The organism is Thermosynechococcus sp. B1, from assembly GCF_030322985.1.
Taxonomy (GTDB): domain Bacteria; phylum Cyanobacteriota; class Cyanobacteriia; order Thermosynechococcales; family Thermosynechococcaceae; genus Thermosynechococcus.
In genome coordinates this window covers 1,133,086-1,245,627 of sequence record NZ_CP096573.1, presented here as the reverse complement: position 1 = coordinate 1,245,627, position 112,542 = coordinate 1,133,086, and the positions used below count along the sequence as shown (strand labels likewise).

116 protein-coding genes (2 of these 116 cut by a window edge) are annotated in these 112,542 nt (G+C 53.5%); 64 read left to right on the top strand and 52 right to left on the bottom strand.

All coding sequences use genetic code 11. From position 1 onward, the window contains the following. Positions 1 to 253, bottom strand: partial view of a tyrosine--tRNA ligase gene (tyrS, locus tag M0644_RS06395; protein ID WP_286627167.1) — the 5' portion only. It extends 974 nt beyond the left edge of the window; only the first 253 of its 1,227 coding nucleotides appear in the window; the start codon lies at positions 251 to 253; the stop codon falls past the left edge of the window. Between the two features lie 150 nt (positions 254 to 403). On the opposite strand from tyrS, the gene M0644_RS06390 reads away from it, so the two are divergent. The 7 genes from M0644_RS06390 to gap all read left to right on the top strand — a co-directional run bounded on the left by M0644_RS06390 (position 404) and on the right by gap (position 7,643). Further along, positions 404 to 2,335: a transglycosylase domain-containing protein gene (locus M0644_RS06390; RefSeq protein WP_149819196.1), complete on the top strand. Its 1,932-nt coding sequence runs from the start codon at positions 404 to 406 to the stop codon at positions 2,333 to 2,335. A 221-nt stretch (positions 2,336 to 2,556) separates the two neighbouring features. Then, positions 2,557 to 3,078, top strand: a complete 522-nt coding sequence (locus M0644_RS06385; RefSeq protein ID WP_190278270.1) for a transcriptional repressor — start codon at positions 2,557 to 2,559, stop codon at positions 3,076 to 3,078. Between the two features lie 3 nt (positions 3,079 to 3,081). Beyond that, entirely contained in the window at positions 3,082 to 3,618 is a 537-nt protein-coding gene (locus M0644_RS06380; RefSeq protein WP_286627088.1) for a DUF2808 domain-containing protein, read from the top strand. A gap of 1 nt (position 3,619) precedes the next feature. After that, positions 3,620 to 4,516 carry an LD-carboxypeptidase gene (locus M0644_RS06375; protein ID WP_286627087.1) on the top strand — a complete coding sequence of 299 codons (897 nt, stop codon included), beginning with the start codon at positions 3,620 to 3,622 and terminating at the stop codon, positions 4,514 to 4,516. Between the two features lie 145 nt (positions 4,517 to 4,661). Further along, positions 4,662 to 6,209 carry an NAD(P)H-quinone oxidoreductase subunit N gene (locus M0644_RS06370; RefSeq protein ID WP_286627086.1) on the top strand — a complete coding sequence of 516 codons (1,548 nt, stop codon included), beginning with the start codon at positions 4,662 to 4,664 and terminating at the stop codon, positions 6,207 to 6,209. Between the two features lie 52 nt (positions 6,210 to 6,261). Continuing rightward, a complete protein-coding gene (locus M0644_RS06365; RefSeq protein ID WP_149819186.1) occupies positions 6,262 to 6,597 on the top strand; it encodes a rhodanese-like domain-containing protein in 336 nt (111 codons plus the stop codon). Between the two features lie 23 nt (positions 6,598 to 6,620). After that, positions 6,621 to 7,643 (top strand): type I glyceraldehyde-3-phosphate dehydrogenase, encoded by a 1,023-nt coding sequence (gap, locus tag M0644_RS06360; protein WP_286627085.1) that lies wholly within the window; start codon positions 6,621 to 6,623, stop codon positions 7,641 to 7,643. Here the strand turns inward: gap and M0644_RS06355 are convergent. Together M0644_RS06355 and fabD are read right to left on the bottom strand one after the other, a co-directional pair. Continuing rightward, positions 7,640 to 8,275 carry a 1-acyl-sn-glycerol-3-phosphate acyltransferase gene (locus M0644_RS06355; protein ID WP_286627084.1) on the bottom strand — a complete coding sequence of 212 codons (636 nt, stop codon included), beginning with the start codon at positions 8,273 to 8,275 and terminating at the stop codon, positions 7,640 to 7,642. The genes gap and M0644_RS06355 overlap by 4 nt on opposite strands. After that, a complete protein-coding gene (gene fabD, locus M0644_RS06350; protein ID WP_190278269.1) occupies positions 8,272 to 9,162 on the bottom strand; it encodes an ACP S-malonyltransferase in 891 nt (296 codons plus the stop codon). The genes M0644_RS06355 and fabD overlap by 4 nt, the downstream gene beginning before the upstream one ends. A 106-nt stretch (positions 9,163 to 9,268) precedes the next feature. On the opposite strand from fabD, the gene rpsP reads away from it, so the two are divergent. The 4 genes from rpsP to M0644_RS06330 are packed head-to-tail and all read left to right on the top strand — an operon-like array spanning position 9,269 to position 11,083. Further along, the gene (gene rpsP / locus M0644_RS06345) at positions 9,269 to 9,520 is read left to right on the top strand and encodes a 30S ribosomal protein S16 (protein WP_149819178.1); all 252 of its coding nucleotides are present in this window, start codon (positions 9,269 to 9,271) and stop codon (positions 9,518 to 9,520) included. A gap of 3 nt (positions 9,521 to 9,523) precedes the next feature. Next, a complete protein-coding gene (locus tag M0644_RS06340; RefSeq protein WP_149819176.1) occupies positions 9,524 to 9,874 on the top strand; it encodes a KH domain-containing protein in 351 nt (116 codons plus the stop codon). Positions 9,875 to 9,877: 3 nt separating this feature from the next. Next, positions 9,878 to 10,051, top strand: coding sequence for a 30S ribosomal protein S21 (gene rpsU / locus M0644_RS06335; protein ID WP_015126245.1), 174 nt, complete (start codon positions 9,878 to 9,880; stop codon positions 10,049 to 10,051). A gap of 9 nt (positions 10,052 to 10,060) precedes the next feature. After that, entirely contained in the window at positions 10,061 to 11,083 is a 1,023-nt protein-coding gene (locus M0644_RS06330; protein ID WP_149819174.1) for a PhoH family protein, read from the top strand. On the opposite strand, the gene M0644_RS06325 is transcribed toward M0644_RS06330, so the two are convergent. Beyond that, positions 11,028 to 11,750, bottom strand: a complete 723-nt coding sequence (locus tag M0644_RS06325) for a superoxide dismutase (protein ID WP_286627080.1) — start codon at positions 11,748 to 11,750, stop codon at positions 11,028 to 11,030. The two genes, M0644_RS06330 and M0644_RS06325, sit on opposite strands and share 56 nt — an antisense overlap. Positions 11,751 to 11,804: 54 nt before the next feature. Further along, positions 11,805 to 12,086 carry a hypothetical protein gene (locus tag M0644_RS06320; protein WP_286627079.1) on the bottom strand — a complete coding sequence of 94 codons (282 nt, stop codon included), beginning with the start codon at positions 12,084 to 12,086 and terminating at the stop codon, positions 11,805 to 11,807. Positions 12,087 to 12,318: 232 nt separating this feature from the next. On the opposite strand from M0644_RS06320, the gene M0644_RS06315 reads away from it, so the two are divergent. Further along, entirely contained in the window at positions 12,319 to 13,065 is a 747-nt protein-coding gene (locus M0644_RS06315; protein WP_286627078.1) for a hypothetical protein, read from the top strand. Positions 13,066 to 13,136: 71 nt separating this feature from the next. Here M0644_RS06315 and M0644_RS06310 read toward each other — a convergent pair whose 3' ends face one another. Continuing rightward, positions 13,137 to 13,322 carry an NblA/ycf18 family protein gene (locus M0644_RS06310; RefSeq protein WP_024125509.1) on the bottom strand — a complete coding sequence of 62 codons (186 nt, stop codon included), beginning with the start codon at positions 13,320 to 13,322 and terminating at the stop codon, positions 13,137 to 13,139. A gap of 204 nt (positions 13,323 to 13,526) precedes the next feature. On the opposite strand from M0644_RS06310, the gene lpxD reads away from it, so the two are divergent. Both lpxD and M0644_RS06300 read left to right on the top strand, forming a co-directional pair. Next, the gene (gene lpxD, locus M0644_RS06305) at positions 13,527 to 14,543 is read left to right on the top strand and encodes a UDP-3-O-(3-hydroxymyristoyl)glucosamine N-acyltransferase (RefSeq protein ID WP_286627076.1); all 1,017 of its coding nucleotides are present in this window, start codon (positions 13,527 to 13,529) and stop codon (positions 14,541 to 14,543) included. A gap of 113 nt (positions 14,544 to 14,656) precedes the next feature. Next, positions 14,657 to 15,616, top strand: a complete 960-nt coding sequence (locus M0644_RS06300) for a hypothetical protein (RefSeq protein WP_149819164.1) — start codon at positions 14,657 to 14,659, stop codon at positions 15,614 to 15,616. Here the strand turns inward: M0644_RS06300 and M0644_RS06295 are convergent. The 3 genes from M0644_RS06295 to M0644_RS06285 form a co-directional block, all read right to left on the bottom strand. Then, positions 15,613 to 16,755, bottom strand: a complete 1,143-nt coding sequence (locus M0644_RS06295; protein WP_149819162.1) for a histidine kinase — start codon at positions 16,753 to 16,755, stop codon at positions 15,613 to 15,615. The two genes, M0644_RS06300 and M0644_RS06295, sit on opposite strands and share 4 nt — an antisense overlap. A 114-nt stretch (positions 16,756 to 16,869) precedes the next feature. Next, positions 16,870 to 17,196, bottom strand: a complete 327-nt coding sequence (locus M0644_RS06290; RefSeq protein WP_149819160.1) for a hypothetical protein — start codon at positions 17,194 to 17,196, stop codon at positions 16,870 to 16,872. Continuing rightward, positions 17,193 to 18,173: a hypothetical protein gene (locus M0644_RS06285; protein WP_286627075.1), complete on the bottom strand. Its 981-nt coding sequence runs from the start codon at positions 18,171 to 18,173 to the stop codon at positions 17,193 to 17,195. The genes M0644_RS06290 and M0644_RS06285 overlap by 4 nt, the downstream gene beginning before the upstream one ends. 162 nt (positions 18,174 to 18,335) lie before the next feature. Between M0644_RS06285 and M0644_RS06280 the strand changes: the two genes are divergently transcribed. From M0644_RS06280 to M0644_RS06245, 8 genes are all read left to right on the top strand, one after another. Further along, on the top strand, positions 18,336 to 18,635 hold the full coding sequence (locus M0644_RS06280; RefSeq protein ID WP_286627074.1) for a TMEM165/GDT1 family protein: 300 nt from the start codon (positions 18,336 to 18,338) through the stop codon (positions 18,633 to 18,635). 134 nt (positions 18,636 to 18,769) lie between these two features. Continuing rightward, entirely contained in the window at positions 18,770 to 19,231 is a 462-nt protein-coding gene (locus M0644_RS06275; protein ID WP_149819154.1) for a Fur family transcriptional regulator, read from the top strand. A gap of 5 nt (positions 19,232 to 19,236) precedes the next feature. Continuing rightward, complete coding sequence (locus M0644_RS06270; protein ID WP_149819152.1) at positions 19,237 to 19,881, top strand: pentapeptide repeat-containing protein; 645 nt, start codon at positions 19,237 to 19,239, stop codon at positions 19,879 to 19,881. A gap of 77 nt (positions 19,882 to 19,958) precedes the next feature. Beyond that, a complete protein-coding gene (locus tag M0644_RS06265) occupies positions 19,959 to 20,156 on the top strand; it encodes a DUF454 family protein (RefSeq protein WP_149819150.1) in 198 nt (65 codons plus the stop codon). After that, the gene (locus M0644_RS06260) at positions 20,153 to 20,488 is read left to right on the top strand and encodes a hypothetical protein (RefSeq protein WP_149819148.1); all 336 of its coding nucleotides are present in this window, start codon (positions 20,153 to 20,155) and stop codon (positions 20,486 to 20,488) included. The genes M0644_RS06265 and M0644_RS06260 overlap by 4 nt, the downstream gene beginning before the upstream one ends. Before the next feature lie 203 nt (positions 20,489 to 20,691). Beyond that, on the top strand, positions 20,692 to 21,612 hold the full coding sequence (gene folD, locus M0644_RS06255) for a bifunctional methylenetetrahydrofolate dehydrogenase/methenyltetrahydrofolate cyclohydrolase FolD (RefSeq protein WP_149819146.1): 921 nt from the start codon (positions 20,692 to 20,694) through the stop codon (positions 21,610 to 21,612). 10 nt (positions 21,613 to 21,622) lie between these two features. Continuing rightward, positions 21,623 to 22,546, top strand: a complete 924-nt coding sequence (gene crtE, locus M0644_RS06250) for a geranylgeranyl diphosphate synthase CrtE (protein ID WP_149819144.1) — start codon at positions 21,623 to 21,625, stop codon at positions 22,544 to 22,546. Positions 22,547 to 22,597: 51 nt separating this feature from the next. Next, a complete protein-coding gene (locus M0644_RS06245) occupies positions 22,598 to 23,047 on the top strand; it encodes a divergent PAP2 family protein (RefSeq protein ID WP_149819142.1) in 450 nt (149 codons plus the stop codon). A gap of 15 nt (positions 23,048 to 23,062) precedes the next feature. Here M0644_RS06245 and M0644_RS06240 read toward each other — a convergent pair whose 3' ends face one another. Beyond that, complete coding sequence (locus M0644_RS06240) at positions 23,063 to 24,493, bottom strand: mannose-1-phosphate guanylyltransferase/mannose-6-phosphate isomerase (protein ID WP_149819140.1); 1,431 nt, start codon at positions 24,491 to 24,493, stop codon at positions 23,063 to 23,065. 257 nt (positions 24,494 to 24,750) lie between these two features. Between M0644_RS06240 and ndhO the strand changes: the two genes are divergently transcribed. From ndhO to M0644_RS06215, 5 genes are all read left to right on the top strand, one after another. Next, positions 24,751 to 24,963, top strand: a complete 213-nt coding sequence (ndhO, locus tag M0644_RS06235; protein ID WP_149819138.1) for a photosynthetic/respiratory NAD(P)H-quinone oxidoreductase subunit O — start codon at positions 24,751 to 24,753, stop codon at positions 24,961 to 24,963. A 110-nt stretch (positions 24,964 to 25,073) separates the two neighbouring features. After that, a complete protein-coding gene (locus M0644_RS06230) occupies positions 25,074 to 26,429 on the top strand; it encodes a folate/biopterin family MFS transporter (RefSeq protein ID WP_286627071.1) in 1,356 nt (451 codons plus the stop codon). After that, entirely contained in the window at positions 26,426 to 27,889 is a 1,464-nt protein-coding gene (locus tag M0644_RS06225; RefSeq protein WP_286627070.1) for a carotenoid oxygenase family protein, read from the top strand. The genes M0644_RS06230 and M0644_RS06225 overlap by 4 nt, the downstream gene beginning before the upstream one ends. Positions 27,890 to 27,892: 3 nt before the next feature. Next, on the top strand, positions 27,893 to 28,375 hold the full coding sequence (locus M0644_RS06220; protein WP_286627069.1) for a CYTH domain-containing protein: 483 nt from the start codon (positions 27,893 to 27,895) through the stop codon (positions 28,373 to 28,375). A gap of 38 nt (positions 28,376 to 28,413) precedes the next feature. Further along, positions 28,414 to 29,595 carry a M20 family metallopeptidase gene (locus M0644_RS06215; RefSeq protein ID WP_286627068.1) on the top strand — a complete coding sequence of 394 codons (1,182 nt, stop codon included), beginning with the start codon at positions 28,414 to 28,416 and terminating at the stop codon, positions 29,593 to 29,595. Here M0644_RS06215 and M0644_RS06210 read toward each other — a convergent pair. From M0644_RS06210 to M0644_RS06200, 3 genes are read right to left on the bottom strand one after another with little or no spacing between them, the layout of a single operon-like run. Then, positions 29,592 to 30,731, bottom strand: coding sequence for an LptF/LptG family permease (locus M0644_RS06210; RefSeq protein ID WP_149819130.1), 1,140 nt, complete (start codon positions 30,729 to 30,731; stop codon positions 29,592 to 29,594). The two genes, M0644_RS06215 and M0644_RS06210, sit on opposite strands and share 4 nt — an antisense overlap. A gap of 3 nt (positions 30,732 to 30,734) precedes the next feature. Then, positions 30,735 to 31,145, bottom strand: coding sequence for a hypothetical protein (locus M0644_RS06205; RefSeq protein WP_286627067.1), 411 nt, complete (start codon positions 31,143 to 31,145; stop codon positions 30,735 to 30,737). Beyond that, positions 31,145 to 32,167 (bottom strand): ABC transporter ATP-binding protein, encoded by a 1,023-nt coding sequence (locus M0644_RS06200; RefSeq protein WP_286627165.1) that lies wholly within the window; start codon positions 32,165 to 32,167, stop codon positions 31,145 to 31,147. Before M0644_RS06200 ends, M0644_RS06205 begins: the two co-directional genes overlap by 1 nt. 105 nt (positions 32,168 to 32,272) lie before the next feature. Between M0644_RS06200 and M0644_RS06195 the strand changes: the two genes are divergently transcribed. The 5 genes from M0644_RS06195 (at position 32,273) to M0644_RS13195 (ending at position 37,356) form a co-directional block, all read left to right on the top strand. Next, the gene (locus M0644_RS06195; protein ID WP_149819126.1) at positions 32,273 to 33,235 is read left to right on the top strand and encodes an HMA2 domain-containing protein; all 963 of its coding nucleotides are present in this window, start codon (positions 32,273 to 32,275) and stop codon (positions 33,233 to 33,235) included. Between the two features lie 49 nt (positions 33,236 to 33,284). Further along, on the top strand, positions 33,285 to 34,364 hold the full coding sequence (locus M0644_RS06190) for a PIN/TRAM domain-containing protein (RefSeq protein ID WP_149819124.1): 1,080 nt from the start codon (positions 33,285 to 33,287) through the stop codon (positions 34,362 to 34,364). A 26-nt stretch (positions 34,365 to 34,390) separates the two neighbouring features. Beyond that, a complete protein-coding gene (locus tag M0644_RS06185; RefSeq protein ID WP_286627066.1) occupies positions 34,391 to 36,601 on the top strand; it encodes a glycosyltransferase in 2,211 nt (736 codons plus the stop codon). 193 nt (positions 36,602 to 36,794) lie between these two features. Beyond that, positions 36,795 to 37,079, top strand: coding sequence for an IS630 transposase-related protein (locus M0644_RS13200; protein ID WP_399374366.1), 285 nt, complete (start codon positions 36,795 to 36,797; stop codon positions 37,077 to 37,079). Continuing rightward, complete coding sequence (locus M0644_RS13195) at positions 37,057 to 37,356, top strand: transposase (RefSeq protein WP_399363083.1); 300 nt, start codon at positions 37,057 to 37,059, stop codon at positions 37,354 to 37,356. Before M0644_RS13200 ends, M0644_RS13195 begins: the two co-directional genes overlap by 23 nt. Before the next feature lie 23 nt (positions 37,357 to 37,379). Here the strand turns inward: M0644_RS13195 and M0644_RS06175 are convergent, their stop codons facing one another. The 7 genes from M0644_RS06175 to M0644_RS06145 all read right to left on the bottom strand — a co-directional run bounded on the left by M0644_RS06175 (position 37,380) and on the right by M0644_RS06145 (position 44,773). Then, positions 37,380 to 37,913, bottom strand: coding sequence for an NUDIX hydrolase (locus M0644_RS06175; protein WP_149819120.1), 534 nt, complete (start codon positions 37,911 to 37,913; stop codon positions 37,380 to 37,382). Beyond that, entirely contained in the window at positions 37,901 to 38,725 is an 825-nt protein-coding gene (locus M0644_RS06170; protein ID WP_149821710.1) for a site-specific DNA-methyltransferase, read from the bottom strand. Before M0644_RS06170 ends, M0644_RS06175 begins: the two co-directional genes overlap by 13 nt. A gap of 247 nt (positions 38,726 to 38,972) precedes the next feature. Continuing rightward, positions 38,973 to 39,326: a DUF1257 domain-containing protein gene (locus tag M0644_RS06165; protein WP_149819118.1), complete on the bottom strand. Its 354-nt coding sequence runs from the start codon at positions 39,324 to 39,326 to the stop codon at positions 38,973 to 38,975. Between the two features lie 120 nt (positions 39,327 to 39,446). Beyond that, positions 39,447 to 40,976, bottom strand: coding sequence for an AAA family ATPase (locus M0644_RS06160; protein WP_286627164.1), 1,530 nt, complete (start codon positions 40,974 to 40,976; stop codon positions 39,447 to 39,449). A gap of 44 nt (positions 40,977 to 41,020) precedes the next feature. Next, positions 41,021 to 41,344, bottom strand: a complete 324-nt coding sequence (locus M0644_RS06155; protein ID WP_149819114.1) for a ribbon-helix-helix domain-containing protein — start codon at positions 41,342 to 41,344, stop codon at positions 41,021 to 41,023. A 132-nt stretch (positions 41,345 to 41,476) separates the two neighbouring features. Beyond that, positions 41,477 to 42,472, bottom strand: a complete 996-nt coding sequence (fmt, locus tag M0644_RS06150; RefSeq protein WP_286627063.1) for a methionyl-tRNA formyltransferase — start codon at positions 42,470 to 42,472, stop codon at positions 41,477 to 41,479. A 36-nt stretch (positions 42,473 to 42,508) separates the two neighbouring features. Further along, entirely contained in the window at positions 42,509 to 44,773 is a 2,265-nt protein-coding gene (locus M0644_RS06145; RefSeq protein WP_286627062.1) for a ribonuclease R family protein, read from the bottom strand. 221 nt (positions 44,774 to 44,994) lie between these two features. On the opposite strand from M0644_RS06145, the gene acpP reads away from it, so the two are divergent. From acpP to M0644_RS06115, 6 genes are all read left to right on the top strand, one after another. After that, positions 44,995 to 45,240, top strand: a complete 246-nt coding sequence (gene acpP, locus M0644_RS06140) for an acyl carrier protein (RefSeq protein ID WP_149819108.1) — start codon at positions 44,995 to 44,997, stop codon at positions 45,238 to 45,240. 4 nt (positions 45,241 to 45,244) lie between these two features. Continuing rightward, a complete protein-coding gene (gene fabF / locus M0644_RS06135; protein WP_149819106.1) occupies positions 45,245 to 46,507 on the top strand; it encodes a beta-ketoacyl-ACP synthase II in 1,263 nt (420 codons plus the stop codon). Between the two features lie 35 nt (positions 46,508 to 46,542). Beyond that, positions 46,543 to 48,537, top strand: coding sequence for a transketolase (gene tkt, locus M0644_RS06130; protein WP_286627061.1), 1,995 nt, complete (start codon positions 46,543 to 46,545; stop codon positions 48,535 to 48,537). 97 nt (positions 48,538 to 48,634) lie between these two features. After that, the gene (locus M0644_RS06125) at positions 48,635 to 49,057 is read left to right on the top strand and encodes a hypothetical protein (protein WP_286627060.1); all 423 of its coding nucleotides are present in this window, start codon (positions 48,635 to 48,637) and stop codon (positions 49,055 to 49,057) included. A gap of 4 nt (positions 49,058 to 49,061) precedes the next feature. Continuing rightward, positions 49,062 to 49,472 (top strand): hypothetical protein, encoded by a 411-nt coding sequence (locus tag M0644_RS06120; RefSeq protein WP_286627058.1) that lies wholly within the window; start codon positions 49,062 to 49,064, stop codon positions 49,470 to 49,472. Between the two features lie 97 nt (positions 49,473 to 49,569). Beyond that, positions 49,570 to 50,187, top strand: coding sequence for a DUF3727 domain-containing protein (locus tag M0644_RS06115; RefSeq protein WP_149819098.1), 618 nt, complete (start codon positions 49,570 to 49,572; stop codon positions 50,185 to 50,187). Here the strand turns inward: M0644_RS06115 and M0644_RS06110 are convergent. After that, the gene (locus tag M0644_RS06110; protein WP_286627057.1) at positions 50,184 to 51,581 is read right to left on the bottom strand and encodes an aminotransferase class I/II-fold pyridoxal phosphate-dependent enzyme; all 1,398 of its coding nucleotides are present in this window, start codon (positions 51,579 to 51,581) and stop codon (positions 50,184 to 50,186) included. The genes M0644_RS06115 and M0644_RS06110 overlap by 4 nt on opposite strands. A 43-nt stretch (positions 51,582 to 51,624) precedes the next feature. On the opposite strand from M0644_RS06110, the gene M0644_RS06105 reads away from it, so the two are divergent. Genes M0644_RS06105 through M0644_RS06090 form a run of 4 tightly spaced genes read left to right on the top strand, consistent with a single transcriptional unit; the run spans position 51,625 to position 54,426 of the window. Then, entirely contained in the window at positions 51,625 to 51,906 is a 282-nt protein-coding gene (locus M0644_RS06105; protein WP_011057702.1) for a helix-turn-helix transcriptional regulator, read from the top strand. Next, on the top strand, positions 51,899 to 52,150 hold the full coding sequence (locus M0644_RS06100; RefSeq protein ID WP_286627055.1) for a hypothetical protein: 252 nt from the start codon (positions 51,899 to 51,901) through the stop codon (positions 52,148 to 52,150). The genes M0644_RS06105 and M0644_RS06100 overlap by 8 nt, the downstream gene beginning before the upstream one ends. Before the next feature lie 42 nt (positions 52,151 to 52,192). Continuing rightward, entirely contained in the window at positions 52,193 to 53,185 is a 993-nt protein-coding gene (locus M0644_RS06095; RefSeq protein ID WP_149819094.1) for a pentapeptide repeat-containing protein, read from the top strand. Positions 53,186 to 53,229: 44 nt separating this feature from the next. Continuing rightward, positions 53,230 to 54,426: a GNAT family N-acetyltransferase gene (locus M0644_RS06090; RefSeq protein ID WP_149819092.1), complete on the top strand. Its 1,197-nt coding sequence runs from the start codon at positions 53,230 to 53,232 to the stop codon at positions 54,424 to 54,426. Here M0644_RS06090 and nrdR read toward each other — a convergent pair. Further along, a complete protein-coding gene (gene nrdR / locus M0644_RS06085) occupies positions 54,423 to 54,911 on the bottom strand; it encodes a transcriptional regulator NrdR (RefSeq protein WP_149819090.1) in 489 nt (162 codons plus the stop codon). The two genes, M0644_RS06090 and nrdR, sit on opposite strands and share 4 nt — an antisense overlap. 119 nt (positions 54,912 to 55,030) lie before the next feature. Between nrdR and M0644_RS06080 the strand changes: the two genes are divergently transcribed. The 3 genes from M0644_RS06080 (at position 55,031) to M0644_RS06070 (ending at position 58,081) form a co-directional block, all read left to right on the top strand. Beyond that, a complete protein-coding gene (locus tag M0644_RS06080) occupies positions 55,031 to 55,162 on the top strand; it encodes a hypothetical protein (RefSeq protein WP_286627052.1) in 132 nt (43 codons plus the stop codon). 317 nt (positions 55,163 to 55,479) lie between these two features. Next, positions 55,480 to 55,803, top strand: a complete 324-nt coding sequence (locus tag M0644_RS06075) for a hypothetical protein (RefSeq protein ID WP_286627050.1) — start codon at positions 55,480 to 55,482, stop codon at positions 55,801 to 55,803. A gap of 139 nt (positions 55,804 to 55,942) precedes the next feature. Further along, positions 55,943 to 58,081 carry a bifunctional diguanylate cyclase/phosphodiesterase gene (locus M0644_RS06070; RefSeq protein ID WP_286627049.1) on the top strand — a complete coding sequence of 713 codons (2,139 nt, stop codon included), beginning with the start codon at positions 55,943 to 55,945 and terminating at the stop codon, positions 58,079 to 58,081. 29 nt (positions 58,082 to 58,110) lie between these two features. Here M0644_RS06070 and M0644_RS06065 read toward each other — a convergent pair whose 3' ends face one another. The 5 genes from M0644_RS06065 to cofH form a co-directional block, all read right to left on the bottom strand. Continuing rightward, positions 58,111 to 58,641: a YqhA family protein gene (locus M0644_RS06065; RefSeq protein ID WP_149819084.1), complete on the bottom strand. Its 531-nt coding sequence runs from the start codon at positions 58,639 to 58,641 to the stop codon at positions 58,111 to 58,113. Positions 58,642 to 58,767: 126 nt separating this feature from the next. Continuing rightward, positions 58,768 to 59,853 carry a 3-isopropylmalate dehydrogenase gene (leuB, locus tag M0644_RS06060; RefSeq protein ID WP_149819081.1) on the bottom strand — a complete coding sequence of 362 codons (1,086 nt, stop codon included), beginning with the start codon at positions 59,851 to 59,853 and terminating at the stop codon, positions 58,768 to 58,770. 57 nt (positions 59,854 to 59,910) lie between these two features. Beyond that, complete coding sequence (locus M0644_RS06055) at positions 59,911 to 60,840, bottom strand: pentapeptide repeat-containing protein (RefSeq protein ID WP_149819079.1); 930 nt, start codon at positions 60,838 to 60,840, stop codon at positions 59,911 to 59,913. A 70-nt stretch (positions 60,841 to 60,910) separates the two neighbouring features. Beyond that, on the bottom strand, positions 60,911 to 62,512 hold the full coding sequence (locus M0644_RS06050) for a DUF3352 domain-containing protein (protein ID WP_286627046.1): 1,602 nt from the start codon (positions 62,510 to 62,512) through the stop codon (positions 60,911 to 60,913). Further along, positions 62,512 to 63,690 carry a 7,8-didemethyl-8-hydroxy-5-deazariboflavin synthase subunit CofH gene (gene cofH / locus M0644_RS06045; protein ID WP_286627045.1) on the bottom strand — a complete coding sequence of 393 codons (1,179 nt, stop codon included), beginning with the start codon at positions 63,688 to 63,690 and terminating at the stop codon, positions 62,512 to 62,514. The genes M0644_RS06050 and cofH overlap by 1 nt, the downstream gene beginning before the upstream one ends. A 69-nt stretch (positions 63,691 to 63,759) precedes the next feature. Between cofH and M0644_RS06040 the strand changes: the two genes are divergently transcribed. After that, positions 63,760 to 64,089, top strand: coding sequence for a carbon dioxide-concentrating mechanism protein CcmK (locus M0644_RS06040; RefSeq protein ID WP_286627044.1), 330 nt, complete (start codon positions 63,760 to 63,762; stop codon positions 64,087 to 64,089). Here M0644_RS06040 and M0644_RS06035 read toward each other — a convergent pair. From M0644_RS06035 to M0644_RS06010, 6 genes are read right to left on the bottom strand one after another with little or no spacing between them, the layout of a single operon-like run. Next, positions 64,081 to 64,524, bottom strand: coding sequence for a hypothetical protein (locus M0644_RS06035; RefSeq protein ID WP_286627042.1), 444 nt, complete (start codon positions 64,522 to 64,524; stop codon positions 64,081 to 64,083). The two genes, M0644_RS06040 and M0644_RS06035, sit on opposite strands and share 9 nt — an antisense overlap. Positions 64,525 to 64,540: 16 nt before the next feature. Continuing rightward, entirely contained in the window at positions 64,541 to 64,699 is a 159-nt protein-coding gene (locus tag M0644_RS06030; RefSeq protein ID WP_190278260.1) for a hypothetical protein, read from the bottom strand. A gap of 4 nt (positions 64,700 to 64,703) precedes the next feature. Next, positions 64,704 to 65,099: a Spy/CpxP family protein refolding chaperone gene (locus M0644_RS06025; RefSeq protein WP_286627041.1), complete on the bottom strand. Its 396-nt coding sequence runs from the start codon at positions 65,097 to 65,099 to the stop codon at positions 64,704 to 64,706. Positions 65,100 to 65,132: 33 nt separating this feature from the next. After that, the gene (locus tag M0644_RS06020; RefSeq protein WP_286627040.1) at positions 65,133 to 65,840 is read right to left on the bottom strand and encodes a GUN4 domain-containing protein; all 708 of its coding nucleotides are present in this window, start codon (positions 65,838 to 65,840) and stop codon (positions 65,133 to 65,135) included. Beyond that, positions 65,816 to 66,361, bottom strand: a complete 546-nt coding sequence (rfaE2, locus tag M0644_RS06015; RefSeq protein ID WP_286627039.1) for a D-glycero-beta-D-manno-heptose 1-phosphate adenylyltransferase — start codon at positions 66,359 to 66,361, stop codon at positions 65,816 to 65,818. Before rfaE2 ends, M0644_RS06020 begins: the two co-directional genes overlap by 25 nt. Further along, the gene (locus M0644_RS06010) at positions 66,345 to 67,214 is read right to left on the bottom strand and encodes a branched-chain amino acid ABC transporter permease (RefSeq protein WP_149819065.1); all 870 of its coding nucleotides are present in this window, start codon (positions 67,212 to 67,214) and stop codon (positions 66,345 to 66,347) included. The genes rfaE2 and M0644_RS06010 overlap by 17 nt, the downstream gene beginning before the upstream one ends. Before the next feature lie 343 nt (positions 67,215 to 67,557). Here M0644_RS06010 and M0644_RS06005 point away from each other — a divergent pair, with 343 nt between their 5' ends. The 5 genes from M0644_RS06005 to ychF all read left to right on the top strand — a co-directional run bounded on the left by M0644_RS06005 (position 67,558) and on the right by ychF (position 73,570). After that, the gene (locus M0644_RS06005) at positions 67,558 to 68,634 is read left to right on the top strand and encodes a glycosyltransferase family 4 protein (RefSeq protein ID WP_286627037.1); all 1,077 of its coding nucleotides are present in this window, start codon (positions 67,558 to 67,560) and stop codon (positions 68,632 to 68,634) included. Between the two features lie 59 nt (positions 68,635 to 68,693). Continuing rightward, the gene (locus M0644_RS06000; protein ID WP_149819061.1) at positions 68,694 to 70,052 is read left to right on the top strand and encodes a glycosyltransferase family 1 protein; all 1,359 of its coding nucleotides are present in this window, start codon (positions 68,694 to 68,696) and stop codon (positions 70,050 to 70,052) included. 168 nt (positions 70,053 to 70,220) lie between these two features. Next, entirely contained in the window at positions 70,221 to 70,718 is a 498-nt protein-coding gene (locus M0644_RS05995; RefSeq protein WP_149819059.1) for a DUF2085 domain-containing protein, read from the top strand. A 109-nt stretch (positions 70,719 to 70,827) separates the two neighbouring features. Further along, positions 70,828 to 72,243, top strand: a complete 1,416-nt coding sequence (gene glnA / locus M0644_RS05990; RefSeq protein ID WP_286627034.1) for a type I glutamate--ammonia ligase — start codon at positions 70,828 to 70,830, stop codon at positions 72,241 to 72,243. A gap of 235 nt (positions 72,244 to 72,478) precedes the next feature. Continuing rightward, positions 72,479 to 73,570 (top strand): redox-regulated ATPase YchF, encoded by a 1,092-nt coding sequence (gene ychF / locus M0644_RS05985; protein ID WP_286627033.1) that lies wholly within the window; start codon positions 72,479 to 72,481, stop codon positions 73,568 to 73,570. Positions 73,571 to 73,593: 23 nt separating this feature from the next. Here the strand turns inward: ychF and M0644_RS05980 are convergent, their stop codons facing one another. The 4 genes from M0644_RS05980 to rodA all read right to left on the bottom strand — a co-directional run bounded on the left by M0644_RS05980 (position 73,594) and on the right by rodA (position 76,180). After that, positions 73,594 to 74,046 carry a diacylglycerol kinase family protein gene (locus M0644_RS05980; protein ID WP_286627031.1) on the bottom strand — a complete coding sequence of 151 codons (453 nt, stop codon included), beginning with the start codon at positions 74,044 to 74,046 and terminating at the stop codon, positions 73,594 to 73,596. A gap of 128 nt (positions 74,047 to 74,174) precedes the next feature. After that, positions 74,175 to 74,663, bottom strand: coding sequence for an rRNA maturation RNase YbeY (gene ybeY, locus M0644_RS05975; protein ID WP_286627029.1), 489 nt, complete (start codon positions 74,661 to 74,663; stop codon positions 74,175 to 74,177). A gap of 20 nt (positions 74,664 to 74,683) precedes the next feature. Continuing rightward, positions 74,684 to 74,851 (bottom strand): DUF3285 domain-containing protein, encoded by a 168-nt coding sequence (locus M0644_RS05970; RefSeq protein WP_149819048.1) that lies wholly within the window; start codon positions 74,849 to 74,851, stop codon positions 74,684 to 74,686. A gap of 54 nt (positions 74,852 to 74,905) precedes the next feature. Then, positions 74,906 to 76,180, bottom strand: coding sequence for a rod shape-determining protein RodA (gene rodA, locus M0644_RS05965; protein WP_286627028.1), 1,275 nt, complete (start codon positions 76,178 to 76,180; stop codon positions 74,906 to 74,908). A gap of 78 nt (positions 76,181 to 76,258) precedes the next feature. On the opposite strand from rodA, the gene M0644_RS05960 reads away from it, so the two are divergent. Genes M0644_RS05960 through M0644_RS05945 form a run of 4 tightly spaced genes read left to right on the top strand, consistent with a single transcriptional unit; the run spans position 76,259 to position 80,725 of the window. Next, positions 76,259 to 77,695: a cache domain-containing protein gene (locus M0644_RS05960; RefSeq protein WP_286627026.1), complete on the top strand. Its 1,437-nt coding sequence runs from the start codon at positions 76,259 to 76,261 to the stop codon at positions 77,693 to 77,695. Further along, on the top strand, positions 77,692 to 78,225 hold the full coding sequence (locus M0644_RS05955) for a GIY-YIG nuclease family protein (RefSeq protein WP_286627024.1): 534 nt from the start codon (positions 77,692 to 77,694) through the stop codon (positions 78,223 to 78,225). The genes M0644_RS05960 and M0644_RS05955 overlap by 4 nt, the downstream gene beginning before the upstream one ends. Next, entirely contained in the window at positions 78,222 to 79,103 is an 882-nt protein-coding gene (locus tag M0644_RS05950; RefSeq protein ID WP_286627022.1) for a 3'(2'),5'-bisphosphate nucleotidase CysQ, read from the top strand. Before M0644_RS05955 ends, M0644_RS05950 begins: the two co-directional genes overlap by 4 nt. 53 nt (positions 79,104 to 79,156) lie before the next feature. Further along, a complete protein-coding gene (locus tag M0644_RS05945; protein WP_286627019.1) occupies positions 79,157 to 80,725 on the top strand; it encodes a serine protease in 1,569 nt (522 codons plus the stop codon). Here M0644_RS05945 and M0644_RS05940 read toward each other — a convergent pair. The 5 genes from M0644_RS05940 to rseP form a co-directional block, all read right to left on the bottom strand. Then, positions 80,722 to 82,014 (bottom strand): hypothetical protein, encoded by a 1,293-nt coding sequence (locus tag M0644_RS05940; protein WP_286627018.1) that lies wholly within the window; start codon positions 82,012 to 82,014, stop codon positions 80,722 to 80,724. The genes M0644_RS05945 and M0644_RS05940 overlap by 4 nt on opposite strands. A gap of 62 nt (positions 82,015 to 82,076) precedes the next feature. Beyond that, on the bottom strand, positions 82,077 to 82,835 hold the full coding sequence (gloB, locus tag M0644_RS05935; protein WP_286627163.1) for a hydroxyacylglutathione hydrolase: 759 nt from the start codon (positions 82,833 to 82,835) through the stop codon (positions 82,077 to 82,079). Continuing rightward, positions 82,832 to 83,461, bottom strand: a complete 630-nt coding sequence (locus M0644_RS05930; RefSeq protein WP_286627017.1) for a Uma2 family endonuclease — start codon at positions 83,459 to 83,461, stop codon at positions 82,832 to 82,834. Before M0644_RS05930 ends, gloB begins: the two co-directional genes overlap by 4 nt. 10 nt (positions 83,462 to 83,471) lie before the next feature. Continuing rightward, complete coding sequence (gene nth / locus M0644_RS05925) at positions 83,472 to 84,140, bottom strand: endonuclease III (RefSeq protein ID WP_149819035.1); 669 nt, start codon at positions 84,138 to 84,140, stop codon at positions 83,472 to 83,474. 8 nt (positions 84,141 to 84,148) lie between these two features. Continuing rightward, a complete protein-coding gene (gene rseP, locus M0644_RS05920) occupies positions 84,149 to 85,255 on the bottom strand; it encodes an RIP metalloprotease RseP (protein ID WP_286627016.1) in 1,107 nt (368 codons plus the stop codon). 235 nt (positions 85,256 to 85,490) lie between these two features. Here rseP and accD point away from each other — a divergent pair, with 235 nt between their 5' ends. The 3 genes from accD (at position 85,491) to M0644_RS05905 (ending at position 92,767) form a co-directional block, all read left to right on the top strand. After that, on the top strand, positions 85,491 to 86,414 hold the full coding sequence (gene accD, locus M0644_RS05915; protein ID WP_149819033.1) for an acetyl-CoA carboxylase, carboxyltransferase subunit beta: 924 nt from the start codon (positions 85,491 to 85,493) through the stop codon (positions 86,412 to 86,414). A gap of 119 nt (positions 86,415 to 86,533) precedes the next feature. After that, a complete protein-coding gene (locus M0644_RS05910; RefSeq protein ID WP_286627014.1) occupies positions 86,534 to 88,393 on the top strand; it encodes a serine/threonine phosphatase in 1,860 nt (619 codons plus the stop codon). Positions 88,394 to 88,504: 111 nt separating this feature from the next. Further along, entirely contained in the window at positions 88,505 to 92,767 is a 4,263-nt protein-coding gene (locus M0644_RS05905) for a CHAT domain-containing protein (RefSeq protein ID WP_286627013.1), read from the top strand. 7 nt (positions 92,768 to 92,774) lie between these two features. On the opposite strand, the gene hemC is transcribed toward M0644_RS05905, so the two are convergent. Beyond that, positions 92,775 to 93,737: a hydroxymethylbilane synthase gene (gene hemC, locus M0644_RS05900; protein ID WP_149819026.1), complete on the bottom strand. Its 963-nt coding sequence runs from the start codon at positions 93,735 to 93,737 to the stop codon at positions 92,775 to 92,777. A 73-nt stretch (positions 93,738 to 93,810) separates the two neighbouring features. Continuing rightward, complete coding sequence (locus tag M0644_RS05895) at positions 93,811 to 95,145, bottom strand: TIGR03279 family radical SAM protein (RefSeq protein WP_286627012.1); 1,335 nt, start codon at positions 95,143 to 95,145, stop codon at positions 93,811 to 93,813. A gap of 145 nt (positions 95,146 to 95,290) precedes the next feature. Between M0644_RS05895 and psb35 the strand changes: the two genes are divergently transcribed. Together psb35 and M0644_RS05885 are read left to right on the top strand one after the other, a co-directional pair. Beyond that, positions 95,291 to 95,536: a photosystem II assembly protein Psb35 gene (psb35, locus tag M0644_RS05890; RefSeq protein WP_399374308.1), complete on the top strand. Its 246-nt coding sequence runs from the start codon at positions 95,291 to 95,293 to the stop codon at positions 95,534 to 95,536. Further along, positions 95,533 to 97,149 (top strand): cyclic peptide export ABC transporter, encoded by a 1,617-nt coding sequence (locus M0644_RS05885; protein WP_286627011.1) that lies wholly within the window; start codon positions 95,533 to 95,535, stop codon positions 97,147 to 97,149. Before psb35 ends, M0644_RS05885 begins: the two co-directional genes overlap by 4 nt. Here M0644_RS05885 and ntcA read toward each other — a convergent pair. From ntcA to M0644_RS05865, 4 genes are all read right to left on the bottom strand, one after another. Further along, positions 97,146 to 97,811, bottom strand: a complete 666-nt coding sequence (ntcA, locus tag M0644_RS05880) for a global nitrogen regulator NtcA (protein WP_190278317.1) — start codon at positions 97,809 to 97,811, stop codon at positions 97,146 to 97,148. The genes M0644_RS05885 and ntcA overlap by 4 nt on opposite strands. A gap of 174 nt (positions 97,812 to 97,985) precedes the next feature. Next, positions 97,986 to 98,630, bottom strand: a complete 645-nt coding sequence (locus tag M0644_RS05875) for a DUF2834 domain-containing protein (protein ID WP_286627010.1) — start codon at positions 98,628 to 98,630, stop codon at positions 97,986 to 97,988. A 6-nt stretch (positions 98,631 to 98,636) separates the two neighbouring features. Further along, positions 98,637 to 99,296 carry a hypothetical protein gene (locus M0644_RS05870; RefSeq protein WP_286627008.1) on the bottom strand — a complete coding sequence of 220 codons (660 nt, stop codon included), beginning with the start codon at positions 99,294 to 99,296 and terminating at the stop codon, positions 98,637 to 98,639. A 391-nt stretch (positions 99,297 to 99,687) separates the two neighbouring features. Further along, complete coding sequence (locus tag M0644_RS05865; protein ID WP_286627007.1) at positions 99,688 to 102,414, bottom strand: MGH1-like glycoside hydrolase domain-containing protein; 2,727 nt, start codon at positions 102,412 to 102,414, stop codon at positions 99,688 to 99,690. A gap of 671 nt (positions 102,415 to 103,085) precedes the next feature. Between M0644_RS05865 and M0644_RS05860 the strand changes: the two genes are divergently transcribed. Beyond that, positions 103,086 to 103,928 (top strand): fatty acid desaturase, encoded by an 843-nt coding sequence (locus M0644_RS05860; protein WP_286627005.1) that lies wholly within the window; start codon positions 103,086 to 103,088, stop codon positions 103,926 to 103,928. On the opposite strand, the gene M0644_RS05855 is transcribed toward M0644_RS05860, so the two are convergent. Next, a complete protein-coding gene (locus M0644_RS05855) occupies positions 103,925 to 105,697 on the bottom strand; it encodes a hypothetical protein (RefSeq protein ID WP_286627004.1) in 1,773 nt (590 codons plus the stop codon). The genes M0644_RS05860 and M0644_RS05855 overlap by 4 nt on opposite strands. Before the next feature lie 232 nt (positions 105,698 to 105,929). Then, a complete protein-coding gene (locus tag M0644_RS05850) occupies positions 105,930 to 106,478 on the bottom strand; it encodes a DUF1269 domain-containing protein (RefSeq protein ID WP_149819006.1) in 549 nt (182 codons plus the stop codon). 141 nt (positions 106,479 to 106,619) lie between these two features. Here M0644_RS05850 and M0644_RS05845 point away from each other — a divergent pair, with 141 nt between their 5' ends. Next, positions 106,620 to 107,012: a 2Fe-2S iron-sulfur cluster binding domain-containing protein gene (locus tag M0644_RS05845; RefSeq protein ID WP_149819004.1), complete on the top strand. Its 393-nt coding sequence runs from the start codon at positions 106,620 to 106,622 to the stop codon at positions 107,010 to 107,012. A gap of 6 nt (positions 107,013 to 107,018) precedes the next feature. Next, a complete protein-coding gene (locus tag M0644_RS05840) occupies positions 107,019 to 107,870 on the top strand; it encodes an inositol monophosphatase family protein (RefSeq protein ID WP_149819002.1) in 852 nt (283 codons plus the stop codon). Here the strand turns inward: M0644_RS05840 and M0644_RS05835 are convergent. After that, positions 107,867 to 108,592, bottom strand: coding sequence for a segregation/condensation protein A (locus M0644_RS05835; RefSeq protein WP_286627003.1), 726 nt, complete (start codon positions 108,590 to 108,592; stop codon positions 107,867 to 107,869). The two genes, M0644_RS05840 and M0644_RS05835, sit on opposite strands and share 4 nt — an antisense overlap. Positions 108,593 to 108,640: 48 nt before the next feature. Next, positions 108,641 to 110,566 (bottom strand): DICT sensory domain-containing protein, encoded by a 1,926-nt coding sequence (locus tag M0644_RS05830; protein WP_149818998.1) that lies wholly within the window; start codon positions 110,564 to 110,566, stop codon positions 108,641 to 108,643. 357 nt (positions 110,567 to 110,923) lie between these two features. Between M0644_RS05830 and M0644_RS05825 the strand changes: the two genes are divergently transcribed. Next, positions 110,924 to 112,542, top strand: the 5' portion of a protein-coding gene (locus tag M0644_RS05825) for an AarF/ABC1/UbiB kinase family protein (protein WP_149818996.1). It continues 91 nt past the right edge of the window; only the first 1,619 of its 1,710 coding nucleotides appear in the window; it begins with the start codon at positions 110,924 to 110,926; its stop codon lies off the right edge, out of view.

Genomic DNA, 112,542 nt, shown 5'->3' with positions numbered 1-112,542 from the left:
AGTCACCAATAATCAGTACGGCACAGTGACCCGCATCCTGAAACTGCCGCAGCTTGCGCAGCACAATACTGTGGCCAAGGTGAATTTCGCTGCCGGTGGGATCAATGCCAAGCTTAACCCGCAGCGGGCGCTCCGTTTGCCGCAAATAGGCCCAGAGATTTTCTTCGGGTTTGGTGGAATCAGGGACATGGGGAAACGTTTCGACAACGCCGCGCTGGAGCCGGGCAATTGTGGCCTCAAGATCTGAAGACATCATGGAATTGGGCTGGGACATTTTCTGGTCTAGGATGGCTATGATAGCAATCAATTGCGATCGCGGGGCAATTTTGCCATCCCTTACTTTTATTCCAATAAAAAAATCATATACGAAGTAAAAAATAATTGGCGTAAGGAAGCGACTGTCGTGTCCACCACTACCCTTGGCAAACACCCCTCCCAAACTCGCCCCCAGGATGAAAACTTCTGGCATGGGGTCCTGCGCATTGCTAACCGTACCTTCCTTGTGGGGATGACCTTTGGTTGTGCGGCGATCGGCGGGGGACTGCTGGGCTTGGCGATTAGCTTTCGGAATTTGCCGGATGTGCGATCGCTGCGGGGCTACATTCCCAGTGAAACGACGCACATTTACGATGTCAAGGGCACCCTCCTTGTCAGCCTTCACGATGAAGAAAACCGCGAAGTCGTTCCCCTCAGCGAAATTTCCCCCAATTTGAAGCTGGCTGTAATGGCCATTGAAGACAGTAGTTTCTACCAGCATCGCGGTATTAATCCCATTGGTATTTCCCGTGCCTTGATGGTCAACCTCACCTCGGGGCGTACCGTACAGGGTGGCTCTACCCTGACGATGCAATTGGTGAAAAATCTCTTTTTGTCTCAAGATCGCTCCATTAGCCGTAAAGTGGCTGAGGCTGTTCTGGCCATGCGCCTCGAGCAGATCTTCAGCAAAGATGAAATTTTGGAGATGTACCTCAATCAAGTCTATTGGGGACACAATACCTACGGCGTACAAACCGCAGCCCAAAGCTACTTCAAAAAAAATGCCGCTGATCTCACGCTTGCCGAAGCCGCCATGATGGCTGGCATTATTCAAGCGCCCGAGGCCTATAGCCCCTTTGTGGATTTTGACCTCGCCAAGGAACGGCAGCAGTTGGTGCTGGATCGGATGGTGGAATTGGATTGGATCACCCCCCAAGAGGCCGCTGCCGCTGCCCAAGAACCCATCAAGCTAGGGGAAATTACCTCCTTCCAGCGCAGTCGTAGCCCTTGGATTACGGATGCTGTGTTGCAGGAGTTGACCCGCCAATTTGGTCGTGAAGCGGTTATCCGTGGGGGAATGCGGGTACAAAGTAGCCTTGATGTCAAGGTGCAAAAAATGGCCGAAGAGGCAATCCAACGCGGCTATCAAACCCTACGGGGCAGTGGTGTGCGCGCCGATCAGTTGGCCTTGGCGGCAGTAGATCCACGAACGCACTATGTCAAAGCCCTTGTCGGCGGTGTGGACTACAACCGCAGTCAGTTTAATCGCGCCACCCAAGCCATGCGTCAACCGGGGTCTGCCTTTAAGCCCTTTGTCTTTTATGCTGCCTATGCCAGTGGCAAATATACGCCCGATTCTGGAATTAACGACTCACCCGTTAGGTATCGCGATGGCAGTGGGTGGTATGTGCCGCGAAATTACGATGGCTCCTTTATGGGTGGGATGTCTATGCGTATGGCTTTGGCCACGTCCCGCAATATTCCTGCGATTGTTCTTGGCCAAGAGGTGGGCATTGAGCGCGTCATTGAAATTTGCCGTACCCTTGGCATTACCAGTCCCATGCTTCCTGTGGTTTCTCTACCTCTGGGGGCTGTGGATCTAACGCCCTTGGAAATGGCCGCGGCCTATGCCACATTCGCCAACAATGGCTGGCAATCCCCCACCACAACCATCATTCAAGTCACCGATAACAATGGCAATTTGCTCTTGGATCACACACCGCGCCCCAAACTCGTGCTTGATCCTTGGGCCGCCGCCGCCCTAAACAACACAATGCAGAGTGTGATCACCAGTGGCACAGGGACAGCCGCCAACATTGGCCGACCCGCGGCGGGGAAAACAGGCACCACCTCTTCTGAGCGGGATATTTGGTTTGTTGGTTATGTGCCACAACTCTCAGCGGCTGTTTGGGCAGGGAATGACAACTATGCACCCCTCGGGCAGGGGGCAACGGGGGGTGGCTTTATGGCACCCATTTGGCGGGATTTCATGAGTCAGGCACTCAAGGATGTGCCCATCGAAGACTTTACTCCAATGTCGAAGTTCCAGCGACCCAAGCCGCAACGGCAAACAAATTAGCAAACAAATTAGGGATTGGTTTTTGAACTGGGTTCTGCGCCACTGAACCCATTAACACTTGATTTGATCGATTTGATCAGATGGTGCTTGGGCGTTGCAACTCATTTGCAGAAACTTCAGTAAAACTATTGTAATTATTCTCAATAAGCTGGGGTTGTTGCAAATGACACTTGTTGTCGGCTATCATGCAAACCAATATCGGCAGATCAAGCGAATCTTCTATGCCACTTTATACAGCAGCAGCCTTAAAGGCAGAATTGAATGAGAAGGGCTGGCGGTTGACGCCACAGCGAGAAACCATTCTCAATATTTTCCAGAATCTGCCCAAGGGCAATCACCTGAGTGCTGAAGACCTGCACCATGAGTTGCGCAAACAGGGACACTCCATTAGTTTATCCACCGTTTACCGCACCGTAAAGCTGATGTCGCGGATGGGTATTCTGCGGGAGTTGGAACTGGCAGAGGGACACAAGCACTATGAATTAAATACCATGTCCCCGCACCACCATCACCACATGGTGTGCGTGCAATGCAACCGCACAATGGAGTTCGACAATGATACGATTCTCAAGCAGGCTCTGAAGCAGACGGAGAAGTATGGTCTGCAATTGATTGATTGCCAACTGACGATTTACACCATTTGCCCAGAGGCGCTGCGGCGCGGTTACCCCGGACTGCCGGAAAACTGGGTCTGTAGTAGCGCGATCGCCCACGGCACAGAACCCCCCTCGCGGGGTAAATAAGGGATGCGACGACCCTTCGCGATCGCCCTTGTGGGCATAGCTGCTTTGCCCCCTCAGAGCCTAGGGGTTGAGTTTCCCGATGGTCGGGTGGCCTTTGATCAGCCACCCATTTTTGTTGAAGCCAATACCCGCTATCCTCAAGTGTGGCTAACGAATACCACCTACAACTTCATTGTGCAGATACCGACCACCGCAGGCGAACCCCTTGCCCGGCTTGACATTCAACAACTGCCCGGCATTGAGACAATTTACTTTTTGCCCCAACGTACCCGTGCTTTTATCGGCGATCGCTCCCACCAGCCGATTCCCTTGGCCGAGGTGACCTTTGATGGCCATTCAGCGCTGCTCACAGTGACCTTTGATCCCCCTGTGCCACCGGGGTCGTACCTGCGGGTTGAGGTTGCTCCTGTGCGCAATCCCCAATGGGATGGGACGTATCTTTTTGCTGTGACAGCCTTTCCTCGGGGGGGCGATCGCGCCCTAGGTCAAAATATCGGCACGGGTCGCTTGCAGTTTTACCGCAACTCTAATTTTTTCTAACGTGACCGTCTTTGCAACATTACCGCCGCCGCTTCAGCCGGGCGATCGCCTTGCCGTCGCCTTTCCCAGTGGTGTCCTCCGCCAAAGGGAACCTTTTTGGCAGGGAGTGGCCTGTTGGCAAGCTCAGGGCTATGAGGTGATTGTCGATGAGGCGGCCTTTGCCGGCTGGGGCTACCTTGCGGGTGCCGATCAACAGCGGCGCGATCGCCTGCGGCACTTATTGCAAGATAATTCTATTAAGGGTATTCTCTGCGGGCGGGGTGGATTTGGAGCGACTCGTCTGTTGGAGCAGTGGCAGTGGCCAGCGGTATCGCCGAAATGGCTGATTGGTTTTTCGGATATTACGGCTTTGCTGTGGAGCTATGCTAACCAAGGGGTGGCCGGTGTCCATGGCCCAGTACTCACCACGCTGGCGGCAGAACCCCTTTGGAGTCAGCAGCGGCTTTTTGATCTGGTGCGGGGCAAACCCCTAGAGCCGCTCTTGGGAACGGGTTGGGGGGGCGGTGTGGTGCAGGGTCGTCTTTTGGTGGGGAATTTAACAGTCGCGACTCATTTACTGGGGACGCCTGATTGTCCTTCTTTTGAGAATGTGATCTTGGCTCTAGAGGATGTGGGTGAAGCCCCCTATCGCATTGACCGCATGTTGACGCAGTGGCGCTGCAGTGGTGTGTTGCATCAGATTCAGGGGATTGCCCTCGGTCGTTTTAGTCGCTGTGAGGATCCGACCACCCAACCCAATTTTCGGCTGATTGAGGTGTTGCAGGATCGCTTAGGGGATTTGGGGCTTCCCATTGTCAGTGACTTGCCCTTTGGTCATGAGGGGGTGAACGCTGCCTTACCTGTGGGAGTCGCAGCAGAGTTGGATGGCGATCGCGGCTCTTTGCGGCTATTGCTCTGACCCAAAATCAAAATACCACCTCTGCCAGTGCCGAGATTGGTAAAAACTAATCCCACTCATAAGCAGAAGGCGATCGCTGGCAAACAATGAAATGAAAATTCGAGTGATAAGATATGGGGGATTCCATCAAGGCGCGTAAAGAGTTATGGATTTGGTGACACTGGCCGGACAGCTGAATGCAGGCACCATTTTGCCGGAAACCATCGTGATTGTGACGCTGCTCGTCGTCCTCCTAGCAGATTTGATTCAGGGACGCCAAGCCGATCGCTGGACCCCCTACTTTGCCATTGTCGGTTTAGGGGGAGCGATCGCCACGATGATTCCCCTGTGGACTCAGCCCGACACCGTCAGTTTCTTTGGCAGCTTTATTTCTGATCACCTCAGCCTCTTCTTCCGGGGACTGATTGCCCTTTCAGCCTTGGGCACGATTCTCATGTCCATTCGCTATGTTGAGCAAACGGGCAGTTCCCTCGGCGAATTTATGACGATTCTGTTGACCGCCACGGTGGGTGGCATGTTCATTGCCGGTGCCCAAGAACTGGTGTTTATCTTTGTGGCGCTAGAGACCCTGAGTATTGCCTCCTATCTGCTCACCGGCTACACCAAGCGCGATAGCCGCTCCAACGAAGCCGCCTTGAAATATCTCCTGATTGGTGCGGCCAGTTCTGCCATTTTCCTCTATGGATCGTCACTGTTGTATGGCCTCTCCGGTGGGTACACCCAATTACCAGAAATTGCCCAAGCTCTCTCTGCGGAATCCTTGGGTCTGGTGGTGGCCTTAGTGTTTGTTATTGCTGGCATTAGTTTCAAAATTTCAGCAGTGCCCTTTCACCAATGGACGCCCGATGTTTATGAGGGTGCCCCTACGCCTGTGGTTGCCTTTCTCTCCGTTGGCTCCAAAGCGGCTGGGTTTGCCCTTGCCATTCGCTTTTTGACCTTGGCCTTCCCCAGTGTCACCGATCAGTGGCAACTCATCTTTACGGTGCTGGCGATCCTCAGCATGATTCTCGGCAATGTGGTTGCCCTTGCCCAAACCAGCATGAAGCGGATGCTCGCCTACTCCTCCATTGGGCAGGCGGGGTTTGTGATGATTGGTTTTGTCGTTGGCACTGAGGCAGGTTATGCCAGTATGCTCTTTTACCTGCTGGTGTACCTCTTCATGAACCTTGGCGCCTTTACCTGTGTGATTCTCTTCTCCCTGCGCACGGGTACCGATCAAATTAGTGAGTATGCCGGCCTCTATCAAAAAGACCCCCTGCTCACCCTCGGCCTGAGCCTCTGTCTGCTTTCTCTGGGGGGGATTCCTCCCTTGGCCGGCTTTTTTGGCAAAATTTACCTCTTCTGGGCGGGTTGGCAAGCCGGTGCCTATGGTCTGGTGCTGCTGGGTCTATTAACGAGTGTGATCTCGATTTACTACTACATTCGTGTTGTCAAGATGATGGTAGTCAAGGAACCCCAAGAAATGTCCCTAGCTGTGCAAAATTATCCCGAGGTTTCTTGGTCAACCTTTGGCATGCGTCCTTTGCAGGTGGGTCTAGTGATGACGGTGATTGCCACCTCCTTGGCGGGTATCTTGGCCAATCCCCTCTTTAACTTGGTGAATACGGCAGTACTAGATGTGCCCCAAGTGGCTCATCAACCGACGGCGATCGAGGTGGCCTACCAAAGCCTACCGCCGGCAGGTAAATCTTAAGGATGACTTTAGTACCATCCCCGATCTATCCCCCTAGAATCAAGGGGAAGCTATGCTAGGACAAATCACAGTGGTGGAATTAGCGCAACGCCTAGCCACAGAGGCGGATACCTTGCAACTCATTGATGTGCGGGAACCAGAGGAGTGGGCGATCGCCCATCTTCCTCACTTTACGCCTTTGCCCTTGAGTGCGTTTCCCCAATGGTCGCCCCAAATTTGCCAGCTCTTTGATCCAGATCGGGAAACCTTGGTACTCTGCCACCACGGTGTGCGATCAGCGCAAATGGGTCACTGGTTGATTCAGCAGGGATTCCGTAATGTGAAAAACATTGTCGGTGGTATTGATGCCTATGCTGCGGCAGTGGATCCAACCCTACCCCGTTATTAGTTGATTGCCTTGGGAGAGTTTTCATGACCTTGAAAGTCGGTATTAATGGCTTTGGCCGCATTGGCCGCTTGGTGCTACGGGCGGGTCTCGCCTACGACAATATTCAGTTTGTCGGCATTAACGATCTCGTGCCTGCGGATAACCTTGCCTACCTCTTTAAGTACGATTCCACCCACGGCATCTATCCGGGAACCGTCAAGGCCACGGCAGAGGGCATCGAAATTGATGGTAAGTTCATTCCCTGTACGGCCATTCGCAATCCCGCAGAACTGCCTTGGGGATCGGTTGGCGCCGACTACATTGTTGAATCCACTGGCCTATTTACTGGCTATGAGGGGGCGGCTCAGCATCTTCAGGCCGGTGCGAAACGAGTGGTGATTTCAGCCCCCACCAAGGATGCCGATAAGGTGAAAACAATTGTCGTCGGTGTTAATGATGCGGCCTTTGATCCAGCGGTGGATGTGATTGTCTCCAATGCCAGTTGCACCACGAATTGCTTGGCACCGGTGGCGAAGGTACTACATCAAACCTTTGGGCTAGCTGAGGGCTTAATGACCACGGTGCACTCTGTTACCGCAACCCAACCGACGGTGGATGGTCCTAGTAAGAAGGATTGGCGCGGCGGCCGCGGGGCTGGCCAAAATATTATTCCCGCCTCTACCGGCGCTGCTAAAGCGGTGACACTGGTGTTGCCCGAACTCAAGGGCAGGTTGACGGGGATGGCCTTTCGCGTACCCACACCCGATGTGTCGGTGGTGGATTTAACCTTCAAAACTGAGAAGGCCACGAGCTATGACGAGATTTGTGCGGCAATGAAGGCAGCGGCTGAGGGGGATCTCAAGGGGATTCTCGGCTATACCGAAGAGGCGGTTGTCTCCAGTGATTTTATCGGTGATGGCCGCTCCAGTATCTTTGATGCCACAGCGGGGATCCAACTCAATGCCAATTTCTTTAAGGTGGTGGCTTGGTACGACAATGAGTGGGGCTATTCCTGCCGTGTGGTAGATCTCCTCAAATTGATGGCCGCTAAGGATGGTCTGCTCTAGCGACCCAAGTCATGGAGACGGTGGATCACTTCGCAGCAGTGCTGTGTGACTGCTTCTAGGGCAGCGCGATCGCCCGAAGCTGGGGGCGGAATGGGAGCACCAATGCGCACTGTAATGGGAACGGGTCGGGGAAATCCACCTTTTTTGAGAATCTCTTGGGTTCCCCAAAGGCATACGGGCAATAAAGGCGCCTGAGCTTTGGCGGCAATGAGTGCTGCCCCCAATTTCGGATCATAGATGCGCCCATCTTTCGTGCGCGTGCCCTCCAAAAAGACCCCCACTGCCCAACCCTGTTCTAGAGCTTTGAGGGCGGCCTGCAATGCGCGGCGATCGCCAGCTCCCCGCTTCACAGGATAGGCACCGTACCACCGAATCAATGTCCGAAAAATGGGAATCTGGAATAATTCCTCCTTGGCCATCCAAGCCACCGGTCGGCGCACACAGTTAGAAATCAGGGGTGGATCAAAGTAGCTGGCATGATTGGCTACCACCACCAGTGGCCCTCGCAGCGGTACCTGATGGGCACCATAGATGCGCCCGCGAAAGTAGGTGTGCAGGAGTGGACTCACCACTGACCATTTGAAAAGATGGTAGAGGAGCAGGCTGATCAGCGGCTCGCGATCGCGACTCACCCAAGGCTCTCCAAACTAGCGATCGTGGCAATGCTGGTAACGGTGATCTCTGGGGTAGTGCGTTTAACCAAGCCTGCCAATACGTTGCCGGGACCAATTTCAAAGGCTTGGGTCACCCCCGCTGCCGCAAGGGCATGACAGGTGTCCACCCACCGCACAGAGCCGGTCATCTGCGATCGCAACCGTGCCTTGATCACCGCTGCATCCGTTGTCGGTTCAGGTTCGACATTATTCAAAACGGGAAAGATCGCCTCGTGGAAGGTGCACTCCTCCAGCAGCGTGGCAAATGTGGCTGCCGCCTCCGCCATAAACGGGGAATGAAAAGCCCCACTCACATTCAAGGGAACCGCTCGCTTCACCTTAATTTTGCCTAGCACCGCGTCCACCGCTGCCGGCAGCCCCGAAATCACCACCTGCCCCGGATGGTTATCATTGGCCAGAACCACATTGGCTGTGCTGGCGATCGCCTCTTGCAACTGCTCGCGGTCAAAGCCAATCAAGGCCACCATCTTGCCCCCCCCAGCGGCATTCATCAGTTCGGCTCGCCGCTGCACTAACTTCAGTCCTGTTGTAAAGTCAAAAACCTCCGCCGCATAGAGGGCAACATATTCGCCGAGACTATGCCCCGCAACAAAGTCCGCTTTTGCCCCCTGTTCCTTGAGGGCATCCACAAGCAAGCTCTCCACCAGAAACAAACTCGGCTGGGTATAGAGGGTTTGATCTAAGTTACCGATACGACCTGCACAGCACTCAATGACCGACCACCCCAAAATCGCCGCTGCCTGTGCGCACCGCTCCTCGGCTGGGGGATAGGCCGTCAGCAAATCCGCCATCATTTCTGGATGTTGCGACCCTTGGCCGGGAAATAACCATGCTGTCTTTGTCATCGGCAGTGCTCAACTCGAACCGCAATCTACTTTACCCGATTTGGGATGTCCGTTATACTAGAAAATTGTCGATAAAAATCTGCCCCTTTTATCTCCATAGGCTGACATGATTAAACTGCGTCTCAAACGCTACGGCAAAAAACGGAACGCCACCTATCGGATTGTGGCGATGAACAATACCGATCGCCGCGATGGGCGTGCCCTCGAAGAATTGGGCTTCTATGATCCGATCCGTGATGAAGTGCGCCTCAAGGAAGAGGCTATCAAGCGGCGTTTGGCGCAGGGCGCACAACCCACAGATACCGTGCGGCGGCTGTTTGTCAAAGCAAATCTTCTCCCCGAAACTGCCAAAAAATAGGCAATGACTGAGTCGGCTGCCCCCAACTACGCTGCCTTGATTCGCTTCCTGCTGGAACCCTTTATGGAAGCACCGGAAACGCTACGGCTGCATGCGGAATTTTCCCCTGCCAATTCTCGCATCTGGGTACGCCTTGCCTTTGCTGGCGAGGATAAGGGACGGGTCTATGGCCGTGGCGGTCGCAATCTCCATGCCATTCGAGCAGTTCTACAGGCTGCTGCCCAAGCCGCCGGTCAGCAGGTTTACCTAGATGTCTATGACGATGCCAAAAGTACGCCTAAAATAGATCATCAAGGGAGCGATCGCCCCCGGCGATTCCGTCGTTCTTATCCATCATCAAGGAGGCAAAGTTAGCGCGTGTCTGAAGTGCGTTTAGGTGAAAACGAATCCATTGAGTCCGCTCTACGGCGATTCAAGAAAAAAATCCAAAAAGCGGGCATTCTTTCGGAAGTCAAACGGCGTGAACGTTACGAGAAACCCAGCCTGCGCCGCAAACGCAAACAGGAGGCCGCCCGCAAGCGCAATCGCTAAGCCTTGGGTATGACCACGAGGGAAAGCCTCACCATTGACCTCCACAGCACTGAGAGTGCGATCGCCCTTGTCGGTGAGCAAGAAGCCAACCTGCGCATCTTTGCCGCCCAAACAGGGGCGACCCTTGTTTTAAGGGGGCGGGATCTCTACATCACTGGTACCCCTGCTCAAATCCAACTCTGCCAACAACTGATTCAAGACCTCGGTACCCTCTGGCGCGAGGGGCGTCCTGTGTCTGGGGTAGATATTCTCACCGTCCGCCATGCCTACGACACCCAGCAGCGGGAAGCCCTCCAAGAGCTGCAACAGGATATTCTGGCTCGCACCCGTCGCGGCGACATTATTCGTGCCAAAACCTTTCGCCAGCGCCAGTACATTCAAGCCATTCGCAGCCACACACTCACCTTTGGCATTGGGCCAGCGGGCACCGGCAAAACCTTCTTGGCCACCGTTCTAGCCGTCCAAGCGCTACTGTCGGGTACTTATGAGCGGTTGATTTTGACACGGCCTGCGGTGGAAGCAGGGGAGCGGCTCGGCTTTTTGCCGGGAGATTTACAGCAAAAAATTGATCCCTATTTGCGTCCCCTCTACGATGCTCTCTACGAACTAGTGGAGCCAGAGAAAATTAGTAACCTGATGGAGCGGGGGGTGATTGAAGTGGCTCCCTTGGCCTATATGCGAGGGCGTACCCTCAATAATGCCTTTGTCATCCTCGATGAGGCCCAGAACACCACCCCTGCCCAGATGAAAATGGTCTTGACCCGCATTGGTTTTAACTCCTGCTTGGTGGTAACGGGGGACTTGACACAAACCGATCTACCAGAACATCAAACCTCCGGCCTCAGTGTGGCCACGAAAATTCTCAAAGATGTCGAAGGGATCGCGTTTTGTTATCTAACCAAGGGGGATGTGATTCGCCATCCCCTTGTCGAGCGAATTATTGATGCCTACGATCGCCATGAGCAGGCCTTGCTTACTAAGTCAAAAGAGCGCGCATCTGGGCGTAGCGATCGCTCAGCCAAGGCCAATTAACCACCTGCCACCAAGCCTCTAGGTACTGATCGCGACGGTTGCGATAGGTCAGGTAGTAGGCATGCTCCCACAAATCATTGCCCAAGATCGGCACTTGCCCTTGCATCAGCGGCGAATCTTGGTTCAGTGTGGTGGTAATGGCCAGATTTCCTTGGGGCGTCAGCACAAGCCAGACCCAGCCACTGCCAAAGTGCTTTAGACCTGCCTGCTGAAACTGGGTTTGAAACGCTGAGAACGAGCCAAAGGTGGCTGCAATTGCTGTGGCCAGCTCCCCCGTGGGTTCACCGCCCCCATTCGGTGCCATACTTTGCCAAAAGAGGGAATGGTTGGCATGGCCGCCGCCGTGGTTGCGCACGGTTTGTTGAATGGCGGTGGGTAGTTGGCGAATGTGGCGCAGTAAATCCTCAATAGGTAGCCCCTGCCATTGCCGGTAGGGCGTCAGTGCCTTGTTCAGCGTCTTCACATAGGCCGCATGGTGTTTGTCGTGGTGTAGCTGCATCGTCTGCGCATCAATCACTGGCTCTAGGGCATCGTAGCCGTAGGGCAAAGGCGGCAGCGTATAAATTTCTGACGGCTCACCTTCAGCCACGGCTGGGCGCGATCGCAACCAGAGTGTAGCGGCACTGCCGACGAGAAGGCCAAGGGTTTGACGACGGGTTAGGGGCATAGCGAGTACGTGAAATGTTCCCGCTAATAGTTTAAGTCTTTAAGTTCCGCAGGATTATTCTTGGCGCAGTAGGAGTTGTTGAGCTTGGCTGGGTGTCAGGAGTTGGCCATCCACTTCAATTTGCAGCACCTTGTCAGCGGATGGTTGCAGCGTCGTACTGGCCTCACGGCGGTCTTTAGAACGCCACTGATTTTGCCAAAGGCGGTTCATTTCCGAGGATTCAAAGCCAGTGGTCGGGGAAATGGGATTAAAGATCGGGGGCAGGGGAGTCGCCAACGTGGCCAAGGGATAACATATCCCCAGCAACACCACGCTCAGCAGCAGTGGACGAGTCATAAGTCAATACCTCTTGGGAGCGATCGCAAATAATTTTTACAGTAGGCTTCTTCTAACCGCTTATTTTTTTCACCAAGGTCAGCCCTCATTCTTATTATATCCTCTGGAACTAAAGTCCTTTTTGGGTTTTTTCCCTCGTACTGAAGCGTTGAGGCTACCAAGCTTCTGTATTGTTTCCTAAGTTATGATGGTAAGACGTACGCACCAGTTTGTTGGCAATTATCAATCCAGAATGACACAGGCATACACCCCTGAAGATGTTTGGCGATTATTGGCAGAGCTACTGGAGGCTCAAAAGGAAACAGAACGCCGATTTCAGGAAACCGAGCGACAATTTCAAGAAACAGATCGGCGATTTCAAGAGACTGACCGGCGTTTTCAGGATCTTGAACAGCGATTTCAGGAAACGGCTCAACGTTTTCAAGAAACAGATCGGCTTTTTCAGCAGACTGAACGGCAATTTCAAGAAACAGATCGGCGGTTCCAAGAGACTGACCGGCGTTTTCAAGAAACGGAACGGTTGCTCCGAGAAGAAGCACGGCAGCTCAACCAACAAATTGGCAAACTGGGCAATCGCCTTGGGGAGTTTGTGGAGTGGCAAGTCCGCCCAGCCGTGTTGCGCTTATTTCAGAGTCGGGGAATTGCTGTTTCTCAACTCTACAGTGATGTGATTCTTCAAGACGGCAACGAGAGTTTAGAAATTGATCTGTTGGTCGTTAACACCGATGAAGCCGTTCTCGTCGAAGTGAAAACAAAACTTAGCCAAGGGGATGTTGATGAGCATTTAGAGCGGATTGCGAAATTTCGCCGTCTAGCTCACCAGTATCGTGGCACGAAACTCTTGGGTGCCGTGGCAGGGATGATTGTGCCGCCCGAGGTGGCTCGCTACGCTTATCGGCAAGGTTTGTTTGTGTTGGCGCAGTCGGGGGATGGGGTGACGATTCTCAACGACCCGCAGTTTCAGCCCCGTGCGTGGTAGGCCACTATCCCCTACTTGATTCGACGGAGGAAGCAAGGTGGAGAAAGAGGTCCGTCCCACACATGTGTGACCTAGGCAGCGCGTTTGACCAAGGAGCGAATGACGTTGTCTTTCATCATCAATAGGCGAGAGGCTTGCAACAGTAGCTCACGAGCTTCCTGAAGGCTCATGGCACTCACTTGCTCCTCCATCACCCGCATTTGAAACTCCTGTTCAAAGCTGAGGTCAACATTCAGTTCGGGGAAGCGTTGCTCCATAGAATGTACTCCTTACTCCATGTTATCGGGCATACGTGTTAAAAAATATAACAAACACATTGACAAAGTTGCCACTCAATGAATATCACCCGTGCAAAGGATAAAATGTTCAGCATGAACGATTTCACTAAATTCTTGATTGGTTTCACAAACGAGACCTGATAGACTGAGCTAAAACTTAAGTTCGATGATGAGGACGGCAAGATGCGGTTGGCAGAGGTGGCTGAACGGTTTGGGGCAACCCTCGACTGTCCAGAGCAGGGCGATCGCCCCGTTTTGGGGGTAGCCCCCCTCGAAACAGCAACAGCAACAGACATCTCCTTTCTAGCCAATCCGAAGTACACCGCTCTATTGCAGACTACGGCAGCGGCTGCTGTGTTTGTCCGTCCCGATTTTCAAGGGGAAGCAGCCTGTCCCCTGCTGCGGGTGCCCCATCCCTACCTTGCCTTTGCCCAATGCATTGAATGGTTTTATCCGCAACCCAAACCCTCCGCCAAAATTCACCCGACGGCAATTCTGGGAGCCAATGTCGTCTTGGGAGCTGAGGTGACCATTGGTGCCTATACCGTGATTGGCGATCGCGTGCGCATTGGCGATCGCACGATAATTGATAGTCATTGCACGCTCTACGATGATGTGGTGGTTGGCGCCGATTGCCGTATCTATAGCCACTGTGCCTTGCGGGAGCGGGTGCAATTGGGCGATCGCGTCATTCTGCAAAACAGTGTCGTTCTGGGTAGTGATGGTTTTGGCTATGTGCCTCTGCCCGATGGTCGCCACTATAAAATTCCCCAAGTGGGCACCGTGGTCATTGGCAATGATGTGGAAATCGGTGCCGGCACAACGATTGATCGCGCCACCTTAGGGGAAACCAGCGTGGCGGATGGCACGAAAATTGACAACCTGACGATGGTGGCTCACAACTGCACCATTGGTGAAAATTCGATTCTCTGTGCCCAAGTGGGCTTGGCCGGGTCGACCCACATTGGTAATCACGTCGTCCTTGCTGGGCAGGTGGGGGCAGCGGGTCATTTGACCATTGGCGATCGCACCATTGTCTCCGCCAAATCCGGCATCAGTAGCTCTGTCCCCCCAGATAGCCGCATGGGGGGGATTCCAGCCATGGATCAAACCCTCTACCTCAAGGTTTCAGCCGCAGTGAAGCAACTGCCGGATCTCCTCAAGCGAGTGCGCCAATTGGAAGCAAAGGTAAGGGGATAGCATAGATATTCTAACCACCCTCTATAGTGGAATTAAGGGCTAGGGTTGCCTTTTGGATCGTTCATCATGGGGTGAGGGGCAATGGGTCACACGAATCTGCGACACTAAAGCTTATGACTCCTCCAGCAGCCATTCGATTACTGCCCAGTGATCAGGAATTGTTCCAAGCGCTCCTTGGCTACCATGAACTGACAATCAAGGCAGACAAGCAAGCAGCCTTACTTACCTTGCTCCAGCGCGATCGCGCCCAAGTCATTGTCAAAAGCATTGCCCAAGCTGCCTTTCCCCAAACGGCCTTTAACTTTGCCCTCTGGATGCTCAACCATGACTTGGTGACACTGGATTGGCTCTACGACATCACCTATCGCATTTCCACCCAGGGCTGTCAAGAAACCATTGATTTGGGATTGCTCTACGGCAGTCTCAAGCACTTAAGTGCAGGGGATCAAGCCATTGTCTTGGGTCAAACCGATGCTGCTCTTAAGGCCATTCGCCTTGATGACTTGGATCTAGCAACCTTGATTACGACATTGGAACCGGGGATAGCCATTAGTTTGCTCTCTTGGTTTGTCACCTTTAAGAAAATCACGACAGTGGATCTGGAATACATCAGCCAAATTGTCCAGAAGGTGAAACCTACCGCCGAACCACCCCAAGAGACCACTGAGATTCACTCCCAACCCCTCGTCCCTGAACCCCACATCATTGAACTCACCCTTGAAGACAAATTACTGGATTTGAATTTGCAATTGGGGGGCACAGAAACAGAGATTCTACCCAAGGTTTTGGATCGCTTTTTATTTCGGCGCACCCGTGAAGATAAGGTGGTCTATCGTCCCAATACACAGGTGGTACGCCTTGCCTGCGTTGGCGAAGAGCGCCGTGACATTCCTGTGCCAGTGCGCAGTGCCAAAACATGGCCACCGGGAGTCTATGTGATCTATCGCGAGCAGGAATCCCTACAACTGATGCGCTTGCCAGATAACGAGTTCTACGAAATTTTGCCCTTCGGGCCTGATCCCTATCTGCGTGCTGAAACGATCGCCCGCATGGTCAAGGAAGGGCAGCGCTAGCTATAAACGGGCAGTGTGAAGTGAAAGCAACTGCCTTTTCCCGGTTGGGAGTCCACCCAAATCTGGCCGTAGTGCATACGAATAATTTGGCGGCAAAGGGCAAGGCCAATGCCATAGCCTTCAATGGTGCGATCGCGATCGAGGCGAACCGTCTCGCCAAAAATTTTTTCCTGCTGCTCAATGGGAATACCGGGGCCAGTGTCACAGACGGTAACTTGTACTTTTTGAGTCATGCGGTGAAAGGCACTGAGGTGAATTTTGCCCCCTGCAGGAGTGTATTTACAGGCATTGTCCAGCAGGTTGACAAGGACCTGACGAATGCGATCGCCATCGCCATAGACCAAGGGTAAATCCAAGGGAATGTCGGTGGTAAAGTGCTGCTTTTTACGTTCAAAATTGAGGCGCACATCCTCAACCGTTTCTTGGCACAGTTGTCGCAGATCCAGTTGCCGTGCCATAATTTGCAGTTTGTCTTGGGGCCCGCGCGCCGCTAAGAGTAAATCCGTAATCAGTTGTCCCATCATCTGGGTTTGACTGCGGGCATGGTGAAACAGGCGTTGGATGTCCTCAATATGGAGTTGCTGAGTGCTCTCTTCCTGAAGGTTGGCCTCGAGGGTTTCAAGGGCAATGCCAACAGCAGTGAGGGGGTTACGCAACTCATGGGCCAGCAAGCCAATAATCCGATCTTTGAATTGCAGTTGTTCGGCAAGGCGATCGCGCTCTTGACGCAGTTGAAACAGCTCATCCTTGAGGCGGCTGAGTTCCATGGAGCAATCGGACTGCTCCGCTGCCGACTTTTGCATATCTGCCTGTAGGCCAAGAGCCACTTCCCGCTGCCAGCGCGGCCACCAATAGTCCACCTTTTGCAGTAGCTTGCGACCAGCAAGGGTTTGACGCGGTTCAGGGCGGACTTTAATCAAGGCAGGCGTGGCAACCAGCTTGTACTCCTCTAGGAGATAGGGCTGCTCACCTATGGGCACCACTTTTAACTCAAAGCCAAAGTTCGAGGGCAGTTGCTGAATGTGGGCTTGAATAGCAGCGGTTTCCTCTTCATCGCCCGGACGATTGGCAACAAACAGGAGCAAACTGAGCGGCGGTGTCGTTTCTTGAGTAGAACTGGCATCCGCAGACGCTTTCATTGAATCACCGGTGAGTATTCTCAAGGGCAATGAATGGCGCTTCCTAGACAGGAAACACTAGAGAGCAATCAAAAGATTAACTAAATGTTAGCGGATTCTCCCTCGCAACCCAACTTAAGATTGCTGGCCATCCCGCCGGCCAAGTTCGTAGATTGCCCCACCGATCGTTGCCATCAGGCCTAAACTCAAGGCCCAACTTTGCCCCAAGCCCAAACTACAGAGGATAAAGCAACCCGTCCCCACCAGAATAAAGGGAACTAGCCCCACCATCCCTGCCCAGAATTCGGCACTTTGGTTTGCTTCACCCCCTAGCCACGTCACTAAACGCTGTATTAAGGCTTGCCCCGTGGGATAAAAGCCCCAGTACAGGGCGATCGCCCACAGACCAGACCCCGCAATGGCAATGGGGGAGAGAGAAACCTGCTGCAAATTGGGAATCATAGGAGTCCTTGAAAAATCTTGGGATCAAACATTTCTCGGAGAGATAGATAGTAGGGGGTAAAAACACTTGTATCATAGCCAGCGGCACGGGTTTGTATTTCCTTACCCAAAAGGTGCACCATTTGAAACACTAGCTCCCATGTCACATTCAGCGAAGGATAAAGCATCAAACACAGGGGAAAGAGTTCCCGTTGCAGCGCCCCAAGGCTTTGCTCCAAAAGACATACCCAGAGGTAGATTTGGAACATCTCGACATCGCGAATACTGGAAACACGCACACTGGCTTGGGTCAAAGGGCCACTAAAACAGCGGTGCTGGGGGTTGAGTTCGGCAACACGATCACAAATAGCGGTGGCGATCGCCGTGCTCTGGGGCAACAGATGGCGCACTAAAGCCAAGGCCGGATCATTGTAGTCGTAGTTGGCTGCTGCGTTATAGGCACGGTGCAAGGGCATGTAGAGGTGATCATCAATGACTTTGAAGAAGCTACTGAGGATCGGACGTTGGCTCGTTGGTGCCACTTCTAGCAGTAATACCCCCGTGTGGTGAAACTGCATACTGACAAAGCCAATCACCCGCGGATCGACGGCAGTATAGCGGCGGCGAATCTCACTGATGGCACTAGCCAGCTTGGCGGTCATTTGCTGGGTGCCCTTGCCGGCTTCGTAGAGTTTGAGGGTGCGCTGATAAATGTCATGGATGTCTTTGGAGATGCTCCAAGGATCCACCAGTTCCGCTGGGATGCCATGGCGAATCATCTCTGCGGCCAAGAAGCCTTCGGTGCGCTGCCAAGCCTTGACACTGGCATTCCGCAATTCGGCCAAGAGCCGAGGGGCAACCACCGCTGGATCATCCTCCGCAAGGGCGGTGGTGTTGAGGTTGGTAATATAGCGCTTTGCCCAAGCCTGTGCCAGACTGCTCAAGGAGGTGGTGTCCGGTGCGATCGCGCTCGATCCGTCAGTAGTGGTATTCAACATGAGCACCTCCGCCATTTAGAACAGGGCTATAAGCAGAATTGATGTTAAGAATTGTAACTTGTTTTAAGCTGATCCTGCCACCCTGCGCCACTAGCGATCGTTGACCGCAACTGCTCATACCGTTAATCTGCCCTATAGCAGCAACATCTTTGGAGAAATTGGATGGACTGGCAATCCTTTGCCGTGAGTTTTGCGATTGTTTTCTTGTCAGAACTGGGGGACAAGAGTCAACTGGTGGCGATTACTTTAGGGAGTAATGCCCGCTCCGCTACCGCTGTCTTTCTAGGCGTGGCCTCTGGCTTGGTGTGTACAACGTTTTTCGGTGTGCTTTTGGGCAGTGGGATTGCCACATTGATCCCCGTGAAGGTGGTCAAGGCGATCGCTGCCATGATGTTTGCCTTTCTGGGGTTTTATTTGCTGTCTCAAACAGCGGCTGACAGCCTTGACAAGGAGCGAATTTGATTATAACCAAAGGATTGATTATCATAGTGACTACAGGTTAGCAAATGGATAACCCTAAAACTGCAATTTAACTGCGATAGGCTACTTAGCTAAGCAAAATCTGCTGTTTGAGTTTTATTTTTTAGGATAGCGCCGTGTTCACGTCTCCTGCTCCCAGTCCCCTACCCCCCATTCGTTCCCTTGAGGATGCGATTGATCGCTGTCAGCGCCTAGGATTGCGCCTCAGTCGGCAGCGGCGTGCCATTCTCGAACTGCTCTGGGATGCCAAGGATCACCTCTCCGCACGGCAGATCTACGATCGCCTGAATCAAGCCGGCAAAGACATCGGCCATACCTCTGTATATCAGAATCTCGAAGCCCTTTCCGAGCATGGCATTATTGAGTGCGTTGAGCGTGCCGATGGGCGCCTTTACGGCAATATCAGTGATAGCCACAGCCATGTCAATTGTCTCGATAGCCAGAAAATTATTGACGTTCACGTTGAGCTACCCCCCTCTCTCATTGCTGAGATTGAAGCAAAAACTGGCGTGAAAATCGTTGACTATCGCATTGACTTTTATGGTTATCAAAACGCTGAGGCGAGCACCCAAGGATAACTATCGTGGCCAATCCCCAACATCTTCAGCTTCTCAAGCAGGGGGTTACCGCTTGGAATCAATGGCGGGAGCAAAACAGTGATATTCGCCCTGATCTGGGACAAGCCGATCTCACTGGCGCCAATTTGGAGCTGTACAACCTCACCAATGCCAATCTCGATCAGGCAAATTTAGCGGGGGCTGATCTGCGCAACGCTTTGCTCAAGGATGCCTACATGGCTGGAGCAAACCTCTACATGAGTGACCTGATTGAGGCGGATTTGCAGGGGGCCTGTTTACAGCGGGCTACCTTAGCGGGTGCTGATCTCTACAAGTCAAATATTGCCATGGCCGATCTGCGCCAAGCCAACTTGGTGGGCACGCTACTGCGGCGAGTGAGCCTAGTGGAAGCGACCCTTGCCTATGCCAACCTCACCCGTGCCAATCTCTTTCAAGCCAACCTGCACTTGGCCGATCTCAAGAGCGCAATTTTGCAAGAAGCGATTCTCGAAAGTGCCAGTCTCATTGAGGCCAACTTTGAATATGCGGTTCTCATTGCGGCCAAGATGTCGAAGGCCAATGCCCGCCGTGCTAACTTTAAGGGGGCAAACCTCTACAAAGCAGAAATGGACGGCATGGATCTGCGGGATGCGATTCTCGATAAAGCTTAGCACCAGCAACTTGTGAAAAGGCAAGGTTCAGGCTACGTTAGAGGTGAATCATCCTCGCCTATTGCAACTCGAAAGGAATGCCTGTGACTAAAAGCATCCGTAATACAGCACGTATGGTTCTTGGTGTAATTTTTGGGATTATTGGGGTTGTCGGCTTCATTTTACCCCTAGTGCCAGGAACGCCTTTTTTGCTGATAGCGGCAGCTTGTTTTAATTCTATGGAACCTGAGGAGACCGCCAGTGCCCAAGGGAATGAATCGCCGCCTGTGGCATGAAATACTTTTTCCTCACTGAGGGGTGGCAGATTGGCCGCGTGTGGGAACCCCAAGGCCTCTGGAATGAGCAAGCGTGGCGGCGATCGCCCGTGATCACCCGTACCTGCCTCTACATCCTAGAGGGGGAGGAAAAGCTTTGGCTGTACCAAGTGGAGGAGATGGTTCTCATGGTAGAAGTGAAGCCCAGCCATCCTGACCCTGCCTCAACCATTGGCCAAGTGGTGCTTAAGCGCCTGATGAGTGCGGAGGATGTGCTGACCTACCTGTGTACCACCCCTGCCATTGCCAAAATTCAAGTGGAGCGAACCTCCCCTTCGGGCGATCGCCCCTAGCGATTCTTAAGCCTTTGGCACAATTTGTTAACTCTTCTGGCGTAATTCCCTATCTGCGGTGGCCTAGCAGAGAGAACTTGATCAATGCTAGCCTTGGTGCTCCCTGTTTGAGGTAAACTAGTTCGATGTTGTTGCCAACCGATGGAAACGCATTCGGCAACTCAACCCTAGACTTTTGTGATTGATCAATTTTAAGGTGTCCTTTGGTTGCAAACTCCGCTGCCTGCCTTGATGGCAAATCCTTAGCCCAGTCCATTGAACGCCAGTTGGCTGATCATGTGCGGACGTTTCAAGCCCAGTGGGGGCGATCGCCCGGCTTGGCGGTGTTGCGGGTTGGCGATGATCCCGCCAGTGCCGTGTATGTCCGTGCCAAAGAACAAGCCTGTGGCCGCGTCGGGATTCAATCCTTTGGTGCCCATTTACCGGCCACCATTACAGAAGCGGATTTATTGGCCAGAATTACTGAGCTAAATCAGGACGAATGGGTGGATGGCATTCTGCTGCAATTGCCCCTACCGCCCCACCTTGATCCCCGTCCCCTGCTATACGCGATTCATCCGGATAAAGATGTGGATGGCCTGCATCCCGAAAATCTCGGTCGGCTCGTGCGCGATGAACCGGGACTGCGCAGTTGTACGCCTGCTGGAGTGATGCAGCTTTTGGCCGCCTATGGCATTGATGTTGCAGGTCGCTCGGCAGTGGTCGTGGGTCGCAGTATTTTGGTCGGCAAGCCCTTGGCCTTGATGTTACTCACTGCCAATGCAACGGTGACGATCGCCCACTCGCGCACCCGTGATCTTGCCAGTGTCACCCGTAGTGCTGAGATTTTAGTCACAGCAATGGGACAGCCGCGGCGGATTACTGCCGACATGATTCGGCCGGGGGCAGTGGTCATTGATGTCGGGATTAATCGCATTCAACGCCCCGACGGTAAATCGAGTCTCTGGGGCGATGTGGACTATGAGGCTGCCTGTGCTGTGGCCAGTTATATTACCCCTGTTCCGGGGGGCGTCGGTCCGATGACCGTTGCCATGTTGTTGCACAATACTGTATGGAGCTATTGTCGCCGTCACAACTGGCACAAGCCCCTGCTCTCGTTGACCTCTATGCCGCCCGCACGCTGAGGAGTTGTTCATGATTTCCGCTGATCCCCCCCAAGTCCATCCCGCCGGCACATTTGATCTCAAGGCCTACCTCAAAGAACGCCAAGCCCTTGTGGAAGCAGCCCTCGAAGCATCGATCCCCGTTGCCTACCCAGAGAAAATTTACGATGCGATGCGCTATTCACTGATGGCAGGGGGCAAACGGCTGCGCCCGATTCTTTGCTTGGCCACCTGTGAACTGATGGGGGGCACCGTGGAAATGGCCATGCCCACCGCCTGTGCCCTAGAGATGATCCACACGATGTCGCTGATCCACGATGATCTGCCGGCTATGGACAATGATGACTACCGTCGCGGCAAGCCCACAAATCACAAAGTCTATGGCGAAGATATTGCCATTCTGGCGGGGGATGGCTTACTGGCCTATGCCTTTGAATATGTGGTGGAACAAACGAAAAACGTGCCCGCAGAGTATCTGCTGAAAATTGTGGCGCGGTTGGGGCATGCGGTGGCAGCAACGGGATTGGTGGGCGGTCAAGTGGTGGACTTGGAGTGTGAAGGGCAGCCGAACATTGGTCTAGAAACGCTGCACTTTATCCACTCCCACAAAACGGGGGCATTACTGGAGGCCTCTGTGGTTTCTGGGGCATTACTGACGGGGGCGAATGAATCTGATGTGGCTCGCCTGTCGCGCTATGCGGCAAATATTGGCTTGGCGTTCCAGATTGTGGATGACATTTTGGATATTACTTCGACCCGCGATGTCCTCGGTAAAACCGTTGGTAAAGATGTGGCCGCCCAAAAAATGACGTACCCGCGCCTGTGGGGTCTGGAAAAATCTCGCCAAGAGGCTGAACGCTTGGTGGCAGAGGCGAAGGCAGAGTTGGCTGTGTATGGGGCAGCCGCCGTTCCTTTGCAGGCGATCGCCGACTACATTACCAGCCGCAGTCATTAACGATCCCGAAGTGGGTTAGGATGGGCGCAGAGTTTGTCCTTGTCCGTAACCATGATGGACGGTCTTCGTGAGCTACTGGCTAACCATGTCCTCTGGGTCGCTTTCGCCGCCAGCGCGATCGCCCAAATGCTCAAGTTACTGATTGACATTGCCAAACACCGCAAGCTCAATTTCCGCGTTCTAGTGGAAACGGGGGGCATGCCCAGTTCCCATTCCGCCCTAGTTACTGCTCTGGCGACTGGGGTAGGGCTGCAGCGGGGCTGGGATAGCATTGAGTTTGCGATCGCCGTTGTCTTTGCCTGCATTGTCATGTACGATGCGGCCGGGGTGCGCCAAGCAGCCGGTAAACAAGCCCGCATTCTCAATCAAATTGTCGATGAATTTTTCCAAGATGGGCACGAATTGGCAGAAGCCCGCCTCAAGGAGTTATTGGGGCACACCCCCATTCAAGTCATCGTTGGTTCCGCCCTTGGGGTGGCGATCGCTTGGCTGGCGGTCTAAGGGTTTGCCCAGCGGTTATTGCCCTGTCTCGCGACCATAGCGATCCTCAAAGCGAACAATATCATCTTCGCCAAGGTAGGCTCCCGACTGCACCTCGATCATTTCAAGGGGAATTTTCCCCGGATTGGCCAAGCGGTGCACAGCGCCCACAGGGATATAGGTGGACTCATTCTCCGTCAGCAGAAACGTTTTGCCATTGCAGGTAACTTCCGCTGTACCACTGACAACAATCCAATGTTCTGCGCGGTGATGGTGCTGTTGCAGCGAAAGACTCGCCCCCGGCTTGACCGTAATCCGCTTCACTTGAAAGCGATGACCCGTGTCAATGGAATCGTAATGTCCCCAAGGGCGATAGACTACGCGATGATTGTAAGCCTCACTGCGCTTTTGGGCTTGCAGTTGCTCCACCACTTGTTTCACCTGCTGTGCCGCCTCCTGATGGGCAATGAGAACAGCATCAGCGGTTTCTACAACAATGAGGTTTTCCACCCCCAGTAGAGCAACCAAGCGGTTTTGACTATGGACAAAGCAATCTTTGCTGCCATAGGTGAGAACATCGCCACGGCAACTGTTGCCAAATTCATCCTTGGGTGTCACCTCCCAGAGACTTGACCAAGATCCCACATCACTCCAGCCACACTCTAGGGGCACTACCGCTGCTTTTTGCGTCTTTTCCATCACCCCATAGTCCACCGATAAACTGGGACACTGACTCAAGGGTGCTGTGGCCAAGCGGATAAAGTCCAAATCCTCCTGTCCCTCCCGCAGTGCCAAACGACAATGGTGCAAAATGTCTGGCTGCTGCTGTGCCAATTCTGCTAAGAAGCTCTGGGCGCGGAAGAGAAACATACCGCTATTCCAAAGGTAATGGCCATCCGCTAGATAAGCCTCTGCCGTTGCCAAATCGGGTTTTTCGACAAACTCTGCCACCCGATAGGTGTGGGCCTCACTGAGGGCTTCCCCCCGCCGAATGTAGCCGTAGCCTGTATGGGGAGAGGTGGGCGTAATGCCAAACGTTACCAACCAGTCCTTGGTGGCGGGTGCAAGTGCCCGTTGTAGCCCCTGCTGAAAGGCGGCAACATCCTGAATTAAATGATCCGCTGGTAGCACCAAAAGAATGGCATCGGTGGCGAGGACTTCTGTGACGTAGAGCGCAGCAAGGGTAATCGCAGGAGCCGTATTGCGCCCCAAGGGTTCGAGCAAAATCCGCGTTGGTGTCACCCCTAGCTCTTGAAATTGTTCCGCTACAAGGAAGCGATGGGCGTCATTGGCCACCACCACTGGCGGTTGCACTTGGGGTAAACCCTGCAAGCGTTGCCACGTTTGTTGTAGCAGACTCTGCCCTTCGGCAGTTAAGCGCATAAACTGCTTGGGATGGGCTTGGCGCGATAATGGCCAAAGGCGACTTCCGGCTCCCCCCGATAGAATCACTGGAATACAGTCCATGCAAGGTTCCCCTCACGTAATGCGACGCTTAAGCGTAGTCTATCGCCAAAGAACTTCGTCTTGGTTCAGACCCCTGTTCTTTTTGTTGCTCATTTTCTAGGGGCTACTGTTTTGGCAGTGCCCGATGAATGGCAGTGAAGGACTGAGGTGGCGTTTCCCCTTGGTTAAGGTTTGGCAATTGGATTCATCAACAGACTTAAAGCCCTTGGCGATTCTCCTTGGGATAGAATGTGGGCTGATCAGCGTTAGGGTTTCCTATGGCGATTAAAAAGGGAGATTTGGTAAAGGTCGTTGCTGAAAAATTGGCCAACAGTGTTGAGGCCTTGGCCAGTGATCATCGCTATCCCCCCTATCTCTTTGAGGGACGAGGCGAGGTGGTGGAGATTCGCGGTGACTATGCGCAGATTAAATTTCCAGTGCCCACCCCTACAGTTTGGCTGCGCCTCGATCAACTGGAGATCGCCAAATAACCCCAATTAGGGTCTCCTGCTAGCCTAGGAGCCAGTGAAGAGTACCCGTGTTAGCAATTTTCAGCGTGTCTGGATATGATGGAGGCAATGCTATTGCTTAACATTTAGTAATGTTAGTTCAACCTTCGCAACCTCAACGCTGGTTTCAGTGGCTCAAGGAGACGCTCCTTTTTGGGCAAGAACCCAGTGGCGAACTCTTAGCCATTTTGCTGGTGTATTTTGTCCAAGGGGTGTTGGGCTTAGCACGGCTGGCCATTAGCTTTTTCTTTAAGGATGAGTTGGGTCTGTCGCCGGCGGAAGTGGCGGCATTGATGGGTGTGGCTGCGCTGCCTTGGGTCATTAAGCCGGTATTTGGCCTCATTTCTGATAGTGTGCCGCTTTTGGGATTTCGTCGCCGTTCCTATCTTGTCCTGTCGGGCTTGCTGGGCTGTGGGGCGTGGTTGAGCTTGGGGACGTGGGTGGCTACCCCTTGGCAGGCAACGGCAGCGATTCTCGCAGCCTCGATCGCCATCGCCCTCAGTGATGTGATTGTCGATTCACTGGTGGTTGAACGGGCACGCCAAGAATCGGCGACTGAAATGGGAACGCTGCAATCCCTAAGCTGGGCAGCGACTGCCGTGGGGGGCATCCTCACCGCTTACTTTAGTGGCCAACTGTTGCAGTGGTTTAGTCCGCGTACAGTGTTTCAAATTACAGCGGCGTTTCCGCTCTTGATGTCGGGGGTTGCGTGGGCGATCGCCGAAGCACGGGTTACGGCTCGGCCTCAACTGCGTCAGACTTGGGAGCACATCAACCGTGTGCGCCAAGCCATGATGCAAAAACGGATTTGGTTGCCGGTGGCGTTTCTCTTCCTCTGGCAAGCCACCCCCGGCTCGGAATCAGCCTTCTTTTTCTTCACAACGAATGAATTGGGCTTTGAGGCGGAGTTTTTGGGACGGGTGCGCCTTGTCACTAGCATCGCCTCCCTCTTGGGGGTGTGGATTTTCCAGCGCTACTTGAAAACGCTGCCCATTCGTACCATTTTTTTCTGGAGCACGATTCTCTCAGCCCTTTTGGGACTCTCTAGCTTGATTTTGGTCACCCACCTCAATCGCCAATGGGGCATTAGTGACCAGTGGTTTAGCTTGGGGGATAGCCTCATTTTGGCAGTTATGGGGCAGATTGCCTTTATGCCGGTACTCGTGTTGGCGGCACGGCTGTGTCCGCCGGGGATTGAGGCCACCCTCTTTGCGCTGCTGATGTCCATTAGCAACCTTGCCAATCTGGTCTCCCATGAGTTGGGGGCACTGCTGACCCACTGGCTGGGGATTACCGAGCATAACTTCGATCGCCTCTGGTTGCTGGTGCTCATTACCAACCTGAGTACGCTATTGCCCCTACCCCTGTTGAACTGGTTGCCGCAGCAGGTGCCGGCGCCCGCCTCTCAATCCTCTGTCACTGTTGAGTTGGAGCCAAGTGTCTCATGACTGGAGTTTTAGATCGCCCCTACACGATGGCGGATTGGCGGGGGGGGACCGAATCTCTCACCCAAGAATATGACTATTGGATTGAGGATGTCGAAGGTACGGTGCCCACGGATTTGGTGGGAACGCTCTACCGCAATGGCCCTGGACGGTTGGAGCGCGGGGGAGTGCCCTTAGCCCATCCCTTTGATGGCGACGGCATGATCTGTGCTTTTCGCTTTGAGAAGGGACGGGTGCATTTTCGCAATCGCTACGTGCGTACCGCTGGGTTCTTAGAGGAGGAAAAGGCCAATCGCCTTCTCTATCGCGGTGTCTTTGGCACCCAAAAACCGGGGGGCTGGCTGGCCAATTTCCTCGATATTCGGGTCAAAAACATTGCCAATACCCATGTGATCTATTGGGGGGGCAAATTACTGGCGCTCTGGGAAGCCGGTCTGCCCTACTGCCTTGACCCTGTGACCCTAGAAACCATTGGCCTCGACAACCTAGGGGGTCTCCTCAAGGAGAGGGATGCCTTTGCAGCGCATCCCCGCTTTGATCCTCAGACGCAGCGGCTCGTGAATTTTGGTGTCAAGCCCGGCCTGCGGACTCGTATTACCCTCTATGAGTTTGATGCCAGTGGTCAATGTGTCTCCCAACCTGTCTTTGAAATTCCGGGCTTTGCCTTTATCCATGACTTTGCCCTGACCCCCAACTACGCCATTGTCTTTCAAAATCCAGTGCAGTTAAATCCACTGCCCTATCTGCTGGGACTGCGGGGCGCTGCCCAGTGCATTCAATTCAATGCGCAGGAACCGACACGGGTTTGGCTGCTGCCTCGTCGGGGTGGGACTCCCCAGATGTTGACGATGCCCGCCTGTTTTGTCTTTCACCATGCCAATGCCTACGAAGCTGGGGATGAAATTCATGTGGAGTCCATTGCCTACAGCCACTTTCCCAATCTCGAACCGGGCATGGATTTTCGGGAGGTGAATTTTGCAGCGCTGCCCTCAAGCCTGCTGTGGCGGATTCAATTGAACCCCAAAACCAAGGCTGTGGATTGGCAAGTGGTGAGCGATCGCCCCTGTGAATTTCCCGTAGTGCATCCGGCCAAGGTGGGGCAACCCTATCGCTACACGTATTTGGCGGCAGGGCATGATCCGAAAACCAATGCGCCTCTCCAGGCACTGTGGCGGTGCGATCGCCAGACGGGGGAGGAACAATTTTGGTCGGCGGCACCGCGTGGCTTTGCCAGTGAACCCATTTTTGTCCCGCGGGGTCTGCAAAAGGGTGACTTTCTCTGGCAGGGTGCCCAAGGGGAAGAGGATGGCTGGCTCTTGCAGGTGGTGTATGATGCCAGTTGCCACAAATCGCAGTTACTCATCTTTGATGCGGCAGCCATTAGCGCCGGGCCAGTGGCACGATTGCGCTTGAAACACCACATTCCCTATGGTCTCCACGGTTCATTTACCACAGCGGTCTAGGCAATGGGCATCGAAATTGAGCGCAAGTTCCTTGTCACAGGCGAAGAATGGCGATCGCTGGTCACAAGTGTGTCCCAATTTGCCCAAGGCTACCTGTCCACAGTTCCTGAGCGCACGGTGCGGGTGCGTCTTGCGGGTGAGCAAGCATGGATCACAATCAAGGGCAAAGCCAGCGGTGGCCAACGCCGTGAGTATGAGTATGCTATCCCCGTTGCTGATGCAAGGGAACTCCTCGCGGAATTGTGCCTACAACCCATCATCCAGAAAAACCGCTATCGTATTCCAGCGGGTGATCTGTGTTGGGAAGTGGATGAATTTACTGGCGCCTGTACTGGCCTGATTTTGGCAGAAATTGAATTGCCCCGTGCTAACTATCCCCTGACTCTACCCCCGTGGATTGGCCTTGAGGTGACCGACGACCCCCGCTATACCAATGCCTACTTAGCGGAGCACCCCTATCAGGAGTGGGCAACCGGCAATTCCTGAGATTCGATAGGATACAAAAATATCGCCACGGCTGCGCTATGCTTGCTCGGATTCGCCAGATTACCCAAACCCTCACCCCCCGTCTCATTGAAATTCGTCGCCATCTGCACCGCTACCCCGAATTGAGTGGCCAAGAACATCAAACCGCTGCCTATGTGGCGGGGGTACTTTCCTCCGCCGGCTTAACGGTACAGCAGGATGTGGGGAAAGTGGGGGTGATTGCGGAACTGGCGGGGAATCCCAAAGAACAGCGGCTCTTGGCCATTCGCACCGATATGGATGCCCTGCCGATTCAAGAGCGCACTGGACTCGAGTTTAGCTCAAAACATAGCGGGGTGATGCACGCCTGCGGTCACGATGTCCACACCACGGTGGGTCTGGGCACGGCAATGGTGTTAGCAGCCCTCAAGGAGGAGTTCCCCGGACGGGTGCGGTTTATTTTTCAACCAGCGGAAGAAATTGCCCAAGGGGCGAGTTGGATGATTGCCGATGGCGCTATGAAAGAGGTGAGTGCCATTTTGTCGCTCCATGTGTTTCCCACCATTCCAGCGGGGGAAGTGGCGGTGCGCTACGGGGCGTTGACGGCGGCTGCCGATGACATTGAGTTAACGATTTTGGGAGAATCGGGCCACGGTGCCCGCCCCCATGAAGCGGTAGATGCGATTTGGATTGCCGCTCAAGTGATCAGTGCTTTGCAACAGGCCATTAGCCGCACGCAGAATCCCCTGCGACCCGTGGTGGTTACCTTTGGCAAAATTCAAGGGGGACGGGCTGCCAATGTCATTGCCGATCAGGTCACCCTTCAGGGAACGGTGCGATCGCTCCATCCGGAAACCCGTGCCACCCTCCCGACCTGGATTGAGCAAATTGTGGCCAATGTCTGCCATGCCTACGGTGCCCGTTACAAACTCCACTATCGGCGGGGCGTACCGGGGGTGGAAAATACGCCCTACCTATCGCAACTGCTGGCGGAGGCGGCGACTGATGTGGTGGGTGCCCCCCATGTGCATATTTTGCCGGAACCGTCCCTGGGGGCAGAGGATTTTGCCCTTTACCTAGAGCATGCCCCCGGTGCGATGTTTCGCCTTGGGGTAGGGTTTCGCGATCGCCCCAACTATCCCCTGCATCACCCGGAGTTTGATGTCGATGAACAGGCTATCCCCGTGGGTGTGATGACCCTTGCCCATGCGGCCTGTCGCTATTGGCAGATTCCCTACTAATGACGATTGGCATGGTAGAGCATGCCGAGGGCGATCGCGCTGACTATCCCCTTTGGCAGCCAACTGGCCACAAGGGGTGAAATGGCTCCCCCCTCACCAAAGGCCGTGAAGATAAAGGCACTGACATAATAGCCAAAAATAATTGCCACACTGAGCCCAAAGGCCCGCCCCTGTCCTTGGCGGGGAGAACTGATCCCCAAAACAGCGCCGACAACAGCAAAACTGAGACACAAAAAGGGGAGAGAGAGCTTTTCCTGCAACTGCACCCGCCACTGCCGCAGACGTTTGGCATCGCCACTTTCCGCCAAAACTTGCAAGTACTGATAGATTTCGCGGCTGGTCATAAACTCTGGTGCTCGCGTTTCCATCGCTAAATCAAGGGGGGTGCGGGGGTAGGCAAATGTTCGTTCTGAGAAGGTCTCGGCCACATCATAGTCGCGATCGCGGGTCAGGTGGTGGTAGGTGCCCTGCCGAAACAGCCACGCCGAACCCTGCCACTGGGCTTCCTGCGCCGTAATAATTTCTCGCAATTGCCCCTGCTCAAAGTTCAACACCGTCACTTGACCCATGACCTCGCCATCAAAACGATGGGCAAAAAAGAGTTGCTGAAGCTGCCCCCCAGCAAAACGACGGTAGAAGATATTGCGGGTTTGAAAGGTAGGTTGGGGGCGTTGAATCGCCACTTCCAAGGTCTTGATGGCGCGGTAGGCCATGGGGGGAGCCACCAGTTCATTGAGGGCAAAGGTGAAGAGCAAGGCACAGAACCCCGCTAGGAGCGCCGGTCGCACTAAACGCAGCGGACTCACCCCACAGCTTTTGCAAGCAATCAGTTCACTGCGGCGGGACAGTTGACTATAGGCAAGGAGCGAACCAAAGAGCATCGCCATGGGAATGCCCAGCACCGCAAAGGTGGGCAAACGCAGAAAAAAGACTTGAAGGGCACTGAGGATGCCAAGGTTGTGCTCCACCATATTGCGAATGAGGTAGAACACCGTACCAATAACGGCAGCGATCGCCGTAAAAATGCCAAAACCAAAGACAAAGGGGCGAATCATCTCCCGCAGAATATAGCGATCCAACAGGGAGAATCGCGGCTGCCAAGGCATCTTCTCAAGGGATCGGGCGATCGCCAGCATCTTTTATAGTCCCAAGCGGGGTTTCGCCAACTTCCAATAACGAAAGAATCGCTTCAAATCAGCATTGGCAGGTAACGTGACAAAGGGTTCTGGCTCTAGGATCTCCACTGGATAGGCCAATTGCTGACAAATGGCGCGAAAGCGAGGGCTAGGACTGGCCATTGTCACCACGCGATCGCCGCCGTGCACCTCAACAAAGGCATTCACCAAGGGAGCGACCTCACCCCGGTACATTTCCACGGGGAGATCCAGCAGGCACTCATAGAGAAAGACCAGCCGCTTTAGGCGAATTTGCCACTCCTTGAGGAGCGCTACATCCCAAACAAAAATGGCCGGCGCCTTGGGATAGCGGTCAAAGATGGGCGCCGTGGGGTCGAGGCAGTCTCCATGAACCCAAAGAATTGGCTGCCCCATTAGCGTTGCATGGCCTCTTTTTTCAACTGTTTGCTGTCCCGCTGCGCCGCTGCTGCCAAGTCGGCATCCAAGAGGGTTTGACCCGTGGCGGCCAAATAGACATCATCTAAACTGGGTCGTGACTGCGCCAAGCTAAAGAGGGGAAGTCCTGCTTCCTCTAGCGCCCTTCTAATGGCTGCGATCGCCACAGCCGCATCTGTGACCACCAGATTCAAGGAGTTGCCTTGGTTGGCATTAATCAGCGCCGATTTCACGCAGTCCAATTGACTGAGAAGGGCCTGGGCCATTTGTGCCTCTTGACGCGGTGTAAATTCTCGTACCCGCAACGTGACGCGATCGCCCCCAATATTGGCCTTGAGTTCCTCGGGAGAGCCACTGGCAATCACCCGCCCCTGATCGAGAATCGCCAAGCGATCGCTAAGGAGATCCACTTCCTCAAGGTAGTGGCTGGTCAAGATAATGGTCAGTCCCTGAGCCTTGAGATCCCGCAGCACATCCCAAATCACTTGGCGACTTTCAATGTCGAGGCCTACGGTGGGTTCATCTGAGACAAGCACTTGGGGTTGATGCAGTAGTCCTGCCGCGAGATCAAAGCGTTTGCGAATGCCACCCGAGTAGGTACCACACTGGCGATCGCGCCATTCCAATAAATCCAACCGTGCCAGCACTGCTTCAATGCGCTCTGGAATCAGGGCACGGGGAATGTGGTACAGCGCCGCCTGTAATTCTAGAAATTCCTGACCCGTGAGGATTTTATCAAGCGCCACCTCCTGAGCCACATAGCCTAATTTTTGGCGCACTAAATGAGGTTGGTGGAGAACCGAAAGACCACAGACTTCCAATACCCCAGCATCCGGTCGCGAGAGGGTACACAGACAGCGCAGTGTTGTCGTTTTCCCTGAGCCATTTGGCCCCAGCACCCCAAAAATTTCCCCTTGATGGGCGCTAAAGGAGACATCGGCCACCGCTGTAATGGCACCGTAGGACTTCTTGAGATGTTCGACCTTTACCGTGGCTGTCATGGTCATTCACTCTGTGTGTGATTCCCTTAACATTTTGACAGATCTTCCTCCTTGCTTTGGTGCGCGTGCTACAACGGCAACTAGAGCCTATTGGGTGGGTTTCCCATGGCCACTGCCGAAACTGCGCCGATTGCCGAAGTCATGCACCTCACGGGCGATCGCCTGCGATTGCGGATTCAAGAACTGAAAACGGATGCTGCCTTTCGCGATTCCCTGAGTGCCTATCTGAAAACCCGCCAAGGGATCAAATCTGTTCACGTTAACCCCCTTGCCGCCTCAATTACCATTGAGTATCACCTCGAGCAAATCACGCCCCTACAACTGTTGGCGGCCATTCAATTTTGGGGGGATGTCCAGATCATTGGCCAAGGCAATAAGGGCTTGCAAAACCTCACCCGCGCCTTTGATCTCGAACCCGAAGAGGTGGGCAACAAACTCACCTCCATGGGCGGATTTCTCATGGGCGGCTATGTAGGTGATATTCTCGGTGGCATGGTGGGGGGAACGGCGGGTGGCCTGTTTATGGGGCCTGCGGGTGCGGTCATGGGGGTGCAAGTGGGCACCTTTGTTGGCGGTGTGATTGGTGCGCGATTAGGGATGGAAGCCACGGAGCAAATCACCCAACTGCAATTTACTGCCCTTGAGGAAACGCCGGAACGGGTCGCGAAAGTCTTGGAGATTCGCACGGGTGACAAAATTGGGGGTACCGCCGGTGAAATTGCTGGCGGCTTGGCGGGGCAAGTGGTCTTGGGGCCTGTGGGCGAAACCGTCGGGCGCGTAGTGGGCAATATGGTTGGTGCGCAACTAGGGGAAGATCTCGGGCGACAGTTGGCGGCGCCATCCCCTGAGGAACCTCCTCCCCCATCCCTGCATCTTTTCCTAGAGTGGTGGGTGAAAACCAGTCAAGCCTTTACTAAGGAAACGCTATGGGCGACCCTCGGTGGCATGGTGGCACGGGCCATTCTGGGGCCTCAAGCCGAAGCTGAGGGCATCCGAGCCGGTACCCGCATTAGTCGTCATCTCGATATGCAACAGCCCAACACCGCAGCAAAAGAGAAAAAAGTATAATCCTAAAGTAATGGCCTATGGAGATGTCCAGCGCGACAGGAGCGAACCAATGCTCGATACCATCTTACTCCTCATTATCGTCGTGATGGGAATTGCCGTTGGCTTCAACAGCATTGACCTCCTCCCAGAAACGGTTCTTGCTCAAGTGGCCAATGTGCGGGGATTGCAGTGGGTCATGGCTGGCTTTGGCGCCATTGTTGGCATTGCCCTTGGTTTATTGTTGCAGTCCCTTTACCATCGTCTTGAGCGCAGTATCCGTCAATTGCCCCCAGAAACGCTCTTGTCGCGAGCCGTGGGTCTAGTGGTGGGGTTGCTCTTGGCCAACTTGATGCTGGCACCGATTTTCCTGTTGCCCATTCCCAAGGATTTTTCCTTTATTAAACCCCTGATTGCTGTTCTCACTAGCATTGTCTTTGCCTATTCGGGAACCACTTTGGCCGATAGTCACGGGCCTGCCCTGCTGCGGTTAATTAACCCCAATGCCGTTGCTAGCAGTCTCTTGGCTGAGGGGATGCTCAAACCTGCCCGAGCAAAGGTACTGGACACCAGTTGCATTATTGATGGCCGCATTGAGGCGCTGTTGAATCTTGGGGTACTCGAAGGGCAAATCATTGTGCCCCAGTTTGTACTGCAAGAGTTGCAACTGATTGCCGATGCGGGGAATGAACAAAAACGGATTCGTGGTCGGCGAGGTCTCGACGTTCTCAATCGCCTCCAAGCCAGTTTGGGCGATCGCATTGTCATTCACTCCGCAGACTATCCAGAATTAACAACGGTGGATGCCAAGCTGGTGCGCCTCTGCCAAGAAATCAACGGCACTCTTGTCACCAATGATTTGAATCTCAACAAAGTTGCCCGCTTCCAAAAAGTGGATGTCTTTAACGTCAACGAGTTAGCGCAAGCCCTGCGCCCCATCTACCTCCCCGGCGATACGCTGGAGTTGAAGATTCTCAAGGAAGGGAAAGAACCAGCGCAAGGGGTGGGCTACCTTGAGGATGGCACGATGGTGGTTGTCGAAGAGGGGGTGGATCACATTGGCGATCAGTTGTCGGTGGTTGTGACCAGTGCCCTGCAAACCTCGGCAGGCCGCATGATTTTTGCCCGTCTGCAAATGCCAACGATGGCCTAAATTTCCTCTTTTTAGGGGGTCTCCCTATGACCCATGAGCCACCCAAGCCCACTTCCCCCCCGCAACTGGTTTCACCGTGGGTCTGGGGTCTTTTTGTTTTCAGCATCCTATTCCTCTTTGGTGTGCTGTTGGCGACGGTGTGGCGACCGACGCTCTTTCCCATTGATTTAGTGAATCCCGATCAGTTGCGGCCTCTGCCCGACCTCCTGCAGATGCCCACCGATGATTTAAGCGTGTGGTGGCCCATTGTCCTTGCGGCAGTGGTGGCAGTTGCCCTCAATTTTATTCCCAGCAACAATGTCACACGCTTGATTATTCGCTTCATTGTTATTCTCTTTGGCTGCCGCTATCTGGTGTGGCGGGGCTGGGTGACGCTCAATGATGCCCACTGGTTGAGCTTTACTGCCAGTATTGGCTTCTATGGTCTTGAGGTGCTCTACTTTTTCACCTATTTGCTTTACTTCTATCAGACGGCATGGCTGACGACTGCATGGCGATCGCGCCAGGCCGATCACTATCAGCAGGCAGTTCTCAGCGGCGAATACTGCCCCAGTGTGGATATTTTTATTCCCACCTATAATGAGCCTCCCTATATTTTGCGGCGGACGATTGTGGCCTGTCAGGCGATCAACTACAGAAATAAAAGCATCTATGTCCTCGACGATGGTCGGCGATCGGAAATTGCGGATCTCTGTGAGCATCTGGGGGTCAACTATCTCACCCGTCCCACCAATGAGCACCGCAAAGCAGGTAACCTCAACCATGCCCTGAAATACACCACTGGTGAACTGATTGCCGTTTTTGATGCCGACTTTATTCCCTTTCAGAACTTCCTGAGCCGCACCGTGGGCTTCTTTCAAGATGATCACGTGTCCATGGTGCAGACCCCCCAGCACTTCTTTAACCCTGACTACCACTCCCAAAACCTTGGCATTGAGTTCATGATGCCCGGCGATATGGAGTACTTTTTTGGCTTTATTCAGCCGGGGCGGGACTTTGGCAACGCCATTATCTGCTGCGGTACCTCCTATGTGGTGCGCCGCCGTGACCTAGAAGCCGTGGGTGGATACTATACCCGCTGTGTAGTCGAGGATTTCCAGACGGGGACAAGGATGCAAATTGCTGGCTACCGCCTGATTTATCTGAACGAAATCCTCAGCATGGGGGAATCTCCTCGCAACTTTCAGGATCATTTAGAGCAACGGCTGCGCTGGCTACAGGGGAATATGCAAATCTATTTCTGTGGTGATGATCTCCCCATTTGGTCAAAACTGTCGTGGTTTCAGCGCAGTTGCCACCTCTCGCTGCTCTTGCACAACATTAATCCCTTTATCCGCACGTGCTTTCTCGTTGGTCCGTTTTTGAGCCTAATGACAGGCATCTCCTTAACGGTGGCGACATTGGGTGAGTACCTTTTCTATGCCCTGCCCTACACGCTGTTAGTAATTGCCACCTTTAGCTGGGCGACAGAAGGGCGGTATTTTTCCGTCTGGGGTGAAGTCTATGAGGTGACCTTTGCCTTTCCGGGGATGGTGCAACTGATTAAAATCCTCCGCAATCCCTTCGGTAAAATTGGCAGCATTGTCACTAACAAGGGCACCCTCTCCAATCGGAAGCGGTTGAATTTGCGCTATACATGGCCGCTGGCGGCGTTTGTGATTGCAGTCGGGGTGGGGGTCTTTATCCGCTATGGGGGTTACTGGCTCCATATCTGGCCACCAATGGAGTATGAACGGGCGGGTTTAGAGGTGATGCTGGCTTGGACGCTCTACAACGCCTTTATTGCCTTGATTGCGGTTCTGTCCTCCATTGATCAGCCCACCCGCCGTCAGAGCGATCGCTTTCCCGTTTGCACCGTATGTCGTTTCCAACTGGGGGATCAAACCTACTGGGGCTATACCCGCGATGTGTCGGAGACTGGTGCTGCCCTGTTGCTGACTGCAGGGCGTTTTATCGAAGCCCAAAGAGATACCGTCGGCAGGCTGACCTTTTTGGAACAGGACTTTAGCGTCACCGCAGCCGTGGTTCGTACCCGCACTGAAGAGGAGCGGTGCTGCATTTACCTGCGATTTTTAGAGGTCAGTGATGAGGCACAGCGGCACCTCGTACAACTGCTCTATGGTGGCCTCACATGGTGGCACAAACCCAAAGCCCCCAATGGCCTAGATGCCTTTTGGCCAATGTTGATTCGTCTCTTCGACTTTCGATCGCTCTTTAGCCTCTATAGCAATAATTGACCGATAGGCTCACAGCTCAAAAATTTGCCCTAGGGGACAATAAAAGTGTGGCAATAGGGGAGATGTCAACGTATAGCCATTTCGAAAGGGAGTGAGATATTTTCAAGAGGGATAGGCTATACTCAAAGCGTCATGAATGTTACTCAAGAATATGAGCTATAGCTTGGACTGACGAGAGCGGGTTGTCTCCTATATCCAGCAAGGCGGCAAAATCAGTGAAACGACTCAAATTTTTCAGGTGAGCTGCGCCGCCATCCATCGCTGGCTGAAGCGAGAGGACTTAGCCCCCACAGTTGTCCCCCGTCGTCCTTGGAAGCTGGATTGGGCGGCCTTAGCAGCGGATGTTGCTGCCCATCCCGACGACCGTTTAATCGACCGTGCCCAGCGATTTGGCGTCCAAGTTTCCACCATTAGTTACGCCCTCGACCAGATGGGCATCACCCGAAAAAAAACAGATGCGTTACCAAGAACGGTGTGAGGAAGAGCGGCAAGCGTATCAACAGCAGCTCGACACATGGGTAGAGAGTCACGGCGAGGAAACAGTGGTGTATATCATGGATAATGCACCGATTCACCCGAAAGGGGTGATTCAGGCAGTGGTGAAAGCGGCGGGTCACGAGGTGTTATTTTTACCGAAATACTCTCTTGATTTGAATGTGATTGAGCACGACTTCAGTGCGCTGAAGCGAGCGCGAATGTATGCAGGGTCAAACAGTTCGATTGATGAGGTGATTCGCAAGTATTATGCTGGATGATGCCTCATTCTCTATTGGAATAGCTATAAAGAGAGATACAGCCATTGCAACAAAACAGCACGACATTGCAAGCACTCCAACTGTGCAAGAAGCTGTGAGATGTCCGGACTCCCGAGCCGAAACCTGCCCCCGGCTTGAGGTACCGTTGCCCTTGGTGCGAGTTCAGCAACAAAGCCCCACACTCTTTGATTGGAGAAAGCACTATTGACCAGCCAAGGCTGCTCACTGATCGGGGTGATTCCTTGAATGACATCAGCGGTAATTCCCAATTCCCGTGTCAAAATTTGCGGCACGATCGCGATCGGATCTTGATCCGACCCTACTCTGCCACCGGGAAAATCCACCGTAGCTCGCTGAACCCCCACCCGAAAGGTTGGCGGCAAGCAGATTAAATCCTTCCCTTGCAGCGGCAGGACAATCACCGAGTCCGCCTTTTCTACCCGCCAGTATTCTAAGGTTTCACCTGTGTCCGTCAGCCACTTCTCGGCAATCAAGGTCACCCACTTGGATTGAATGCGTACCAGTTCATCGAGCGATCGCCAATTCACTGTTGCCACTCTTCAGGAACTTGGGCTATTTTCTCATGCCCTGTGGGGGCGTACACCGGTCTGCCGAGGGGACGGTAGGGCAGGGTGCCATTTTCATAGGCCTGAATCCGTTGGCGAGCAATGTTGACATAAGCGGGTTCCTTTTCACAGCCCATCGCCCGCCGATTGTGCATTAGGGCAGCCAAAAGCGATGATCCCACCCCCATATAGGGGTCAAAGACCCAATCCCCTTCATGGCTGAGGGCGAGAACGCACCGCTCCACCAACTCAATGGGAAACTGGCAGGGATGCAATGTTTTTTCAGGATGATTGAACTTGACATTGGGAATATCCCACACCAGTTCTTGCCAATCCTGAAGAAGGATTTCCCAGACATCGGATGGATTTTTGCCCAAGGGATTGCCCGAGGGTTTGCCCTTATTGGGGCCTTTGAAATGGCGTTTCCCCGGATATTTGGCTGGAATACGCACGGCATCCAAATTAAAGATGTAGTGATCGGACTTCGTGAACCAGAGAATCGTTTCATAGCGGCCAGAAAAGCGCTTTGTGGCATGGAGACCATGGCCAAATTTCCAGATGATGCGATTGCGCAGCTTCAAACCCAACCGCTTGAACAGGGGATAAAACAAAATATCCAAGGGATACACCTCTCCCCCTTGAACAAAATTCCCCACTTGCCAGCACAAACTTCCCTCTGGCCGTAGTACTCGATATAGCTCGGTAATTACCTCACTTTGGCTTTGGAGATAGTCCTCGATCGCCACCGGCGTTTCATAGGCCTTGCCGAGGTTGTAGGGCGGCGACGTAAAGATGAGCGTCATAGCCTCATCCGGCACCTGACGAATCACCTCACAGACATCTCCACTGGCAACGACTAGCTTAGCCTCTGGAGAAAAACGCTCTTGAATGTGCTGGCCAGAACTCAATAACTATAAGCCATCCTTCCCTGTACCGCCAAAATACCATATTCGTAATCCTGAGATAAAAAAAGAGGCCGACCCCTAGGGAGTCAGCCAGCGGATTACTTGGGAACGCGCGCTAGACAGTACAAAGCAATTGGCAACAGGATTAGCTATGCACCACAAGCTTGACGTTGGCGTTCTGAAGGCCAGGACGCTTCACCTCAGCCAAGGTTTTGTTGATGGCATATTTTTGGTTGATCGAGTTGATCAGCTCGGTTTGGTTGTGTTTTTTGGCCACACCCCAGAGGTCAGCAATCAGATCAAAGGTGCCATCAGCATTGCGAGACCAGCCCAGATCATACTCGCCATCGAGGACAGCGACGATGTCAGAGCGAACACGTTGGCCATTGTAGCCACGCACATCGGCATTGGTTTTCACCGTAATGCCCAGATCCCGCAGGGACGCTTTCAAGATTTCAGCATCGGTAATTTTCGTACGCAGGGTGCTGAAGTGAGACATGTGGATTTCCTCCAGATTGAGACAGAAACATTGGACTGAATGAACCACAATTTATGGCGAACCAAACCCCTGTGGTCGGGTCTTTCTCCCATCTGCGCAGGGCAGACAGAAGGAAGCTTGTCAGAACTCCAGTCGCTGGTATTCAGCCACTGAAGCAGCCGCCGGACGCGCCCGTTGGCGTGCCCAATCACGCAGTGCCGTGACCTGCTCTTGCATCGTCTTGGAAAGGGGTTGAGTGGCACGGCTAGCGGCAATAATGTCTAACTGGGTAAACTCACGCCCTTGAGCAAAGGCTTCGTACATGGCAGCAATGATGGCCTGCTCAATCTCGGCACCTGAAAAGCCATCACAGATATTGGCCAGTTGCTCTAGGTCAAAGCGATCAATCTCGCGACGGCGCTTGGTGAGGTGAATGCGAAAGATTTCCTTGCGCTCCTCGGCATTGGGCAAATCCACAAAGAAAATTTCATCAAAGCGACCTTTGCGCAAAAATTCACCGGGGAGCCGTTCGACGCGGTTGGCTGTCGCCAAGACAAAGACGGGAGACTTTTTCTCCTGCATCCAAGTCAGGAAGGAGCCAAAGATCCGGCTTGAGGTACCGCCATCGGAGTCCGAGGAGCCTGCTCCGCCCGCAAAGGCCTTGTCCATTTCATCAATAAAGAGAATGGCAGGGGAAATGGATTCAGCGGTTTTTAGGGCATTGCGCAAATTGGCCTCCGATCGCCCCACCATTGAACCGTCATAGACGCGCCCCATATCAAGGCGCAGCAACGGCAAGCCCCAAAGGCGGGAGGTGGTTTTGGCAATCAGGGACTTCCCACAGCCGGGAACCCCCAAAATTAACATCCCCTTCGGTTGCGGTAAGCCGTATTCACGCGCCTTTTCACTGAAGGCGTTGGCGCGTTGGCGTAACCAGACTTTCAGTTCCTCTAGACCGCCGACCGAATCAATGGTTTCATCCACTTCCATATACTCGAGGATGCCATTGCGACGAATAATTTGCTTTTTCTCGGAGAGAATAATATCTACCTCTGCTTCCGTGAGGCGACCTGCGGTCACTTTGGCTTTGCGAAAGACTTTTTCAGCTTCATCCCGCGTCAGGCCAAGGGTGGCTTTGACGAGTTTTTCCCGTACCTCAGGGGTGAGGCGGCGATTGCGGGGGTCTAGTTGCTCCCCGAGCACCTCATCCAGTTCACTAATACTGGGTAGGGGGTAGTCAACGACAACGATTTCTTTTTCCAGTTCGACAGGAATCCGCTGCGCTGCTTCTGGGGACATGAGAATAATGGTCTTGTGGCTGCTCTTGAAGCTGGCGATCGCGTCCCGTAAAGAACGAGTCACAGGGGGCGAATCAATGAAGGGGTGCAAATCCTTGAAGACGTAGATGCCCGGTTCCCGTTGGTGAACAACCCATTGAATGGCGGCTTCCGGCGAGACAGTGTTGTGGTGACTGTTGTTGCGGGGATGGCCATACTCGACCATGCCGTGGGTCACTGTCCAGATGTAGAGCTTGCGGGGAGACCGCCCTTGAGGCCCGACTTGACTTTGGGCAATGGTAGCGATCGCCTGCTCAGCCCGCTCTTCTTCAGAGGTCAGGAGGTAGATCAACGGATATTGCGCTTGGATGAGGATACTTAATTCTTCTTGCACAGCAATCACCTCCTTCTTTCAAGGCTGACCCAACACCCCCGCCCCTAGCGGGCAGACACCAACTCGACGGAGAGCGAAGGAACACTGAGGCTGTCGTCATCAATCACTGTGGGCTGATTGACCAAGGCCGTTAGCTCATCCCCCCGTAGGACAAGGGCACTAGCACACTCTGGGCAGTGGTAAACCCGATGCACATTGCCATGCTTTTGCTCGGCATATTCCGCCAGTACTTCTGGGTGAGCCAGCAGAAATTCAATGGCACGTTCAGCAAGGGTGGACATCGTTTCCTGCTCGACCACAGCGGCAATCTTTAGCTGGCGGTGCACATCGGGGGATAGATACAACGTAACCTTTTGCTTATCTTCCATAGGGGTTAGAGACGTACCTAGGTATGTGTGCCAGTGTAGTGAGCCGATCCGAGGGGTGTCAAGGTGAAATGCTGTCAAAACGGCAAAATCGTAACATTTAGTTACATTAAGCCCCGCGTGCTTAAAACTCAGTTACAGGGCTGAGGGCATAATACCGAATTGAGTGGCGATCGCCAGCCGTACCCCATTGACAAAATCCCACCCCGATTGGGCTTTGCGACCACTCAAGTGCACTTGACTCAGCAGCAGGCGACCCTTGCCCGTCTGTACCACGGGGCCCCATCCCTTAATTAGCTCTACCACCGTACCCGGGGCGGAAGATGCCTCAGGCTCACAAACAAAAGAGTGTAAAGGTTCCGGTAATTCGGCCCTCACTTCGGGCACCAATGGCCACGTTTGCAGCAGTTTCAAGGGGGTGTCTTGCCACTGGGTATAGGCATAGGGGTAAAAGGCGCGCACTTGGTTGTGAAGGGCTAAGGCCGATCGCCCCCAATCAATGGCATAGTCACTTTTTTGAATGAGCGGTGCGTAGGTAGCCTCAGCGTCGTTTTGGGGTTCGGGTTGAAGCTGTAGCAGTTGCTGCAAGGTTTCTAGTAGGAGGTCGGCACCCATGTCACTGAGCTTGGCACTGAGGGTAGCAGCGTTATCTCCTAGATGAATCGTTACTTTGCGCTTCAGGAGCATCGGGCCTGTGTCCATACCCGCATCCATGCGCATCGTCGTCACGCCGGTTTCCCCTTCGCCATGGTAGAGCGCCCACTGAATGGGCGCGGCACCGCGATACTTCGGCAGCAGCGAGCCGTGGATGTTGATGCAGCCGTAACGGGGAATCTCAAGGATCGACGGGGGCAGGATTTGACCGTAGGCCACCACCACAAAGACATCAGCGCCTAGCGATCGCAAGACCTCAGGCAGCTCTGGATCCCGACGCAGACGTTCCGGCTGCCAAACCGGTAATCTGTGGCCAAGGGCTAAGGCCTTGACCGGAGAAGGCGATAACTGGTTGCCCCGTCCCCGTCGGCGATCGGGCTGGGTGACCACCCCCAACACTTGATAGGTCTCTGTTTCCAGCAGCCGTTGTAGCGGCGCAAGGGCAAACTCCGGTGTGCCAAAATAAATGATTTTCAACCGCTGCCCACTCCCTGCAAAACGTCAACTGCTGGTTTAGAGAGTCTCAGGAGCGTCATCCTCAGAAGGGGTGAGGGCTTCGCCGCCGTCACTACTACCGTTGAGATCTTCTTCCGTCACTTGGGAGCCACCACTAATAACCGCCAAATCCACCTGCTGGCGGTAGGAATCCACATTTTTAATCAGGACTTCAACGCGATCGCCCAAGCGGTAGCGCAAGCGGTTACGCCGACCCGTCAAGGTTTGGGCATGGGCACGGTATTCATACCAGTCATCCTTGAGGGAGCTGACGTGGACTAAGCCCTCAACATTAAAGTCAATCAGTTCCACAAAGAAGCCATAGGACTGCACGCCGGTAATAATGCCCGAACGCACTTCGCCGATGCAGGCTTGGACTTGGCGCACCCGTTGTAGCCCCACCAAATCCTTCCAAGCCGTGTAGGTTTGCCGCTCCCGCTCTTGGAGGTGGGGGGCTAATTCGTTAACGAGGGTGTCCACTTCCCGCTGGATATCGGTGGTGAAAACAGTCCAATTCACCTGCTCCAAGCAACTGGACTCGCCAAGATTGACGCGCTCTTTTGCCCGTGGCCCGCGGCGATCGCGCCCTTCCGTCAGGAGAATGTGCAAAATGCGCTGATTCACAATGTCAGTGTAGCGTTGGAGGGGTGAGCAGAAATGGCCATAGCCCTCGCCAGTGGCCAAACTAAAGTGGGGCAGCGCCACGGCAGTATCGCTGGCGGGTTTGAGTTTATCGAGCAACAGTTCCTGCAACACGGCTGCTAGATCCGAGGTGGCCAATTGTGCCATAAAGCGCTGACAGTCGCGGGGCGTGACCTGCGTGGGATTGTCTAGGCTCAAGGGCAAGTTGAGATTTTGGCAGAGCTTGAGAAAATCCTGCACGGCATAGAGTTCGGGCACAGGCTGCGTGCGGTAGAGAGCCGGTACCCCCAACTTCGCCAAATGCCGAGCCAGGAGTTCATTGGCAAGGATCACTAAGCTTGTCCAAGGGGTGACCCTCGGTAGGGGAATGGCGGGGGCGAGACCCTCATCGGCATAGGCAAGGCTCAGGGCATCCGCTGGCGTGACTTCAATACTCCCCCGTGCCTGTCGTTGCTGACTCACGGCATTGGCAAGGTGAATCAGGGCACGCAACCAATCACCGGAAGTATCCCCTAGGGCAAGGGTGGCCGCCACCTGCTCACTGGTGACACAGGCATCAACGCGGATACAACTGCGGTAAATTCTGTAGGACTGAACTTCACCGGCATTGTTGATCACCATCAGCAGCGAAATGGCAGCGCGATCGCCCCCCGGCAGCAAGCGCAACCTCTCCAATTCCTGCGGCAAGAGGGGCAAACTCAGTTCAGGGGTGGCGAGGGTCATCCCCTGACGGCGAGCAGTGCGATCCAGCAGTTCATCGCGGGGGAGCAATCCCCCCACATCGCTAATGTGAATCCCCAACTGCCAGAGATTTTGCTCGAGGGCATCGAGGGAAAAGGCCACTTGGGGTTCTTGGCCGGGAGCCACTAAGGTAATGGTGACCAGTTCCCGCAAGTCTTGGCGATCGCTCAAGTCCAAGGTTTCCAACTGGGCATTTAAGGTGGCGGCTGCTGTCCGCAGGGCTGGGCTAAATTGGCGGACAAGATTATGTTTGCAGCAAATCAAATCTAAGGCTGGCGCCGATTGGGCATCACTCCCTAGGATCTGGCCAATTTCCCCCGTCGGCAGGTACCCCCCCAAGGGATAGCGGCGAATGTTCACATGCACCAGTTGATCCACCACCGTGGATAGATCGGACACGAGGTCATTGGGTTCAAGGGCAATTTCAAAGAGCAGGCGATCGTCGAGGGGAATGGCCCGAAAGCCGTCTTCGGTCTGTTTCACCCGGGCAATCACCGAGGGATTTCCCCGCTCAAGGATCAGTTTCACTTCCCCCTCTGGAGATTTCTTGCGGCGGCCTTCACGGGTGACCCGCACCAGCACGCGATCGCCATTCCAAGCGGTACTGAGTTGATGCTCACGCACAAAAATATCTTCAGCACCCTCGGTATCTTGAATCGCAAAGCAAAAACCCTTGCTGGAGCAGCGCAGCCGCCCTTCAATCAACCCATCATCACTGGCGCGGCGATACTTGCCCCGTTCTTTGATGAGCAGGCCAATGCGTTCTAGGGCATCAAGGGCAATTTCCAGTTCTCGCTGGCTCTCAGGATCGTCACAGCCGAGTTTTTTTTCGAGAACTTTCGGGGCAACAAATTTATCTTCGCTAAAGTTGGCAAGCAGACTGGCAATCGTAAAATGCATCGGCAACTCGGTGAAGGGAGGGCAACAGTGGATGTAGCGTTGTTGGTGTCAAGTATCCAAACTGTAGCTTATCACAGTTGCAGGAGTATCTTAGGGGATCCCCAATCTGTCCTATAATTATGGCGCGTTGATTCTGGGCACGAAACATCCTAGATTTGAGGAATGGCGATCGCCCGCATCAATTACTGTTCTCAATCGTTGTCCATCCAGTTAAGGCATCTATGAATCAATCTGAAATTCTCGAAAAAGTAAAAGCCATTGTTGCCGATCAACTCAGTGTTGATGCAGAAAAGGTTGTGCCCGAAGCAAGTTTTGCCGAGGATCTCAATGCTGACTCCCTTGACTCCGTGGAGTTGATCATGGCACTTGAGGAAGCGTTTGGTGTGGAAATTCCCGACGAAGAGGCGGAAAAACTGAAAACCGTCCAAGATGTCCTTGACTTTATCAACAATAAGGTAGCTGCATAGATCCATGGCAAAGGCGCACCAAAAACGGGTCGTTGTCACGGGGATGGGGGCAATTACCCCCCTCGGCAACACCCTTGCGGAGTATTGGGAAGGGTTAATGGCCGGTCGCAACGGCATTGATTACATCACGGCTTTTGATGCCAGTCGTCATGACTGCCGCATTGCGGGTGAGGTGCGTGGCTTTGATCCCACCCTCTACATGGATCGCAAAGATGCCAAACGCATGGATCGCTTTGCTCAATTTGCCGTGGCTGCCAGTAAGCAAGCCCTTGCAGATGCCCAATTGACGATTGACGAGGGCAATGCCACTGACATTGGCATCATTATTGGTACGGGTGTGGGCGGCCTAAAGGTGATGGAGGATCAGCAGGAGGTCTATCTCACCAAGGGGCCCGATCGCTGTAGTCCCTTTATGATCCCGATGATGATTGCCAATATGGCCGCCGGACTCACCGCCATTCACACCGGTGCCAAAGGCCCGAATTCCTGTTCCGTGACCGCCTGTGCAGCGGGTTCCAATGCCATTGGCGATGCCTTCCGTATGGTGCAGCACGGTTATGCCAAGGCCATGATCTGTGGCGGTACTGAGGCAGCGATTACTCCCCTATCAGTGGCGGGTTTTGCGGCAGCCCGTGCCCTGTCCACCCGCAATGATGACCCCCACCATGCCAGCCGTCCCTTTGACCTCAACCGCGATGGCTTTGTCCTTGGGGAAGGGGCAGGCATCTTGATCCTTGAAGAATTGGAATTTGCCCTTGCCCGGGGGGCACGCATCTATGCAGAAATGGTGGGCTATGGCTTGACCTGTGATGCCTACCACATGACTGCTCCCTCACCGGGGGGAGAAGGGGCGGCCCGTGCCATTGAAGCCTGCCTCAAGGATGGGGAGATTGCCCCGGATCAGGTAAGCTATATCAATGCCCACGGTACAAGTACCCCCGCCAACGACAGTACGGAAACTGCCGCTATTAAACGTGCCCTTGGTGAGGAAAATGCCCGTCGCGTTCCCGTGAGTTCGACAAAATCCATGACGGGGCACCTCCTAGGGGGGTCAGGGGGTATTGAGGCGATCGCAACGGTGATGGCGGTTGCCCACGATCGCATCCCCCCTACAATTAACTTGGAGCAACCGGATCCTGCCTGCGATCTGGACTATGTTCCCCATCAGAGCCGGGCATGCTCGGTGACGGTGGCTTTGTCCAACTCCTTTGGCTTTGGTGGGCACAACGTGACGTTGGCCTTCCGCAAATTTACTCCCGATCGTTAACTGTCTGCTGCAAACCCAATTAGAGAGAGAAAGCAATGCCTGCGGTGACTCAATCCCTTGATGAACTCTGTATTAATGCGATTCGTTTCCTAGCGATCGATGCGGTGCAAAAGGCCAACTCCGGGCACCCCGGCCTACCAATGGGGGCAGCACCCATGGCCTATGTGCTGTGGAACCAGTTCATGCGGTTTAACCCCAAAAATCCGCAGTGGTTCAATCGCGATCGCTTTGTCCTTTCGGCGGGTCATGGCTGTATGTTGCAGTATGCCCTGCTCTACCTCACGGGCTACGACAGCGTCACCATCGAGGACATTAAACAGTTTCGCCAATGGGGATCGCGCACACCCGGTCACCCGGAAAACTTTGAGACCCCCGGTGTGGAGGTGACTACAGGCCCTCTCGGTCAAGGGATTTGTAACGCCGTTGGCTTAGCAGTGGCGGAAGCCCATTTAGCGGCTCGCTTCAACAAGCCCGATGTCACACTAGTGGATCACTACACCTACGTTATCCTTGGCGATGGCTGCAACATGGAGGGCATCTCCGGCGAAGCCTGCTCCCTTGCGGGTCACTGGGGCTTAGGCAAACTCATTGCCCTCTACGACGATAACCACATTTCCATTGACGGTTCCACCGACATTGCCTTTACAGAGGATGTCTGCAAGCGCTTTGAGGCCTATGGTTGGCACGTGCAGCACGTCGCCGATGGCAATACGGATCTTGCGGGCATTGCCAAAGCCATTGAAGCGGCCAAAGCCGTAACCGATAAACCTTCACTCATTAAAGTCACCACTACCATTGGCTATGGTTCCCCCAACAAAGCCAACACCGCTGGGGTGCACGGCGCTGCTCTTGGGCCTGAGGAAGTCAAGCTCACCCGCGAAAACCTTGGCTGGAACTATGAGCCCTTTGTTGTCCCCGAGGATGTCCTCAACCACTTCCGCAAAGCTGTGGAGCGCGGTGCTAGCTATGAAGCGGAGTGGAACCAAACCCTCGCCACCTATCGCCAAAAGTATCCTGAGGAGGCTGCCGAATTTGAACGGCTGCTGCGGGGTGAGTTGCCCGCCAACTGGGATGCTAATCTGCCGAGCTACACTCCTGAAGATAAGGCTGTGGCCACCCGCAAGCATTCGGAAATTTGCCTGAACGCGATCGCCCCCAATCTGCCCGAACTCATTGGCGGTTCTGCGGACTTGACCCACTCCAACCTCACCGAACTCAAGTGCTCCGGTGACTTCCAAAAAGGCCAGTACCAAAATCGCAATATTCGCTTTGGCGTGCGCGAACACGGCATGGCTGCCATCTGCAACGGCATTGCTCTCCACAATTCCGGCTTGATTCCCTACTGTGCCACTTTCTTGGTCTTTGCTGATTACCTGCGGCCTGCCCTGCGCCTCTCAGCCCTCTCCCAAGCGGGGGTGATCTATGTGATGACCCACGACTCCATTGCCCTTGGTGAAGATGGCCCTACCCACCAACCCGTGGAGACCTTGGCCTCATTGCGTGCTATTCCCAACCTACTGGTGATCCGTCCTGCCGATGGCAATGAAACCTCGGGTGCCTACCAAGTGGCCGTCCAACGCCGCAAACAGCCAACCCTCTTGGCACTGACGCGGCAAAATGTGCCCAACTTGGCCGGTACCTCTGCGGCCAATGTTGCCAAAGGTGCCTATATCCTTGTGGATTGCCAAGGTACTCCCGATTTGATCCTGATTGGCACCGGTTCAGAAGTCTCCCTCTGTGTCAAGGCCGCTGAAGTCCTGACAACTAGTGGCAAGAAAGTGCGGGTGGTGTCCATGCCCTCCTGGGAACTCTTTGAGGAGCAATCCCCTGAGTACAAAGCCAGTGTGCTGCCGGCGGGGGTAAAACGCCTTGCGGTGGAGGCGGCGTCCAGTTTTGGTTGGTGCCGCTATGCCGATGCAACGGTGTCGATCGAGCGCTTTGGTGCCTCGGCTCCGGGGAACGTCCTCATGGAGAAATTTGGCTTCACGGTGGACAATGTGGTGGCCAAGGCCAATGCCCTGCTTGGCTAAGTTGCCAATGGTACGCCTTTAGACGGAAAATATCAATAGATGCTCAGGGTGGGGGGTATAACTCTCTGCCCTGTTTTGCTTTTTTTGAGAACGCCCTATGCCACGTCGTCGGAAAAAATTTCCCTGCGGCCACCAAGGCTATGGTCAGGTTTGCCACTACTGCGCTCAGTTGATCCAAGCAAAAGCTCTAGAGGTAGCAGAACAGGAACAAGCACGACTGGCACAGGAACAAGCACGCTTGGCACGGCAGGAATGGGAGGCTTCCTTTGCCAACGATGTGGTGGATCTCCAAGGGTTGCCGAAGTGGATTGTCCTCAAAGCCCGCCAAGTGATTGCAGAACTCCTTGCAGGAGCCGACTATCGCCAGTTCAAGGGCAAGCGCCTGAATCACGATCGCCGAATTATTAGTATTCCCCTGAGCTATAACTATCGCCTCATCTGCTATGACACGGGCGATCGCATTGAACCCCGCAGTGTGCTCTCCCACGAAGCCTACAATGTCAAAAAACCTCTCGCTTAGTCTCATGACGGCCAACACGGATCATCCTTGGTATGCAGCGGCACAACTGATTCAACCGGCACTGATTCGCCTGCTTGATCATCTGCGGCGATCGCTAGAAACTTCCCCTTGGCAGGGCACCTATGAAACCGTTGAGATTCCCTGTGGTGAAGCCGAACCACAAATTCTCTACTGGCTGCACTTACGTCAGGGCGATCGCCAAGAGCGGGTGAACCTGTGGGAGCTGTGCTACCAAATTTGTTTTCAGCAGTACACCCCAGAACTGGACTACAACGGCATCCATGACTTTCAGGTGGGGGAGGTGCAAGCTGACCTCAGCCTCTTTGACCCTGCTGGGGAGGTGGACTGGCACAAGCTCGATCAGAAGGCAGCACAGGTGGTTGCCGCCCTATTTGCCGGCTTAGATCCCCCTTAATTTTAAGTTTTTGTAGAAAAATTAACCAAGGCTGCCCCACGGCGACCCACTGCATGGTATGCTCCAATGCCATAGGGAATCTTTTTACCGAAGCAGCATGGGTTCAAACTATCAAAACCAGCAAAATAGTAATGAGCAGCCTTGGGAGGAGGAAGACTTCGAGGAGGAGATGGAGCAACTCCGCCTTTACGATGATGATGGTCGCTTCCTCGACTGCTACATCGAGTTTCGTCTGAAGGTGCAAGGGGAAACCTATGCGCTGCTGCGGCCAGTGGACTACCCCGTAGAAATTTTTGCGGTCGTGGCCGAAAACGACGAGGAAGAAATCTTGGTGCCCCTAGAGGAGCAGGAAATTGATGCGGTCTTTGATACAGCCCGTGCCATCCTTGAAGAACAAAACCTCACCCTCAAGCGCACTGCACTAACCCTCACCGTAGCGGGTGAACTGCCGGATCTGGATGAAGATGAGATTCTCACGGTTGAGGTGGAAGCCGATGATGACATTGAGGAGTATCAACCTCTGGGCAGTAGCTTCTTTTGCGGTACACGGGAATACAGCGTTTATACGCCCCTGAGTCCCACCCTTTATGTGGCTCGCCTTGTCCCCGGTCAAGAACCTGAACTCCTCTCTCCCCAAGACTTTCAACACCTGCAACCCCTCTTGGAACAGCATTTGGTGAGCCATCTCATTGAAGAGGAGGACTGGGAAGACTAGACCCTACAGATTCTTAGGGTTTGTAGCGTAGGATCGGTAGCCCCCACGATCTCTGCCCCCAGCTCTTGGAGGGTTTGCAAGGTTTCAATCACTGATGCAGTGATCCGTTCGCCGGCGATAACAGCGGGAATTCCCGGTGGGTAGGGGGAGAGGGTCTCAGCGCTAATCTCATTTAAGGCCGCCTTGAGGGGAACCGATGCCTGTGGGCAAAAGTAGGCATCCCGTGGTGAGAGTGCGGGTTCTTGGCGGTTAGGGATTGGTGGGATGGCCAGTGGTGGCAGAGGGGCATGGTAACAGTATTCGGCGCAAACACTTTTTAGGCGATCGGCCAAGATTTCGAGCATTATTTGGCTGGTACCGAGGCCAAGGCAAAAGGTGAGCGATCGCCCGCTGGGAAATTCAGCAATGATCTGCGGTTGCAACAGCTCATCCAGGGCAAACCCCGTCAGACCGATCGGCCAAGTCCCTAGGGTCAATCGCAGCGGATCCTGAGGGATACCTGTGGGCTGCCAGCGCGGTAAAGGCCATTCAGAGGTCTTAACCCACTGGAGAAGTCGCGCGTAGATTTGCTCTCCCTGCTCAGCCATCTGCACCCCCGCCCGCTCAAGGGCTGCCAAAAACCAATAGCTGGGACTGGTGGTTTGCACGAGGTTCAGGGCTTGACTCAAGCGCTCAGGGGACACCCGCTCCCCCTTCAGATGCAGCACTGCCGTTTGGGTTAACGTGCCGAGGGTTTTGTGCCACGACTGCACCACCACATCTGCGCCTGCGGCCAAAGCGGCTACCGGCAAGGCGGGATGATAGGCAAAATGACTGCCGTGGGCTTCATCGACAATGAGGGGCAAACCGTGGTCATGGACGCACTGAGCAATCTCGACCAAGGGTGAGCAAAGGCCTTCATAGGTGGGACTGACAAGCACAACCGCCTTGGTATCGGGATAGGCAGCCAAGCCGGCGGCAACCACATCACGGGTAACGGGCAACGGCAGCCCCCACTGGGGATCAACGGCGACTCCCAAATAGACGGGCTTCGCCCCCGTTAACACCAGTCCCGCAATCACTGAGCGGTGGACATTGCGCCCCACGAGAACGCGATCGCCCGGCCCTACCGTGGCTAGAAGTGCGGCTAAAAGACCACTGGTGGCACCATTCACCAAAAACCAAGCGCGATCGCTCCCCGCCGTCGCCGCTACCGCCGCCTGTGCCTCTGCCAGCACTCCTGTTGGCTGCGCCAAATTATCAAGGCCGGGCAACTCACTTAAATCTTGGGCTAAGGCCATTCCCCAAAGGGCACGCAACAGCGGCTCCGTGCCTCGACCCCGTTGATGGCCGGGCGTGTGTAAGGGAATCGTGTGGTTTTGGGCTAAAAGAGCAGCAAGGAGAGAAATCGTCAACTACAATGAATATAAGGGTCTAAGTAATTATACGGATTTAGGGATGTCTATACCGCAAGACGACCGGTTGGAGTATTCACTGCTGTCGGAGCGTGAGCTACAGGTGTTGGAGCTTGTGGCGGCGGGGCTAACCAACCAAGACATTGCCGCCAAACTAGACATCAGCAAGCGTACGGTAGATAACCATATCAGTAATATTCTGATGAAAACAAAATCAGAAAATCGTGTGGCACTTGTGCGCTGGGCTTTAGCCTGGGGTAAAGTTTGCTTGAATGATGTCAATTGTTGTGCCTTACCCACTCCCCCGACCCAGCCCCATGAGTGAACGGGTGTACTACAATCCGCGGATGCCACTGGCGGTCTATCGTGAGCTGGCTGCCCACTTGCAGTTACTCGATGGGGTTTCTGTGCGGCTGTTGCCCCAAACCTGTTCCCGCTTTGACTACGAATTGAGTCAAATTGAAGGCATTGCCGTGGCTGTGCCCCCCACGCTTGACCGAGATGCCCAAGCACGATGTGAGAAGATTCTGGAACACTACGGCCTTCAGCACGGTGGCTGGCAATGTTAAGGACAGACATCCCTAGCGCACTGCTCCCTACGTTAGATTGCCATGGACGCTGAAGAGTTGCTCGCTCGCTATGCCAAGGGCGAAACCAATTTTCAAAGTGTGAATTTGGCGGGCGTAAGTCTCGTGGGTGCCGATTTGATTGGCATCGATCTGCGCGGTACCAGTTTACAGGGGGTGCATTTCCAGTTTTGTCATTTTGGTCGTGCTGACTTTAGCTATGCCCTCTTGACGGGCGCCCGCTTGGAGGGATGCAACTTTACCCAAGCAGTTTTTAACGATAGCCATTTTCGTGATGCCCAATGTCATGGTTGCGTTTTTGATCGCGCCAATTTGCAGGGAGCAGATCTCACATTGGCCGTTTTTCGCGACTGCAACTTCCTGAGTAGTGACTTGCGACAGGTGAATTTAAGCCATACGGTTTTGGCTGGCTCCTGTCTGCGCAGTGCTAACTTTCGCAAAGAGAACTATCAGGAGGGGGCAAGTCTGGTGGGTGCAGATCTGCATCAGGTAGATCTCCAAGGAACGAATTTGGCAGGGGCAGATCTATCGCGGGTGAACCTCAAGGGGGCGCATCTTAAAGAGGCCAACCTCAATGGCGCCAACCTGACCCAAGCGAATTTAGAAAATACCAATCTTCAGGGGGCAATTCTCACCCGTGCCATTCTCTATGAGGCGAATCTGGTGGGAAGCAACTTACGGCAGTCGCGGCTGGCTCAAGCAGACCTGCGGGGAGCGATTCTCACGCAAGCGGATTTAAGTCAAGCGATTCTCTCTGAGGCGCGGCTTGATGATGCCCAAGCTCAAGGGGTGAACTTGCGGGAAGCGGTTTTGAATAAGGCGGATTTGCGGCGTACGGATCTCACCGGGGCGGATTTGCAAGAAGCTCGCCTCATTGATGCCTACCTAGCCCGCACGAATCTCAAGGGTGCCAATTTACGTCAAGCCAACCTAATGCGTGCTGATCTCAGTAGTGCCCTGTTGCTGGAGGCTTGCTTGGAGCAGGCATTAATGCCCGATGGCAGTGTCTTTATCTAAAGCACTTGCTATAGTACAACAGAGACGCAGTTTCCCTGAGGGGTATGGCAGAGTTTGCAGCGGCACTGGCACCGGAGCTAACGATTCAGTGGGTGAATGCGATCGCCAGCGTTCCCCAAGACCAGTGGGATGCTCTTGCGTTGCCCCTAGAAACCCCCTTCTTTGAATGGGAATGGCTGCACCAAATTGAAGCCTCTGGCAGTGCAACGCTGCAAACCGGTTGGCTCCCCCATCATCTCTTGGTTTGGCGCGATCGCCAAGGTCAGCGGGAACTGGTCGCTGCCGCTCCCCTCTATGTCAAAGGCCACAGTCAAGGGGAATTTGTCTTTGATCACCAATGGGCAGAGCTGGCGGCGCGGTTGGGCATTCGCTATTATCCGAAGCTGCTGGGGATGGCGCCCTTTACGCCGGCGGTGGGCTATCGCTTTCTCATGGCCGAGGGGGTGGATGAGGTCAGAATGACCAAAGTGATGCTCCATGAAATTGATCGCCTCTGCCAGCGCCACCGCTTTTCCAGTTGTCACTTTCTCTACGTCGATCCCCAATGGCAGCCCGCTGTCGAAGCCTACGGTTATCGTGCGTGGCTCCACCACAGTTACATCTGGCAAAATCGCAACTATCAGACCTTCGACGACTATCTCGCGGACTTCAATGCCAACCAACGCCGCAACATCAAGCGCGAACGCAAGGCCGTGGCTCAAGCGGATCTCACGTTTCGGGTTCATCGGGGGGATGAGGTCAGCCGCAGCCTATTGCGCCAAATGTACGATTTCTATGCCGATACCTGCGACAAATTTGGCTGGTGGGGCAGCAAGTATCTAACACGGCAGTTTTTTGAAGCCCTCAGCGATCGCTATCGCCATCGAGTCGTTCTTTTTGCTGCCTATCCTAGGAGTGGCGCGCAGCGTCCCATTGCCATGTCCTTTTGTATTACCAAGGGAGCCAATCTCTACGGTCGCTATTGGGGCAGTGCCCAGGAGATTGATTGCCTGCACTTCAATGCCTGTTACTACGAACCCATTGAATGGGCGATCGCCAACGGCATTCAGCGCTTTGATCCCGGTGCTGGCGGACGCCATAAAAAACGGCGAGGCTTTCCGGCCACTCCCAACTACAGCCTGCACCGCTTCTATGAACCCCGTTTAGCGCAAATTTTTGACCACTACATTGCCCAGATCAATGATGAGGAGCAACGGCTCATTGACACGATGAATGCCGATCTACCCATGAAATCCCTCTAGGACTGGGAGAGCGTCACCAACTCTGGAGAGGCAGGGGTCTCTTGGAGATGGGCTAATTCCGCAACAAAATCACTAATCCCTTGGAACTGACGATAGACCGAGGCAAAACGGACATAGGCCACTTCGCTAAGATGACGCAGCCGCTGGAGTGCCGCTTCCCCCAATTCGGCGCTAGTGACTTCGCGGCGCGATCGCAACTGCAAATCCGCCTCAATATCATCTACGAGGGCTTCAATTTTTTGTTGGGGAATGTTGGTTTTGCCACAGGCGGTCATGATCCCCCGTAGCAATTTGGAGCGATCAAAGGACTCGCGATCGCCATTGCGTTTAATGACCGTAATGGGAACGTACTCAATCCGCTCATAGGTGGTGAAGCGACGGCTACATTGGAGGCACTCTCGACGCCGCCGAATACTTTGCCCCCCCTCTGCCGATCGAGACTCTAGAACCCGACTATCCGTATGGTGGCAATAGGGACACTGCATAGGGATCCCCGCTTATTTAGGCACCTGAGAGTATCATAGCCGATTCTTTCGAGCGATTAACATTCGCAAGGGCTGCGACAGCGTTTGTTAGGCTAGGGGTATCCATCGGGTATCCTGCCATGACCGATCCAAACCCCCAAAAGAAACGTAATCAACCCACGATCATTAACGTCGAGCCAGAAAATTTACTGCTCATTGTTGCCCTTGGTCTTTTCATTCCCTTAGTGATTGTGGGCTTTTTTGTGCACTAGGCTGAAAAAAACCAACCGCCTTGCCGTTATCGTTCTGCAAATAGTTTCGTTGCAACGACCCCTCAATGGCCGCAAAAAAGCCTAGGAGACCCTAGGGATTGACTATAAAAAATGTTAATGAATTGTAAAGATAAGAGCAAAGGACGAGTCTAATCAATAAAAAAGCAGCAAGAAATTAAAGAAAAATTTAGAACATTCCCTAAGATAGTGTAGCCTAAGTAACCCCTTTTCCCCGAAGCGCGTGGTAGGTTTTGAATGAAGCCAAAATTTTTCTAATTTTTCTATTTTTCCTTTAGCAAAGCAAGCGCTAAGTAATTATGCTGCACCTATCCATTTCCCAGGTTTATTACCTACGGCGTCTACTGCGCCAATATGAACCAATGCTCAAGCCTGTGATTGCTGAAGGGGCAGCACAGGTGGCTACGGCAGAAGTGGATCTGGGCGCTGTACTGGAGAGTCTTTATCCCGAGGCTGAGGAGTTGGCAACCGCCACCGAACAGTTGAGTCGGCTGATTCTTCTGCACCAGAAAAAAGAGCTGCTGTCTGCTGAGCAATATGAGGCGATTACCCAGCAGATTTTCTGGATTTTGGGACTAAAATACCTCTCACCAGAGGTGGGGCAACAATCAGTTACTGCTTAGGCCCTTAGGTTAGAAAATACAAAAATCTGCGGGGTTGGCAAGGAAAATGTCGCAAGAGGCTCCAAAGGGAAGGGGTCTTTCTAGTGCCATTGGCTGGTTCCAGCTGTTATTTCCCAAACGCCAAAGCTAGGATAGGATCATGGAGCACAATTCCTCCTTTTTATTTCCTCAATTTGGTCATCCAATCATGGGTGGGCAGGCGGGCTATGGTTTTGATTTTCCAGCAAGCGCGGATCCCTATGAGCTGCTGCGGAGTGTTTGTGCCCGTTTACCTCTGCTGATCCTGTTCTATGACAATGAAGGGCAGATTTACTCCATTAACCAAGAGGTGACGACCCAGTTGGGCTGGGATACGGGGGACTTGCTCTCGCGGGATTTTTTGAGCCAGTGTTTTCCCGATCCAGAGACCCAGCGGCAAGTTCGTTATTGGATGGTTCATACTCCTAGCGGTTGGCAAGAAGTGCCTATCCATGGGGCGGATGGCCAAGTCCTAGAGATGATCTGGGCCTTTGTGCGCTTTCCCAATGGGGCAGGGTTGATCTGCGGCTACAACATCACCGATATAAAGTTGACCCAAGCAGCGTTGCTGGAAACCAGCGATCGCTATGCACTGCTCACCCGTGGCATCAATGATGGCATCTGGGACTGGAATCTGACGACCAATGAGACATTTTATTCCTCGCGCTGGAAAAGTATTCTCGGCTATCAGGATCACGAAATTGGCAACCACATTGACGATTGGCTCAAGCGGATACACCCCCAAGATGTCGAGCGGGTCAAATTGAATTTAATGCTCCATGTGCGCGGCCAACTCCCCCATTTCCACCAAGAGTTTCGCATTCAACATTGCAATGGCTCTTATCGCTGGGCGTTGGCACGGGGGCTGGTTTTGCGGGATGCCTACGGGAATGCCACGCGGGTTGCGGGTTCTCTGACCGATTTGACGGAACATCGCCTTGCCGAGGCACAGTTGCTCCATGATGCCCTCCATGACTCGCTGACGGGGCTAGCCAATCGCACGCTGCTTTTTGATCGCATTGAACAAGCGGCTCGCCATGGTCGGCGTCGTCCCGACTACAAGTTTGCCATTTTGTTCATTGACATTGATCGGTTCAAGGTCATTAACGACAGCCTTGGCCACACTTGTGGTGACTTGATTTTGATTGAGTTGGCCAATCGCCTCAGCCGCATTGTCCGCCCTGATGACACGGTTGCTCGCATTGGCAGCGATGAGTTTGTGATTTTGCTGGATGATATTCGTGACAACAACGATGCTTTGGGGGTGTGCGATCGCATTCGCTGTGAACTCGATAAACCCTTTATGGTCAAAGATCAACCAATTACGCTGCGGGTGAGTATCGGCGTGGCCACGCGATCGCCCCACATTGAAAAAGCAGAAAACTACTTGCGCAATGCCGATATTGCCATGTATCGTGCCAAGTTGGCGGGGGGCAATCGCTATCAAGTCTTTAGTGAAGAAATGCATTTGATGGCGCGCGATCGCCTTTCTCTTGAAGTCGGCTTGCGCCAAGCTATTGAGCGGGATGAATTTACCCTCTTTTATCAGCCCATCTATCGTCTTAGTGATAATCGTCTCTACGGTTTTGAAGCCCTGATTCGCTGGCAACATCCCACCCAAGGTTTATTACTGCCCGATCGCTTCATTCCCCTTGCTGAGGAAACGGGACTCATTTTGCCTATTGGCGATTGGGTGATCTGGCGGGCTTGCCGCGATCTTCAGCACTGGCACGAGCAATTTCCCCAGTGTCAGTTGTCTGTGAATGTGAATTTATCGAATCGGCAACTGATGCACCCTGCCCTAGCCGAACAGGTGTTGGCGGCCCTGGAACAGACCCAGATTCCCCCCCATTGCCTGCACCTCGAAATGACCGAAAGTGTAGGCATTGATCAGCCCGATCAGGTGCGCGACATCTTACTTAAACTCAAGGCTCAAGACATCAAGCTCAGCCTCGATGACTTTGGCACGGGTTATTCTTCCCTGTGCTACTTGACCAATCTTCCCATTGACATCCTCAAAATAGATCGCAGCTTTGTGAAGCTGATCACTGAAACCGAGCAAAAACCCCTTGTGATTGATGCCATTGTCAGCCTTGCCAAGGGATTGGAACTCGAAGTGATTGCTGAAGGGGTGGAGCATCCCTATCAAGTGACGCGACTGCGGGAACTGGGCTGTGACTATGCCCAGGGCTATTATTTCTCGCAACCCCTGAGTATTGAGCAGGTGGATGCCCTGTTGGCGCAGATTCATGCTACTTAGAAACACCATTTCTTGGAGACCCTAAGCATCTAGTGATGGGCTTCTGAACTGACGCGGTACATCAAGTAGGTGCTGATGGCAATAATCAGAATTGCGGTGGCCAGATATAGTAAGTCAAGGGGCGTTTTGACATTGAAGGCAATCAGTTGCTTAAAGAAAGTCACCACCAGAGCCATGACGATTGTTTTTAGCAGTTTATCCTTAAGCTGATCTAAACTTTGAGCCTGCATCAGGGAAACATCAGTGGCGCGATCGCGAGCCAGACCCGCATCAATTTTAGAAATAAACAGTTCATAGATACCGAGGGCAAACAGCAACAAAATAATGCCAATTAAATACAAATCAATACCCGTGATGATGTAGCCAAGGGTTTTGATATAAATTGTGGAATCCCCATAATTGCGAAATTGGATGCCCAGCCCTAAAAGAATTTCATGACTGCCGAGAATAAATAGAGCAAAGGTACTGAGTAGGCTAAAAATGACGGGAATAATGACAAAAAGACGGAAATACCAGAGAAAAGGCTCAACAAGCCTCTCCAGTTGGGATAATCTTCGCATTACCAAGATCACCAAAAGCTCCTAACATCCTAGCAGAGGCACTCGCCAATCAAAGAAGGTGGGAAATGTTAGGGGAGCAATAGCTAGGGGTTAGTAGTTGAAGATTACTAGCAGAGGAGTAGGAGCCTATTGGGATAATTCTTTAATCAAGAGGTTGCCCATTTCGCGACAGCCCACCAGCGTACAGCCCTCAGCCATTAAATCGCCAGTGCGGTAGCCTTGATCTAAAACAGCAGTAATCGCTTCTTCGATCGCTTGCGCTGCTGCTGGTTGGTTGAGGCGATAACGCAGCATCATGGCCGCACTGAGCACCATTGCCAAGGGATTCGCTTTGTCTTGGCCGGCAATGTCGGGCGCCGAGCCATGAACCGGTTCAAACAGACCCGGCCCGGATTCCCCTAGGCTAGCGGAGGGGAGCATACCAATACTGCCGGTGAGCATGGCAGCAATATCGGAGAGAATATCGCCAAATAGGTTACTGGTGACAATCGTGTCAAACTGTTTCGGGGCGCGCACCAGTTGCATTGCGGCATTGTCCACATAGAGGTGGGTGAGTTCCACATCGGGATATTCAGCGCTAAGCGCAGTCAGGCGATCGCGCCACAGTTGGGAAACTTCAAGGACATTGGCTTTATCCACGGAGCAGAGTTTGCCCTGCCGTTTGCGAGCCGTTTCAAAGGCCACGCGGCCAATGCGGTCAATTTCCGTGGCGGTGTAGGCCATCGTATTCACCCCCCGCTGCTCACCCGTTTCCGTGGTGAAAATACCGCGCGGTTGACCAAAGTAAATGCCGCCAGTCAGTTCGCGCACCACCATGAGATCCACGCCGGCAATCACTTCCGGCTTGAGGGACGAGGCATGGAGCAGTTGCGGAAAAATCTTGGCGGGGCGTAAGTTAGCAAATAAACCCAGACCAGCGCGAAGGGCAAGTAATCCCGTCTCCGGGCGCAGATGACGGGGTAAGCTATCCCACTGCGTTCCGCCAATGGCGGCTAAAAGCACGGCATCACTTTGCCGACAGGTTTCCAGCGTTGCTGCTGGCAAGGGTTCCCCCACAGCATCAATGGCAGAGCCGCCCACAAGGGCAGGAATAAAGTCAAAGGCCAATTCAAAGCGAGGGGCGATCGCCTGTAACACATCGAGGGCAACAGCCGTAATTTCTGGACCAATACCATCCCCGGCCAAAACAGCAATGCGATACGTGGTTGCCATGCCTGTCTCAAAATCACCGATCTTCTAATCTACACCAGCAGCGGTCTTCCCTTGAGGCTATTCCGAGAGATAGCCATCCGGCAAAATCGCCTCGCTCATATCCACAGCACTGAGATCAACGCCATTGAGGCTGGCACCGGTAAGAATCGCTTCAATGAGATTGGCTCCCCGCAGATCGGCACCACTGAGATTGGCTCCCATTAAATTCGCCCCAATGAGAATGGCAGAGCTGAGATTGGCGCCCCGCAACAGTGCTTGGGCAAGGCTCACTCCCCGTAAATCGGCACCCACAAGGTTGGCTTTGTCCAAACAGGCATGGCGCAAGTTGGCTTCTTTGAAGGCCACTTCCCGCAGATAAGCTTCCTCAAGGTGAGCACGGCGCAGATTGGCTCCAATCAGGACGGCTCGCTCTAAATTGGCTTGGTACAAATTGGTGGCACTGAGATTGGCACCGCGTAAATTGGCCTGCACCAGTTGACTTTCTCGCAAGACGGCATCTGCCAAATCAGCGCCCCGCAGGTAGGCTTCCGTTAAGTTGGCACGGGTGAGGTTGGCACGTTCTAGCTCAGCAAGGGTGAGATCCGTGAGCGTCAGGTTGGCATCCCGCAAAATGGCTTCACTCAGTTGGGCACCGGTGAGGTTGGCTTCACTGAGGTCGGCATTGGCAAGGTTGGCACGGCTGAGATCCGCCCCCGTTAGGTTGGCCTTGCGCAACGACACCCAGCGCAGATCGGCGCTAATTAAAATCACACCCCGCAGATCCGCCCCCCGCAAATCCGCCTGACTGAGATTGACGCCCGTAAGAATGGCTCCCCGCAAATCAGCCCCTTGCAGGTTGGTACTTTGTAGGGCAGCATCGGTGAGATCGGCACGGGAAAGGTCAATGCCCGTCAAAATATACCGACTCAGGTTAGCGCGGCGCAAGCGTACCCCCGCAAAGTCGCGATCGCCCACGCTATATTGTTTCAGTAGAGCATCTGGTTCCACAGTAATTCAGTCACGTCCTTCAGTAGCAAATCTGCGTCTAGTTTTAGGGTTCCCCCAGTTTTGGCTGAACCTACGGTGGTGAGAGGGGTTTTAGGCGGATTCGAGCGATGTAGTGGGTAAACCGATTATCCCGCACCTGACTGGTGATGCCTAGAGCAGCAAAGGGTTGGAGCGATCGCGCCACTTCAGGTGCTAGTTCAGGCAAGAGCAAGTTATTTTGCAGTGACCCAAGGTGACTCAAATTCAGGTAGAACTGCGTGTCCTTGGGCTGGGGCAGCACCGCACGATAGAGGGGAGAGTCGGCAAGGGAGCGCTCAGGGCGGGTACTCATATCCGTCAAAGGGCCGAGTCCCAAAAAGAGGGTCTGGTCATTCAGCCAACCATGCTGCCCCACCGGCAAACCTGGGGGAATACGCCAAGTGGTGATCGGTTGCGGTTCTGTTGCCGTTTGTTGTACTTGCCACCGCAGGCGATCGCGAATTTGGCTATCGAGCTGGCTCAGGGTTTGACTGGCTTGGGGGCGATCACTGGTCTGACTGAGAAAGAGCAAACTAGGGGCATTGCCTAGGGCGGGAACGGGCACAAAGGCAGCAGCAAATTCGCCATCCATCCAAGGCACAAAGGCCTGTTGCCAATCAAGGCCAGTGAGATCTTTAACCGTGCTGGCGATCGTCTCTTTCACTGAGGCGGGGGTATTCTGCCATAAATTCTTAAAGGAGCCTGTACCGTAAAAAGCAAGGGTCGTTTCAGGCACAAGACGACTAAGTTCACGGCTTTGACCTTCACTGACCAAGGCTTGATTCTGCTCAGGGCGCCAAGTCACCGCCTCCAATTCGATTTGCTCAGGGGTCATGTCTGCGGTGAGCACCATCCCTTGCAGTTCCCGCGGGGGTTCAGGCAGACTTCCTTCAGGGGCGGCCATCTGACTGGCTAAAAAGGCGGGTAGGTTCAAATAGAGTTCCACCAAAGGGCGATGATCCGATAACCCTTTCACTGCCTGTTGATAGGTGGGCTGGCTGCCAATGCCGTTGTTGGCTTGGGCGGTGGCAATGACTTGTTGCAGGGCGCTCTGGTGCTGACTCCAAATGATGTAGGCCTGATTCTCATGCGCAACAAGGGCGATCGCACCGCTATCGGGGTCAGGGAGAATCCCCTTGGCCTTGAAGATTTTCACGCCGTTGATTTCTGTGATCGGCTCGCCAATGACGCTTTGCAGCAGTTGCTCCCCCATCGGTACATTTAGGGTCGGCACAATCCAAACGTGGGGCGGCACCGGCGATTCTCTGACGGACTCTGGGGTAATGGGCAACAAGACCACTGTGGCTTGGTCACCAATAAAGGGGCGCACATCCTTGAGGTAATCCAGTTGCGCTAGATTCACCCCCTCTGGCGAGAGCGGATCATAGCTGGGGTTCAACCAGGGTTGGGCTTGTAACAGGCCACTTTTGGCAAGGGCTTCCCAAGGCTTGGGATCCGTGGGTAAGGTGAGGGTCAATAGGGCACTATTGGGGGCGATCGCCATTCCGGGCGCGATCGGACGTTGACTAAACCGTTGCCACAGGAAGACCCCCGCAGCGGCGGCTGCCCCGACAATAACCACGGCAACACCACCCACTAGCCAAGGGCGGAACCGACGGGGAGACTGAACTGAAGGCTGAGATTCCGTGGTCATCACAACTCTCCAACGGGATGGTAAAGTGTGGTGCGCTGACATGGGGTTCGCCCTAAGGAGCAAATTGCGGCCACCAGATCTGCTGGACTAACGCCCGTGCCCCCCTGCGCTCCAGCCACTGAGGTAATGTGTTCTTCCATCAGCGTTCCCCCCAAATCATTACAGCCCCAATTCAGTGCCATTGTCGCACCCTCAAGGCCAAGTTTGACCCAACTGGGTTGATGGTTGGCAATCCACTGCCCCAAAAAGAGCCGCGCCACTGCCGTTAGCACCAATGTCGGTAATAACTGCGGTTGGTGGTGTCCTACCCATTGTCGCATTGCCTTGGGGGCAAGTTCCCCCACATAGGGCAGCAGAATAAACTCGGTAATTCGCGCGGGATAGTCGTGTTCTAAGGCCTTTTGCTGAAGTTGCTGTAGGTGTTGTAGGTGAGCCACCTGATCCGCTGGCGTTTCAATGTGGCCGCAGAGCATTGTGCTGGTTGTCCATACCCCGAAACGATGGGCGGTTTCAACAATCTCTAGCCATGTCGCGGTGTTTATTTTCTCAGGACAGATTTTTGAGCGCACCCGATCCACCAACACCTCCGCAGCGGTACCGGGCATGGAGTCCACCCCAGTCTGATGCAGAACATCAATCACTTGGGCATAGGAGAGGCCATCCTCGCGGGCAATGAATTGAATTTCTTGGGGCGAAAAGGCGTGGAGATGGATTTCAGGAAAGGCCGTTTTAATGTCCCGCACGAGGGATTGGTAATAGCGCAAACTGGAGCCACATTCTTTAGCGGCTGGATTGAGTCCCCCCTGCATACAGATTTCTGTCGCCCCTTGGGCAACTGCATCAGCCACTTTGCTCAGGATCGTGTCAATGTCGAGCCAGTAGGCATCGGCAGCGGTGGCATCGCGACGAAAGGCACAAAAGCCACAGTGTTGCTCGCAGATATTCGTGAAGTTGATGTTGCGGTTGATCACATAGGTGACGGTGTCGCCTACCTGTTGTTGGCGCAGGCGATCGCTCGCGGTTTGTAGTGCCCTGAGGAGGGGGGGCAATGGTCCTTGAGGATCACTGCTTGCGGCTAAGGGAAGAGCGGCTGTCAAAAGGGTGAGGGCTTGTTGGGCAGAAATGCCATTGTTGGCAAGAGCCGCCTCTAGCTCAGCGATCGCCCCTATGGTCTGCATCGAATCTACTCCACCTTTAGGAAATTAGGTCACTCTTCCTTTAGCTTAAGCACAGCCCTTTTCTAAAATATGGGAGACGTGGAAGGGGGAATGGCAATGGCAGCAGAAGCGGTGGGCATGGTGCAGGTCTTGGGGTACCCGGCAGCCCTTGCTGTGGCCGATACCTTGGTCAAAGCGGCTCAGGTTACCCTTGTCAGTTGTGAGGGAATTGGTGCGGGCTATTGGACAGTGGTGATTCGGGGAACGGTGGCGGACGTGAATGCAGCAGTTCGAGCAGCGCGATCGCTCAGTGGCCATGAGGTCATTTCCCATCAGATTATTGCCCGTCCCGATGGCAATCTCGAACAGGTTTTACCGATTGTAGTCCCGCAGCAGCCAGCCGAGGATTTTCTACTTTAAGGTGTTTTGAATGGGCGGCTGAGGTAGGAGCCGTCGCACTGACCGTACTAGGCTATCAATGGCGGTAGCTGGAATAAAGTGAGCCGCATTATGCTTTGTTTGAAAACAACCTGGGGCAGCCTCTAGATCCCCTTCAGCACCAATCCATTCCCAAAACTGAGGAAAAGCGGTTTGAATGTCCGCTAAATCAATCGTCATTTTGTGGGTTTTGTCCCACAGAAAGAGTTCAATGTTGCTATTCACCGTATGGCAATCGTCCAAACACACCTCTAAGGGGTCAGCATTGGCTGGCAAGTTGAGCAAGATGCCCTCGCGGTATGCTTTCATCATCCAGATGCCATAGCGCTGGCGGTAGCTGCGGGCAACACTGAGGTCATCCCGCTGCAGGTGAACGTAGTAGGCGCGATCGCCATAGGTTTGATCGAGTCGTCCCAAAAACTAAGAAAGGGGATTATCCAAATTCAATGTGGCGATCGGGGTAGGCCAAACGTGCCTCACCGAGCAGGAATGTCCGCGACTCATGGGCACTGCTGAAATTGGTGATGAAGGTGCAAGCTTTGGCAAACGTGACCGAACCGCAGCGACCGGTACAGAGGACAAAAACGTTCATAACGCTAGCGAGATCCTTGCAGTTGCTTCACTTGCTCAGGGGTGAGAATTGTCAGCATTTCGACGCGGGTATCCTGCATCACCTTCGAGAGTTGTGTCTTTTGATCAGGGCGCAACGAAACGGCGTCCATGGCTTCACCGGTAGATTTCCCCTGTTTGATGGCATTGCGAAAGATGCGCTGCTGGTCGCGATCAAGGATCTTGAGGATGCGATCGTTGGTGCGCAGGGTGAGGCGCAGTACGGCCTGTTTTTGCTCAACACTGAGATTGAGTTTTTTCATTTGCTCAGCGGTCAATAGGCCGCCACTGGTTTGAGCCACGACTTGGGGTGGAATGACTGTGCCACTGATGCCAATAATCAAGGCGATCGCCACCATGAATCGCTGTACCTTCCTGTTCATCTCTACCACCTCACTACAGTCGTTACCCCCATTCTAGGCTGTCCAAGCGGGATGATTGAGCAGGGCGTTGATCACCTGTACGCCCCGCAGTTGATTGGTCAGGGGTAAATGTCCGCGCGGGGCACTCAAGTCCCAGATAAATTCATTCGGATAGCGCGGCCACCGCTTGCCCTGCCGCCAGCCAATTTTCTCCCACAGCCGATCCCAGTTTTGACCGCAGCCTAGCCACAGTTGCCGTTGCACCGAATAGCCAAAGCGACCCAAGGAAAAGGCGAGCCACAATTGATCAATGGTTTGTAAATCCACAATCGGGAATTGCTCCACCTCCGTAAAGTAGAGCCAGCGGCGTTTTTGTGCCAAAGGACCCGCCAGTTCACAGAGCTTTTGGCTGGTTAGGCGATCGGCGGCTTCAAATTTTTCGGCCACCAGGAGTTCAGCCAGTTCCTGATAGTCCACCCCGCGATCGGAGCGCAGCGGGATCACCCCTTGGGGATAGTGTTGTTGCAAAAAGGCTTGCACAGAGGCTTCTGGGCTGTGGAATAGGAGACGATAGGCCTGACCGCGGATCCAAGGGGCGGGTGGGGGGGAAAAGGTGGCACTGTCTTTGAGGAATTCCTGCAAGAGGTGATAGCCTTCACTGCCTGCCGTACTCAGGGTGCTCATGGCGGCCAGTTGGGATTTTTCGTTGCCGTTGTACAACTGCTCCCGTAAATCGGCTAAGGCTGGTTCTGTGGTGACCATGCGCCCGGTGACTCCTCCCCATGCAACTCTAAAATGCGTTGGACGATCGCCGTTGTCGAACTGGGAACCTCTACTTGAATGAGTTCAATGCGACCACCATAGCGCTGCACAGCCGCCGCTTCCGGTAGGGTCTCCAGTTGGTAATCGCCCCCCTTGACGTAGATCTCCGGTTGGAGAACCTCGATCAGGCTCGTGGCAGTGCGATCGCTAAATAGCACCACCGCATCTACTGATCGTAAACTAGCAAGCACCTCTGCCCGCTGCTGTTCGGGAATAATTGGCCGTTTTGGCTTTAGAGTTGCCACGGAGCGATCGCTATTCAAGCCCACCACCAAGCGTTTGCCTAGGGCACGGGCTGCTGCCAGATAGCGGACATGACCCGCATGGATCAGGTCAAAACAGCCATTGGTAAACACCAAAGGGCGCCAGTCTTGGGGCGCAACATTGATGGTAGCCACAAGGGCTTCAAGGGTGTAAAGGTTCAGGGGACTTCTCCTAAGAACACTAACTGAGCGTGCCACGAAATAGCCCTTGGGGACGTACTAAAAGCACCGCCATCATGATCACTAGGGCAACGGCCAGCTTGTATTCAGAAGGAATCATCAGGGTACTCATCTCCTGAGCCACGCCAATAATCAGGGCGCCAGCGATCGCCCCATAGGGATTGCCAATGCCACCGAGAATTACACTGGCAAACAGGGGCAAGATCAAAAACCAGCCCATCGTTGGCCGCACAGCGGTAATCAGGCCATAGAGACCCCCGGCCACCCCCGTGAGCACCCCCGCCAAGAGCCAAGTACACAGCACCACCCACTCGACATCAATCCCCGAAACCCGCGCCAAGTCGAGATCATCGGCTACGGCTCGCATAGCTTTGCCCACCTTGGTGCGTTGCAGGATCAAATGCACAGTGGCGATCGCCACCACCGCCAAAATCATGACAATCACCTTCGAGTAAATAATTTTCACGCCCCAAAAATCAAGGGCAGGCATCACTGGCAGCCGATAGGTTTGGTTTTCACTGCCCCAGATGAGAATCACGGCATTGCGCAGCAGAAATGAAAGACCAATGGAAATAATAATCAGAGTTGTTGAGGTTGCGCGGCGATCGCGCATCGGCTGCCACAGGAGCTTCTCACTCAGGAGCATCAACCCTGCCGTTCCCAAGCCACCGATCGCCATTGAGAGCCAAATATCCAGTCCTGTTGCATTAGCCACCAGCGTTAGGTAGGCTCCCGCCGTCATAAAGTCGCCGTGGGCAAAATTGGGCAGGCGCAAAATCCCAAATGTGAGCGTCAAACCCACTGCTGCGAGGGCAATAATACTGCCCACCGCCAATCCGTTAACAAAGAGTTGAATCAGTTGAATATCCATGAACGATTGCGACTAAAATTTGAGAAAACGTGAAAGGGGCAGCACCTGCTCATAGAATAGCGATCAGTGGGGTGTTTAGACGAGAGCCTTTTCTCTCACTGGAAAAAGTGAGTTCTATCTCGAAAGCTTCAAGCCAAACCCAAGATTATATCTTGATTTATACTGCCAAAATGTAGCGACAATAACAAATAATAGTACGGATTCCCGAAGTTTCAGGTAGGGATTTACCCCCTTGGTCTTTTTCAGTGAGATTGCGTACCGTTGAGGCAGCCATGCTGCTGAGTCAATCGCGCGATTAGCATCAAGGCAGCGGTGACCAACCGTATTGTTCGAGGAGGCTTGTATGCGCATTGCTCAAATCGCTCCCCTGTGGGAACGGGTACCGCCGCCAGCCTACGGGGGTGTGGAGTTGGTGGTGAGTCTGCTCACAGAAGAGTTAGTCAAGCGAGGGCACGAGGTCACGCTGTTTGCCAGTGGCGATTCCATTACCCAAGCCAAATTGGTTTCTACCTATCCCCACGCCATTCGCCTCGATCCCAATGTGCAGGAATATGCCGTCTATGAAGCTCTGCAACTGGGAGAAGTCTTTAGTCGTGCCAATGAATTTGATGTCATCCATTCCCATGTGGGCTATACGGCTTTACCCTACGCCAGTCTGGTGAAAACACCCGTTGTTCACACGCTCCATGGTCGCTTTACGACGGATAATGAGCGCATTTTCAGCCAATATCGCAACCAAAACTATGTCAGTATTTCCTATTCCCAGCGGCAACTACGGGATTTGAACTACATTGCCACGGTCTATAACGCCATTGCCGTGGAAACCCATCACTTCTATTCCCAGCCCAGCGATCCACCCTATTTGGCCTTCTTGGGACGGCTCTCCCCGGAAAAAGGCCCTCACCATGCCATTGAAATTGCTAAGCGAGTGGGCATCCCCCTGCGGATGGCCGGCAAAGTGGATCGGGTCGATCGCGACTACTTCAAGGAATTGATTGAACCCCACATTGATGGTGAATTGATCCAATTTATCGGCGAAGCAGATCATCCAACCAAGAATGCTCTCCTAGGTGGAGCGATCGCCATGCTCTTTCCGATTACGTGGCAGGAACCCTTTGGCCTAGTGATGATTGAGTCCATGGCAGCCGGTACGCCAGTGGTAGCGATCGCCAAGGGGGCAGCGCCTGAAGTGATTGAGCACGGCAAAACCGGTTTTCTGTGTCACTCCGTTGACGAATGTGTGGCGGCTGTTGCCCAAGTGCCGCAACTGGATCGCATGGCCTGTCGAGACTATGTTTGGCAGCGGTTCAGTGTTGAACGGATGGTGAGCGAGTATGAAGCAGTCTATGATACCGTTCTCGCCGACACCTTTGTCCATAATGGACATCGTAGGGGGACGATTGAACTGCTGGCCAGTTAGGTGTATCCCTGAACCCTGTGCAAAAGTGTTTCTTTGACCGTTATTCAAAAGGTGTATTTATGCAAGCATTATCAACCCGTACAGCAAAAAATACACTTCCTCGGGCGTTTGCCATGCCCCAACCGCAGGTGCCTGCCCGTCAACCCATTGCCTTGATTTCTGTGCATGGGGATCCCGCCGCTGATGTCGGCCATGAATCCGCTGGCGGCCAAAATATCTATGTACGGCAATTGGGGGAAGCCCTCGCGGCAGCCGGGTGGCACGTGGATATGTTTACCCGCAAAATCCATCCCGATGACCCCGATGTCATTGAACATAGCCCCCACTGTCGCACCATTCGCCTCGAGGCAGGCCCTCTGACCTATATTCCGCGTGAGAAACTCTTTGAGACCTTGCCGAAGTTTGTCGAAGCCTTCAAGGCTTACCATGCCAAATATGGCTATCCCCTGATCCACACCAATTACTGGCTCTCTGGCTGGGTGGGTTGGCAGTTGCGTCAGGAGTTGAATTTCCAATGGCTGCACACCTACCATTCCTTGGGGGTTGTCAAATATCAAGTGGCTTCCGAGCAAGCCCAACGGGATGAAACCCGCCTCATGGTGGAAAAAGCCATCCTTGAAAATGCCGACTGTGTGATTGTGACTAGCCCCCAAGAGGAAGCCTACCTACGGCGTTGGGTCTCCAAGGCAGGGCAAACACGTCTGATTCCCTGTGGCACGAATTTGCATCTCTTTTACCCCGTGGCCGATGCCCGTGCCCAACTGAATTTGCCTGCCGATGAGCCGATTGTGCTCTATGTGGGTCGCTTTGATCGCCGCAAAGGGATTGAAACGCTGGTGGCAGCGATGGCTCAAGTGCCCCAAGGGCGGTTACTGCTTGTGGGGGGGAGTGATCCGCAGCGCAGTGATGGTGCCGAACGGCGGCGCATTGAAGGATTAGTGCAGGAGTACAACTTGGGCGATCGCGTGACCTTTGTCGGGCAAATTGACCATGAGCGCTTGGCGGTTTACTACAGTGCTGCCAATGTCTGCGTTGTGCCCAGCTACTATGAACCCTTTGGCTTGGTGGCCATTGAAGCGATGGCCTGTGGCACGCCGGTGATTGCCTCTGCGGTTGGGGGCCTGCAATTCACGGTGATTCCCGAGGAAACAGGGCTACTGGTGCCGCCTCAGGATGCCACCGCCTTGGCCAAGGCCATTCAGCGTATCTTGGCTAATCCAGCTTGGGCGCGTACCCTTGGGGAAAATGGCCGCGAGCGGGTGCAAGCCCTCTTCAACTGGGAAGCGATCGCCCTCCAGATGGGGCAACTGTACCGGCAACTCTTTGCTGCCTCCCTCATGGGGAATTCACCGCGCTTAGAGACGGTTAAGAACACAGCCTCACTGACAACTGTGACCAAGGCGGCCTTAGCCTCCTAAGCTTCTTAATGACGTAGCAGAGTGGTTGAGGACAAGATTAAGCAGCATTCCTGTGTGGAGGGATCATCTCTATCTCGCCGCTCTGCCCAATCACTGATTGCCCTTGCTGTGAACAATTTGTTAAATTCTAGGGGGTTGTTTATCATTTTGTATCATTTCTAACATCCAATGGTGCGGTGGCGATCGCTTTTTCCCCTATGGCCTGATGTCATTCTGGCGGCACTGATTCTAGGTCCTTTGTTTGCGCCTTTCTTGGCCGCTAGTCATTTTCTTTTCTTGCCTAAAATTGCCCACATTATCTACACGATGGGCAATCATGTATGTCCGCAGCCAGAAATGGGCTTGATGCTCGCTCCCCCTTGGAAAATGGCGGTGTGTATGCGCTGCTATGGCACCCTTCTGGGGGTTCTCCTCACCCGTTGGTGGATTGAGCGTTCCACCACTGCCCGCGAGTGGTACTGGCTGCCGCAGTATGGTCTGGGGGGCTTTTTAGTGGCGGTGTTGTTAATGCTGTTTTATCCCCTTGAGTGGGCACTGCAACACTATGGCGTCTGGGGCTATTCCAATTGGATTGTCTTTCCCTTTGGGGCGATCGCGGGACTGGGCTTGGGATTACTGATCATGCCCCTGTTATATCCCAAACAGCGCCTTGCTACCTCCCGCTAGGGAGCAAACACCGAAATTTTGGTAGCCTCCGATACAAAAATTAACTGGGGCAACTTTCTACCATAGATTGTCGCTGCGGTGCGCCCAATACAGAAGGAGTAACCTATACATGGCAACGCCCCAAGAAATCTTGAATTTGATCAACAGCAAGTACGAGCTAATCGACTTGAAATTTATTGACATGCCCGGCACGTGGCAACACCTGACGGTTCACAAGAGCCAAATTGACGAAAGTTCATTTACCGAGGGTGTGCCCTTCGACGGCTCCAGTATTCGCGGTTGGAAAGCGATCAACGAATCCGACATGGTGATGGTGCCGGATCCGGATACGGCGTGGGAAGACCCCTTCATGAAAGAACCCACCCTGAGCATGATTTGCACCATCAAAGATCCACGCACCGGAGAACTCTACGATCGCTGCCCGCGCTCCATTGCCACCCGTGCCATTGAGTACCTAAAAGCCACCGGCATTGGCGATACGGCCTACTTTGGCCCCGAAGCCGAGTTCTTTGTTTTCGATGACGTTCGCTACGACCAAAACCAAAAGTCTGGCTACTACTACGTTGATAGTATTGAAGGTCTTTGGAACACTGGCCGTGAAGAAGAAGGGGGCAACCTCGGCTACAAAATCCGTGGCAAAGAGGGCTACTTCCCCGTTGCGCCCACAGATACGCTGCAAGACCTGCGCACAGAAATGCTCTTGACGATGGCCAAGTGCGGTGTACCCATTGAAAAACATCACCACGAAGTGGCCACAGGAGGTCAGTGCGAGTTGGGTTTCCGCTTTGGCACTCTCATTCAAGCTGCCGACTGGCTGATGACCTATAAGTACTGCGTCAAGAACGTTGCCCGCAAGCACGGTAAAGTGGCAACCTTTATGCCCAAGCCCGTCTTCAACGACAACGGTTCGGGGATGCACACTCACCAGTCGATTTGGAAAGATGGTCAACCGCTGTTTTGGGGTGAGGGCTACGCCAATTTGAGCCAAATTGCACTTTGGTATATTGGGGGTCTTCTCAAACACGCCCCAGCGCTGTTGGCCTTTACCAACCCGACAACGAACTCCTACAAACGACTGGTTCCCGGCTTTGAAGCCCCCGTGAACCTTGCCTATTCCCAAGGCAACCGCTCTGCCTCTGTGCGGATTCCTCTCACTGGTGCCAATCCCAAAGCGAAGCGCCTAGAGTTTCGTTGCCCCGATGCCACCAGTAACCCCTACCTTGCCTTTGCGGCGATGCTGTGTGCGGGCATTGATGGCATCAAGAATCAAATTGATCCGGGTAGCCCCTTGGATGTTGATATCTATGACCTCAGCCCCGAAGAACTGGCCAAAATTCCCTCCACCCCCGGTTCACTGATGGCGGCTCTGGAAAACCTGCAAAAGGATCATAGCTTCCTCACAGCGGGCGGTGTCTTTAGCGAAGACTTTATCCTCAACTGGATTCAGTACAAGCTGGACACAGAAGTGATTCCCATGTCCCTGCGTCCTCACCCCTATGAATTCACCCTCTACTTTGATGCCTAGGGCAGTGAATCCCTAGAGCCTTGCATTTAGGGATATAGCACTTAGAGGCACTCATCAAGGGTTGCCTCTTTTATTTTTGCTGCCGATTCTTCTCTGACAGCGGTTTTGAGTGTGCCCGTAGTTGCCTAGGGCTGGAATTTCTGATAAGTTGGAGTGTTATTAAAAATTAACATTCCCATTTTTGGGTGTCATGTTTGGGAAAAGTCTTTCCTTGAGAATGAGGTTGTAGGGTCTGATGTTACGCGCGGGAATTGTCGGCCTACCGAATGTGGGCAAATCAACGCTGTTTAATGCCCTTGTGGCCAATGCCAAGGCCGAGGCGGCCAATTTTCCGTTTTGTACGATTGAACCCAATGTCGGTGTGGTGGCCGTCCCCGATGAACGGCTGGATGTATTGGCAAAAATTTCCCAATCAGCGCAGATCGTGCCGACACGGGTAGAGTTTGTGGATATTGCGGGTTTGGTGAAGGGAGCCAGCAAAGGGGAAGGATTGGGCAACCAGTTCTTGGCCAATATTCGCGAGGTGGATGCCATTGTGCACGTGGTGCGCTGCTTTGAAGATGAGGATATTGTCCACGTGGCAGGTCGCGTCAATCCTGTCGAGGATATTGCGGTCATTAACTTAGAACTTGCCCTTGCGGATTTAGCGCAAATTGAAAAACGGATTGAACGTACCCGTAAGGCAGCGCGATCGCAAAAAGAGGCACAGATTGAACTCACGGCTCTTGAAAAGCTCCTTGGCGTGCTCAATGAGGGACAGCCTGCTCGTCTGTGTCAACTGACGGAGGACGAAGAAGCCGCCATTCGCTTTCTGGGATTGCTCACCCGTAAGCCCGTGATCTATGCCGCTAATGTGGCTGAGCAGGATTTGGCCACTGGCAATGAATGGACAGCGGCGGTTCAGGAGATTGCCCAGCAGGAGGGGGCGGAGGTGGTGATTGTCTCTGCTCAGGTGGAGGCTGAACTTGTGGATTTGCCCGAGGGCGATCGCGCTGAATATCTTGCTAGCTTGGGGGTCACTGAAGGGGGCTTGCGATCGCTGATTCGCTCAACCTACAAGTTGCTGGGTCTGCAAACCTTTTTTACTACAGGGCCTAAGGAAACTCGAGCCTGGACGATTCCAGCGGGTGCCAAAGCCCCCCAAGCCGCAGGCGTTATTCACAGTGACTTTGAGCGGGGTTTTATTCGCGCTGAGACGGTGAGCTACGCAGACCTAGTGGCCTGTCAGTCCATGACGGTGGCTAAGGAAAAAGGCCTAGTCCGCAGTGAAGGTAAAGATTATGTTGTGCAGGAGGGGGATGTGATGCTCTTCCGCTTTAATGTTTAGCCCCTCCTGATTGGATGACAAGTTTATAGCAACGTTCCCACAATCGGATAAACCAAGGGCGGCACAATTAAGGCCATCGCCACCCCCACCGCTGCGATCGCGCTGAGCAGAACCGCACCAGCGGCACAATCCTTGGCAATGCGAGCGAGATCATGATATTGCTTACCAACGGTGAGATCCACCACCGCTTCAAGAGCCGTATTCAGCAGCTCTAGCCCCATGACAACACCAATCGTGAGCAAAATCACTGCCACCTCAACGGGGGGAAGTTTTAGCAAACCACTGAGGGCGATCGCGCTAAGACCAACTGCGGTGTGAATCCGAAAATTGCGCTGAGTTTGAAAGGCATAGACCACTCCCGCCCATGCATAACGGAAACTATTCAGTAAAGAGGGCGCCACACGGTAGGAGCGCTGTCGCAGTATGGTTATCCCTGATGTTTTCTCAGCGTAGGTGGCAAGAACTTTTTGTGTCATAACGTTACCCATCACACCAAACATTGGTCTTTAAGTGTTGACGCTGGATTCCATACACCTTAAAAAGTTTTTCAAAAAATTTGGCTGTTAACGCCTTCCATTTAAGCACATCCTTTGGGATTTCGTTCCTATGGATCATCGGGAGAATAGGGAGGGGCAAGACCCACTGCCCTAAGACACTCAGCCTGCTGGGCAAGCATGCGCGCCAATTGCGTCTCATCGGGATGATCCCAGCCCAAAAGATGGAGGAGGCCATGGCAAGCCAGCCAAGTCACTTCTATGGATAGAGAATACCCCCCTTCTCTGGCTTGCTTTCGGGCGGTGTCGCCAGAAATAATAATGTCCCCTAGGTACTCTGGTTCTGCAGGGGGCAGAGGAAGCCCGTAGTCACGGGTGGCAAAGGCGAGTACATCCGTAGGGGTGTCGCGATCGCGATACTGATAATTAAGCACCTGAATTTCAGCATCCGTCGTTAAACGCAGTGTTACCTCATAGGCCTTACCTTGGTTTGGTTCAACCATGGCAATCCACGTGCGAAACCACACTTGCCAAGGAAGTTCTGCCACCTCATTGCTCAGGGAAGGATCGTGAAGTTCTAGATAGACGGTAACCGTCATTTGTTTTTGCTGTGTTCTCACTAGCGGGTGAGGTAGGACAAGCCCACCAACAACGCCAACAGACCGATACTGGTGAGGGCAAAATGGGTCAGAGATTTGCCCCCCTTGCGTACCATGTTCCGCATGGCCAATTTGACATAACTGGGCTGCTCGACAGGGGAGGGCGTGGGTTCTGGGGACTCGCTCATGGGATTTCACTGCTATGGGCAATCTTCATGAATTTTAACAAAGGGTGCTTGACTTCAGTAGCGCGATCGCGGGCAATGATTGGCCACCGATTGCACTAGCCCCAAACCAATATAGGTTGCCAAAAGGGCAGAACGGCCATAGCTGAGGAAGGGCAAGGGAATACCCGTCACAGGAAATAGGTTCATGGTCATGCCGATATTGACCACCGCTTGGAACATCAGCATTGCAAAGAGACCAATGGCTAGGAGCGAGCCAAAATCATTGCGGGCGCTATTGGCAATTTGCAATAGCCGCAGGCCAATCAACCAAAACAGTCCTAAAACCAGCAGCCCCCCCAAAAAGCCTAATTCCTCACCGATGGCGGAGAAAATAAAGTCCGTGTGCTGCTCAGGGATAAACCCCAATTGTGTCTGCGTGCCGTGAAACAGCCCTCGCCCCCACAGTCCACCCGCACCAATGGCAATGCGGGATTGGATCAGGTGATAGCCCGCCCCCAAGGGATCCTTATCGGGATCTAAAAACATTAAGAGGCGGTCTTTTTGGTAGTCCTTGAGAACACTCCACAGCAATTGACCCAGTCCTGCCCCTGAAAGGTTCAGAACAATGCCGCCGATCGCCCCAATCCACCCCAAGGGCAGGTTTTGCCATGCCACAACCCCCATCCCTAATGTCCACAGGAACCACAGCACCAGATTGAGTGCATAGGGCAGCGGTAGGGCAAAGAGAATGGCCGCCACCAAAGGAGAGAGCATCAGCACAATCCAGCCCAAACGGGCATTGGCCCAATAGAGCATGCCCAAGGTGATGGCGCCAAAGACAAGGGAGGTCCCCAAATCAGGTTCGGATAAAATCAACCCTAGGGGCAAGACCGTTGCCGCAAACACCCGTAGAATACCCCTGAGGCCATTGGCAGGCACCCGCTGGAGAAGGGCAGCTTGGGTGAGGATGATCGAGATTTTGGCAAATTCTGAAGGCTGGAGGTTAAAGCCCGCAATGGGCAGCCAACTTTGGGCACCGTTAGCTTCCACACCAAATAAGCTCACAGCCAGTAGAAGGGCACAACTGATACCATAGACCCACCAATGGACTGAGATAAAGACCGATGTCGGCACCCGTGCCAGTAGGAAAAGCAAAATCGTCCCCACGCCCGCGATCGCCAGATGTTGGAAGCCATCCTTTTCGCCAATGTGCAGCTCGGCACTGTGAATGGCCACTGCCCCCAACAGCGTAATCAGCCATACGGCAATTAAAAGGAGCCAATCCATCCCCCGCCAAGGGTGGAGCCAAGCAGACCAGCGGCGTTGCCATAGCCGAGTTGTCCAAAACATCGCCCAATATCCTTCGTTCGCACTAGGCTGGAACAGTGGTGGTTTGATCAAGATTCCCATTCTAGCTTGAGTGGATCCATGCTTCGGTGGCGACAGGGTTGGTCAAGGCTTTTGTGGTCAATTTCGGGGCGGCTGCTGCTGGTGATGCTGCTGATTTCCCTATTACCGATGGGGATGGTGGTGCTCTACAACCAAACTGAAAGCGCTGAAATGATGAAGCGTTGGGAAATTGATGCCCTGCAACTGCTGGCGATCAGCAAAGCCCGTTCCCTTGATCAGCTGTTTCAGGATGCCCTCAATGATGCTCTCTTGGTAGCCAATGACAGTGACGTACGGTATTTCCTGAGGCGTGGGAGCCATAGTGCCATCGAGCAAGCGACGATGAATAACTTCCTCGAAGATGTCAAGAACCTGAACCCAGCCTATTATCAGGTGATTCTCCTCAACCGTGAGGGCCAAGCGATCGCAGGGACACGGCGTACCCGTCTGGGGCTAGACTACAAGAACACCCCCCTCTGGCAGCAGTCGGCAACAGCAGACTACTTCATTTCTCGGGTCAAAATCAATAGCGCGATCACTGAGCGACCCCTGTTTGTTGTCTTCCAAACGATTATTGATAGCAATAATGAACGATTGGGAGCAGTTCTACTACCTCTACAAGCGACCGCAGTCAAAGACATCGTGACCTACCTAGTGCCCGATATTCACGGTGAATCTTTTCTCATTGATGATCACGGTCTGATTCTGAGCACCACAAATCCTTACCTGAATTTGCATAGCATTGAACCACTCCCCCCCGAGATTCGCGACCAATATTTTCTCTTGACATCACCTCAACCCATTCCCACAGTGGCAGATCGCAGCTACACCTTGCGCAATGTCTTTCTCAAGGCCAAATCAAAAGAGGTCGGTGCTCTCCTCGCCAGTCGTTCTTCCGGAGGCGATGCCGATTATATCTATGCCTATGCGCCCCTGACCCGTCATCAGGGCGTTGTTGTGGTCAGTGTACGGTTGAGCGAGTTTCTAGCGCCCTTAGAGCGGTTGGCGACCCAAGGTTTCCTCAGTCTTTTCTTTGTTGGTGTTGGGGTCATTCTCATTTCCCTGATTGTGGCTCGTTCGATTACTAAGCCGATTCGTGCCCTTGTCAGTGCTGCCCACGCCCTCAAGCATGACCAGTTTAACGAGTTTAATCCCAGAGTTCTCAGGCACTATGCTCAAGGGAGTGATGATATGGCAGAACTTGCCCAAGTCTTTTTGGACATGGCACAGGCGGTAGAGCAGCGCCAAGATCAACTGGAGGAGGAACTGAGTGAACTAAAAATCGAAATTGACCAAGAAAAGCGAAAGAAATCCGTTGCCGAAATTACCAGCACCGACTACTTTCAAGAACTGCGCCAACGGGCACAACAATTGCGCCAAAGGGCCCATACCAAATCTCCCACTCCTGCCACACATCCACAGATAGGGCATACTGAGGGTGAAGCACGCAAAGATGAGCCACCCCTGCCAACATGAGCTTTCCTGCGCCGACTTTGGCTGAATTGCCCTTCCATCCCTACATTGATGGTTCAGGTCGGGTAGCACCGGATCTTAAGGGGGCGATCGGTCTCTATGCCATTTTTGATGCCACTGGCAGCGTACAGTATATTGGCTATTCGCGGGATATGCGACTGAGTTTGCTGCAACACCTTGTGCGTTGTCCGCAGCAGTGTCGTGGCTATAAGGCGATCGCCATCGAACGTCCCGATCGCCCGTGGCTAGAAGCTGTAAAACAACAGTGGCTAGCGGAATTGGGAACCGTCCCCCTCGGCAACGATCGCGATCGCCCCCAGTGGGAAAATGCCATTGATGTCAGGGAGCAAATGACCGAGGCCGAACGCACTGCATGGGCAAGTGCCGATCCATTGACGCAACCGAAACTGCTAAAACAGGTGGCGCGGCGGGTTGAAGCAGCAATTCTGGAACAGCTAAAGCAGCGATCGCTACAGGAGCCGCTGGTCTTTAACGCCAAACTGAAGGAAAGTGGACGGCTGGACCTCAAATGATGACTTCTCCCCCCCTGACCTCTAGCCAAATCTGGCAAATCAATCAACTTCTGCGCCAAGCGGGGCAGCGGGCACGGCAACTGGCACAGCAACCCTTTGAGGTCATTGAAAAGGGACGCCAAGACTTTGCCACCAGTATTGATCGCTTCTTGGATCGGCTGCTAAGTCAGAAATTTCGCGCTTGGTTTCCTGAGGATGGCATCATCAGCGAAGAAAATGCTGACTCCCAAGCGATCTTTCAAGAACCGAAAAATCGCTACTGGCTGATTGATCCCCTCGATGGCACGGATGATCTGATTCACCATCGCCAAGGTTACGCCCTCATGGTGGGCCTGCTGGCGCACTACAGTCCAGTGGCGGGTTGGATCTATGCTCCCAATCTGGATCACCTCTACTATGGCGGTAAAGATTGGGGACTCTTTCAGATGAGCAGTGGTGGCCCCCCTGTCCCCCTCTTACCCGTTTGCCCGCCCTCTCCTAATGAAGACCATTGCCCGATCATGATTGGCTATCGCGACTACCGCACCTACGGCGATGCAATTCATCAGGTGTTGCCCCAAGTGGAATTTCGCTTTCTGGGCAGTTTTGGCCTCAAGGTGATTGAAGTGATTTTGGGACGGGCGGGACTCTACCTTTACTTAAATCAGCGGGTGAAGCTCTGGGACACCACCGCCCCCTTGGCTTTAGCAACGGCAGCAGGTTTGGTGTGCACCGACTTGCAGGGAAATCCCTTGCGCTTTGATGCTACGGGGTTACAGGGACAGACCCTTGCCCATCAGCAACCAATTCTCATTGGCTGGCCAGAGTATATCGCTGCCTTGCGATCGCCCTTGGTGGAGGCGATTACCGCCGTTCAACTGTCCCTTGGCTCTACCTAGAATCCCTGAGAAATAGGCTATCGTGGGGCTAGAGTCTGCTTGGAGGCATCCCGATGGGGCGCTGGCACAGTTGGTCATTGGTAGGAATGGCGATCGCCACCGTCCATATTGCTCAGCCTTTTCCGGCTCAAGGGGTGAGCGTTACAGAAGTTGCCCGCATTGCCAAAAATATCACCGTGCTCATTGAAGGTGCCAACAGCCACGGCTCAGGTATCCTACTGCAGCGCAAGGGCAGTACCTACGTTATCCTCACCGCCTACCATGTGGTTGAAAAGGCCGGCCAGTACACGGTGAAAACGGTTGATGGTCAGCGCTATGCCATGCGACCCAATTCCATTCGTCGCTTGCCCGGCGTTGATCTGGCCACGCTGGAAATTGAAAGCAACCGCGATTACACCCTTGCCACACTGGGAAACTCCGTAGAGGCAGTGGAGGGCATGCCCGTTTTTGTGGCTGGTTTTCCTGCTCAGGAGGCCTCGGTTCTGGGGGGCATTTATCAATTTACCGAGGGGCGGTTGACGGCCAATGCCTCGCGTCCGATTCAAGATGGCTATGCCTTGGTCTATAGCAATCCCACCTTGCCGGGGATGAGTGGCGGCCCTGTCCTCGATGAAAATGGCCGTTTAATTGGGGTTCATGGCAGTGCCGATATTGCTTCTACCCTTGTGCAGGAGGGCAGTGGCTCCAGTACTGTCTTTGTGAAACGCGGCTTTAATCTCGGCATTCCCATCAATACCTACTTGAGTTTGGCCACACCGTCGCGGGAAACCACGGCTCTGCCTGCCCCGACCCCCCTGAAGGCAGCGGACTATTTCCTCGCCGCTGAGGAGCACTTCCAACGCAAGAATTTTGCCGCCGCCATTGACAACTATACCCAGGCGATCGCCCTCAATCCCAACTACAGTGAAGCCTATCTGGGACGGGCCGTAGCGCAAATGTTTGCCCTTGTGCCTCACCAAGACTTTAATCAGCTCGGTGAAGAACTGGGAACCAAGTACCTGAGTCGTCTGACCCAAGGTAACCCTATTCTCAAGGATGCCTTTCCCCCCAACCCGCCCACCCCGATGCTGGATACGTTTGTCCGCAATATGGCTGAACGCCCCGGCACGATTCAGCAGGACATTGCCAAGGCGATCGCCCTCAATCCCCAGTACACCGAAGCCTATGGCATCCGTAGCTTTTTGAATTTGCTCCTCGGCAACTTTGGTACTGCCGTTGCGGATAGCGATCGCGCCCTTGCCCTCAGTCCCAACAACAGCGATCTACAGATGATTCAATCCTTGGCGCTGTTTCTCAGTGGCGATTTTCGCCGCAGTATCCCCGTGTTTGATCGTCTCATTGCCGCCAATCCCAAGAGCACCGACTATCATTTGCTGCGGGGAATTGCGGCTTTTCTCATGGGAGACTATGCCCTCAGTCGCCCCAGTTGGACGGCCTTGACGCAACTCACCCCCAAAGATCCCATCCCCTTTGCGGTGCGGGGTGTAACGTATCTCCTTGAACAGAACTCCAAAGCGAGCCTACCGGATCTGCGCCAAGCCGCTGAACTCTATCGCCAACAGGGGAATATGCAGTCCTACAACGAAATGATGGACGCAATTCGTCAGATTGAGAACCGCTAGCGTTGCCACTGCTGCAAGAGCCAACGACCCAAACGAATCAGGTGTTCTTCAATCCAGAGAAACAGGCGATCGCACCACAGCAGGAGCCGTTCAAACCAGTGGAGTTCATAGCCAATCAGGGCAGCATCCACATCAAGAATTAACTGCTCTGGATTTGGAGGGACACTGGTGGCCGCAGTTTCTGAGGGTGGCGAATGGGCTAGGGAATCAGAGCGACTGCCTAGGCTAAGAAGGGTCTCCACGGGAGAAAAGACTGGCAAAGGATCCGTAGCCGCCAATAGCGGTGAATTTACGGCTGCCACCACTGGGGGTTGGAATCCCCCTAGCCAATAGGAGAGTTGACTCAGCCAGTCTGGGAAGGGCAGCTTGAAGGGATTGAGATGGCGTTCAATCCAAGCCAGAACTTGCGCCTGTTGGGCAGGGGTGAGGGTATAAAGAATCTCGTTATCGGTGCCGATGAGCACCATCTGCTGGGTTTCTAGAAGGGTGGCAATCCCCTGTACCCGCCCTTGGGACAGCGTATTTTTGCGGCCGAAGGGAAGGCGCGATCGCAACCAGCGGAGGGCAGCGGTTAGGGGAGACACCGTGGGTAGGACTAAATCCCCTTCACTAGCACCTGTTAACTGAAGTTGCCCTAGAAAATTGCCCACCAAACAGGACGGTGGGTTAGAGCCTGCTTTGAGCGATCGCTGCTGCCAACCCCAGAGCCAGTGATGCCGTCGCCGATACCACTGCCGAAGGTGCTGATAGTACGCTGCCAAGGCATAGGCAATGTGTTGCTCAATTTGCTGCTGTTCTGTGGCGGTGAAGATTTTCAAGGGACGGGCAGCCTCATCCACAAGCAATAGGGATTTTGCGGCGCGATCGCAGGCAAGGTAAAAGGGTTGCCGCTGTGCCAAAGGCGCGTCCTGTGGCGGTAACGTCTTGGACGGGGGTTGAAACCAGCGCTGCCACCAAGTCAGTGGACGGGCAATGGGGGCGATCGCCACCACCCAAGAGTCATCCTCCCCTTTCGTCAGGGAGAGGGCAGACATCACAGTTAGCAGTGCTTCATCGGCAGGGGGTGCCGCTGTGGGTTGCGCTAGGAGGCGTTGACGCATTCGAGAGACGCTGCCCATGAGTTGGGGGAGTCCCCGCTGCCAAACCTGTGCCAGAATGGCGCCAATCACCTGCAGCGTGCCACTGAGGCTGCTTTCAATTTGCCATAGTTGGCGTTGCCAGTGTTGCCGCCAACGGTGCCATTGCTGTTGCCAAAAGCTCAAGAAGCGACTCTGATAGGAAACTGCCATCGCAGCTTTGGGGGTAGAGGAATATAAAACTAGATTACCGTTCTGATGTGCTCAATAGGCACCTAGTATTGATCCCGTTTACCCCGCAACCGTGTAAAGGTTTGGAGGGGGGTGGTTGCCTCCACTGCTGCTTGAATGGTGCTGACTTCACAGCGTAAAAAAGGATTCGTTGCCTTTTCAACGCCAATCGTACTGGGAATCGTGCTTTTTCCTTGGGCGCGATCGCGACAGACTTGAGCATAGCGCTCTTGCAGGGCAGGATTATTGGCATCCACTGTCAGGGCAAAGCTGAGGTTCTTTTGGGTATATTCGTGGGCGCACCAGACCCGCGTTTGCTCCGGCAATTGCCGCAGTCGATTCAAAGACTCCAACATCTGTGCCGGTGTCCCCTCAAAAAGACGACCACAGCCACCGCCAAAGAGGGTATCACCGCAAAACAGATCGCCCGTTGCTGGCTCATAGTAGGCAATGTGACCGCGGGTATGGCCGGGAACAAACAACACCTCAAAAGCATGTTCGCCAAAGGGCACGCGATCGCCGGCACTAAGAAAAACCGTTTGCTCTGGAATGCGGCCTTGATCTTCGCGGCTGCCATAGACTTCGATATTGGGGAAGCGCGATCGCAGGGCACGATTGGCACCCACATGATCCCAGTGGTGGTGGGTATTGAAGATCGCCGTCAGTGTTGCTCTCAATTCCGCTAATTTGGCAAGAACAGGTTCTGGCTCTGCCGGATCCACCACTGCCGCTGTCCCCGTTTGCGGATCATGGAGCAAAAAAATGTAGTTATCTGTAAGGGCATTGAGGCGATAAATCATCATGGCCGTTGTTCCCGTACCCAGCGTCGCCAATTTTTCTCTGCCTCTACCTCATCCATTTTGGCCTCTGCCAAGAAGCGATAAAGGCATTCCTTGGGCACCCATGGAAATAAAGGGGAGCGATCGCACCCTTGATAGCATCCGTCCCGCAACTGGAAAATTTGCCATTCCCGACCATTGTACCGCCATAGCTCCGGTACCCCCAAGGCCGCATACAGCTGGTTTTTATCGATATCGGTATGGGTCATGTCCACCTCAATCACTAAATCAGGCGGTGGATCAATGCTCAGATCAATGCTGCGGCCAGCCACCTGTGGTTGATGGTAGATGTAATAGGCATTATCTGGTTCTGCTCCTCGCTTCAGATCCGGTCGCCACAGGGTTGTTGAGCGCAGCGATCGCAGCCGCAGTCCTGTTTCCACCACCAGAATGCGCAAAAATAGACCGATCAGCTCACTGGCAAACTCATGCTCTTCGAGGGGCATCGTAATTTCAAGGGTTCCACAATCAAATATCAAGTGGGCAGCACGGGTTTGCGGCAGAGCATTGAGAATCTGTTGGTACTGCTGCCAAGTGAGGCCGTGGAGCGTGACACGCTGTTCGCCCGTAGTTGTGGTTAGGGTTTTCATGGCAAATCCCCTATGACTTTGGTATCAGCTTCCTACCTGTGGCACACAAGTCAATGAGTTCACAGCCTTCGCACTGGGGTTGGCGCGCTTGGCAAACGGCGCGGCCATGGTAAATCAAGCGAATTGACCAGTTTTCCCAATCGGGCTGGGGGATCAGGCGCATTAAGTCCCGCTCAATTTTCACGGGATCCGTTTCTTGGGTCAGCCCCAACCGCCGACTCAGCCGCTTGACATGGGTATCCACCGTCACTCCCCCCAAAATGCCGTAGCCATGGGCAAGAACCACATTGGCTGTTTTGCGAGCTACCCCCGGCAGTGAAAGCAAATCTTCCATCACCTTGGGCACCTGACCCCCATAGACTTCGACAATGCGGCGGCAGGCGCCTTGAATATGGCGGGCTTTATTGCGATAAAAACCAGTGGACTTGATGTACTGTTCTAGCTCAGCCAAATCAGCCATGGCAAAGTCCTCGGCATCACGATAGCGAGCAAACAGTGCCGGGGTGACTTGATTCACCCGCTCATCCGTGCATTGGGCAGAGAGAATCGTGGCTACCAGCAGTTGCAGCGGATTGGCAAAGTTGAGGCTACAGGTGGCATCCGGATAGAGGCGCTTGAGGCGGGTGAGAATTTCCAAGGCCCGTTGTTGCTTGGCCGCAAGACGACGGGTAATCGCCATAGAAGCCCTTAAAAGAGTTGCTGCACCCAGCCCAAGCCCGTGAGGTTCACGGTGTCCCGCACGATGAGGAACATCCCCAGTCCAAGGAGCAACACCAGCCCCGTTTGCATGACGCCCTCTTGAATGCGATTGGGTAAGGGGCGACCCCGCAGCGCTTCCACCAGTAAAAAGAGCAGTTGACCGCCGTCAAGGGCTGGAAAGGGCAGAATATTGATAATTGCAAGGTTAATACTGATCAAGGCGGTAAAGGTAAAGAGCTGTTCAGCATTGGAGCGGGCAATATCCGCGCCCATCGCTACGATCGCCACCGGTCCTGAGACCTGTTGAGCCGCTTGATCAAAATGCTGGAAAAGTTCGCGAAACCCCTCTAGGGTCAGCACAACCACCCGCTGAAACTCCGCTGCTGCCGCCGTGACTAATTTAATCGGGTTTAAGGTGTGTTCGCGGTAAATGTCGGCATGGGGGGCTAATTGAACGCCAATCCGGGCTTGACCATCCTCACTCACCTCTGGCGTGACGGTAATCTCTTGGATGTGCCCTTGACGTTGAATCGTCAGTGTCAGGGGTTGCTGCGGATGCTGCTGAATGGCTCGCATCAGGTTTGGTAAGCTATTGGCATCGGCACCCAAGGGTTGGCCATCCACGGCTAAAACCAAGTCCCCCGGCTGAATGCCCGCTCTGGTGGCCACAAGACTACTTTCGGGGACAAGGGCGGGAATGAGGACACCCTCATAGTAGGTGGCCTGACTAATGCCCATGACGCCCACTTGCACCAGCAGTAGCAAATAGGCAAAGACCAAGTTGGCAATCACCCCCGCGCTGATGACAATGGCGCGATCCAAAATCGGCCGGTTGCTCAGGAGATTGGGATCGTTGGCGGGAACGCTGCTATTGGGGTCATCGTCTGGGAATCCCACATAGCCCCCTAGGGGAATCAGGCGCAGGGCGTACTCCGTATCCTTGCCTTGAAACTTCCAGAGGATCGGGCCAAACCCAATAGAAAAGCGGTTGACATGAATGCCTTGGCTGCGGGCAGCGATAAAGTGCCCCCACTCATGGACAAAAATCAAGATTCCCAAGATGGCGATCGCCACCACGACTGCAACCATGGACATAGATTCAACCCAGTGCTACGCTGCGAATTGTTAACTCCCTTTTATTGTGACACCGAACTTCCCCTTGGATCGGTGATCTCGCCACAGCCCCTTGCATAATTTTTCAAACTTGTGCGATATATTGCAAAAATGCAACAAAGTGGCATGATAAGTAATTATTCTTAGTGGACGCTCCTGAGAGAGACCCATACAAACGTGCTATTTGAGACCTCAACGTTAAAGGGAATTTTCTACAATGTCTTTATTTGATTGGTTTGCAAATCGCCGTAAAGAAACCGCCTTGACCCCCATGCAGCCAGAGCGGGAGATCGCTGATGGTCTTTGGACAAAGTGCGAAGCCTGTGGCATCATGATCTACAGCAAAGATCTGCATAGCCATCAACTGGTGTGCCCAGAGTGCGGCCATCACCATCGCGTCAGCAGTAGTGAGCGTATCCAACAACTGATTGACCCCCACACATGGCGCCCCCTCGATGAAAATTTGGTCAGTTGTGACCCCTTGCAATTTAAGGATCGCAAGCCCTATAGCGATCGCCTGCGGGAGTATCAAGAGAAAACCGGTCTCAAGGATGCCGTACAAACCGGCCTCGGCCAACTGGAGGGGCTGCCGGTTGCCTTAGGGGTGATGGACTTTGCCTTCATGGGCGGTAGCATGGGCAGCGTGGTCGGCGAGAAAATCACCCGCCTGATTGAACGGGCCACTTGGGAGCAGATTCCCCTTGTGATTGTCTGTGCCTCTGGCGGTGCCCGCATGCAAGAAGGGATGCTCAGCTTGGTGCAAATGGCGAAAACGGCTGCTGCCCTCGAACGGCATCGCAGTGCAGGTCTGCTTTATATCCCCGTCTTGACCCATCCCACTGCTGGGGGCGTGACGGCTAGCTTTGCCATGTTAGGGGATATTATTATTGCCGAGCCAAAAGCAACGATCGCCTTTGCGGGGCGGCGGGTTATTGAGCAAACGCTGCGGGAAAAACTCCCCGATGACTTCCAAACCGCCGAATTTGTCCAGAAATGCGGCTTTGTGGATGTGATTGTGCCGCGGACTCACCTGAAGTCAACTTTGGCACAGTTAATTCGTTTACATCAACCGGTGACGCGTCATGTTTCCTCGACCCTGCTGCCCAAATCATTTCCTGTGATGGCAATGGCTGAGGAATAACAGCAGCAACCCCCAGATCAAGGGTTGTCCTAGGGCGATCGCTATACAATAGGGGATACCGCTCCCACACCGCAAGGGGTGGTCGTCACTGTGCTGTCTTTGCTGGCTCATCTGCTCTAATGCCTACCGCTCAAACTGATCAAAACCTCAAACTTTGGTGGGGCGTTCTCTATCCTGCCTATACCGATCACCCCATTTTGGCTGTCCCCAACCGTAACTCTGAGGGAACTGTGTTTGAGCAGGACACCAATCCTCCCAATGCCGCCGCTTTTTTTGACCCACAGCACCGCTACCAACGCTGGGATCACCGTTACGCCTGTGATTTGCCCCAACTGGTACAGGACCTACAGCCTGAGGAACCGACGCTCTTAGAAGCCCTCCGCGAAACGGCTCAGGATTGGGCACAGGGGTTAAACATTCTCGACCCCAGTGTGGTCATTCCCCATTTGCAAGCTCAATACCCTGACCTCAGTGCGGTGGCGATCGCCTACCTTGCCTTGCACCTTGTCTATCCCGAAACCATTCCAGCCATTCACGATGCGTGGCTAGATACCGTTTCCACAAGCAACTTACCGGCCAACTACTGCCACGGCATTATTCTCGACTACAATCACACAGCGCGCCCTCTGCAAGATGTCTGGCAAGACGACAACATTTCCGATGGGCAAATTTTTCAGTACCTAGAGGACATGATTGAGCTGTGGAAGACTCTAGAACCGTGGCACTGCCATTATTCCTTGCTCACAGTTAGGAATTTAGCCGTCAACCCTGACGATCAATTGCGGCTGCATCAACTGGACTTCACCTTGCCCTTAGTGAAAACCTTTGAGCGACCCACGCCACCCCCCAGCCTCGTTACTGTTTGGGAAGAGTTATTTCGCCATGCCTCTAGTCGTCGTCAAGCCGTTTTTATGCCGCTCTTGGTCTCCTTGAGCACGGCTCCTCTGGAGAAAATCTCAGAAATTCAGATGTTGCTCGACTCTCTCGCCTCCACCCTGCGCAATGAACCTCTGCCAGACTTTGAGGAGGAGACAGGTGAAAGTACGGGTGACTTGATTAATGAACTGCCAGACATCACCCTCTCATCAGAATCACCAGAAGAGGATCATACCGCTATTGAGGATGCACCCACTGCCCTCTTACCGCGGCAACTGGTTCAAGTGGATGTTGCTGCCCAGACAGACACCGGGCGCGATCGCCACCACAACGAGGATTTTTACCTGATTGATCATCGGCAGCAAGTGCGTCTCACCCCCCAAGGGCAGCAGTTGGATGTTCAGGGACTTTACGTGCTCTGTGACGGCATGGGGGGGCATGCAGAAGGTGAAATTGCCAGTTCCCTTGCCACTAAAACTATTCACGAATACTTTGAACAGACATGGCCGTGGCAGGGAGAACTCCCTAGCGCTGAAGAGGTTCGCAAGGCCATTTACCGTGCCAATGAAGTCATTTTTGCCACTAATGATCAAAAAGGGAAAACCGGCAGTGGCCGCATGGGGACAACGCTGGTCATGGCTCTAGTGCATAACTACCACCTACGCCTTGGCCATGTCGGTGATAGTCGCATTTACCGCTTTACCAAACGTCAAGGACTGCAACAACTCACCATTGATCACGAAGTCGGTCAACGTCTTATCCAACAGGGGGTCGAGCCGGAGATTGCCTATGGCCGCCCCGATGCCTACCAACTCACCCAAGCCCTCGGCCCTCGCAACAATGAGGCCATCTACCCAGAAGTCATCGACCTAGACATCGAAGAAGATACCCTGGTTTTACTTTGCTCCGATGGTCTGTCCGATAATCGCTGCCTTGAAACCCATATCATTAGCCACTTAGTCCCGATGCTCGACTTTAGTATCCCCCTCAGTCAGTCGCTCCATAAATTGATTGATATGGGGAATCAAGTCAATGGCCACGATAACTTGACGGCGATCGCCCTCCGCTTCAAATTGCGCTCTGTTCTTAATGCCCTATTTTAGACAGTACCCGCACCAGACACTTTGCCAAGTGGCACATTGCCTTGATTGCACTTAAAATAGTCCCTGAGGATAAAACTATCCTCATTAGCAAGTTTTTTTACATAACGTCATATGAATTCTCAATGCTTAACAAAAGTGTTGCCCTACAGCTGGGTGATCCTGACTAGCTTGACCTCTTTTCTTGGTACACCCGCCCTTGCTGAAATTACCCCCGCTCCCAATGCCACTGGCACCACCGTAGAAACCGTCAACCATCAGTTCAACATTGGTGGCGGACAACGTTCTGCCGATGGCCAAAACCTTTTTCACCTGTTTCGTGATTTCAATGTCCAGCAGGGGCAAATCGCCAACTTTCTTTCTACCCCGCAAATTCGCAACATTCTTGCTGGCGTCAATGGTGGCAGTGCTAGTTATATCAACGGCGTGCTGCAAGTTACAGGCGGAAACAGTCATCTCTACCTCCTGAATCCTGCAGGTATTGTTTTTGGTCCGAATGCGCAGTTGAATCTACCAGCGGCATTCCATGCCTCGACAGCCCAGCGCGTTCACTTTGGCAATGGCCTCTTTGATCTCAATGGTTCAAACACCTACAGCCAACTCAATGGCTCCCCGATTGGCTTTGAATTTGCTAATAGAGGCATCCTAATTAATGAAGGCAATCTTAGGGTGAATGCTGGTCAATCCCTGACCTTGATGGCGCATCAGGTGATCAATACAGGTACCCTTGGCGCAACGGGGGGCACGGTCAATGTTGTGGCGGTACCTGAATCAGGTCTGGTGCGCATTTCCCAAGAGGGCATGCTCCTCAGTCTAGAGATTCCCAAAGAGCGATTGCCCGCCGCAGGCATTATTCAGCCAATTGATCTCCCGACGTTACTCACAGGGGGTAATGGCTATCCTGCCGTCAATAGCGTGATTCAAAATCCAGATGGCACGATTCATTTGGTTCACGACAGTACCAAGATTCCCCTAACCACAAATACAGCAGTCATTGGCGGCACGATTGATGTGAGTCATACCACCGGCGCCGGGGGTAAAATCACCATTGCTGGCCAAGGCAGTAATATTGCTCTGATTAATGCTCAACTGAATGCTGCGGGTAATACAGGGGGCGGCACAATTCTCATTGGTGGTGACTACCTAGGGGGAACAACTGGAACCGGCCGTCTAGAGAGCAGCTTCAATGCACAAAACCTTTTTGTTAATGCCGGTACTCTTTTGAATGCTGATGCCACCCATCAGGGTAACGGGGGCACAATTATCAATTGGGCAGAGCACAACACGCGTTTTTATGGCCAGATCAGTAGCCGTGGCGGTGCCCTTGGGGGAGATGGCGGCTTTGTCGAAGTTTCCAGCAAACAGTTTCTGGATTTTCAAGGCAGAGTCGATACCACTGCCCTAAATGGCAACACAGGAACATTATTACTTGATCCAACAGACATATATATCAGTAATAGCATGTATGATTTGAACATTACTTCCTCTTCGCCCTTTAAAGCATTATCAAACTTTCCTTCAGTTTCTGTGTTAACTATAGGAACGCTGTTATCAGCACTCAATTCCACAAACGTTGTGATAACAACAGACAGTACTGCAAATTCTACTGGGAATATCTATGTAGAAACCTCAATTTCCAGCAGCTCGACAAACTCACTCACGCTACAGGCTGATAATGATATCATCATCGGCTACCCCATCTCGCTTCAGGGGAGCTTGGTATTACAAGCACAGGGAGTGATTCAAAATCAATCATCCTTCAATAATCCAATTAATATCAGTGCAGCAAACATTAGTGCCAATGCTCCCATACAAACTAATGGCGCCAATATCACCCTCCAAGCTAGTGGCAATATCTTCCTTCCTTCTAGTGGCAATGTTCTCAGTACATCAGGTGGAAGTATTAATCTACAGAGTAGTGGGGGTACGATTTCCCTTGGAGGTTTAGTTAATGCATCTGCAGGCAGTATCCAATTCAGTGGTAACACAACTCTACTAAACTCAACGAGCTTTTCAGGGAAAAATATTACATTCAATGGCAATATCAATGGCAATCATTCTTTGAATATTGACTCAACAGGTCAAACCGCCGTTTCAGGAACAGTCAACACTGCAAGTCTAAGCATCAATGCTCTTGGTAATATTCAGTTGAACAATGTCACCACTAGTTCAGATATTAGTCTAGACTCTGTACTTAAGATTACTGCTGGTAATTTGCAAGTAACTCAAAGTAGTGGTACTATCGGCGTAGTTGCTTTTAATGACATCACTCTCGGCAACCTAATCAGTGCAGGCGGAGCGATCGCAGTCTTTTCAGGAAGCGGGGGTATTTCAACTGGCAATATCAACAGCAACGGTGGTTTTGTTTATCTTGATTCCATAACTGACATAACAACTGGTAATATCACGACTCGCGGGGGTGATTTGGCTGCTGTTGCCTACAGGGGTGCTTTAACAACAGGTAATATCAATACAGCTGGCAGTGGTGGCAATGTTACACTGTTTGCGCCTACGATTACGACGGGTGATATCTTCACCAACGGTGGTAACTTCTTAGCTTGGACTGGTGATTTCCCTATTCCAACCTCTAGAGGTACGATTGATCCAATTCCGGATGATGATTTAACACTGCCTGATCTATTCACTAATCTCCAGACAATACCCAGCGGCAACTTAACGCTGGGCCATTTGATGACCGGTGGTGGGGATGTCAACCTAAGGGGAGGCAATCTAGTTTTCAACTGGATTAATGCTGGGGCGGGCAGTGTTGATATTTATGCGCAAAATTCACTGCGTGGCTTGGGTACGTTTGTTTTCAATGGTGTACCTACCACGGTATGGGGTGACTCAGTGAATATTTTTATCAACAATGCCACTCCATTTTTAGTGGGCAATTCCGAAACGAATGGAACTGCAGGGGCAATTCAAGCCGAGGGATCGATTATTCCTGTACCCAAAACGCTTTTAGGTCTTGTGGAGGTCGGAAATATCCGTTTTGAAAATACAGCTCAAAATGTTGTCGATAGCAGCTTGATTTCTCCTGAAGAAGCCAATCCACTATTAGAACCCCCTACACCAGTCATCCCAGAACCCCTTAAAGTACCCAGCGTTCCCCCTGAAATTCTCTTAACTAGAGATATCGAGACTGCCCTAGCTAGCAATAACATTGAAGGTGCACTGGCGTTACTCGATCTACGGGGCTGTCTAGAAGTTAGCAGTTATCTAGAACGTACCTGTGATAGGCAGGATTTCTCCCTTGAGGATTTGCAGGCAGCCCTCAATGAAATTGCCAAGCAAACAGGTAAAAAGCCAGCTGTCATTTACACCCTAGCCCGGCCTGACCAATTTGATCTCATCTTGGTTACCCTAGAGGGGAGGCCGCTTTATACACCGCTGCAGGGAGTGGGGCGTCAACAGTTATTAAAAACAGTGGATACTTTTATTAACAGGGTGCGTGATCCACGCCTGATCAATACCCGTACTTACCTACCGGCGGCACAACAGCTTTACCAATGGTTGATTGACCCTTTGCGTGCTAAATTGAATGCCCAGGGCATTGACACACTGGTCTTTGTTCTAGACAGTGGTATGCGTAGCATTCCCTTGGCAGCGCTCCATGATGGTCAAAACTTTCTTGTAGAGCAATTTAGCACGGCACTGGTTCCCAGTATAAGGCTCATGGATATTCGCTACCGCAGTATTCAACAGGAACCCATCTTGGCAATGGGGGCATCGGAATTCCCGGATCAGTCCCCCTTGCCGATGGCGCCCCTAGAGGTGGCGCAGATTGTTAAAAACCTAGGAGGAGGTCAAGCCTTTCTCAATGAGGCCTTTACAATTGCCAATTTTAGACAACAGCGCCGTCAAGGACTCTACCCTGTAATCCATTTGGCCACTCACGCTGAGTTTCAACCAGGAGCTGCAGAAAATTCCTACATTGCTTTTAGGGATGGGCGATTGAATCTTTTGCAGTTCCAAGGCTTACAGCTTAACCGTCCCCAAGCAGAATTTTTGACCCTCAGTGCCTGCCGCACGGCGGTTGGAGATTTGGATGCAGAACTGGGGTTTGCGGGTCTGGCGGTACAGGCGGGGGCGAAGTCGGTGCTGGCCAGTTTGTGGTATGTCAGCGATGAGGGGACGTTGGCGCTGATGACTACTTTCTACGATTTGTTAAATACGGTACCCATTAAGGCCGAGGCGCTACGGCAAGCGCAGCTAGCGATGCTGCGCGGCAATATTCGCATCCAAGACAATGAACTGCAAACAATTCGTGGCCGCATCCCGTTACCCCCAGAAGTTACCCAAGGGGCTGGTCGTCGTTCCCTCGATCATCCCTACTACTGGGCTGCTTTTACAATGGTAGGGGTTCCATGGTAGGGATAAACTAACGCTCGAGACGGGCAGTAGCAAAAATTTCTTCCAAAATCTCTGAGGCTCCCTGTTCCCGCAGCTTCAAAGCAAGGCGCGTCCCCAGTTCTTCGGCTGTGGCGGCATCTCCTGTAAGACTGTCCTTGACAAGGCGTTGGCCATCGAGACTGGCGACCAATCCTGTGAGGGTGAGTTGACCATTCTCAATCACCGTATGCACCCCAATGGGCACTTGACAGCCCCCTTCCAATTGCCGTAGGAAGGCTCGCTCTGCTAGGCAACGGGCTGCTGTTTCTGGATGTTCAAGGGTCTTGACCAAGGCTAAAATGTCAGCATCGTCGGCGCGGCATTCAATGCCCAAGGCGCCCTGACCCACGGCATAAAGGGAGACTGTTGCGGGTAAGACTTGGCTAATGCGATCGCCAAAGCCCAAACGCCGCAGGCCAGCCACCGCCAAAATCAAGGCATCGTATTCCCCAGCATCTAATTTGGCCAAGCGAGTATTTAGATTGCCCCGCACATCCTTAAACGTGAGATGGGGGTAGTGGTGGCGCAACTGTGCCAAGCGACGCAGTGACGAAGTACCAATGACCGTGCCTTCAGGTAGGGTATCAATGGTGTGTCCTGTCCATTTTGCACCTAAAATAAGGGCATCTGCTGGGTCTTCCCGCTCAGTAATCGCGCCTAAAACTAAACCATCGGGCAACTTGGTGGGTAAGTCCTTGAGGGAGTGAACGGCCAAATCGGTCTCACCCCGCAGCATTGAGAGTTCTAGCTCTTTGGTAAAGAGGCCTTTATCGCCAATTTTGGCAAGGGCGACATCAAGGATATTGTCTCCTTGGGTGGTCATGGTCACCACCTCAAAGGCGCGATCGCGATAGTGGGCTTGCAGTTGCGCCTGTACCCATTCCGTTTGCACGAGAGCCAGTTGACTTTTGCGGGAACCAATGCGAACCGGACGGGATGAGGTGGCAATCATAGCGTTGAGTGTGCAGCGGACAGCATCCAGCCATTATAGGTTGCGGGGATCCCAAGGGGCAAGATCAGGCATTTTAGGGGTGAGTACAAGCAGCAATAATCCCTGCCGCGCCACCAGAGACCACTTGAATGGGGACCCCTAGTGCTTCCTCCACAGTGGCTAAAGGCACATCATCGAGAAAAACGGGTTCATCGTGCTTGAGCATCAGACTGGGCAGAAGCAGGCGATCGCCCAAGGGTTTGCCCTTCAGGTGATAGATCAAATCATGGCCGGTTAATAGCCCTGTCACGGACATCTGCTGTCCCCAATAGTCGCTAGCGAGGGCATAGAGATCAAGGCGCAGGTTCTCAATTTGGTTAAGGCGAGCCACCAAGGGTGCAAAGGCCTGTTCCACGGTATTACCCACCACCCAACTCAGATGACGCGGCTGCGGTAAGCGTTGGGGAAGCTGTTGGGCGTGAAGCTCAAACTCTTCTAAAAACAGGCGAATCGTTCCCACGCCATTACTGAGTTGCGGATAGTCCTGATAGTGGGCGGCGGGGGGTAAGGGCGATCCGGCAATCAAGAACCATTCATCTGCTAGCCAAGCAAAGGGGGTTTGCCACTGCTGTTCAAACCGCCGTTGGAGCGCCTGTACCCATTGAATCACCGCTTGGGCATGATCAGGGGTGACGGGAATCAGTTCATCCTCAGCAGGGCGAAAGCGGGTCAGTCCCACGGGCACCACCGCCACCGAGAGCACGGTTGGCTCTTCAGGATCATAGAACTGGGCTAAATCCCGCAGTGTTTGCTCGAGGCACTCGCCGTCATTAATCCCCGGACAGACAACCACTTGGGCATGGAGTTGCAGCCGTTGCTCTTGAAACCAGCGAATCTGTTGCAGAATTTCCCCCGCCCGTGGATTTTTCAGTAGGCGTTGGCGAACACTGGCTACTGTGGCATGGACAGAGACATAGAGGGGGGAAAGGCGCAAGCGGGCAATGCGTTGCCATTCTGAGGGAAGCAGGTTCGTCAGGGTAATGTAGCTGCCGTAGAGGAAGCTGAGGCGGTAGTCGTCATCCTTGGCGTAGAGGCTTTCCCGTTTGCCGGGGGGCTGCTGATCAATAAAACAAAAAGGGCAGCGATTGTTGCACTGCATCAACCCATCAAAGAGGGCAGTGGTAAACTCCAGTCCTAAATCTTCATCAATGTCTTTTTCAATTTCGAGAACGTAGGTTTGGCCGTCTTTGCCCAGTATTTCGAGGGTGAGGTATTCCTCGGCACAGAGAAACCGATAATCAATCAAATCGCGGGGGCGATCGCCATTAATGGCCACCAACGCATCACCGGGTTCAAATCCCAACTCAGCGGCAATAGAGCCGGGTTCCACAGCAGCTACAACAGCCGGGCGAAGGGCGCGATCGCTCATGGTTGATTGTTGACAAAGAGGGGGGACAGTCAGCAAAACTTCTTTATCTTGTACTGTACCTTAGGCAGCACAGCCGCTTCCAACTCTCAGGATTCTCAAAGCAACCATAGGGTTGATATAGTGGTGTTCTACATATTTCTAAAAAATGTTAACGAGGACGATAATGGGGTCATCGGGGATTAGCTTTACCGTTGGTGCAGGTAACTTTGTCCCCTTTTATGGGGTGTTGTTGCTGGGTCTTGTGGCGGCCGTGAGTATTGGCCTCATTGCATGGTACAACTCGAAGCGTCCCCCCGGTTGGGAAAATGCCGATCGCCCCAGTTTTATTCCCAAGTTGAATCTCGAAGAGTCTGAGTCCAATCCCACCCCTGATGAGACAACAGATTCGTGAAGCTCTTTCGGATTCTTTTACGGGCGGCTTGGCCGACGATTGTTGCGGCAGCGATCGCTGGCCTTCTCAACGGTGGCAGTACGGCTGCGCTCATTGCCCTGATCAATGCTGCCCTCCAAAAAACCCCTGCCCTCCAGCGCCTCTTACCTTGGGGATTTATTCTCCTCGGCACGCTCCTACTGCTGACCCACTTTAGCGCCCAAGTGCTCCTGGTGCGGGCTGCCCAACAGGCGGTTTATGAAATGCGCCTCCTCCTCAGCCGCCAGATTCTCGCTTCACCCCTACGCCAGTTAGAAGCCATTGGCAATCCGCAACTCCTTGCGACGCTGACAGAGGACGTGGATGCCGTCTCCCGTTCCTTTTCTGTCCTGCCCAATCTTTTTAATGCCATTGCCATTGTTATTGGCTGCCTGATTTACATGGGTTGGTTGTCGCCGCCCCTCTTTTTTGCCCTTGTGGGCTTGATTGTCATTGGTACTGGCAGCTACTTGTTTCTAGCGGGCAGAGCACGCAAATTCCTAGAGCGGGCACGGCAGCAACAGGATCACCTCTTTCAACACTTTCGGACACTCACTGAGGGCAACAAAGAACTCAAGCTCAATCGGCAACGGCGGTTGGCCTTCTTTTATCGGGAATTGGAACCCACTGCTCAGAAAACACGGCAGCAAAACGAGCTAGGGTACATGGTCTTTGCCATTGCTGCCAGTTGGGGGCAGTTGCTGCTCTTTGTTACCATTGGCTTCTTTCTCTTTACGCTGCCCCATTTGCTGGGAGCCACACCCACAGTTCTCTCAGGGTATGTTCTGACGATCATTTACCTCATGCTGCCGATGCAACAGGTGATTGATGCCATTCCGGTATTTAGTCGTGCCAGCGTTGCCCTCAAGAAGGTGGAATCCCTACAACTGAGCCTTGGAGATCCGCGCCAAAACCTCAACGATACAGGCGAACTCCCTCCCCTTGGCTGGAAAACCCTCTCTCTGCGGCAGATCCGTCATCAGTACCGCAGTGGCCATGGGGATGAACCTGCGACCTTTACCCTAGGCCCTTTGAGTTTGACCGTGGAGGCTGGGGAACTTCTTTTTATTGTCGGTGGCAACGGCAGCGGCAAGTCAACGCTAGCGAAAATTATTACAGGACTCTACATTCCCGATCAGGGGGAAATTTGGGTGGATGATCACTGTTTGCAGCCTGAGGACTACGAATGGTATCGCCAACACTTTGCCACCGTTTTTAGTGACTTTTATCTTTTTGAGTCACTGCTGGGAATTGAATCCCCCGAACGCCTAGCAGCCGTCCCAGCATATCTTGAAAAATTGCGCCTCAGCCACAAAGTTCGCCTAGAAGGCAACCGCTTTTCCACGACATCTCTTTCCCAAGGGGAGCGCAAGCGTTTGGGGTTGTTGATGGCCTACCTTGATGATCGCCCCGCCTACCTCTTTGATGAATGGGCAGCGGATCAAGATCCCCTCTTTCGGGATATTTTCTACCGCCAACTCCTCCCTGAGCTAAAGGCTCAGGGCAAAACGGTATTTGTGATTAGCCATGACGATCGCTACTTTGACGTGGCCGATCGCCTGATCAAACTCGACTATGGCCAACTCGTGACCTAGGTAAACTGCTGGCTCAGCATCAGCGGATTATGCACCGTGATTTTCTTTTTATGAATTGAGATCATTTTTTGATCCCGAAGTTCCCCCAATAGGCGAGTCACAGTGACCCGTGTCGAACCAATGGCCTCGGCGATCGCCTGATGGGAAAGCTTCAAATCCACAGTGACTCCCGCACTCGTGGGAATCCCAAAATCACGGCAAAGAATCAGCAAAAAGCTCACCAAGCGGGATCCCATATCGCGGTGGGCAAGGGTCTCGATCATCATCTCCGTTTGCAGGATCCGCGATGACAGCCCCTGAATCATAAACATCGGCAAATCGGGATCCTCGTGCATCGCCTTTTCCACCTGTTCGATGGGAACGGCCAATAGCTCCACATTCGTAAACGCCACCGCATGGTAAAAGCGATCGGAGCGGGTGCCGGTAATCAGGGACAGCACCCCAAATACGGTATTTTCCCGCAGCAGTGCCACCGTAATTTCCTCGCCTGCTTCATACACCCGTGAGAGCTTCACTGCCCCCTTGAGGAGAAAATAGACCTTTTCCGCTGGATCCCCCGGAAAGAAAATGGTTTTGCCGCGTTCGTAAGTTTCAGTGGTGGATGGAAACAGGCCACTGGCCATGTGGCGAAAGACGGGTGCTAAGGGTTGATCTTTGTTCATGAGTCGTGTGTCAATCCAAGGTGGTTTAACGGGTGGTGTGGCGATCGCATAGGGTGCTGTCGGCATTGATATCCCCCCAACAATGCAACTCTTTCAACGCCAGCGAATCTTGCTCTGGGTGAAGAGTTCAGCATTGACAGATTAGTAAAACCAATTCAGGGGCATTTTTTTGTATCATGCCACACTTTTTTTCGAGAGAATTAAGGGTGGGCGCAAAAGCAAGTACCCTAATGCTCCCAAGAGGGGGACAAGGCTCCACCAGCGCCACGGTGACTTTTCCAGCCCTCGCCGTTGCCAGTCATCCACTAGTAGCACCGGCAAGAGCAACGACAGGAGGCAAAAGTCTAGGCCCATCACATGAATAAAGCGGCTGGTTTGCCACTGCTGCCAAAAGTCTGGCCAATCGCCGCCGACCAAGCCATAGCCAAGAAAGCCCATAGCCAATAAATCAATGACAACGGCAGTGAGCCGTGATTCCCAAAGGCGTACCCCCCGATTGAGTTCTCCGCTGAAGATCGGTGCTGGCTGGCGCAGGATGAAGTAAGGTAACAGGGCAAACGCACCCACGGCAAAACTAAAAGCCGCAAATGGCCACGCGGGAAATCGCTGTTCTTGACCATCCACCACCAGTAATGCGGTGTAAATCAGTGGCCAGACGCCCATCAAATTAAAAAGACTGACAATGAGGGGGTTAATGCCTTGCCAGTCTCCCGTTGCTAGCCGTTGAATGAGTGTCAGTGTTTGCGGTTGATCGGGGGGTGCAAAACCAAAGCTATAGACAATCAATCCCAGCCACAGAACCGCAAAGAAAATCCGCATACCACCCTAAGCTAAAACCGTTTCGGGTACCCCCGCTTTTTGCAGTTGCTTCGTAAATTGCGGCAGCACTCGCTGGCACTGGCGGATAAAGGCCTCTAGCCAACCTTGCAAGTGCTCTAGCTGCTCCTCACTGAGAAACACATCGCGGGTGGACTGGTAGGATTGACAAACCACACGACCATCATTGGTCACTGTAAAGTCAGCGAACCAACTGCTGTAGGGACGAGTCCCCCGCCAATAGTTGGCCACAATCATCTTGCCAAGGTATTTCTGGGCGATGTCGCCAATTTTGTTAAAGTGTTCTAGCACTTCCGCCAAGGTGAGGGCTTTTGCTGCGGCGCCTTTTGTTTCTTCAAGCTGCGGCAGGGTAATGTCTGTCAGTTCTTCGCGAGGCTGTCCCCCCAGACCCATGAGGGCAAAGAGTTTTTGTTCCAGATTGGCGAGGTAGCTATTGTAGGTTTGGCCGTTGCGGCTGAGGGTTTGGTGCATCCGCACAATGAGATCAATTTCTGCCAACTTAGTTGCCGCCAAGGATTCTAGGCGTGCCAATTGATCGGCAAAAGCTTGACTGTCACTTTCGGCACCACTTACGGTCAACCCAAGGGATTCAGCACGCTTTGCAAGGAGACGGCGAATGTAATAGCGGGTCATGGGTGTGAGTGACATAATCCTAAACCTCAAAGACAGCCAATGTGGAACATAGGCGGAATGTAAACTTTTGTAAATTAGCTTAACATCTCTCTGGCTGTATTGCAAAATGTAAACGTTACACTTACTGCAGCAGATTCCAGCAGCAGTAGAAACTAACTTTAGGCAAAAGTGAGTTCATTCCTCCTGTTTATCTGAGTTCATTCCTCCTGTTTATCAGTGTAAAAAATGGGGGGTGCTGTTTGGCCAGTAATTTCACGGAAATTTACTTGTACGTTGGCAAATTCAATAGAACTAAAATCAGCTAGGATTACTGAGTTTTAGACTTTTGTGGGGGTGTCCAAGTCTTGACCTAAAAAAGGGGGCGATCGCCCCCCCTATCACAATACGCTTCAGCCTTAATCAGGTGCTAGCTGGCGCTGACCAACTCCGCTAAGCGTTTCGAGACCACAGCCAAGTGTCCTTTCTTCAGTACCTCATCGGCGTCGAGAACATTGAGTCCCATGATGATCCGTGCAATCAGACCCGTCCAGCCGGTTTGGTGACTCGCACCTAGTCCTGCGCCATTATCCCCATGGAAGTATTCATAAAACAGAATTAGATCACGCCAGTGGGGATCACTTTGGAATTTTGCGGTGGCACCATAGAGTGGTCGCCGCCCCGATTCATCCTTGAGGAAGATACTGGCCAAGCGGCGGGCAATTTCTGCCGAGACCTCCCAGAGGTTGAGCCAGCGCCCTGAACCGGTGGGGCATTCCACCGTAAACTCGTTGCCGTAATAGCCATACATTTTGCGGAGAGCTTGCACCAAGAGCGCGTTCACGGGCATCCAAATGGGACCACGCCAGTTGGAGTTACCGCCAAAGAGGCCGGTGGTGGATTCACCGGGTTCATAGCTGACGCGATAGGCCTCGCGGCCGAGTTGGAAAATATAGGGGTGATCGTAGTGGTGACGAGAGAGGGCACGGATGCCATAGTCACTGAGGAATTCACTCTCATCCAACATGCGGGTGAGAATCCGCCGTAGTTTGGCCTCGTTGACGGGGGAGAGCAACCGCCGTTTTTTTACACCCGGGCGATCGATGGGGTTAATGTTGGCTAAAAGCTCAGGGTGGCGGGCATTAAAGGCAGCAATGCGTTCCCTAAAGGTGGGTAGGGAGTCCAGCAACTCTTCCGAGAAAATGGCAGTGGCACACAGGGGCAGCAATCCCACCATCGAGCGTACCTTCAGGCGCTGGGCACGACCATCGGGCAGCCGCAGCAGGTCATAGTAAAAGCCATCCTTTTCATCCCAGAGTTCATCTTTCTGGACGCCAATGCGATCCATCGCCCCGGCAATGTAAATGAAGTGCTCATAGAATTTGCAGGCAATATCCTCATAAACGGGATTGTGCTGTGCTAGCTCCAGCGCCATAGAGAGCATATCGAGGGCAAACATTGCCACCCAAGCCGTACCATCCGCCTGCTCAAGAACACCACCGGTGGGTAGGGGCGCACTGCGGTCAAAGACGCCAATGTTGTCTAAACCAAGGAAGCCACCTTCCATGACGTTGTTGCCGAGGGAGTCCTTGCGGTTGACCCACCACGTAAAGTTGAGCATGAGCTTGTGGAAGACACTCTCAAGGAAGGCCAAGTCACCTTCGCCTTTTTTCATGGCTTTGTCCAAGAGATAGATTTGCCACGTGGCAATTCCATGCACAGGCGGATTCACATCACTAAAGTTCCATTCGTAGGCGGGAATTTGACCGTTGGGGTGCAGATACAGTTCATTCACCATCAGCTTAAGCTGCTCTTTGGCGAAGTCGATATCCATCAGAGCTAAGGGCGAGCAGTGGAAGGCTAAGTCCCAAGCGGCAAACCAAGGATATTCCCACTTGTCGGGCATGGAGATAATGTCGGCGCTTTCAAGGTGGAACCACGATTTGTTGCGGGTAACGATGCGCTCTTCCACATCGGGGGGCAGCGCTTTATCTTCCAACCACTGCTTAACAGGGTAGTAGTAGTACTGCTTTGTCCACATCATGCTGGCAAAGGCTTGACGAACCACATTGCGCTGATCAGCAGTGCAGTCACTGGGGATGAGGTGATCAAAGAAGAGATCCGCTTCGGTGCGGGCTTGGTTGAGGCAATCGCTAAAGGCATTGCCAAAGCTGAGGGGGCTACTTTGGGCAGATGCTAGGCGTAGTTGAATGATCTCAACCCCTTGGGCGGGAACTGTGACTTGATAGTGGGCAGCCACCTTGGTGCCGACTTTGCCGGGGTTGACGGCATTTTGCTCGCCATTGATCAGGTAGCGGTGAAAGGCATCCTTAACGTAGGGCGAGGCATTGGGCTGGCCAAAGAGCCGCTCAAAGTTGGTTTCGTTCTCAGTGAAGAGGAAGGGCACTGCGCGATCGCTCACAAATTCATACTCTCCTAGCTCCTCATGGCGTGCGCGCACTAATGTTGCATCCATTTGCTTCAGTTCTGGTTTGGCGAGAACCTTGTCCGGTGTCCAACTCCACGTATTGCGGTACCAGAGGGTGGGCAGAACGTGCAAATGGGCAGCTTCGTTGCCGCGATTGTGAATGCTGATTTGAATCAAAATGTCATTGGGAGCCGCTTTGGCATATTCAATGAAGACATCGAAGTAGCGATCGCCCTCAAAGACCCCTGTATCCAAGAGTTCATACTCCATTTCAAAGCGGCTGCGGTGGCGGTTGGTCATCACCAGATCAATGTAGGGATAGGCAGCTTGGGGATACTTGTAGAGGTATTTCATGTAGGAATGGGTGGGCGTACTGTCGAGGTAAAAGTAATACTCTTTAACGTCCTCCCCATGATTGCCTTCATTGTTGGTTAAGCCAAAAAGCCGTTCCTTGAGAATCGGATCGTTGCCATTCCAAAGAGCCAAGGCAAAACAAAGCCGTTGCTGCGCATCACAAATGCCACCGAGGCCATCTTCACCCCAACGGTAGGCACGCGATCGCGCTTGATCATGGGAAAAATACTCCCAAGCATTGCCGTCGGCGGAATAGTCTTCCCGTACAGTGCCCCACTGCCGCTCGCTCAAGTAAGGTCCCCAAAATTTCCAAGGGTTGGCTTGGCCATGAACTTGATTGAGTCGTTCCAGTTCAGGATTGACAGAAAAAACCATCTTTAACCTCGCTTGTTATCTCAAAAGTTCTATAAATGCCTACAAACTCAAACGGAAACTCTTATAAAAAGAGCTTGGCGATTTGAGGATAAGCAAAGTATCCTAACTCCTCAAGAAAGAAAACATTAAGGTTTGGAAACCTTCTAGGGCAGATATAGCCCTTTCCTGAACTAGGGGGACATCTGGGAATCCAATCCGCTACAGTAGGAGTTGTCGCAGTGTTGAGCGTCTTCGTGAAAGAGGCAATACCCGACCCAGATTTTGCTTGACCTGATGCGCGGCAAGCCCCGGCACTCATGCCGGCGGCGAAGGATAGTGCGGATGGCGGAGGCATCCTAATCATGGTATTGCCACTGAAACCCAAGGTGGCCTACGGCAGGGCATGCCGGCAAGATACAAGCAGCGGTTAGAACCCGCCGAAACGATTGCGCAGTCATCCCTGCGTGGTGTTGTAGGAATCTGCGGCTTTCAGGCCGGGGGGAGGACAAGTCTTCTCCAATCTCCGCTATAATGAATGTAAAGGCTGGTTGTTTGCTCGTTAAACGTAGGTTGTTTAGGAAGCCATTTCTCTAGGCATCTAGGTAAAAAGCAGTCGTAACCATCTTTGCTCTAGGGGAACAGCCGACAGGGCTCAACTCCACTTTGAGTTTGTCAATTTGTTCGAGAGTTTTATGACATCTGTTTCTTCGTTGCCTGCGCACCCCCTGCGTCCCAATTGGGGGGTGATTTTTTTTATGGGCATTGTGCATTTGGGAGCGTTGCTGGCATTGGTACCGGGGCTGTTTTCCTGGCCGGCTGTGCTGTTGTGTGTTGTTCTCTATTGGGTGTCTGGAGGCCTTGGCATCACCCTAGGCTGGCATCGCCTGATCACCCATCGCAGTTTGCAGTGCCCGAAATGGCTGGAATACTTTTTTGGCTTTTGCGGCAGCTTGGCCTGTGAGGGTGGAATTATTGAATGGGTTGGCCTCCACCGCAACCATCACCTCCACTCCGATCAAGAACTGGATCAGCACAATTCCCAAAAGGGGTTTTGGTGGTCGCACATGGGCTGGATGCTCCAAGAAGTGCCCGCCAAGGCAGAGGTGGAACGCCTCACCAAGGACATTAACACTGACCCCGTCTATCGCTTTTTGAATCAGTACTTTGTGCCCATTCAAGTGGGTTTAGGGGTCTTGCTGTATCTGTGGGGGGGACTGCCCTTTGTGGTCTGGGGCATCTTTGTCCGCCTTGTGCTGGTGTATCACCTCACGTGGTTTGTCAATAGTGCCACCCATAAATTTGGCTACCGCACCTTTGAATCGGGCGATCGCTCCACGAATTGCTGGTGGGTTGCCCTGCTCACCTTTGGCGAAGGCTGGCACAACAATCACCACACCTACCCCCATTCGGCACGTCACGGTCTGCAATGGTGGGAATTTGATATTACGTGGCTCACGATTCGGGCACTGCAAGCGATTGGTCTGGCCCAAAAGGTGCGGCTCGTGGAAGCCCCACAAATCAATAAAAGCCCTTAAAAGGGGTACTGGGGTTCCGCCTCTTGCCAAATGTGGATCAATTCCCTCGCCTCTGGGTAGAGGGGATGCGTGGGGGGGATGAGTTCGGCGGTGGCGATCGCCTGCTGGTTGTCCCGCCCCACCCAATAGCGCGCCTGCTCCAAGATATTATTGCCCCACTGCACAATCAACTGGTTGGCGGTGGCATAGACACTGGAGTTGGGGGAGATTTCTTGGGCAATGGCAATGGCAGCAGCAAAGTCGCGATCGCGCCCCCCTCGAGCACGGCGCTGGGCTTCCTTCAGGCGAGTCATATCTAGGTCAGGCTGCCAGCTCACCGCTTCCGTTGCAACGGGGGGGAAGAGTTCTTTGAGGCGATTTTGAGCCGTTTCGTAGAGGGCGCGCTGGGGACGAATTTGCTCAAGGAGTTGGCGGGCTTGCAGCAGGGCTTCAGGGGTGCCTTGGCGGGCAAGGGCATTGGCTTGATCGATCAGGGGTTGATCCTCAGCAATCTGGATTTGACGTTGCCACAGCCGTCGCTGATCGCGGATTTGGTTTTGGCGATAGGGACTCGCGTCCGCCAAAGGAATGTTGAGCCTGTTGAGGGCAAGGTAGAGGCGATCCAGCGTGCCGCCACGGGCAATGGCCTGCGCTTCTGCGAGGGTTCGCAGTACCTGCAAATCTGTTTGCCAGCGCCGAATGGCCTGCTGGGCTTCAAAGTAGAGGGGGCGTTCTGCCGTAATCGTTCGTGCTTGGGCGATCGCCCGATCAATATCCTGACCCATCCCCGCTTGGGCAAATTCTTCTGCGGTTGCCAACGTCACCACATCCTCAGCGCTGCGGGCACTCCTGACATCACGGGGAATTAAAACAGCAATGCGCCTTGCCTCTTGGGGGTCATAGCGATTCAGAGCCGCCACTGCTGATGCAAGTAACTGTTCACCCAACTCATTGAGCAATCGCCGCGCACCGGGATAAATATCACTGGTGGTGGGAATTCGCCGCACAATTTCAATGGCAGCGGCCAAGTTATCAGCTCCCCCCTGTGCCATGAGGGCACGGGCTTCATCCAACTGCCGATCTTCCCGTTGGGCACGGATAATCCGCTCATTAAAGGCGCCAAACTGCTCTTGTGCCCAATAACGACAGGCAACAAATTGCAACTGGAGCGAGATTTGAAAAGCTTCTCGCCATTCGAGGTTTTTTAAGGCGGCTTCGGCGCGTCGGTAGATGGCCTCTCCCTCTTGCCAAATTTCCTGCCAGCGCTGAATGCGTTCTTCCACCTTGGCATAGGCTTGGACATCACGGGAAATGCGCCGCGCAAAGGCAATCGCCCGATTTAATTGCCCCTCATGAAAGGCTACCTCTGCCAAGGCCAAAACCTGATCTGACCACGCTTCTAGGCGGCGATTCATCTCAGGGGCAAGGGGATGATCGCGGGGCAAGTCATCAATGAGATCAATGGCATGGAGCAAATCTTCAAGGGTGTGTCGCTCCGCCGCTTGTTGGGCGCAGTAGAGGCGAAAGGAGGCCGATGCCAAAGGCCAAAGGACAAAATCACAATTGCCGGGAGTCGTCGGTTGCCGCAGCAGCAGCCACAGGGATAGCCCGGAAATCCCGACGGAGGTGAGGAGGGAGAGGCTGGCCACCACTTGCCAGTGTTGCAACCAAGGTAGGCAGGCACGCCACTGCTTTTGAACCAAGGGAATTAGATGGTTAAGTTGGCGCGATCGCCCACCAAAGCGTTTTAAGATCGCGATCACTGCGGTTGATTTAGTTTGATCCTGCACCGTCTCCCACTCCCCAACACTCCCTATTGGCCTCCCTAACTGTGAGCACAATGCCCAGTGACAGCCCTTTTCTTAGGCGTTAAGGAACTGAAATGTTGCCCGACACTCACTTGCGCAGTGTTGCGTGGGTTCCATCCTTGGGAAAAGGGCTGTACCTAGGGAATGGCCGAGCCTCTCAAAATTATCCTAATCAATTTAGAGCGAGAGCTAGACCCAAGACAAACTCAACAAACTAACTGTTCGCCGTTTCACTGGGGGTTGTCGCTTCGCTCGGGGCAGGCGATTGGGACGCCGGATTGCCTCGGTTAAGGGCTTCTTGCAACTTGGCTTCATCCTCTTTTGATAGGGAGGTGCGCAGGACTTTACCACCAAAGGGAGCAATTTCCTCAAGGACTTTGTCGGGTGTGGCTTGACGCACCAACGTAAAGATGGCCGAGCTACCGGGGGCAATGGTTTGTCCCAATTCCTTGATGAAATTATCGTCAATGCCAATATCGGTAAATTTGCCGGAAATCGCCCCCGCCACAAGACCCGCAGCCCAGCCCAAGAGGGGATTGAAGAACAATAGACCAATGAGCAGCCCCCAAAAGCCACCGCCAAGGGCCCCCTGGAGGGTCAAATCCTGAGTCTGGTTGATTTTAACCTTGCCATCTTTGGTGCGCACGACAACAGCCGCGTCCTCAAGGTCAATGAGATGCTCACGCTGGAGTTTCAATAGCTGGATTAATACTTCGTTCGCCTTGTACTCATCATCAAACGCAATGACCACTAAGGTACTCATAACTTTAGGTCTCCCTACGAATGTGGGTCATAGAACCGCTCCTACCCTAGCATTGTCATTAGCAGGTTGGGATTGCGGTATTGTAGCTAAGGGACGAAGCAAGGTCTTTGACAGCCCTTTTCACGGTAAGATAGCGAGACCATGAGCACGCCACAAACCTACACAGTGACCATTCACGTGCGTCCCCTCAAGCCGGGGGATCTACCCACGCGGACGTACACAATTACTGTTCCGAGCGATCGCTATATCCTGCAATACGCTGAGAGCCAAGGCCTTGAGTTGCCCTTTTCCTGTCGTAACGGTGCCTGTACCACCTGTGCCGTGCGCATTCTCTCTGGCCATGTTTATCAACCCGAAGCCATGGGACTCTCCCCCGCCCTGCAAGCCCAAGGCTATGCCCTATTGTGTGTCAGCTATGCCCGCTCTGACCTTGAGGTGGAAACCCAAGATGAGGATGAGGTCTATGAGCTGCAGTTTGGCCGCTACTTTGGTAAAGGGCGAGTCCAGTTGGGTCTGCCCCTCGATGAGGATTAATCAGCCATGACAGGAGTGGAGTGCCCACTGCCGGAGAATGAGCGGCAGCGCTATCTGGAAATTGCCACAGAGGCGGCCCTGGCTGGCGGCGCGGTTCTTCAGCACTATTGGGGCAAACTGAGTGAGATTGAGGAAAAGGGGCGCTCTGGTGACCTCGTCACGGTGGCCGATCGCCAATCAGAAGCGGCGGTACTGGATGTAATTCATCGCCATTGTCCAGACCATGCGGTGCTCGCGGAGGAATCGGGTCTTTCGGGACTGAAGGATAATCCATTTCTGTGGGCGATTGATCCTCTGGATGGCACCACCAACTATGCCCATCAATACCCCTTTAGTGCGGTGTCTGTTGCCCTTCTGGTGGCGGGGGAACCCCACGTTGGTGTCGTCTATGATCCCTTTCATCGCGAACTGTTTCGGGCTGCTACAGGCCTCGGTGCCACCCGCGATCGCCAGCCCATTCGGGTTTCCACCACTGCAGAATTGAGTCATAGTCTTTTGGTCACGGGTTTTGCCTACGATCGCCGTGAAACCGAAGACAACAACTATGCAGAATTTTGCTACCTCACCCATCTCAGCCAAGGGGTACGGCGGGGTGGGGCGGCAGCCATTGACTTGGCCTACATTGCCTGTGGTCGCCTTGATGGTTATTGGGAACGGGGTCTCTCCCCTTGGGACTTGGCTGCTGGTGTAGTCCTTGTTCGTGAAGCTGGGGGCGTCGTCACTGCCTACGATCAATCCCCTTTTCAACTGACATCAGGGCGGATTTTAGCGACGAATGGGTATCTCCACACTGCCCTGAGTGAGGCACTCCTGCGGGTAAAGCCCTTGGGCTTTTCGTTTCTGCCAGAGGGAGGTTAGGCCTCTAGGCGTATCGCTTCAGCTAAACACGTCCGTACCTGTAGGGGTTGATAGAAATTGGTTTGTTGGAGATCCACCTTAGACTGGGCAGCGAGGAATAGCAGCGCCCAAAAGACCCCCACAGGATCGGGTTTGCGCTGCAGTAGCACTTGGAAGTCTAGCCATGTCCCTTCGGGAGCCATTTCTCCGAGGAGACTTTCTACTTCGTTAGCCATCTCCGTGAGGTTTTCTTGGTGCGCCAGTTGGGTAATTGCCTTGAGGGTTGTGGGACGGCGACGCCGCCGCGGTTGATGCGGCCGCAGCACCTTTGCACGGTCGTTCTGAACGGCCATGGTTTTCAGGTGGGCAATCAATTCCTCAAGGGTGACGCGGCGCCGTTGTTGGGGGGGAGCCACGGGGCGACGATGCAAATGCTGCTCTAGGGCATGGGGCAAGACCACAAAGGACTGGTTTTCACTGATCTCTGGCGGCTCTGCGAATTCTGTTTCCTCGGGCATCGGTTCAGCAACTGCAACTAGGCGATCGCTCTTCAGGAGCACCAGCATCGCTGCATACAAAAAGGCCTGCCCTGATTCACTGAGATTGGGTTCCCCCCGCCGTGTCAACTCCGCCAAACAGCGATCGAAGACCTCAATCACTTGAATATCCCAAGGGTCAATTTCCCCCCGCTCGGCCAAGTCAATCAAAATGTCAATGGCGGTATCGGCAAAGGATTGGCTCATGGTTGGCTGCCCACTCGTTGTTGTCTATCTTAGGAGGCTTGGCAGCCCCTATCCAGAAAAAGGCTCAGCAATGGGAATCGTAAAGTGAAACTCACTGCCGCGATCGCGCCCCGCCGACTCCGCCCAAATTTGTCCCCCCAAATTGGTAATGATCTGGCGACAGATCGCGAGACCCAAGCCCGTCCCACCCGCAGAGCGCCGCAGTGCTCCCTCCTCCTGATAAAAGCGATCAAAAATCGTTTCCAAGCGATCCGGCTCAATACCGCGCCCCGTATCGGCAACCGTCACTTCCAATAGACCATCGGGACGAGGCTTGGCAGCAATGGAAACCTGACCCGACTGTTCCGTAAACTTGCAGGCATTATCGAGTAGCTTCGAGAGCACCTCCACTAGCCATTCGCCATCTGCTCGGATCAAGGGCAATTCCTTGGGCAAGACTGTGCGAATGGTCGGTAGTTGATCCTTGGGGGTGCGCAGACTACTGAGGGCTAGGTCCACCAGTTCTTGGAGGGGGAGGGGTTCCGGTCGCCACTGCACCCGGCCACTTTCCAACTGCGAGAGGGTGAGGAAGTCCTGAATCAGTTTCCGCATGCGCTCAGCATCGGCCAAGGCGGTACTCAGCATCACCTGCCGCAGTTCTGGATCCATATCGGGTTCACTGGCTAGGCTTTCAAGGCAGACTTGGATTGTCGAAAGGGGCGTGCGCAGTTCGTGACCCGTAATTGCAATGAGATTACTGCGGGTGCGATCTAAGGCCTCCAGTTGCGCGTTGAGTTCCTCCAGATCTGCGTAGGCCTCCGCCTGAATCAGGGCAACCCCCACTTGGGTGGCGATCGCCTCCACTAATTCTGCGTCCATATCGTGCCACGGCAGCGGTTCGCCGCGGTGCAGTTCAACAATGCCCAACAGTCGCCCTTGATAGAGAACAGGTGCCAGTAGGAGGGCTTTGACGCCGGCGGCCTCGAGGGGTTTGAAACGGGTCGCCTCGTAGTGGGGATCAGCGGCCACATCATCCACCTGAATGACCTGCTGATGTGCCAGTGCCTGCTGGGTGTAGGGGTGCTCACTCACGGGCCAATACTGGTACTGCAATGGCGGTAGAGCACCGCTGGTGTACTCGTGCTCAATGCGCACCCGCGTATCGGTACTGCGGCAACGGTAAATGAGACAGCGATCGCCTTTGAGGGCTTCCCCTAGTTCTGCCACCGCACGAGTGAGAATTTCTGTGGGATTAAGGGAGTTGCGAATCGCCGTGGTAATTGCATTGGTGAGGCGTTCCTTGCGCTCTTGAATGGCAATTTGGCGGTAGGCCTTGATTTGCTTGTACTGGCCGGCTTGGAGATAGGTCACTAGGCGATCGGCAAAAGGGGCAGGATCACTATTGCACCCCGCCACTTGGCGATAGGTCTCAACCCATGCCCGACCTTCCTTGAGTTTCTCCTTCAGTTCAGGGCGGTACTCCCGAATACGGTTGAGGAGGATTTCAGCGGTTGTCGCTGCCACCTGCCGATCAAAGGTCCAAATGCCCTCAAAACGACGCGCCGCATCCATCGGCGGCAACACATCTAAGCGATTGGCGGGCGATCGCTGGACTTCGCGGCAGACCAAGCAAGTGCTGTAATTTTTGCCCAAGACGGTCAAATGCCATTCTTGACTGAGGGCATCGGCGGGATCAAAGGCAACCGTTTCATAGTCTCCCGAGCAGTTCTTAAACTCGGTTTCCGGGGCAGCCAAAACGTAAACGTGGTGGGACTTGGTGGCAATACGGCGGTAGCGATGGGCTTCTTGACGATAAAAGCGTTCCCGCTGAAAGCAGGCAATAATAATCGGCGCATCCTCGTTGGCCAAAACCTGATCCTCCATTGCATGGGAAAGCGCCGTCAGCGATGTCTTGAAGTACAGTTGCGATCGCAAGCGAGGCAACCGCGCCAACAACTCCTCAAGAACAGATGTGGCAATGATCCTGTTGGCCATGGAAGGGTGTGAATAAGAAGATGCCCTACGGTACCATTATCGGCAAATCCGCACCAGCGAACCTACTGAAATTCAGTTCGAGCGGCTGTACCTAAGTCAACCAACGGCTGAATTGCTGGAACCTCCAATCTTAAACTTTTGTTAAGAATTTTATTGATTGGCAGGGCTTATGTGTAGTTTTCTATACTATATTTAAGCAAACCCAAAAAGATCAGCTCCTCTAGCACCGGGGATCAACAAAATCCTCATCATTGCAATGGTTGCTTACAGTGTTCCCAAAAGCGCTCCGTGGAAACACCCATGGCAAGGCAAGAGGGGTGTAGTAAGTTGGGTTTCAGAGAATAAGGTGAAAAAGCTGTGACTGCCCGTATTTCTGCTGTCCCTAGTGCTGGTCATCGTCGGTATGATCCTGAGGCGATCGCCCGCTACTACTGGCGACATCCTTGGCGAGTTATCTGGCGGTTCGTTAACATTTCGGTATCTTTCTTGACATTTTGGCTGCTGTTGCAGTGGGACAAGTGGCTAGGTCAACAGGAAAGTCAGCGTCCCCTGCGAGCAATGCAACTGCGCAAACTCCTGATCCGTTTAGGCCCAACCTTCATTAAAGTCGGTCAAGCCCTCTCCACTCGCCCCGATTTGATTTGTCCCGACTACCTCGAAGAACTGACGCTCCTTCAGGACAAGTTGCCCCCCTTTGCCAATGAGATTGCTATTGCCATTATTGAGCGGGATCTGCGCTTAAACCTAGGGGATATTTTTGCCGAATTCTCACCCCAACCGGTGGCCGCCGCCAGTCTCGGCCAAGTCTATCGAGCCAAACTCCACAGTGGTGAAGAAGTGGCCGTCAAGGTGCAGCGTCCCAACCTCTTGCCCGTGATTACCCGCGATCTCTTCTTGATCCGTCTTTTGGTGCAGTGGGTCAAGCCTTGGCTACCGATTAACCTCTGCCATGATTTGCGGGACATTGTCGATGAATTTGGCCGCAAGCTCTACGAGGAAATTGACTACCTCAATGAAGGGCGCAATGCCGAGAAATTCGCTGCCAACTTCCGCGATGATCCCACGGTCAAGGTACCGAAAATCTACTGGCAGTACACCAGTGAGCATGTGCTGACCTTGGAGTGGATCCATGGCATTAAGCTCACCCGTACCGATTGCATGGTGGCGGCGGGCGTTGATCCCGATGAGCTGATCCGGGTGGGGGTGATTTCAGGACTGCGGCAACTCTTGGAATTTGGCTTCTTCCATGCCGACCCCCATCCCGGCAATCTCTTTGCCATGCCGGATGGCCGGATGGCCTACATTGACTTCGGCATGATGGATCAACTGGAGGAGAGCACTAAAGAATCCTTGGTGGATGCCGTCGTTCATTTGGTGAACAAGGACTATCAAGCCTTGGCGACGGACTTTGTCAAACTGGGCTTTTTGACCCCGGAAACGGATATTACGCCGATTATCCCTGCCCTTGAGTCGGTCTTTGAGGAGGTGATTGGCTCCAGTGTGCGGGAATTCAACTTCAAAGTGATCACCGATCGCTTCTCCGAGTTGATGTATGCCTATCCCTTCCGGGTTCCCGCTAAGTTTGCCCTAATCATTCGCTCTCTAGTCACCCAAGAGGGCATTGCCCTGTGTCTCAACCCTAACTTCCGCATTGTTGATGTCAGCTATCCCTATGTGGCACGGCGTCTGCTGCAAGGAGAATCGCCCCAACTGCGGCGACGGTTATTGGATGTCCTCTTCAAGGATGGTCGTCTTCAGTGGCAACGCCTGGAAAACCTAATTGCGATCGCCCGGCAGGATCAGCACTTTAACCTCGCGCCAACCGCCACCTTGGGCTTGCAGTATCTCTTTTCTGAGGAGGGGCAGTACCTGCGGCGGCAAATTGTGCTAGCGTTAACCGAAGATGACCGTCTCCACACCGAAGAGGTGCAACGCCTTTGGAATTTGGTCAAGTCTGATCTGCGTCCGCTCTTCTT

Bases quoted from the DNA above. Each gene is read 5' to 3' on its own strand.
- ychF (WP_286627033.1), top strand. From the start codon at position 72,479: ATGTTACGCGCGGGAATTGTCGGCCTACCGAATGTGGGCAAATCAACG.
- nth (WP_149819035.1), bottom strand. From the start codon at position 84,140: ATGGCGATTACCCGTCGTCTTGCGGCCAAGCAACAACGGGCCTTGGAA.
- M0644_RS05910 (WP_286627014.1), top strand. From the start codon at position 86,534: ATGCCTACCGCTCAAACTGATCAAAACCTCAAACTTTGGTGGGGCGTT.
- tkt (WP_286627061.1), top strand. From the start codon at position 46,543: ATGCCTGCGGTGACTCAATCCCTTGATGAACTCTGTATTAATGCGATT.
- M0644_RS05960 (WP_286627026.1), top strand. From the start codon at position 76,259: ATGCTTCGGTGGCGACAGGGTTGGTCAAGGCTTTTGTGGTCAATTTCG.
- M0644_RS06210 (WP_149819130.1), bottom strand. From the start codon at position 30,731: ATGCTGGCGATCGCCCGATCCCTTGAGAAGATGCCTTGGCAGCCGCGA.
- M0644_RS06105 (WP_011057702.1), top strand. From the start codon at position 51,625: ATGTCTATACCGCAAGACGACCGGTTGGAGTATTCACTGCTGTCGGAG.
- M0644_RS05860 (WP_286627005.1), top strand. From the start codon at position 103,086: ATGACATCTGTTTCTTCGTTGCCTGCGCACCCCCTGCGTCCCAATTGG.
- M0644_RS06330 (WP_149819174.1), top strand. From the start codon at position 10,061: ATGACCACGAGGGAAAGCCTCACCATTGACCTCCACAGCACTGAGAGT.
- M0644_RS05865 (WP_286627007.1), bottom strand. From the start codon at position 102,414: ATGGTTTTTTCTGTCAATCCTGAACTGGAACGACTCAATCAAGTTCAT.
- ndhO (WP_149819138.1), top strand. From the start codon at position 24,751: ATGGCGATTAAAAAGGGAGATTTGGTAAAGGTCGTTGCTGAAAAATTG.
- M0644_RS06215 (WP_286627068.1), top strand. From the start codon at position 28,414: ATGCTTGCTCGGATTCGCCAGATTACCCAAACCCTCACCCCCCGTCTC.
- rpsP (WP_149819178.1), top strand. From the start codon at position 9,269: ATGATTAAACTGCGTCTCAAACGCTACGGCAAAAAACGGAACGCCACC.
- M0644_RS06010 (WP_149819065.1), bottom strand. From the start codon at position 67,214: ATGGATATTCAACTGATTCAACTCTTTGTTAACGGATTGGCGGTGGGC.
- M0644_RS06155 (WP_149819114.1), bottom strand. From the start codon at position 41,344: ATGGAAGATAAGCAAAAGGTTACGTTGTATCTATCCCCCGATGTGCAC.
- M0644_RS06190 (WP_149819124.1), top strand. From the start codon at position 33,285: ATGCTCGATACCATCTTACTCCTCATTATCGTCGTGATGGGAATTGCC.
- M0644_RS05940 (WP_286627018.1), bottom strand. From the start codon at position 82,014: ATGGCAGTTTCCTATCAGAGTCGCTTCTTGAGCTTTTGGCAACAGCAA.
- crtE (WP_149819144.1), top strand. From the start codon at position 21,623: ATGATTTCCGCTGATCCCCCCCAAGTCCATCCCGCCGGCACATTTGAT.
- fabD (WP_190278269.1), bottom strand. From the start codon at position 9,162: ATGACAAAGACAGCATGGTTATTTCCCGGCCAAGGGTCGCAACATCCA.
- M0644_RS06380 (WP_286627088.1), top strand. From the start codon at position 3,082: ATGCGACGACCCTTCGCGATCGCCCTTGTGGGCATAGCTGCTTTGCCC.
- M0644_RS06370 (WP_286627086.1), top strand. From the start codon at position 4,662: ATGGATTTGGTGACACTGGCCGGACAGCTGAATGCAGGCACCATTTTG.
- fabF (WP_149819106.1), top strand. From the start codon at position 45,245: ATGGCAAAGGCGCACCAAAAACGGGTCGTTGTCACGGGGATGGGGGCA.
- M0644_RS06070 (WP_286627049.1), top strand. From the start codon at position 55,943: ATGGAGCACAATTCCTCCTTTTTATTTCCTCAATTTGGTCATCCAATC.
- M0644_RS05840 (WP_149819002.1), top strand. From the start codon at position 107,019: ATGACAGGAGTGGAGTGCCCACTGCCGGAGAATGAGCGGCAGCGCTAT.
- M0644_RS06310 (WP_024125509.1), bottom strand. From the start codon at position 13,322: ATGGAGCAACGCTTCCCCGAACTGAATGTTGACCTCAGCTTTGAACAG.
- M0644_RS05995 (WP_149819059.1), top strand. From the start codon at position 70,221: ATGGTGCGGTGGCGATCGCTTTTTCCCCTATGGCCTGATGTCATTCTG.
- M0644_RS06295 (WP_149819162.1), bottom strand. From the start codon at position 16,755: ATGAAAGCGTCTGCGGATGCCAGTTCTACTCAAGAAACGACACCGCCG.
- M0644_RS06260 (WP_149819148.1), top strand. From the start codon at position 20,153: ATGAAATACTTTTTCCTCACTGAGGGGTGGCAGATTGGCCGCGTGTGG.
- ybeY (WP_286627029.1), bottom strand. From the start codon at position 74,663: ATGACGGTTACCGTCTATCTAGAACTTCACGATCCTTCCCTGAGCAAT.
- rodA (WP_286627028.1), bottom strand. From the start codon at position 76,180: ATGTTTTGGACAACTCGGCTATGGCAACGCCGCTGGTCTGCTTGGCTC.
- M0644_RS06365 (WP_149819186.1), top strand. From the start codon at position 6,262: ATGCTAGGACAAATCACAGTGGTGGAATTAGCGCAACGCCTAGCCACA.
- M0644_RS06240 (WP_149819140.1), bottom strand. From the start codon at position 24,493: ATGGACTGTATTCCAGTGATTCTATCGGGGGGAGCCGGAAGTCGCCTT.
- M0644_RS06050 (WP_286627046.1), bottom strand. From the start codon at position 62,512: ATGACCACGGAATCTCAGCCTTCAGTTCAGTCTCCCCGTCGGTTCCGC.
- M0644_RS06300 (WP_149819164.1), top strand. From the start codon at position 14,657: ATGACTCCTCCAGCAGCCATTCGATTACTGCCCAGTGATCAGGAATTG.
- nrdR (WP_149819090.1), bottom strand. From the start codon at position 54,911: ATGCAGTGTCCCTATTGCCACCATACGGATAGTCGGGTTCTAGAGTCT.
- M0644_RS06325 (WP_286627080.1), bottom strand. From the start codon at position 11,750: ATGCCCCTAACCCGTCGTCAAACCCTTGGCCTTCTCGTCGGCAGTGCC.
- M0644_RS05875 (WP_286627010.1), bottom strand. From the start codon at position 98,630: ATGCGGATTTTCTTTGCGGTTCTGTGGCTGGGATTGATTGTCTATAGC.
- M0644_RS06145 (WP_286627062.1), bottom strand. From the start codon at position 44,773: ATGCATTTTACGATTGCCAGTCTGCTTGCCAACTTTAGCGAAGATAAA.
- M0644_RS06385 (WP_190278270.1), top strand. From the start codon at position 2,557: ATGCCACTTTATACAGCAGCAGCCTTAAAGGCAGAATTGAATGAGAAG.
- gloB (WP_286627163.1), bottom strand. From the start codon at position 82,835: ATGATGATTTATCGCCTCAATGCCCTTACAGATAACTACATTTTTTTG.
- M0644_RS06280 (WP_286627074.1), top strand. From the start codon at position 18,336: ATGGACTGGCAATCCTTTGCCGTGAGTTTTGCGATTGTTTTCTTGTCA.
- M0644_RS05850 (WP_149819006.1), bottom strand. From the start codon at position 106,478: ATGAGTACCTTAGTGGTCATTGCGTTTGATGATGAGTACAAGGCGAAC.
- M0644_RS06230 (WP_286627071.1), top strand. From the start codon at position 25,074: ATGTTAGTTCAACCTTCGCAACCTCAACGCTGGTTTCAGTGGCTCAAG.
- M0644_RS06340 (WP_149819176.1), top strand. From the start codon at position 9,524: ATGACTGAGTCGGCTGCCCCCAACTACGCTGCCTTGATTCGCTTCCTG.
- lpxD (WP_286627076.1), top strand. From the start codon at position 13,527: ATGCGGTTGGCAGAGGTGGCTGAACGGTTTGGGGCAACCCTCGACTGT.
- M0644_RS05905 (WP_286627013.1), top strand. From the start codon at position 88,505: ATGAATTCTCAATGCTTAACAAAAGTGTTGCCCTACAGCTGGGTGATC.
- M0644_RS06185 (WP_286627066.1), top strand. From the start codon at position 34,391: ATGACCCATGAGCCACCCAAGCCCACTTCCCCCCCGCAACTGGTTTCA.
- M0644_RS05945 (WP_286627019.1), top strand. From the start codon at position 79,157: ATGGGGCGCTGGCACAGTTGGTCATTGGTAGGAATGGCGATCGCCACC.
- M0644_RS06320 (WP_286627079.1), bottom strand. From the start codon at position 12,086: ATGACTCGTCCACTGCTGCTGAGCGTGGTGTTGCTGGGGATATGTTAT.
- M0644_RS13195 (WP_399363083.1), top strand. From the start codon at position 37,057: ATGCGTTACCAAGAACGGTGTGAGGAAGAGCGGCAAGCGTATCAACAG.
- M0644_RS06000 (WP_149819061.1), top strand. From the start codon at position 68,694: ATGCAAGCATTATCAACCCGTACAGCAAAAAATACACTTCCTCGGGCG.
- M0644_RS05930 (WP_286627017.1), bottom strand. From the start codon at position 83,461: ATGAAAACCCTAACCACAACTACGGGCGAACAGCGTGTCACGCTCCAC.
- M0644_RS06315 (WP_286627078.1), top strand. From the start codon at position 12,319: ATGACACAGGCATACACCCCTGAAGATGTTTGGCGATTATTGGCAGAG.
- cofH (WP_286627045.1), bottom strand. From the start codon at position 63,690: ATGCAGACCATAGGGGCGATCGCTGAGCTAGAGGCGGCTCTTGCCAAC.
- acpP (WP_149819108.1), top strand. From the start codon at position 44,995: ATGAATCAATCTGAAATTCTCGAAAAAGTAAAAGCCATTGTTGCCGAT.
- M0644_RS06170 (WP_149821710.1), bottom strand. From the start codon at position 38,725: ATGACGCTCATCTTTACGTCGCCGCCCTACAACCTCGGCAAGGCCTAT.
- M0644_RS06125 (WP_286627060.1), top strand. From the start codon at position 48,635: ATGCCACGTCGTCGGAAAAAATTTCCCTGCGGCCACCAAGGCTATGGT.
- M0644_RS05835 (WP_286627003.1), bottom strand. From the start codon at position 108,592: ATGAGCCAATCCTTTGCCGATACCGCCATTGACATTTTGATTGACTTG.
- M0644_RS06090 (WP_149819092.1), top strand. From the start codon at position 53,230: ATGGCAGAGTTTGCAGCGGCACTGGCACCGGAGCTAACGATTCAGTGG.
- M0644_RS06100 (WP_286627055.1), top strand. From the start codon at position 51,899: ATGAGTGAACGGGTGTACTACAATCCGCGGATGCCACTGGCGGTCTAT.
- M0644_RS06285 (WP_286627075.1), bottom strand. From the start codon at position 18,173: ATGTTGAATACCACTACTGACGGATCGAGCGCGATCGCACCGGACACC.
- M0644_RS06115 (WP_149819098.1), top strand. From the start codon at position 49,570: ATGGGTTCAAACTATCAAAACCAGCAAAATAGTAATGAGCAGCCTTGG.
- ntcA (WP_190278317.1), bottom strand. From the start codon at position 97,811: ATGAACAAAGATCAACCCTTAGCACCCGTCTTTCGCCACATGGCCAGT.
- hemC (WP_149819026.1), bottom strand. From the start codon at position 93,737: ATGATTGCCACCTCATCCCGTCCGGTTCGCATTGGTTCCCGCAAAAGT.
- M0644_RS06225 (WP_286627070.1), top strand. From the start codon at position 26,426: ATGACTGGAGTTTTAGATCGCCCCTACACGATGGCGGATTGGCGGGGG.
- psb35 (WP_399374308.1), top strand. From the start codon at position 95,291: ATGTTAACGAGGACGATAATGGGGTCATCGGGGATTAGCTTTACCGTT.
- M0644_RS06205 (WP_286627067.1), bottom strand. From the start codon at position 31,145: ATGGGGCAGCCAATTCTTTGGGTTCATGGAGACTGCCTCGACCCCACG.
- gap (WP_286627085.1), top strand. From the start codon at position 6,621: ATGACCTTGAAAGTCGGTATTAATGGCTTTGGCCGCATTGGCCGCTTG.
- M0644_RS06020 (WP_286627040.1), bottom strand. From the start codon at position 65,840: ATGGTCACCACAGAACCAGCCTTAGCCGATTTACGGGAGCAGTTGTAC.
- M0644_RS06025 (WP_286627041.1), bottom strand. From the start codon at position 65,099: ATGAACAGGAAGGTACAGCGATTCATGGTGGCGATCGCCTTGATTATT.
- M0644_RS06040 (WP_286627044.1), top strand. From the start codon at position 63,760: ATGGGAGACGTGGAAGGGGGAATGGCAATGGCAGCAGAAGCGGTGGGC.
- M0644_RS05895 (WP_286627012.1), bottom strand. From the start codon at position 95,145: ATGAGCGATCGCGCCCTTCGCCCGGCTGTTGTAGCTGCTGTGGAACCC.
- M0644_RS05955 (WP_286627024.1), top strand. From the start codon at position 77,692: ATGAGCTTTCCTGCGCCGACTTTGGCTGAATTGCCCTTCCATCCCTAC.
- M0644_RS06095 (WP_149819094.1), top strand. From the start codon at position 52,193: ATGGACGCTGAAGAGTTGCTCGCTCGCTATGCCAAGGGCGAAACCAAT.
- M0644_RS05950 (WP_286627022.1), top strand. From the start codon at position 78,222: ATGATGACTTCTCCCCCCCTGACCTCTAGCCAAATCTGGCAAATCAAT.
- M0644_RS06245 (WP_149819142.1), top strand. From the start codon at position 22,598: ATGATGGACGGTCTTCGTGAGCTACTGGCTAACCATGTCCTCTGGGTC.
- M0644_RS06065 (WP_149819084.1), bottom strand. From the start codon at position 58,641: ATGCGAAGATTATCCCAACTGGAGAGGCTTGTTGAGCCTTTTCTCTGG.
- M0644_RS06200 (WP_286627165.1), bottom strand. From the start codon at position 32,167: ATGACAGCCACGGTAAAGGTCGAACATCTCAAGAAGTCCTACGGTGCC.
- M0644_RS05970 (WP_149819048.1), bottom strand. From the start codon at position 74,851: ATGAGCGAGTCCCCAGAACCCACGCCCTCCCCTGTCGAGCAGCCCAGT.
- M0644_RS06265 (WP_149819150.1), top strand. From the start codon at position 19,959: ATGCCTGTGACTAAAAGCATCCGTAATACAGCACGTATGGTTCTTGGT.
- M0644_RS06030 (WP_190278260.1), bottom strand. From the start codon at position 64,699: ATGAACGTTTTTGTCCTCTGTACCGGTCGCTGCGGTTCGGTCACGTTT.
- M0644_RS05830 (WP_149818998.1), bottom strand. From the start codon at position 110,566: ATGGCCAACAGGATCATTGCCACATCTGTTCTTGAGGAGTTGTTGGCG.
- M0644_RS06195 (WP_149819126.1), top strand. From the start codon at position 32,273: ATGGCCACTGCCGAAACTGCGCCGATTGCCGAAGTCATGCACCTCACG.
- M0644_RS05870 (WP_286627008.1), bottom strand. From the start codon at position 99,296: ATGTCACTCACACCCATGACCCGCTATTACATTCGCCGTCTCCTTGCA.
- glnA (WP_286627034.1), top strand. From the start codon at position 70,828: ATGGCAACGCCCCAAGAAATCTTGAATTTGATCAACAGCAAGTACGAG.
- M0644_RS06075 (WP_286627050.1), top strand. From the start codon at position 55,480: ATGCTGCACCTATCCATTTCCCAGGTTTATTACCTACGGCGTCTACTG.
- leuB (WP_149819081.1), bottom strand. From the start codon at position 59,853: ATGGCAACCACGTATCGCATTGCTGTTTTGGCCGGGGATGGTATTGGT.
- M0644_RS05980 (WP_286627031.1), bottom strand. From the start codon at position 74,046: ATGACACAAAAAGTTCTTGCCACCTACGCTGAGAAAACATCAGGGATA.
- accD (WP_149819033.1), top strand. From the start codon at position 85,491: ATGTCTTTATTTGATTGGTTTGCAAATCGCCGTAAAGAAACCGCCTTG.
- M0644_RS05845 (WP_149819004.1), top strand. From the start codon at position 106,620: ATGAGCACGCCACAAACCTACACAGTGACCATTCACGTGCGTCCCCTC.
- M0644_RS06290 (WP_149819160.1), bottom strand. From the start codon at position 17,196: ATGATTCCCAATTTGCAGCAGGTTTCTCTCTCCCCCATTGCCATTGCG.
- rseP (WP_286627016.1), bottom strand. From the start codon at position 85,255: ATGTCCATGGTTGCAGTCGTGGTGGCGATCGCCATCTTGGGAATCTTG.
- M0644_RS06005 (WP_286627037.1), top strand. From the start codon at position 67,558: ATGCGCATTGCTCAAATCGCTCCCCTGTGGGAACGGGTACCGCCGCCA.
- M0644_RS06220 (WP_286627069.1), top strand. From the start codon at position 27,893: ATGGGCATCGAAATTGAGCGCAAGTTCCTTGTCACAGGCGAAGAATGG.
- M0644_RS06165 (WP_149819118.1), bottom strand. From the start codon at position 39,326: ATGTCTCACTTCAGCACCCTGCGTACGAAAATTACCGATGCTGAAATC.
- M0644_RS06120 (WP_286627058.1), top strand. From the start codon at position 49,062: ATGACGGCCAACACGGATCATCCTTGGTATGCAGCGGCACAACTGATT.
- M0644_RS06080 (WP_286627052.1), top strand. From the start codon at position 55,031: ATGACCGATCCAAACCCCCAAAAGAAACGTAATCAACCCACGATCATT.